Origin of the sequence: Achromobacter aegrifaciens, from assembly GCF_902859735.1 — a bacterium.
In the GTDB taxonomy this organism is placed as follows: domain Bacteria; phylum Pseudomonadota; class Gammaproteobacteria; order Burkholderiales; family Burkholderiaceae_B; genus Achromobacter; species Achromobacter aegrifaciens.
Window position 1 is genome coordinate 1 of sequence record NZ_CADIJY010000007.1, and the last position, 111,226, is coordinate 111,226.

The following is a 111,226-nucleotide window of genomic DNA, read 5'->3' on the forward strand; positions in this document are numbered from 1 at the left end:
TCTTAGCAGCTATCGAAATATCAGGGTTAACCCTAAGTTTTCGGCAACTGCCAAGCCCAAGACTATAACACGATTTTTGCAGATTGTGCAACTGGCTTTTGCCTAACTTGCACCTTATCTAGCAACCCCATCGCCACCACTTTCGCTTTCGCTTTGAATCTGAGATCGGTTACCGCCTGGATGGCCAGTGATATAAGGGCAAACCCTTAATAACCATCACCAGCCAAGCCCAAGACTATAGCACGATTTTTGCAGATTACGCAACTGGCTTCTGCCTAATTTGCTGCAACCCTTGCAATAACCGCTGTCAACATCGCTGCTGACCTAGCGGCAGGCCGGCTAGGTTTCCCTTAGCCAACCCGTGTGCCTGCTTGGCTTCACGCTTCAAAACTGCCCGAATCGCGAAGGAGCGAGACTATAGCACGGAATTTTGACGGGACTACGAAGGTGACACCCTTTTTTTAAAAGATGCATCCTTTACGGGGACGCACCATTCGCCCTGGACACCCCACGGCAAACGTCTGAGGGCGGTACCTATATATATAGAGGGGCTGAAAAGCCATAGCTAGAGCCTGAGCTCCGTGGTTTCCTTGATCTGCTGTAGGGCGAAGAATGAACGCATGTCCACCACTGCAGGGTGGCGCATCAGCGTATCCATGGCGAACCGGGAGAAATGCGCCAGGTCGGCGACCTGTATACGCAACAGGTAGTCCATGTCTCCGGACATGGCATAGCACTCCACGACCTCCGGCCATAGTTGCACGTCGCGTGCGAAGTCGCTCATGGGAGCATGACTGGATCCGCTGTGCTTGTTCAGACGGATGTTTACGTAGGCGAGCAGCCCCAAGCCGACCTTCTTCGCGTCGATCAGGGCGACGTACTTCTTGATGAAGCCCTTCTCTTCCAGTCTGCGGACCCGCCGCAGGCAGGGACTGGGCGACAGCGACACACGATCGGCCAGCTCCTGGTTGCTGAGGCGGCCGTCGCGCTGCAATTCGGCCAGAATCCGTATATCTGTCCTATCCAGCTCAATGTCAGACATTTTCAGCCCTTAATATTTTCTATCCGGCAATATTATTGCTCAACCTACTGGCTTTCGCGACATGTTTGCAATTGTCTGCCCGTCGTTCCTTCCTACAATCTCCGTCTAGACTTGAAGAACAAGTCGTCCTTAAAAACGATGCAAGGGAGCAGACTTATGAGCAGCGCTTTCCAACCCTGGGACAACCCGATGGGCACCGCCGGGTTCGAATTCATTGAATATGCCGCGCCGGACCCCGCCGCGCTGCGCAAGGTGTTCGAACTGCTGGGCTTCAAGGCCATCGCCAAGCACCGCCACAAGGACGTGACCCTGTACCGCCAGGGCGGCGTCAACTTCCTGATCAACGCAGAACCGGATTCCTTCGCCCAGCGTTTCGCGCGCCTGCATGGCCCGTCGATCTGTGCGATCGGCTTTCGTGTGCAAGATGCCAACGCCGCCTACAAGCGCGCGCTGGAACTGGGCGCGTGGGGCTTCGATTCGCACAGCGGCCCGATGGAATTGAACATTCCGGCGATCAAGGGAATCGGCGATTCGCTGATCTACCTGGTGGACCGCTGGGCTGGCAAGGACGGCCATGGCGGTATTGGCGACATCAGCATCTATGACGTGGACTTCGTTCCCGTGGATCCGCAAAACGCCCAGGCCGACCTGAATCACCGCGGCGCCGGCTTGACGCTGGTGGACCACCTGACGCACAACGTGCACAAGGGCCGCATGGCCGAGTGGGCAGAGTTCTACGAACGCCTCTTCAATTTCCGCGAAGTCCGCTACTTCGACATCGAGGGCAAGGTGACGGGCGTGAAGTCCAAGGCCATGACCTCGCCTTGCGGCAACATCCGCATTCCGATCAACGAGGAAGGCACGGAAGAAAAGGGCCAGATCCAGGAATACCTGGACCTGTACCGTGGCGAAGGCATCCAGCACATCGCCATGGCCACCGAAGATATCTACGCCACCATCGAAGCGCTGCGCCAGAACGGCGTAGTGTTCCTGGACACGCCGGAAACCTACTACGAGCTGCTGGACCGGCGTCTGCCGAACCACGGCGAAGACGTAGCGCGCCTGCAAAAGAACCGCATCCTGTTGGACGGCGCCCCCGGCGGCGGCCTGCTGCTGCAGATCTTCACTGAAAACCAGATCGGCCCGATCTTCTTCGAGATCATCCAGCGCAAGGGCAACGATGGCTTCGGCGAAGGTAACTTCAAGGCCCTGTTCGAGTCGATCGAACTGGACCAGATGCGCCGCGGCGTGGTGAAGACCGTCGAATAAAGACTTCCCCCGCCAGCGCCCGGTGCTCGGGCATCGGCGCTGGCTTTGAAACCTCACCTTGTGGTGAGGTTTTTTTTGCCTGCTACTTTTGCAGCCGCTCCTGGAACTGCTTGCGGAACTTGGCGACCTTGGGCGCGATCACGAATTGGCAATAGCCTTGCTCGGGATGCAGGGCGAAGTAGTTGCTGTGGTAGTCCTCGGCCTGCCAGAACTTGGCGGGCGGCAGCACGTGCGTCACGATGGGCGCATCGTAGATCTGCTGTGCATTGACCTCGGCGATGACGGCTTGGGCCTGCTCGCGCTGCCCCTCGTTCTGCCAGAAGATGGCGGATTCGTATTGCGGACCGACGTCATTGCCCTGGCGGCCCGGTGTGGTGGGGTCGTGGGTCGCGAAGAATACGCGCAGCAAGTCACTGTAGGACAGTTCAGCGGGATCGAACTCGATGCGGGCCACTTCGATGTGGCCCGTGGCCTTGCCGCAGACCTGCTCGTAGCTGGGATTGTCCACATGCCCGCCGCTATAACCGGGCAGCACGCTCTTGACCCCGCGCAGCTCGGTGAACACCGCTTCAACGCACCAGAAGCAGCCGCCGCCAAGTACCGCGACCTCATTGCCCGGAGAGGGTTGTTCTGCCATGACGATTCCTTCCTGATAAAGGGCCGCGGAATACGGCCTGGCGTCCCGGCTTTCGTGCGCGGAACGCGAGAGAATAAGACTACTGCTTGGGCGGAGCCAGCGACAAGATCCATTCGGCGAGCGCGCGGGCGTCGTCCGGGCTGACCTGAGTCTGCGCGGGCATGGGCACGGCACCCCAGGCGCCGCGACCGCCGCCGCGGATCTTGCCTGCCAGGTAATCGACCATGGCGTCGCCCTGCCCCGCATAGCGTTCAGCCACGCTCTTGAGCGGCGGGCCGACACGCTTGGCTTCGACCTGGTGGCAGGCCATACAGGCCTTGTTCTTGGCCAGATCCAACCCGGTGGTTTGCGCTTGCGCCGCCCCCGCGCCCAGGACGCAGGCGGCGGCCAACAACAGACTACTCTTCAAATGCATCGGTAACTGCCCCACGGCTCGCGGTGCTGGCGAGCTTGCCGAATTTGGCAAGCACACCGCGTGTATAACGCGGCCGGGGCTGAACCCAGGCCTGGCGACGAGCCGCCATTTCTTCGTCGCTGATATTGAGCTGCAATAGCAGCTTGTGGGCATCGATGGTAACCGAATCACCCTCGCGGATCAGCGCGATGGGGCCGCCCACGAAAGCCTCCGGCGCGACATGGCCCACGACCATCCCCCAGGTGCCACCGGAAAAACGGCCGTCGGTGATGAGACCCACCGTTTCGCCCAGTCCCTGGCCGACCAGCGCGGAGGTCGGCGCAAGCATCTCACGCATGCCGGGACCGCCCTTCGGCCCTTCGTAGCGGATGACCACCACGTCGCCATCGCGGATCTCGCGCGCCATGATGGCGGTCATGGCGTCATCCTCGGAATCGAAGACGCGCGCCGGGCCCGTGATGACGGGATTCTTCAGGCCAGTGATCTTGGCGACACAGCCTTCGGGAGAGAGATTGCCTTTCAGGATGGCAAGATGGCCTTGCGGGTACAGCGCGCGATCCAGCGGCATGATGACATCCTGGTCCGCCCTGGGAGCGTCGGGCACATCAGCCAGGGTCTCGGCGATGGTCTTGCCGGTGATGGTGATGCAGTCGCCGTGCAACAGGCCGGCGTTGAGCAGCAGCTTCATGACCTGCGGAATGCCGCCGGCGCGATGCAGGTCGGTGGCGACATATTTGCCGGACGGTTTCAGGTCGCACAGGACAGGCACGCGCTTGCGGATGCGTTCAAAGTCGTCGATGGTCCACGGCACTTCCGCCGCATGCGCGATTGCCAGGAAATGCAGCACGGCGTTGGTGGAGCCGCCCGTGGCCATGATGACGGACACCGCGTTTTCGATGGATTCGCGCGTGATGATGTCGCGCGGGCGCAAACCCTTCCTGACCGCCTCGACAAGCACGCGCGCAGACTCCGTGGCGGAGGTGACCTTTTCTTCGTCCTCGTTGGCCATGGTGCTGGAATACGGCAGGCTCATGCCCATGGCTTCGAACGCGGAGCTCATGGTGTTGGCGGTGTACATGCCGCCACAGGACCCGGAGCCGGGAATCGCGCACTTCTCTATCTGCTTGAAATCTTCTTCGGGCATGCGGCCCATGGTGTATTCGCCCACGGCCTCGAAGACGGATACGATGGTGAGATCGTTGCCCTTGTAGTGGCCGGGCTTGATGGTGCCGCCATAGACGTAGATGCCGGGCACGTTGGTGCGCGCCAGTGCGATCATGCCGCCAGGCATGTTCTTGTCGCACCCGCCTATCACCACCACGCCGTCCATCCACTGCCCTTGCGCCGCGGTCTCGATGCAGTCGGCGATGACCTCGCGGGAGACCAGCGAGTACTTCATGCCCTCGGTGCCCATGGACATGCCGTCTGAAATGGTGGGCGTGCCGAATACCTGGGGATTGGCCCGTGACGCGCGGATCGCATCGATGGCCGCATCGGCCAGGCGCTGCAGGCCGCTATTGCATGGCGTGATCGTCGAATGGCCGTTGGCCACGCCGATCATGGGATTTTCGAAGTCGGCTTCCTGATAGCCCAGCGCGTAATACATGGCGCGATTGGGCGCGCGCGCGACACCGTGGGTGATGTGGCGGGAACGATCGTTGTGCGGCATGGTCTGTCTCCTGTCGGCCGCCGGGGCTCGGACATGGCAACCGCCCCGGGGGAACTGGCTCGCTTGCGCGCGAATCTTCAATGTTCGCCGGTTATTATCATTCAACTTTATTGTGTCGGGCAGAACATGCTGCAATATCCCCAATTTGACCCCGTCGCCCTGCAGATCGGGCCGCTTGCCATCCACTGGTACGGACTGATGTACCTGGTGGGCTTCGCCCTGGTGTACCTGCTGGGACGCCGCCGCATCACCTCCGGCCACACCACGTCACTGAACGTGAAGGATCTGGAAGACCTGATCTTCTATAGCGTGCTGGGCGTGGTGCTGGGCGGACGGCTGGGTTATGTGCTGTTCTACAAGCCCTCTTACTACCTGTCCCATCCGCTGGAAGTGCTGTACCTGTGGCAGGGCGGCATGTCGTTCCATGGCGGGCTGATCGGCGTAATCGTGGTGATGCTGCTGTTCGCACGCAAGAAGAAGCTGCCATTCTTCGCGGTCAGCGATTTCATCGCGCCGCTGATTCCGCTGGGGCTGGGCTTTGGCCGCCTGGGCAACTTCATCAATGGCGAACTCTGGGGCCGGCCCACCGATGTGCCGTGGGCCATGGTGTTTCCGGGCAGCGGCGACGGACTGGCGCGCCACCCCTCGCAACTCTATGAGCTGGGCCTGGAAGGCATCGTGCTGTTCGCGCTGCTGTGGTGGTTTTCGAGCAAGCCGCGCCCGCTGGGCCAGGTGAGCGGGCTCTTCCTGATGGGTTACGGAACGTTCCGCTTCCTGGTGGAATTCACCCGCGAGCCAGACAACTTCCTGGGCCTGCTCGCGGGTGGGTTGAGCATGGGACAGTGGCTGTCCGTGCCGATGGTCGCCCTGGGCGCCATCATGTTCAGCCTTACTGCAAAACGATCGTCCCGTTGACCGCGATGCTGACCATGACGTTGCCCGCTTCCAGCGGGACGTTCGGACTGTAGCCGCCAGAGGCGTCCTTGGCCATGGCCGCGGCGCCCATCACGCGCGGCATCGGCACGGGGCCACCCGAGCCGCCCAGCTCCAGCTTGGCCAAGCGGTAGCCCGAGAAACCGAAGGCGTTGGCTGCGGCCAGCGCGCGGTCCTTGAAGGCTTGCGCGGCCTCCTTGAGCAGCTTGCGTTCTTCGGTCTCGCGCAATTCGCGCGACAGCAGGAAGCTGATGTTGGAGATGGCGGTCTTATCGGACAGATTGGACGCCAGGACGGCCGCGGCTTCGAAGTCCTTGGATTCCAGGATCACTTCACCCTGGCCGCGCCAGGAACCGATCTTGCCCTTGCTGGAGGTGCTCGGCCAGACGTTGTAGCCGCCGGTGCGCACTTCCACTCCCTTGACGTCGCGCGCACGCGTGACCACCTCGTCCAAAGCCGCATTCAGCTTCTTGCCTACGGTGGGCTGATCAGGAGCCTCGACTTCGGCGGACAGCGAAATGCGGACGGTGTCCGGTTTGACCTCGGAAGACGCATTGGCCTGCAGAGTCAGTTCCGGCGCGCGGCTGGTGGCGCCTTCCGTCGCGGCGGCGGGCGCCTGGGTCTGCGCATGGGCAAGCGGCGCGGCGCTCAGAGCGGCCACGATTGCGCACGCCGCGCTGAGTTTGGTCAGCGAAAACACAGGGTGTCTGAACATGGAATGCTCCTAGGAGGGAGGACGAAGGGGAGTGGTGAGGCGCCCGAGGCGGACCTGCTCTTATGGCAGGCCCGCTGGGATAGATGCCCCGCCTGTGCCGTCAAGGCCGGCATCTCGAACCCTGAGGTTCAAGGTGGTCGCGTTCCGAAGAGCGTCGGGTTCGTCTACAGGAGACGATCACTCCAGCTCTGCACTCCCGCAACCAATATGCCATAAGACATAGGTTCAGAGAATGTATGGCCTAGTCACGAACACGGCAGGGACAAACTGAAAATACTTGAGTACTGCTATATGAACTGTCAGAGCAGCTTTTCCTGACCCGACAAGGCGTCATCGAGTACTGCGTTCATGTCCTCGATTCTACGCTTGAAGTCGCCGACCGCCAAACCGCCCAGCGGACCATCGGGCGCTTTCATGGCGAGCAGCTCGCCCGCGACTTGCAGCGCGGCCATCACGGCGATGCGTTCATTGCTGGAGACCTTGCCCGTGCCCTGGATGCGCAGCATCAGTTGGTCCACGTGGCGCACGGCGGCCAGCAGCGTCGGCTTCTCTTCGGCGGAACACGCCAAAGAATAGTCGCGCCCCAGTATGGTGACATCTACGCGTTCCATCAGTGTTGCTCTCCAGACGGTGCGCCCGGCAAGCGGGCCAGCACGGCGTCAATGCGCTCGCGGGCCGATGCGGCGGCCACGCGCAAGCGCTGTAATTCGGTGTCGCGGGTCTGCAAGCTGCCTTGCAATTCGGTTTCACGGGCGGAGAAACGCGATTCGAGAGACTGGCGCTCGGAGGTTTCGCGGGCCAGTTGCTCGCGTAGCGCGGCCTCGGCCTGCTGGGCTTGCTCGAGCATGGAGGTGACCGCGCCGTCGTGATCCTGAAGCTTGCTCTGGAGCGTGACGATTTCGGCCTCGCGCTCGGCGGCGCGCTGCTTGAGCACACGCTGCTCAGCTTCGGTTTCGTTCAGGCGTTGGCGCAACGCGTCACGCTCTGCGTGGAGTTGCCGGGTGCGTTGCACCAGTTGCCCTATGCGGGCGGCGAGTTGGTCTAGATCTTGCAGCATGGGCGCTATCGTAAACCATCCTGAGTTGAACGGGGTCTCTTCACGCAAGGTGAGAAACCCGGCAATATTCAGTAGGATTTATTCCTGTCTCATTCGAAAGCCACGCATCCGGCCGATCTTGCTTTCGTCTTTCTTTCTATAAACTTTCACTTAGCTTTCAAAAAGCCCTCAAACTTCCTGACCCGTTACAACTCGGGGTCGGGAGTTCCCGAATTCTAGGGAAAACCCCAGCCTTTCACCGACCTTACAGGGTTTGCAGCGTGGCGGGCGTCCATTACCATTCGCCCTTTCAAGAATCCCAGCCTTACCTTTCATAAGAACAAATGGCACCCTGAAGTGCCTTTTTTGTGCCTGTCACTCGCCTGTCGGCGGGATTGGCCACAGACCTTTTTATCTACATGCTGTAAACAGGAGCCAACCAATCATGCAGCTACGCAATCGACAGGACTTCTGGTCGGGGGTGATGTTCATCGCCCTTGGACTGGGATTCGCCTGGCAGGCCAGCAGCTACCAAATGGGTACTGCCGCCCGGATGGGCCCAGGGTATTTTCCTTTCTGGCTAGGCATTGTTCTGGCATTGCTGGGCGCCATCGTGCTGCTTGGCTCGATGTCCAAGAAGGCGCACGAAACCCACGTCGACAAGTTCGACTGGCGCATCGTGTTCCTGGTGGTCGGATCGGTCGTGCTCTACGGCTTCATCCTCAAGCTGCTGGGCATCTACATCTCGGTGTTCGTTCTGGTTGTCGTCAGCAGCCTGGCCAGCCATGAGTTCAGCCTGAAGGTCGCCGTTGCCAACGCGATCTTCCTGGTGGTGTTCTCGTATCTGGCATTCGTCAAGGGGCTGGGGCTGATTTTCCCGCTGTGGCCGTCGTTTCTGGGCATGAACTAAGGAGCCTTCGGCCATGGAATTGTTTGACAACCTCATGCTGGGCTTCTCGGTGGCGTTCACGCCCGAGAACCTGGCCTATGCCCTGCTGGGCTGCATCCTGGGCACGCTGATCGGCGTGCTGCCGGGCATCGGCCCTGTCCCGACCATCGCAATGCTGCTGCCGATCACGTACGTGCTGCCCCCGGTGGCCGGCCTGATCATGCTGGCAGGCATCTACTACGGCGCCCAATATGGCGGCTCCACAACGGCAATTCTCGTGGCCTTGCCAGGGGAAACGTCCGCGGTGGTGACCGTGCTGGACGGCCACCAGATGGCCCGCAACGGCCGCGCTGGCGCCGCGCTGGCAATCGCTGCGCTGGGTTCGTTCTTCGCAGGCTGCGTGGCCACGCTGCTGCTGGCCGCCTTCGCGCCCCCGCTGGCTGAAGTCGCGTTCAAGTTCGGCCCGGCCGAGTACTTCTCGCTGATGTGCCTGGGCCTGGTCGGCGCCGTGGTGCTGGCTTCGGGTTCGCTGCCGAAGGCCATCGCGATGATCCTGCTGGGTCTGCTGCTGGGCATGGTGGGCACCGACGTGAACTCGGGCGTCGCCCGCTTCGACTTCGGCATCCCCGAACTGCAAGACGGCATCGACTTCGCCATCGTGGCCATGGGCGTGTTCGGCTTCGCCGAAATCATGACCAACCTCGAGCAGAAGGAAAACCGCGTCGACATCACCGACAAGATCGGATCGCTGTACCCCAACAAGCAGGAATTCAAGGAAGCCGCACCCGCTGTGCTGCGCGGCACGGCTCTGGGTTCGGCCCTGGGCATCCTGCCTGGCGGTGGCGCGGTGTTGTCGTCGTTCGCCTCCTACACGCTGGAAAAGAAGATCTCGCGCAATCCGGAACGCTTCGGCAAGGGCCACCCGGCCGGCCTGGCTGGCCCGGAATCGGCGAACAACGCTGCTGCCCAGACTTCGTTCATCCCGCTGCTGACCCTGGGCATCCCGGGTAACGCCGTGATGGCGCTGATGGTCGGCGCGATGACCATCCACAACATCCAGCCCGGCCCGCAAGTCATGACGAGCCACCCGGAGCTGTTCTGGGGCCTGATCGCCTCGATGTGGATCGGCAACCTGATGCTGGTCGTGCTGAACCTGCCGCTGATCGGCCTGTGGGTCAAGCTGCTGAAGGTGCCCTACCGCATCCTGTTCCCGGCGATTCTGGTGTTCTGCACGATCGGCGTGTACTCGTTGAACTACAACACGTTCGACATCTTCACCACCGCCATCTTCGGCATCATCGGCTACGTGTGGTCCAAGCTGAAGTGCGAAGGCGCACCGCTGCTGCTGGGCCTGGTGCTGGGTCCCATGATGGAAGAGAACTTCCGTCGCGCCCTGCTGCTGTCGCGCGGCGACTTCACGACCTTCGTGACGCGTCCGCTGTCGGCTTCGCTGCTGGCCGTCGCCGTCTTCCTGGTGATCCTGGTGGCCCTGCCGGCGATCCGCAAGAAGCGCGAAGAGACCTTCGTCGAAGAAGACTAAAGCCAGCCTGCCGCCCCGCTGCGGCAGTCTCGCCCTGAAAACCCCCGGGTTCCGCCCGGGGGTTTTTCTTTGCGCGTCCGGCATCCAGTCCGATAAACGCTACGAATCAATACAACTCAATACGGGTTATGTTCAAACACAGTTCGCGTACGGTAAGCTAGGGGTTTACCCCACGCGATGATTCGAGATGAATTTCAACTGGAACAACCCCTATCCCACCACCCGCCGCCCCGTGTTCGCACGCAACGTGGTCGCCACGTCACAACCGCTGGCCGCCCAGGCAGGCTTGCGGATCCTGGCGCAAGGCGGCAACGCAGTCGACGCGGCGATCGCCGCGGCCGCCACGCTGACCCTGACGGAGCCGGTCAGCAACGGGCTGGGATCGGATTGTTTCGCCATCGTCTGGGACGGGTCCAAGCTGCATGGACTGAATGCCTCGGGAACGGCGCCGGCAGCCTGGAACATGGATTATTTCCGGCGCAAGCACCAGGGCGCCATCCCGATGCGCGGCTGGGACAGCGTGACGGTGCCGGGCTGCGTGGCGGGCTGGGCCGCCCTGCACGAAAAGCTGGGCCGGTTGTCCTTTGCCGACGTGCTTGCACCCGCCATCGAATACGCCGAGCGCGGCTTTGCCGTGTCGCCCATCGTGCAGGAAAAGTGGGCGGCGCAAGCCGACCTCCTGCAACCGCAGCCGGGCTTCGCCGAGCATTTCCTACCTCGCGGACGCGCGCCGCAGGTCGGCGAGCACTTCGTGCTTCAAGGCGCGGCCGCCACGCTCAAGCGCATTGCGGCCAGCGGCGGCCGGGACTTCTACGAAGGCGAGACCGCCCACAAGCTGGTGGCGCATGCCCAAGCCCACGACGCCGCGCTGACGCTGGCGGATCTGCGCGATTACGCGCCGCAGTGGGTGACGCCGATCAGCCAAAGCTACCGCGGCCACACGTTGCATCAGATTCCGCCCAACGGCCAAGGCATCGCCGCCCTGATCGCCCTGGGCATCCTGCAGAACTTCGACGTGGCGGCACGCCCGGTGGATCACCCTGCAACGCAGCACCTGCTGATCGAGGCGATGAAGCTGGCCTTTGCCGATGTCTACGCGCACGTGGCCGACTCGCAGCACATGCAGGTCACGCCCGAACAGATGCTGGCCGCGGACTATCTGGCGCAGCGCGCGCGCCTGATCGACCCCGATGCGGCGCAGGCCCACGCCAGCGGCCATGCGCCGCGCGGCGGCACCGTCTACCTGACTGCCGCAGACAAGTGCGGCATGATGGTCAGCTTCATCCAGTCGAACTACATGGGCTTCGGCTCCGGCGTGGTGGTGCCGGGCACCGGCGTCAGCCTGCAGAACCGCGGCCATTGCTTCAACACCGACCCTGGCCACCCCAATGCGGTGGCGGGCGGCAAGCGCCCCTTCCACACCATCATCCCCGGCTTCCTGATGCGCAATGGCGCACCCGTCATGAGTTTCGGGGTCATGGGAGGCAATATGCAGCCCCAGGGGCAGGTGCAGACGCTGGTCCGGATGCTGGACTATGGCCAGCAGCCGCAGGCCGCCTGCGACGCGCCTCGCTGGAAATGGAACCATGGACTGTCGCTGGACGCGGAGGCCGGCCTGCCCGCGGCCGTTGCCGAGGGACTGCGCGCCCGCGGCCATGTGCTCGAAAGCATGGCGGATCCCTACATGGACTTCGGATCGGGGCAGTTCATCTGGCGCCTGGGCGACCCGGCCGTGGACGGATATGTCAGCGCCAGCGACAGCCGGCGCGATGGACTCGCCGCGGGCTTTTGATTGCGTTAAGGTTAGGGCCTGTTTACAGGCGTCAACGCCTGACGGCCCCAATCACATAAAGCGGAGTCCCCTGCATGGCAACGATCGGTACCAAGAGCTACGACGCTGTCGTAGCCCAGAAAGTCACTTTCCTCGGATTGGGCGTGATGGGCCTGCCCATGGCCGGCCACCTGGCGCGCGCAGGACACGACGTCACGGTCTACAACCGCTCGCCCGCCAAGGCCCAGGCCTGGGTCGCCGAATTCGGCGGCAAGAGCGCAGCCACGCCGCGCGAAGCCGTGGCCGGCGCGCAGATCGTGTTCGCCTGCGTCGGCAATGACGATGACCTGCGCAGCGTCGTGCTGGGCCCCGACGGCGCTTTCGCCGGCATGACGCCCGGCGCGGTCTTCGTCGACCACACCACCGCATCCGCCGACGTGGCGCGCGAACTCTACGCGCAGGCCAAGGAGCTGGGCCTGAATTTCGTCGACGCGCCGGTATCCGGCGGACAGGCAGGCGCGGTCAACGGCGTGTTGACCATCATGTGCGGCGGCGAACAAGCCGTGTTCGATGCGATCAAGCCCGTGGCGCAGAGCTTCGGCCGCGCGGTCACGCTGGTGGGCCCGCCCGGAGCCGGTCAACTGGCCAAGATGGTCAACCAGATCTGCATCGCAGGCGTCGTGCAGGGCCTGTCCGAGGCGATCGCTTTCGGCCAGGCTGCCGACCTGGACATGAAGCTGGTGCTGGACGTGATCAGCAAGGGCGCGGCGCAGAGCTGGCAAATGGAGAATCGCGGCGGCACCATGGTCGACGACAAGTTCGACTTCGGCTTCGCGGTGGACTGGATGCGCAAGGATCTGGGCCTGGTGCTGGCCGAAGCCCGCCACAATGGCGCGCGCCTGCCCCTGACGGCCCTGGTGGACCAGTTCTATGGCGACGTCCAGAAGCTGGGCGGCGGCCGCTGGGATACCTCCAGCCTGATCAAGCGCCTGCGCGACTGAGCCCTGCCCTCGCGGCAAGAAAAAAGGCGAGCCGCAAGGCTCGCCTTTTGCTTTGGACGCCTGCGCTTACGCGGCCAGGCTGTCCTGCTGCGCAGCGGGCAGCAGCGCGTCGATGCGCTGCTTGGCCTGCGCCATGCCTTCCAGCGCGGCCACTTCACCCATGGCCATGCCTTCGGCGGCGATGAAGGTGACGTCGGTCATGCCCAGGAAAGCCAGCATCTGGCGCAGGTAAGGCGTCATCGTGTCCGAAGGCGTGCCTTCGGCCTTGCCGCCGCGGGCGGTCAGCACGAACACCTGCTTGCCCTTGACCAGGCCTTCCGGCACGCCTTCGGGGGTATAGCGGAAGGTGACGCCAGCGCGGGCGAGATGATCGAGATAGCTCTTGAACTGAGCGGGCATATTGAAGTTGTAGACCGGAACGGCGAAGACGATGCGATCGGCATCCATCAATTCGGCTACCAGCGCGTCGCTCATCTCAACCAGGCGTTGCTGGTCCACGTTGCGGGCATCGGCCGGAGTGAACAGGGCGCCGGCGGTGTTGCCGTCGAAGTAAGGGATGGGCTGGGCGCCGATGTCGCGGACCTTGATGGCCGCGGCCGGATTAGACGCCTTGACGCGGTTGATCAGGTGATCGGCCAATTGCTTGCTGTTGGAACGATCGCCGAGAATAGAGGAAAGGATAACCAGGGTCTTCATTGCAAATTTCTCCAGTGAGGGCCCGCTCGCTGCGGGCGGTCAGGATCCGTAGGCTTTGATCAGATCCCGAGTGCATGGCGTCACTGTAGACGGGTTAATTGTTCACATAAATCCGGTTATGATGAACTATTCGTTCCAGGAATAGAACAATCATGCAAGATCTCAACGACCTCTACTACTTCTCCCAGGTAGTCGAACAGGGAGGGTTCAGCGCCGCGGCCAGGGTGCTGGACATTCCGAAATCCCGCTTGTCGCGCCGGATCTCGCACCTGGAGGAAAGCCTGGGCGTGCGCCTTCTGCAACGCACGACGCGCCGCTTGCGCCTGACCTCGGCGGGCGAACGTTATCTGCACTATTGCCGCGAAATGGCCGCATCGGCGCGCGCGGCGGACGACGCCATGCGGCAGTTGCAGGCCGAACCCACCGGCCCCGTGATCGTGAGCTGCCCCGTATCCATCGCGCAGGACGTGCTGTCGCCGCTGCTGCCCGAGTTCCTGGACGCCTGGCCCGCCGTGTCGGTGCAGTTGCTTGTGACCAACCGCCGCGTGGACCTGATCCGCGAGGGCGTGGACCTGGCGCTACGCGTGCGCACCAAGCTGGATACCGACGCCGAACTGGTCGTGCGCCACTTCGGCACCGCGCGCGGCACACTGGTCGCCAGTCCCAGCTACCTGCAGCGCCATGGCACGCCCGACACGCCGCAGGACCTCGCCACGCACACCACACTGAGCTTCAGTGATCCGCAAAACGAAGTGCGCTGGCCCCTGCGCAACGACAAGGGCGAGGAAGTGCATGTGGAATTGAAACCGCAGCTGTCATGCAACGACTTCATCGTGCTGACCGAAGCCGCAGTGCGGGGCCGCGGCATCGCCCTGCTGCCCTCGATCGCCACGCATGAACAGCTACGGCGCGGCCAGCTGGTGCAGGTCTTGCCGCAATGGCAGTCACCCGAGGGCATCGTGCATTGCATCTATCCGTCGCGGCGGGGCATGATGCCCGCCGTGCGCGCCCTGCTCGATTTCCTGTCGGAGCGCCTGCCCGCCATGTACCAGCGGCTGGAAAAAGCCCCGCTGCCGCCGGCTCAGTAGCCGCGCGAGCGGTCGACCACGCCGGTGATGGCTTCGCCGCGCTGCAACTGCGCGACCTTGCCTGCGATCTGGCGAATGCTCTCATCGCGCAAGGTGCGCGCCGCGATGTGCGGAGTCACGTGCACCCGCGCATCGCGCCAGAACGCGTGGTCCTTGGGCAAGGGTTCGGTGTGGAACACATCCAGCGTGGCGCCATCGATTTCACCTTCTTCGAGCATCTGCACCAAGTCGTCCTCGACCAGGTGTTCGCCCCGGCCCACGTTGACCAGATGCGCATGCGGCAGCAACTGCGACAGCGTTTCGCGGTTGAGGATGCCGACGGTGTCCGGCGTGAGCGGCAGCACGTTCACCAGGAAGCGCGTGCGGGCCAGGAACGCCGGCAAGGCGGCCGCGCCCGCAAAGGTCTCGACGCCGGGAATCTCGCGCGGCGTGCGCGACCAGCCCGCCACGGGATAGCCGAATTCGGCCAGCGTCTGAGCGACTCTGGCGCCCACCTGCCCCAGGCCCAGCACGCCCACCGGCCAGTCCGCCTGCCGCGAGCCTTCGCGGGTATCCCAGTGTTGCCGCGCCTGCGCATGATCGAAAGCTTCGAAATCGCGCGCGACGCGCAGCAACGCGTACAGCGCGTACTCCGCCATCTGCACCGACATGCCCGCGTCTTCCAGACGGACGATGCGCACCTGCGGCGGGATCTCGGGCATCTTCAGCAAGGCGTCGACGCCCGCGCCCAGGTTGAACAGCGTGGTGAGGCCGGTCTCGTGCTTGAAGAGTTCGGCCGGCGGACGCCACACCAGAGCCGCCTGCGCGCCCGAAGGCGGGCCGTCCGGGTTCCACACGGAAATGCGGCATCCGGGCATGGCGGCTTCCAGCAGCGGAACCCAGGCGGCGGGATCATGGTGGGGACAGGCAAAGAGTATGTGCATGGTGGCTCTGTGTGCAGACTGGGGAAGCCTCAAGCATGAGGGATGCCGCCGCACAAATCAAACGGCCCGGCATGTAGCCGGGCCGCGTGCAGGCAAACGGAAAAGCGCTCAGGCCGCCTGCGGCACCTCGGGCTTGCCTTTGCCCTTGTTCTTGTTGCGGCGCAGGAAGGCCCACACCTGCAGGAGGACCAGCAAGGCGCTCGCACCGATGAACCACGCGCTGATCGGGCGCTCCACAAACACCGCCAGATCGCCGCGCGACAGCAGCAACGCCCGGCGGAAGTTCTCTTCGACCATGGGGCCGAGCACGAAGCCGAGCAGGATGGGCGCAACCGAGAATTCCAGCGTCATGAGGATGGCGCCGATTACACCGAAAGCCAGCACTTCCCAGATCTGGAAGAGACTGTTCTGGGTACTGAACACGCCCACCGCGATGAAGAACAGCGCCGACGGGAACAGATAGCGGTACGGTACCTGCAGCAGTTTCACCCACACGCCGATCAGCGGCACGTTCAGCACCATGAGCAGCACATTACCCACCCAGAAGCTGGCGATCAGGCCCCAGAAGATGTCCGGATGCTCGGTGATCAGTTGCGGGCCGGGCTGGATGCCCTGGATCAGCAGCGCGCCCAGGATTAGCGCCATCACGGCGTCGCCGGGGATGCCCAGGCTCATCGTGGGGATGAAGTCGACCTGCGTCTTGGAGTGCGAGGACGCTTCCGGCGACGCCACGCCGGCGATCATGCCGGTGCCGAATTTCTCGGGCGTCTTGGAGATCTTGCGCTCCAGCGCATAGGCCACGAAGGTGGTGATGGTAGGACCGGTGCCGGGCATGGCGCCAAACAGCGTGCCTACCGCCGTGCCGCGCACCATAGGCCAGAAGGCGGTCTTGAGCTCCTGCTTGCTGGGCCGCATGTCGCGCAGGCGCAGCTTGGCGCCGCTGCCGATGATGGTCATGCGGTTGACGCTCATGAGGAAGTCGGCAACGCCGAACAGGCCCATGGAAATCGCCACCAGCTCCAGGCCGTCGGACAGGTCCAGCAGCCCGAACGAAAAGCGGATGGTGCCGGTATTCACGTCCGTACCCACCACGCCGCACATCAGGCCGAACAAGGTCATCGCCACACCCTTGAGCGGCGAGCCGCGCGACATGGTGGCGCCGGCCAAAAGGCCCAGCAACATGATCGAGAAGATCTCGGTGGGACCGAACTTGAACGCGACTTCGACCAGCAGCGGAGACGCGAAGATCATGACGATGATCCCCACCGACGCGGCGAAGAACGAACAGATCATCGTGATGCCGAGCGCCGTTCCGCCCTTGCCTTGTTTGGTCAGCGGATAACCGTCCAGGCAGGTGACCGCGTGCGGCGGATGCGAAGGCAGATTCAGCAGGATCGCGCCGATGGCGCCGCCGTACTGCGAACCGTAGAAGATGCCGGCCAGCATCAGGATGGCCGGCACCGGATGCATCACGTAGGTGAGCGGCAGCAGAATGGAAATGGCCGACAGCGCGCCCATGCCGGGCAGCACGCCGATGAGGTTGCCCACCAGCACGCCGAAGAACGACCACATCAGGTTATGCCACTGGAAGGCGACGCCAAAGCCGTACCAGAGGTCCATCAAGGATTGCGAAATCATGACGCTTCAACCCCAGCGAAACAGCGGAAGCTGCAGCTGCAGCGCCCACCAGAAGACGACGACCGCGATGACGGTCATGGCGATCGAAAGCAGCAGAGCCTGCTTGATCGTGTTGTTGCGGTCGCCCAGCGCCGAAATGAAAACGATGGCGAACGTGGCAGGCAGCAAACCGCCGTAATGACCCAGCAGCAGGAAAGCCAGGATGCCCAGCAGGATGCAGGCGCCGCCGCGGAAGTCCGGCAGGCCGTGGGCATGGCCGTCGCCGGGCGCAGGCGCGGACGATTCACCCGAGCGCGCCGAGATGGCGATCAGCACGCCGGTCAGCGCCAACAGGCCGCCGAGCGCCGCGGGAAAAAAGCCCGGCCCCATGTGACTCAGGGTGCCGATGTGATAGTCGGTGCCACCGTAGATCGCCCCCAGCCCGATGAGGACCATCAGCGCTCCGCCGTAATAGTCCTTTCTATTGATTGTCTTTTGCACTTCATCCTCCTTCGTGGTGCGGCCGTGTGCCTGGCCGGGACGCACCCGCGAAACGAGCGCCATCCGGTGCCTGGCGACAGGCCCGGACGCAGATTACGGAAGGAAGCTGCTAATCCGCTTTCTGTGCGCTGTCGCGTTCCTGAATTCAGGGGTTATCCCTGAACGGAAGCCGCGCATGACTGCGGAAATGGGGAGAAGTTACTGATCGCCCTTGAGCTCGACATCGAGCGGACGAGGATATTGGGAGACCGTGGACGCCAACGGCAGCCACAGCACGGAGGCCAGGCCAACGCCGCCTTGCGCGTTCGGTTCGCCGTCGCGCAGTTCGATGTCACCGTCGTTGCGGCGCGCGTAGGCGCGGGCAATCGCCAGGCCCAGGCCCGAGCCCGACGAGGCGACCGGCTTGTCCGTGCCGACCCGCTCGAAACGCGCGAAAGCGCGCTGGCGCAGTATCGGGTCCAGCCCCGGCCCGTTGTCGGAAACAGCGACCTCGGCGCGGTTGTCGTGGCAGCAGACCGACACGGTGATGCGTGCGCCCGCGGGCGCGTAATGGATGGCGTTGTGCACCAGGTTCGACAAGGCTTCGTGCAGTTCGGCCTCGTTGCCCGACACCGGCGCGGGGATTTCCTGGCCCTCTTCGGAACCCGCCTGTACCCAGCCCAGGTCCTGCTGTTTTTCGTGCGCCAGCGGCAGATACTGCAGCACCACCTCGCGCGAGACGGCGTTCATGTCCAGCAGTTGCCGCGGCAACTGGTCGGCCTGGTTGGCGTGAGCCAGCGACAGCAGCTGTTCAGTCAGGCGACGTGTGCGACCCAGCTGGTCGACGATGCCACGCAGGCCCTCCTGCGCCCGCGCCGGATCGCGTTCGCGCAGCGCATACTGCGCCTGCGTCAGCATGATGGCCAGCGGCGTGCGCAATTGATGCGAAGCATCGGCCAGGAACTGCGACTGCTCGTCGAGGACGCGGCGGTAGCGGGCGATATGGTGATTGACCGCATCGACCAGCGGCGCCACTTCGCTGGGCACGCGCGAGGCGTCCAGGGGCGTCAGGTCGTCGGGGCGGCGCGCGCGGATGTCGTTACGCAGGCGGCGCAGCGGCTTCAGCGCCCACGACACGCCCCACCACACCAGCAGCGCGACCAGCGCCAGCATGCGGGTGTCGCGCAGGATTTCCTGGCGCCGGGCATTGTTCTCGGCCTCGATGCGCTTGCCTGTGCTTTCAGCCACCACGACCAGCACCTGGCGGTGCTGACCCTGGTAGTACAGGTCGCGCACGACGGCCACGACGCGCACGGGATCATTGCGATAGACGCTGTCGTAGAAAATCGGCTGGCTGTTGGAACGCGGCCAGGTGGGCGGACGCGGCATTTCCGGCATGCCGAGCAAGGTCTTGCCGGGCTCGGTGGGCACGGCGGCGCCGTCCGGCAGCGGCGGATCGATCTCTTCGATGCGGAAATACTTGCGCAGGCCTGCGCGGGACTCGAGCATCACCTGCGCGTACAGCGGCGTAGCGACCTGCAGGTTGCCGTCAGCAGTGAATTCCAGGCTGCTTTCCAGCACCCGGGCCGGCTCGACCAGGGCGCTGTCGTAGGCTTCGTTGGTGATCTCGGCCAGCGTGCGGTAGTCGTTCACGCTGTCCACGACCAGCAGCATGATCACGCCAGGCAGCAGCAGAATGATCAGCAGCGCGCGGATGCCCACGCGCGGCAGCTCGGATAGCCGCAGCCTCACTCAGGATTCCGCGGACTCGCTGGCGACGCTTTCCAGCATGTAGCCCAGCCCGCGCACGGTGACGATGCGCACGTCGCTGCCAGCCAGCTTCTTGCGCAGCCGGTGCAGCACCACCTCGATGGCGTCGGGATTGGCTTCGCTGTCGTGCGTGAAGACCTTGCCGAACAGCTGGGATTTGTCCACCGGATAGCCGCTGCGCGTGAGCAAGGCAGCCAGGGCGGCATGCTCGCGCGGGGTCAGGAACAGCAGCGAGCCGTCCAGGGTGAAGGCGCGGCTTTCGCTGTCGTAGGACAGCGAACCGCATTGCAGGCGCGGATGCTGGCGGCCGCGGCTGCGCCGCACCAGCGCCGTCAGGCGCGCTTCCAGTTCCTCGAGCGCGAAAGGCTTGGTGAGGAAATCGTCCGCGCCCAGGTTCAGGCCACGCACGCGGTCCTGCAAGGCGCCCTGGGCGGTCAGCAGGAGCACGGGGGTGCGGTCGTCGCGGTTGCGCATTTCACGCAGCACCACCAGGCCGTGCTTGTCGGGCAGGCGCAAGTCCATGACGATGGCGTCGTATTCGGTACCGGCCATGAAGGCTTCGGCGGTGCGGGCGTCGGCCGCGTGGTCCGGCACGAACCCGCTCTGGGCGAGCGCGCGCATCAACCAGGACGCCATGTCCCGTTCGTCTTCAACCAACAATATGCGCATGACCGTCCGTTCCTTCGGGCAGATTCTCTGCCGCCCGTTGCCCGTGCACCCGCTGGCGCAAGTAGCGGGTTTCGTGATGGCGCCGGAAGAGGATAGCCGACAGCTCGTTCAGCGCCTGGGTGTAGACGTCGCGCTTGAACTCGATCACGGCATCCAGGGGCACCCAATACTGGCTCCAGCGCCAGGCATCGAATTCCGGATGCTGCGTCGCGCGCAAGCACACGTCACTGTCACGTCCTACCAGGCGCAACAAGAACCAAATCTGTTTTTGTCCTTTATAGTGGCCACGCCACTCACGCCGGACGAAGTGATCGGGCACGTTATAACGTAACCAATCGCGTGTACGCCCCAAAATACGGACATGCTCGGGCTTCAAGCCCACCTCTTCATGGAGTTCGCGATACATGGCCTGCACCGGGCTTTCGCCATACTTGATGCCGCCTTGGGGGAACTGCCAGGCATGTTCCCTGATACGCTTGCCCCAAAAGACCTCGTTTCTACCGTTGACGAGAATGATGCCGACATTGGGGCGGTAGCCTTCGCGGTCAAGCATGGGCCACCCCCACCGAATTCAATACAATTACGATCGATTATACGTATCTGCAGCCACCTTTAAACATGCGCGCATCCAACTACCACATCAACACCCTCAAAGAAGCCCCTTCCGAAGCCGAAGTCGCCAGCCATCAGCTGATGACCCGGGCAGGGATGATCCGCAAGCTCGCGGGCGGCATCTACACCTACATGCCCCTGGGGCTGAAAGTCATTCGCAAGGTCGAGGCCATCGTCCGCGAAGAAATGAACGCCGCGGGTGCGATCGAGCTGCTGATGCCGGTGGTGCAGCCGGCCGAGCTCTGGCAGGAGTCGGGCCGCTGGGAGCAATACGGCGCCGAGCTGCTGCGCATCAAGGACCGGCACCAGCGCGATTTCGTGCTGCAGCCCACGTCCGAGGAAGTCATCACGGACATCGCGCGCAATGAAATCCACAGCTATCGCCAGCTGCCGGTGAACTTCTATCACATTCAGACCAAGTTCCGGGACGAGCGCCGCCCGCGCTTCGGCCTGATGCGCGGCCGCGAATTCACCATGAAGGACGCCTATTCGTTCGACCGCGACGAAGCCGGCGCGCAGGCCAGCTACGACACCATGTTCAACGCCTACATGCGCATTTTCGGTCGTCTGGGCCTGGAATTCCGCGCCGTGGCCGCTGACACGGGCTCGATCGGCGGCACCCGCAGCCACGAATTCCAGGTGATCGCCGACACCGGCGAAGACCTGCTGGTCTACAACGCCGACTCGGACTACGCCGCCAACATGGAACTGGCCGAGGCCCCCGGCCTGTACCCCGCCCGCGCCGAACCCGCCCAGGCCATGGCCGAAGTGCCCACGCCGGGCGCCGCCAAGTGCGAAGACGTGGCCAAGCTGCTGGGCCTGCCGCTGGAGCGCACGATCAAGTCCATCGTGCTGGCCACCGACGGCGAGAAAGGCGCCGACATCTGGCTGCTGCTGCTGCGCGGCGACCACGAACTCAATGAAATCAAGGCAGGCAAGCTGCCCGGCCTGGCGGGCTTCCGTTTCGCCACGGAAACCGAGATCGTCGAAACCTTCGGCTGCAAGCCGGGCTACCTGGGCCCGGTCAAGACCGTCCGCCCCGTGCACGTCATTGCCGACCGCACCGTGGCCAACATGGCCGATTTCGTCTGCGGCGCGAACAAGGAAGACTTCCACATCCAGGGCGTGAACTGGGGCCGTGACCTGCCCGAGCCCGAACTGGTAGCGGACCTGCGCAACGTGGTTGCCGGCGACCCCTCGCCGGACGGCAAGGGCACCCTGTCGATCCAGCGCGGCATCGAAGTCGGCCACGTGTTCTACCTGGGCAAGAAGTACTCGGAAGCCCTCAAGGCCACCTTCCTGGACGAAACCGGCAAGCCCGCCGTCCTGGAAATGGGCTGCTACGGCATCGGCGTGACCCGCATCGTGGGCGCGGCCATCGAGCAGAACCACGACGCCCGCGGCATCATCTGGCCGCGCGCGATCGCCCCCTTCGAAGTGGTAATCTGCCCGGTCGGCTGGGGCAAAAGTGAAACCGTGCGTGACACCGCGCAAAAGCTCTATGAATCCCTGCTGGCGCGCGGCGTGGACGTCATCCTGGACGACCGCGATGCCCGCCCGGGCGTGATGTTTGCTGAATGGGAGCTGATCGGCGCGCCGCTGCGTGTAACAGTTGGAGAACGCGGGCTGAACGATGGTGTGGTGGAATTGCAGGCCCGTCGGGAAACCGAAGCGGCCAAGATTCCGGTAGAGTCCGCGCTTGAAGCCGTGCTGACGAAACTCGACACGCTGTAAACTTTATAGTAACTACGGACTTTCCGCGTCCCGACTGCCCTTTCCTATCCATCGTGACCGATCCGAAGTCCGCCGAATCCGTCCTGCAGGTCCGTGTCTATTACGAGGACACGGATGCAGGCGGAGTGGTTTTCTACGCCAACTACTTGAAATTCCTGGAGCGCGCACGCACCGAGTGGCTGCGCGACCTGGGGGTCAACCAGTCCAACCTGGCGGTCAGCGAGCAACGTCTATTCGTTGTCTGCTCCCTGGACATGTCCTACCGCAAGCCGGCCAGGCTGGACGATTTACTGACGATACGCAGCCGGGTCACACGACTGGGCCGCGCTTCGATACACTTCGCGCAACGCGCGGAACGCGACGGGGAACTGCTTGCCGAAGGCAACATCCAAGTCTGCTGCGTCGATGCCGTTCACATGCGGCCGGCGGAGTTGCCGGCTGACGTTCGCGCCAAACTGGAATTCATTCAGGAATAACCATGCAAGTCACCAACGACATGTCGTTGCTTTCGCTGATTTCGCACGCCAGCGTGCCGGTCCAGCTGATCATGCTGATGCTGTTGGGCATTTCGATCATGTCCTGGACCTATATCTTCGCCAAGCGGCTGGCGATCAAGCGGGCCCATGCCCAGACCCGCCGCTTCGAAGACGATTTCTGGTCGGGCGGCGACCTGTCCATGTTGCAGCAGGCCGTGGCCTCGCGCCGCGACGAGCAAGGCGCGCTGGCTCGCATCTTCGATGCCGGCATGACCGAATTCCTGAAAGCCCGCCGCGGCAATGCCTCCGGCGACGCCACCGCCCTGCTGGACGGCCCGCGCCGCGCCATGCGCGCCGCCTACCAGCGCGAGATGGATTCGCTGGAATCGCACCTGAACTTCCTGGCTTCGGCCGGCTCCGTGTCCCCTTACATCGGCCTGCTGGGTACGGTCTGGGGGATCATGCACGCCTTCATCGGCCTGTCGAACATGCAGCAGGCCACCCTGGCCTCGGTGGCTCCCGGCATCGCGGAAGCGCTGATCGCCACCGCCATCGGCCTGTTCGCGGCCATTCCCGCCGTGGTCGCCTACAACCGCTTCACGAACGACATCGATCGCATCTCGATCCGTTTCGACAGCTTCGTCGATGAATTCCTGAACATTCTGCAACGGCAGGTGCGCTAATGCCCTCGGTAAGCTCACGCGGCAGGTCCGGCCGCCGCATGAAGGCCGACATCAATGTGGTGCCGTACATTGACGTGATGCTGGTGCTGCTGGTCATCTTCATGGTGACCGCCCCTCTCATCACGCCCGGCCTGATCCAGTTGCCCTCCGTTGGCGCGGCCTCGGACGTGCCGGTCAAGCCGCTGGAAGTCCAGATTTCGGAAGACGGCAAGATCGCCCTGCGCGTGCGCGAACCCGGCGCCACCATGCAGGACATCGCGCGCCCCGAACTGGTGGCGCAAGTGCGTTCGCGAATTACCGCGGAAACCCCGGTGGTCATCGCCGCCGACGGCAAGGTGCCCTACGAGACGGTCGTGAAGGTCATGGATGAACTTCGCACCAGCGGCATCACCCGCCTGGGTCTGCTGGTGGACCAGTCCGCCGGCGCATCCCAGCCTGCTCCCGCGAAAAAACGCTAACGCGACGCCTTCCGCCGGCGCCGCCGGCATGCAACGCTCATGACGCCACCCATAATCCGACACCGCAGCGGCCCCCCGGCCACCCCGCCCAACCACGACAACCGGAAGGCATTGATCCTGGCCGTGGCCGTGCACGTGCTGCTGCTGATCGTCTTGATCTTTGGCGTGAACTGGCGCTCCGAGAGCCCCGGCCCCGTGCAGGTACAGCTCTGGGCAGACGGCAACTCGCCCGACTCCCCGCCGCCCACGCCGCAACCCGAACCCCCGAAGCCGCAGCCCAAGCCGGAACCGAAGCCCGAGCCTGAAAAGGCGCCCGAGCCTCCCCCGCCGCCGCCCCCTCCCCCCAAGCCTGAGCCCGAGGCCCAGCCCAAGACCGAGGAAGTCGATCCCGAGATCGCGCTGCAGGAAGCCAAGAAAAAGCGCGAGCAAGAGGAAAAGGCACGCCAGGCCGCCGAAGCCGCCAAGGAAAAGGCGCGCCTCGACGAAGAGCGCAAGCAGGCCGAACTGAAGGAAAAGAAGCGTCTGGAGCAGGAACGCCAGGCCGCTGAAAAGGCTGCTGCCGAAAAGGCCGCCGAGAAAGCCGCCGCCGACAAGGCTGCCGCCGAGAAGAAGGCCAAGGACGACGCTGCCAAGAAGGCCGCGGCGGAAAAGGCTGCCGCCGAAAAGGCCGCTGCCGAGAAGGCTGCGGAAGAAAAGGCTGAAAAGGCGGCTGCCGAGAAGGCTGCCGCCGAAAAGAAAGCCGCGGCCGAGAAGAAGGCCAAGGAAGAAGCCGCCAAGAAGGCCGCCGCCGACAAGGCGCTGAAGGATGCCTTCCGCAACGACGCCCTGGGCGCCGCCGGCATCCCCGGCGGCACGGCCGACCGCAATCAGGCGGGCGGCGGACGCGACAGCGGCTATGGCGCCAAGGTCCGCGCCTGCGTGCAACCCGGGGTGGCTTATCCGCCCCCGCCCCGCAGCGGATCGGAAAATCCCACGGCACAATACCGGGTACAGTTAGGTTCCGACGGGAAGGTCAACGGCGTCACCTTGACCAGTTCTTCGGGCAATGCCGGCTTCGACCGTGCGGTCGAGACGGGCATCCGCCGTTGCAACCCCTTCCCGAAGCCCTCGACGGGCCGCTACGAACCCATTATTGACGTTGTGTACAGAATGTATGATTGACAGGAGATTGATGAATATGACTCCCGCTTATAGCCGACGAGTACCCCCCCTCGCTCTCTGGCGATCGTATGGACTCGGGCTGCTGATGCTGGCCCTGGCCTGCCTGATGGCCATCAAGCCCGCCCATGCGCAGCTGCGCGTCGATATTTCCGGTACCGGCGCCACCCAATACCCCGTGGCCATCGCCGATTTTGCAGTCGACGACACCCATGGCCGCGCCCTGGCCGAAGTCATCCGCGCCGACCTGACCCGCACGGGCCAGTTCCGCCTGATCAACGCCGCCGGTTCCGGCCTGAACGTGGACTCCCCCATCGCCCATGACGACTGGCGCGGCAAGGGCGCCGACTTCATCGCCTACGGCAGCATCGTGCGCGGCGCCGACGGCCGCTACGACGTGCGCTACCGCCTGGCCGACACGGTCAAGAAGAGTCAGCTGGACGGCGTGGCGTTCTCGGGTACCGAGCAGGAACTGCGTCGCGTGGCGCACCAGATCGCCGACCGCATTTACGAGAAGATCACCGGCGTTAAGGGCGTTTTCTCGACCCGTATCGCGTACGTGCTGAAGAAGGGCGCCACCTACGAACTGCAGGTGGCGGACGCCGACGGACAGAACCCGCAGGTCGCCCTGCGTTCGCGCGAGCCCATCATTTCGCCGTCCTGGTCGCCCGATGGCTCCAAGCTCGCCTATGTGAGCTTCGAATCCGGCAAACCTGTCGTCTACGTGCACAATCTGGCAACCAGCGCCCGCTCGCCCGTCGCCAACTTCAAGGGCAACAACAGTGCGCCCGGCTGGTCGCCCGATGGCAGCAAGCTGGCGGTGGCTCTGACCCGCGATGGTTTGTCGCAAATTTACATCGTTGGCGCGACCGACGGCTCGAATCCGACCCGAGTTACGCGTTCTCCCGGGATTGACACCGAACCGAGCTTTACGCCAGACGGTGCTTCCATTATCTTTACGAGTGACCGCAGCGGCGGGCCGCAGATCTACCAGACCGGCTCGAGTGGTGGCGAAGCACGCCGCCTCACGTTTAATGGTGGTTACAACATATCACCCCGAATTTCCCCCGATGGATCGACGCTGCTGTACGTTGCAAGACGCGACGGCGCGTTTCGAATCGCATCGTTGAACCTGTCCTCAGGCTCCGAGACCTTGTTGACTGATGGTCGTGACGATCAGTCCCCGAGTTTTGCGCCGAATGGAATGCAAGTCCTCTACGCAGCCATCCAAAATGGCCGTAGCGTGCTTGCTGGTGTCTCGAGCGATGGCCGCGTACGGCAGACGCTTTCGGTACTGAATGGGGAAATACGTGAACCGACTTGGGGCCCATTTACCCGATAACACGTGTGACTCTCTTTGCAAAGGAACTATCATGAAGTCGCGCATTGCCAAAAGCCTAACCATCGCCGCTCTGGCTGCCGCCCTGGCAGCTTGCAGCTCCGTCCCTCTCGACGATAAAGCGGGTCAGGGCGGAGGCGCTGGCCAAGGATCCTCGGCCTCTGGCCAGATCCTTGATCCCTTCAACCCCCAAAGCATCCTGGCGCAACAGCGCTCGGTGTACTTTGACTTCGACAGCTACACGGTGTCGGACCAGTACCGCAGCTTGGTCGAAACCCACGCCAAGTACCTGGCCTCGCATCAGCAGCAGACCATCAAGATCGAAGGCAACACCGACGAACGCGGCGGCGCTGAATACAACCTGGCCCTGGGCCAGCGCCGTGCCGACGCTGTGCGCCGCATGATGACCCTGCTGGGCGTCAGCGACAACCAGATCGAAACCATCAGCTTCGGTAAAGAAAAGCCGAAGGCGACTGGCACGTCGGAAGCCGACTTCGCGGAAAACCGCCGCGCCGATATCGTTTATCGCCGCTAAGCTTTTTCGTATAGTCTAGAGCCCTACCACGCGTCGGGACGGTCAACCGGCCGTCCCGACGTTTGTTTTTATACCCGGGAATTTTCATGCGCGATAACGTTCTGTCCCTGCGTCCTCTGATTGCGGCCACCGGCCTGGTGCTTGCCGCCCTTGCGGCGCCCGCCCACGCTTTTTCCGACGATGAAGCCCGCCGGGCCATCCTGGACTTGCGCCAACAGGTGCAGCAGCAGAACGAACAAAGCCAGCGCGCCAAGCTGCAATTGGCCGACCAGATCCAGGCCTTGCAGCAGGAAGTCGCCCAACTGCGCGACCAACTCGAACTGGTGTCGCGCCAGCAGCCCTCGGCCAAGCCGGGCGGCGCGGCGGGCAGCGCCAATCCGCCGGGGGCCTCCGCTGGCGATCCCCAGGAACAGGCCGCCTATGACGGCGCGATCGATCTGTTCCGCAAGGGCCAGTACAAGGAAGCGTCCGAATCGCTGGCCGCCTTCACCGCCCTGTACCCCGCCAGCCAGCTCGCGCCCAGCGCCCAGTTCTACCTGGGCAGCAGCCGCTATGCGCTGAAGGACTTCAAGGGCGCCATCGAGCAGTTGAACGCCATGGTGCAGAAGGCCCCGGACAACGCGCGCGCACCGGACGCCCTGCTGGTCATCGCCGGCAGCCAGATCGAAATGAACAACCGCGCCGGCGCCAAGACCACGCTGCAGCGCATCGTGCGCGACTACCCGACCACGCCGGCCGCCAACACGGCCAAGAGCCGTCTGCAGCTGCTGCAGTAATGCCGCCTGCCGCGAGCGCGGTTGCCGCTTACCAGCACATCCTGCGCCGCCGGGCAGGGCTTATCGCCCTGCTGCTGGCGGCGCTTTTCATTGCGCTGCTGGCCGACTTCACGGTCGGCCCTTCGGGCCTGCCCTGGGGCGAACTGTGGCAGACGCTCACGGCTCCCGCCGCGGCCGATCCAACCACACGCGTGATCGTGTGGGAGATCCGCCTGCCATCGGCGCTGATGGCGGCTCTGGTCGGCATGGCACTGGGAATGGCGGGCGCGGAAATGCAGACCATCCTGAACAACCCGCTCGCCAGCCCGTTCACGCTGGGCGTGTCGTCCGCTGCGGCCTTTGGCGCCTCGCTGGCCATCGTGCTGCAGCTGGGCCTGCCCGGCGTCCCCGCCGGCTGGCTGGTGGCGGGCAACGCCTTCCTGTTTGCGCTGCTGGCGGCGCTGATGCTGGACGCCGTGACCCGCTGGGGCGGCATGAATACCTCGGGCGTGGTGCTGTTCGGCATTGCCATGCTGTTTACCTTCAATGCCCTGGTGTCGCTGGTGCAGTTCATGGCCAGCGCCGAGGCGCTGCAGAACCTGGTGTTCTGGACCATGGGCAGCCTGTCGCGTTCCAGCTGGACCACGGTCGGCGTGCTGGCTGCGGCCTTTGCCGTGGCGCTGCCGCTGGCCATGCGCCAATCCTGGAAGCTGACCGCGCTGCGCCTGGGTGAAGACCGCGCCGCCAGCTTCGGCGTGGACGTGCGCCGCGTGCGCGTCGCGGCGCTGGCCCGGGTCAGCCTGCTGTCGGCGCTGGCCGTGGCTTTTGTCGGCACGATAGGCTTCATCGGGCTGGTCGCGCCGCACATTGCGCGGCGGCTGTTTGGCGAGGACCACCGGTTCTTCCTGCCGGGCAGCGCGCTGGTGGGCGCGGTGATCCTGTCGCTGGCGTCGATCGCCTCCAAGAACCTCATGCCGGGCGTGATCGTGCCGGTAGGCATCGTGACGGCACTGGTCGGCATACCCTTTTTTGCGTCGGTGGTGCTGCGCCGGCAGATGCCATGACCGCGCCGCGCACCGCTTCTGCAACGACGCTATCCGTGCGCGGCCTCACCGCTGGCTACGGACGCACGGACGTGCTGCATGCGCTGTCGATACCCGAGTTGGCCGCCGGCCAGGTGACCGCCCTGCTCGGCCCCAATGGCAGCGGCAAATCCACCCTGCTCAAGGCACTGGCGGGCCTGGTCCGCGTGCGCGCCGGAAACGTCACGCTGGACGGCCGCGACCTGCTGCGACAAAGCTTCGGCGAACGCGCGCGGCACGTGGTCTACCTGCCCCAGGGCCTGCCCGCCGCCGTGCACCTGCGGGTGTTCGAATCCGTGCTGGTGGCGGCCAAGGCCGGCGACGGCCTGGGTACGCCGGTGGACATGCACGCCATAGACCGGCTGCTGGAGCGCCTGGGCATTGCCCATCTGGCCTTGCAGTACCTGGATTCGCTGTCCGGCGGACAGAAGCAACTGGTGGGACTGGCGCAGGCCTTGATCCGCCATCCGCGCGTACTGCTGCTGGACGAGCCGCTTTCGGCGCTGGACCTGAACTACCAGTTCCACGTCATGCAACTGCTGCGGCAGGAAACCCTGGAGCACGGCCTGATCAGCGTCATCGTGCTGCATGACCTGAACGTGGCGCTGCAGCACGCCGACCGGGCCGTCATGATCCATGATGGCCGGCTGCACGCCGAGGGGCTGCCGGCGGATGTGATCACGCCGGCATCGCTGGCGGCGGTCTACGGGGTCGAAGGACGGGTGGAGGCCTGCTCGCGCGGCCTGCGGCAGGTGCTGATCGACGGGCTGCAAGCACACCCGCACTGAGCGCGAGACGGCGCGATGTCAGGCGCGCAGCGCCACGTCCACGACCGGCGCGCCGGTCATGTCCGCCAACTGCCGCGGCGTCAGGTTGAACACCGCGTGCGGATGCCCGGCGGCGGCCCACAGGCTGTCGTAGTTGAAGAGATCCGCGTCCAACAGCATCACCGGCTTGACCGCATGGCCGATGGGGCAGACGCCGCCGATCGCGTAGCCGGTCATGTCGCGCACGAACTTCGCGTCCGCCTTGGCCAGCCCGCCCACCTGCGAGGCCACCTTGGCCTCGTCCACGCGGTTCGCGCCGCTGGCGATGACCAGCACCGGCGCGTCATCCGAGGCGCGCCGGAAGATGATGGACTTGGCGATCTGCGCAACCTCGCAGCCTAGCCCCGCCGCCGCTTCCGCCGAGGTCTTGCCGGTTTGCGGCAGGACGACCACGGGCTTGTCATGGCCCAGCTCCAGCAGCAGGCGCGCGACGCGCTGGGCGGATTCGGGCAAGGCGGCAAGGGACTCAGGCGACATCGGGGCGGCTCCGTGGAGTTGGGAAATCAGCGCGGCCAGCGCGCCGAGGGATCGGAAAACGAGTTTATCAGCGCCGGCGCCCGGCGCCTGCGGGCTAGAATGCGCTCCTGGCTTTCCCATCCGACACCCATGCGTTCCGAACCCGTCCTGCCCCTGCAAACCGCCCTGATCGGCGGCTACGCCTTGTCCTACACCGAGTACGGCAGCGGCGCGCCTCTGGTGCTGGTGCACGGTTCCCTGTCCGACTGCCGCTACTGGAAGTCGCAGATGGCGCCGTTGGGCAAGTCGTTCCGCGTGCTGGCGGTATGCCTGCGCCGCTACTGGCCCGAGACCTGGGATGGCGAGGGTGATGGCTTTTCGATCGAACAGCATGCCAGCGACGTGCTGGAGTTCATCGATACCGTGGCGGGCGAACCGGCCCATCTGGTGGGGCATTCCCGCGGCGGCCGCGTAGCGCTGGAAGCGGCGCTGCAGCAGCCCGGCGCGCTGCGCAGCCTGACCCTGGCCGACCCGGGCCTGCCCTTGCCTGGTGACGACGACCTGCGCGGCGGTTTTCGCCAGCGCGCGCTGGCGCTCATCCGCGACGGCGAGATCGAAGACGGCCTGGCGCTGTTCGTGGATACCGTGACGGGCCCCGACACCTGGCAACGCATGGTGCCGTGGTTCAAGGAGATGGTGCGCGACAACGTCGGCACGCTGTTCGGACAGGCCGAGGAGAAGCCCGAAGCGCTGACGCCGGCGCAGATCGGCACGCTGAAGCTGCCGACCCTGCTGATTGGCGGCGCGCTCAGCCCTGCCCCCTACCCGGCCGTGCTGGACGCGTTGTCGCAATGGCTGCCGCAGGCGCAGCGGGTGACGATCACGGGATCGTCGCATGGCATGAACTTGGGCAACCCGCGCGCCTTCAACGGCGCCATCGAAGCCTTCATCAACGGCTGACGCCGGATCTGCCCGGCCGCAGCGCACGCCTCAGGGTTCGACCGAAGGCGTGTGCTTCAAGCGCCGCAACACAAAGGTGGATCGGCTGTGCCGCACGCCGCGCAGCTTGTAGAGCCGCTTGCGCAGGAATTCCTCGTAGCCTTCGGTTCCCGCCACTGCCACCTTGATCAGATAGTCGTACTCGCCCGTCACGAGAAAGGCCTCGACCACTTCCGGCAGCCGCGTGATCTCTTCGCCAAAGCGCGCCAGCGTGTCGTCGTCGTGATGTTCCAGCGTCACCTCGATCATGACGGTGTCCGGCAGGCCCAGCGCTTTCTGGTTCAAGAGGGCCGCGTAGCCTTCGATCACGCCCGCCTCTTCCAGGGCCTTGACCCGGTTCCAGCAGGGCGTGGGCGACAGCCCCACCTGCTCGGCCAGCTTCAGGTTGGTGAGGCGTCCGTCGGCGCGTAGCGCGCGCAGGATCTTGCGGTCGGTTTCGTCGATTTTGGGCGATGCGGGCATGATGGACGGATAACGAAGATATTTTCCCTTCAAAAACTAATTCTACAAGACAACTATTCTCCAGATTCCCCAAATATGGCGTGAATCAGGAAACCTATTTTGCCCTCCTGCCCGTAGACTCTCCTGCAAGACGGTCACCTATCCCGCCCGTCCGATTTCGGCGTCCACGCTGCGGCATAACCCGGCGCAGGCGCCGGCAGTATCAACGCAGCACGCCGCGCGCCGATCCGCGCGGCAGGAAACCATGTCTCTCGCAGCAGCAGCACCCGCAAGATCCGGCCTGGGCCTGTCCGGCACCGCCATGCTTTTCGCCGCTCCGGCGCTATTCGCCTCCAACATGGTGGCGGCCCGCTGGGCCCATGATGCCAACCTCCCTCCTGTTTTTCTGGCCTTCGGCCGCTGGCTGATCGCCCTGCTGATCCTGCTGCCGCTTGCCGCGCCCGCCCTGCGCGCGCACCGCAAGACCTTGTGGCGCGCCGTGCCGTCGCTGGCGCCGCTGGCAGTGCTGGGCATGGGCGTGGCCGTGGCACCGCAGTACATCGGCGCCCAGAACACCAGCGCGACCAATATCGCCCTGATCTTTTCGTGCAGCCCTATCCTGGTGGCGCTGCTGGAAGCCATCATCTGGCGCAAGCCGCTGTCCGCCCTGCGCGGCGCGGGCCTGGCGCTGGCCCTGGGCGGCGTGCTGGTGGTGCTGGCGCGCGGCGATGCGCAGACGCTGGCCCGCCTGGATTTCGGCCAGGGCGACCTCTGGGTGCTGCTGGCCGCCACCGGCTGGGCCTTCTACACCGTGCTGCAAAAGCGGCTGAGTCTGCCCGCGGTGCCGGACAGCGCCCGGCTGGCGGCCATGATGCTGGGCGGCGTGCTGGCCCTGGCGCCCTTTGCCGCGATCGAGGCTGCGGCCGGCGCCACGCCGCCCTGGGGCGATCCGCGGCTGGCCGCGGTGCTGCTGTTCCTGGCGGTGGTGCCCAGCCTGGGCGCGTACTACGTGTACGGCCGCCTGATCAGCCAGGCGGGGCCAGCCACGGCGGGGCTGTCGATGTTCCTGGTGCCGGTCTATGCCGCGCTGCTGGCCTGGCCGCTGCTGGGCGAGGCCCCGCAGCTGTTCCATGCCTACGGCTTCGTGATGATTCTGCTGGGCGTGAAACTGGCCTCGTCGCGCATGCGCGCGGCGGCGGCCACGGCCGCCGCCCCCGCCTGACGCTGACTCAGCGGCCCGAGCCCTGGGCCGCCATCACTTCCTGCGCCACCTGGCGCGGCGCCTCGGCGTAGTGCTTGAACTCCATGCTGTAGGTCGCGCGCCCCTGGGTCAGCGACCGCAGCGAGGTGGAGTACCCGAACATCTCGGCCAGCGGCACTTCGGCGCGCACCAGCTTGCCGCCGCCACCCGCGATGTCCTCCATGCCCTGCACCATGCCGCGCCGCGAGGACAAGTCGCCCATGACATTGCCGGTGAAGTCTTCGGGCGTTTCCACCTCGACCTGCATCATGGGTTCCAGCAGCACCGGATCGGCGCGGCGCATGCCTTCCTTGAAGGCCATCGAGCCCGCCATCTTGAAGGCGTTCTCGTTCGAGTCCACGTCGTGGTACGAACCGAAGAACAGCGTCGCCTTCACATCCACCACGGGGTAGCCCGCCAATATGCCGGCGTTCAGCGCTTCGCGTATGCCCTTGTCGACCGCCGGAATGAACTCGCGCGGCACCACGCCGCCCTTGATGGCGTCGACGAATTCATAGCCCTTGCCGGGCTCCTGCGGCTCAAGCTTGAGCACCACATGACCGTACTGACCGCGGCCGCCCGATTGCTTGACGAACTTGCCTTCGACCTCGTTGCAGGTCTTGCGTATGGTTTCGCGGTACGCGACCTGGGGCTTGCCCACCGTGGCCTCGACGCCGAACTCGCGCTTCATGCGATCGACCAGGATCTCCAGGTGCAGCTCGCCCATGCCGGAAATGATGGTCTGTCCGGACTCTTCATCCGTGCGCACGCGGAAGGACGGATCCTCCTGCGCCAGGCGGCCCAGCGCGATGCCCATTTTTTCCTGGTCTGCCTTGGTCTTGGGCTCCACCGCCTGCGAAATGACGGGCTCGGGAAAGACCATGCGCTCCAGGATGATGATGTGGGCCGGGTCGGTCAGCGTGTCGCCAGTAGTGACGTCCTTGATGCCCACCGCCGCGGCGATGTCGCCCGCGTAGACCTCGGTGATTTCGCGCCGTTCATTGGCGTGCATCTGCAGGATGCGCCCCAGGCGTTCCCGCTTTTCCTTGATGGGATTGAAAACGGAGTCGCCCGACTTCACCACGCCGGAATAGACGCGGAAGAACACCAGCTGGCCGACGAAGGGGTCGGTCATGATCTTGAAGGCCAGCGCCGAGAACGGTTCGTTGTCGGTGGGATGCCGTTCGATTTCGTGGTCGCGCTGGTCATGGCCCTTGATCGCAGGCACGTCCACCGGCGAAGGCATGTAGTCGATGACCGCATCCAGCATGGCCTGCACGCCCTTGTTCTTGAACGCGCTGCCACAGAGCATGGGGACGATTTCGTTGGCGATGGTGCGCATGCGCAGACCCTGCTTGATCTCGTCTTCGGTCAAGGGTTCGCCCGACAGGTATTTTTCCAGCAGGGTTTCGTTGGCTTCAGCCGCCTTCTCCACCATCTTGTCGTGCCATTCCTGGGCCTGCGCCTGCATTGCGGCGGGAATGTCGCGGTACTCGAAGCGCACGCCCTGGCTGGCCTCGTCCCAGATGATGGCCTTCATCTTGACCAGGTCGATCACGCCTTCGAAATGGTCCTCGGCGCCCACCGGCAGCTGGATGGGCACGGCGTCGCCCTTCAGGCGCTCGGCGATCTGGCGCTGCACGCGCAGGAAGTCCGCGCCGACCCGGTCCATCTTGTTGACGAAGGCCAGCCTCGGCACCTTGTACTTGTTGGCCTGGCGCCAGACGGTTTCCGACTGCGGCTGCACGCCGCCCACGGCGTCGTAGACCATGACCGCGCCATCCAGCACGCGCATGGAGCGTTCGACCTCGATGGTGAAATCGACGTGGCCCGGCGTGTCGATGATGTTGATGCGGTGTTCGGGATAATTGCCCGCCATGCCCTTCCAGAAGGCGGTGGTGGCGGCCGACGTGATGGTGATACCGCGCTCTTGTTCCTGCTCCATCCAGTCCATCACGGCGGCGCCGTCGTGCACCTCGCCGATCTTGTGGGTGATGCCGGTATAGAAGAGGATGCGCTCGGTGGTCGTCGTCTTGCCCGCATCGATGTGGGCGCTGATGCCGATATTGCGGTAAAGCTCGATACGCGTCTTGCGAGTCATGGCCTCTTCCCTTGCAGTGAACTACCGGGCGAAGACGGCAAGCCCGACCGGGCCTTGCCGCGGCGGGCGCCATGCCGCGTAGGGTGCTTGAGAATCGCGGAACCGCGCCCGCACTGATGCGTAAATATTACGCGCGGCGCGCCAGGAAACAAGCCTAGTCCCTGCAAAGGCCAAGGATAAAAAAAGCCCCTCCAGCGGGAGGGGCTCGGTAGCCATGCACCAGCCTGGGGCAGCTCCGTAGAGCATTCCACGGCGGTCGATGCGACAGGCTACTTCTTTTCTTCCTTGACGCGATACACCAGCACTGCCGTGCTGGCCAGCGACAGGACCTTGGCGGTGACGCTGCCCAGCAGCAGGCGCGACAGGCCGCTGCGGCCGTGGCTGCCGATGAAGATCAGGTCGCAGCCGGCGTCGGCGGCGGCTTGCACGATACCGTCGGCAACGTTGAAGTTCGACACGGCGCGCGACTCGGACTTCACGCCAGCGGTGTCGGCGCGGTCGGTGATCTGCTTGAGGTACTTGTCGGCCTGCTCGGCGGAGGCCTTTTCGTAGTCTTCGTCGGTGATGGCGTAAGCGGCAGCCATGCCGTCAAAACCGATCGTTGCCGCGAAAGGCTGGGTCACGTAGAGCGCGACGACTTCAGCGCCCACGGAACGCGCAAAGCAAATGCCGGCATTGGCGGCTTGGGCCGAGAGCGGAGAACCGTCGGTGGGAATCAGGATCTTCTTGAACATCTTGCCTGCTCCTGTCTGTGAGGTACCTCCATGCTACCGGAAACGCGCCAGGTTCACATCAACCGAACCCGGCGCGCCTTGATGCGCGTCAAGCCTGCGTTCAACCCAGCTGCTGGGCGGCGGCGAACAGATTGGTGCAGCGGGTGCCGGTGCGGCAGTACGCCAGGACCGGGCCGGGCAGCGTGCGCAACAGCTCGGCGAAACGCACCACGTCGGCGGCGGTCATGGCGCTGCCCACGACGGGCTGGTATTCGATCTGCAGGCCGGCGGCCAGGGCGGCCTTGGACACGTCTGCGGCGGTGGGCTGGTCCGGGCCGCCTTCGAAATCGGGACGGTTGATGATCACGCTCTTGTAGCCGGCGGCGGCGACGTCCGCCATGTCGTCCGGGCCGAGCTGGGGCGCGACGGCGAAATTCTGGGTCAGGGGTTTGATGGGTGCGGACATGGCGGTTCCTTCAATGGCTTCAAAGAGACAGCTTTCTATTATTGATTGCTGGAGACGTTTTGCGCGAAGATTTTTTCCAGATCGGTCCAGACGCCCCGATGATCGGCGATCGTGACCGAAAAGCGCAGCATCGTCGACGGCGCCTGGGACGGGGAAAACAGCGTGCCCGGCGCCAGCAGCATGCCGTGGTCGGCCGCCACGCGCGCCAGCGCCTCGGTATCGCGACCGTAGTCGGCCCAGACGAACATGCCGGCGTGGGGCTCGTGATGCACCGTCAGGCCCAGTTTCAGCAGTCCTTTCAGGCACCGCTGGCGGGCATCGTCCACCCGCAGGCGCACGCGTTCGATGTGGCGGCGGTACTGCCCTTCCATCAGCACCCGGTGGATCACCCGCTCGCCGAGTTCTGGCGAGGTCAGGCCGGCCAGCATCTTCAGGTCGGCGAGCTTCTGCAGGATCTCGGGATTCGCGGCCAGATAGCCCACCCGCAGGCTGGCCGCCAGCATCTTGGAATAGCCGCCCACCAGGATCACCCGCTTCAGGCGGTCCAGCGCGGCAAGCTTCATGGCGCCGCCTGGATGCAGTTCGCCGTAGGTGTCGTCCTCGACCACCAGGAAATCGTGGCGTTCGGCGATGCGCAGGATGTCGTAGGCGGCGCCGGCCGACAGCGTGTGGCCGGTGGGGTTGTGCACCGAACCGTTGATGATGAAGAGCTTGGGCTTGTGCTGGGCCGCCAGCTGTTCGAGCAGCGCCGTGTCGGGGCCGTCCGGGCCGCGCGGCACGCCGATCAGGCGCGCGCCGAAGGCGGCCAGCCGGCCGAAGATGACGAACCATGCCGGGTCTTCGACCAGTACGGTGTCGCCCGGTTTGACCAGGTGCCGCGCGATCAGGTCCAGCCCGTGCGTGACGCCGTTGGTCGTGAGCAGATTGAGTTCCGGATGCGCAGGCACGCCGTCGTTCTGCAGGAAGGCGGCGATCTGCTGGCGCAAGGGGCCGAAGCCCTGGGGATGCCCATAGCTGACCAGATGGCCGCGTACGGAGCGGCCCACGGCGCGCACCGCGCCTGCCACCATCTCGGGGTCCAGCCAGTCCGCGGGCAGCAGTCCCGCGCCGCCGGGCATGCCTGAAGGATTGGTGTCGCGGAACATGCTGCGCAGCAGCCAGGCGACGTCGATCCGCGCAGGCGGCGTGAACGCCGCGGGCGCCGCGCTGGCCACGGCGGCCAGTTGCCCGCTGCGCGCCCGTACGAAGAATCCCGCGCCGCGCCGCGACTGCACCAGGCCGCGGGCCACCAGGCGGTCGTAGGCCTCGACCACGGTGAAGCGGCTGACGCCCGACTGTTCGGCCATCTTGCGGATCGACGGCAGGCGGGTGCCGGGCCGCAGGCCCTGTTCATCGATGCGGCGCGCCAGCCCGTCGGCCAATTGCGCCACCAGGGTGGCGTCGGCCTGGCGCACGGGCTGCCAAGGCATGGAGGCGGTCGCGGCGGAAGCAACTGTCATGGGGATTTCACCAGGCCAGTGATTAAAGTGATATGCAAAAGTGTACCGGTACTGTACCGACAACTATGCGTAGAGTGACAGCAATGCCGAAAACCCGCAATAGCGGATGGGCGCGATGCCCGCGGCGTTCCCCTACCTTGGTGGCTGCGATGACCCGTCCCGCTTTCTATCCGACCTCCCAGGCTGCGCCTGGCGCCCCCGCTGGGCTATGGGAGGGGTACGGCTATGGTTTTCTGGGAGTGCTGGTCTTTTCCCTGACGCTGCCCATGACGCGCCTGGCGGTCGGCGAGCTGGCGCCGCTGCTGGTGGGACTGGGCCGCGCGCTGCTGGCGGCCGTGCCGGCGATTGCCGTGCTCTGGCTGACGCGCGCCCGCCGGCCCAACCGCGAGGAATGGCCCGGCGTGATCCTGGCCGCCCTGGGCATCGTGGTGGGCTGGCCGCTAGCGTCCTCGCTCGCCATGCAGACCGTGCCCGCGTCGCAGGGCGCCGTCTTCAATGGGCTGCTGCCCCTGTCGACCGCGGCCTTTGCCGCGCTGCGCAGCGGGGAGCGCCCCTCGCCCGCCTTCTGGGCCTGGGCCGTGCTTGGCGCCGCGCTGGTGACGGCCTATGCGCTGCGCCAAGGCGAAGGCGCCCTGCAGACGGGCTATCTGTGGCTGCTGCTGGCCGTGTTGCTGGGCGGCATGGGCTATGCCGAAGGCGCGCGCGCTTCCCGCACGCTGGGCGGCGGGCGCACCATCTGCTGGGCCCTGGTGATCAGCGCCCCCGTGGTGGCCGCGCCAGTCGGCTGGATGGCGGCGCAGCAGGCCAGCTGGCCCAGCGCCCCGGTGATCTACGCCAGCGCCTATCTGGCGCTGGGATCGATGTTCCTGGGCTTTTTTGCCTGGTATCGCGGCCTGGCCGTGGGCGGCATCGCCCGGGTCGGCCAGGTGCAGTTGCTGCAACCGTTCCTGACGGTGGTGGCGGCCGCATTGTTGTTTGGCGAATCGGTGGAACCGGCGACGTATGTCTTCGCCGCTGCCGTGATCGCCGTCATCGCCGGCGGACGCCGCGCCATCGTCAGGACCAAAGAATGAATCTGCTCCCCTCCAACTGGGCCGACGTGCCTCTGATGTCCCTGTCCTTGCTGGGCCCCCTGGCCATGTTCGCGCTGGTCAGCTCCATTACGCCCGGACCCAACAACGTAATGCTGGCCTCGTCCGGCCTGAATTTCGGCTTCCGCCGCAGCGTGCCGCATCTGCTGGGCGTGAACCTGGGCTTCACCTTCATGATCTTCCTGGTGGGCATCGGACTGGGCTCGGTGTTCCAGCAGGTGCCGCAGTTGTACACCGTGCTGAAGTACGCGGGCGCGGCCTATCTGCTGTACCTGGCGTGGAAGATCGCGAATTCAGGTGAAATGGACGACGGCGAGACGCGCGGCAAGCCGTTCACCTTCCTGCAGGCCGCCGCCTTCCAGTGGGTCAACCCCAAGGCCTGGGTCATGGCCGTGGGCGTGATCGCCACCTACACGCCGCAGAACGGTTTCTTCGCCAATCTGGTCATCGCCACCGTAGTCTGCGGCATCGTCAACCTGCCCAGCATCGGCATCTGGGTGACCTTCGGCACTGCGCTGCGCCGCGTGCTGCACAAGCCCTGGGCGATCCGCGCCTTCAATGTGGGCATGGCGCTGCTGCTGGTAGCGTCGCTGTATCCGGTGGCGCTGGAAATGCTGCACTGACACGGCCCTCAGGCCAGCAATCCCACAACCACGGCGGGCGTGACCAGCACATTGAACAGGCCCGCCATCACCATCACCAGGCCCGCGACGGCGCCCTCATCGGCCGCCAGCTCGCGGGCCTTGGCCGTTCCGGCGCCATGCGCACCCATGCCGAACAACGCGCCGCGCGCCAGCGCCGAGCGCAGCGGCAGCCAGCGCCGCATCAACTGGCCCATGGCCGCGCCGAACACGCCCGTAACGATCACGAAGACGGCGGTCAGGTCCGGCACGCCGCCCACGTGCGACGACACGGCCACCGCGAACGGCGTGGCCACCGAACGCGGCAGCAGGCTCAGGCGCAGGTCCGGCGACAGGCCCAGCAAGCTGCCCAGCATCCAGGCGCTGGCGCCTGCGATCAGGCTGCCCACCGCCACGCCCGCCACCAGCACGGGCCAGTAGCGGCGGATCAGCGCGCGCTGTTCATACAAGGGCAGCGCGAAGGCGACGATGACCGGCCCCAGCATCGCCATCAGCCAGTGCGACCCCGCCATGTAGTCCCGGTAGCCGGTGTGCAGCGCAAGCGCAAGCGCCAGCAACAGCGCGGGCGCCACCACCAGGGTCGACGTGCACCAGTAGGCGTAGCGCCGGTAGAACAGGCGCGCGCAGACATAGGCCAGCACCGTCGCGGCGGGCCAGAACAACAAGTTGAAATCAGCTGGCATGGCGGTTCATCCAGCGGTAGCAGAGATCGATGGTCAAGGCCGTGCCCGTCATCACCAGGGCCGTGCCCAGCAGGATGACGGCCAGCAGCTTCAGGCCCAGCACGCCCAGGAATTCGCGGTGGTCCAGCAGCGACATGACGGCCGGCACGAAGAACAGCAGCATCTCGCCCAGCAGCCAGCTGGCGCCGCGATGCACGTTGCGCACCCGCAGGCGGCGCGTGGCCAGCAGCAACAGCACCAGCGCCATGCCGATGACGCCGCCCGGCACGGGCAGCCCCAGCAACTGGGCCAGCGCCTGACCCAGCAGGGAGAAGAGGACCAGCAGGCAGATTTGCAGCACGCGGCTGCGGCGCAGCTTGCTGCGTAGAAGAATGGCGAGACGTGGGCGAGACATGAGACGAAGTTCCTGCGGCAAGCAGATGTTTTACGCCTGCGCCGCCCATAGATAAAATGAATTCGTTGAATTCAGGCCATTCCAATAAGGCATAAACATGGAACTGCGTCCCCTGCGCGCCTTGGTCGAAGTGGTCCGCCAGGGCGGTTTCTCCCAGGCCGCCAAGACCATCTTCGCGACCCAGCCCACCGTGAGCAAAGCCGTGCGGCAACTGGAAGACGAACTGGGCATGCCGTTGCTGGACCGCCACGCCCAGCCGCCGCGGCTGACCGCCGCCGGCGAAATCGTCTACCGCCGTGCCGTCGCCATGCTGGCGCAGCGCGACGATCTGCACGCCGAGCTGGACGAACTGAAGGGGCTCAAGCGCGGCGTGCTGCGCCTGGGCCTGCCGCCGCTGGGCAGCAGCACGCTGTTCGCACCCATGTTTGCGCGCTTTCGCAGCCGCTATCCGCAGATTGAAATCAGTCTGGTGGAACACGGCAGCCGCCGGCTGGAGGAAATGGTGATGGCCGGCGAGATCGAACTGGCCGCCTCGCTCAAACCGGTGCCCGACATCTTCGAATGGCAGCCCGTGGCGCGCGAGCCGCTGGTGGCGCTGATGCCGGCCGACCACCCCAAGGCGCATGCTGAAACCGTCGGGCTGAGCGACTTGCGGGACACGCCTTTCATTCTGTTCGAGACGGGCTTCGCCCTGAACCGCATCATCCACGACGCCTGTCAGCGCGCCGGCTTCGCCCCTGCCGTTGCCGCGCGCAGCGGCCAGATCGATTTCATCGCGGCGCTGGTGGCGGCCGGCCTGGGGGTGGCCTTCCTGCCGCGCCTGAAGGCCCGCGAAGAGCTGCACGCCGGCGTGGCGCGGGTGCCGCTGCGCGATGCCGGCACGGACTGGGAGATGGTGCAGGTGTGGCGGCGCGGCGGTTACCTGTCGCATGCCGCCCAGGCCTGGCTGGCCCTGACCCGCGAAGTCCATCCCGAAGTATGCTGATGCCGGAACCCAGCCGCCTCGCCCGGGTCACATAATCCATGCCAGCCTTCCCCCGCCTCTCTCCCCGCCGCCTGTTCGCCGTTGCCCTCTTGGCCGGCGCCAGCGTCGTCGGCTGCACCCAGCTCGATTCCTGGCAGCGGCAGACCATTTTCTCCCCCCAGTCCGAACCGCAAACGTGGTGGCGCGAGCCCGCCGCCGGCACCCAGGTTTACGACCTGACGCTGGCCGGCGGCGACAAGGTGCGCGCCTGGTACTGGCAAAGTCCCCAAGCCGGCGCGCCCACCGTGCTGTACCTGCATGGCGCACGCTGGAACCTGAACGGCAGCGCCTTCCGCATCGACGGCTGGACGCGCATGGGCTATTCCGTGCTGGCTATCGACTACCGCGGCTTCGGCGCCTCGACCCCGCGCCTGCCGTCCGAGGAAAGCGCGCTGGAAGACGCAATGGCCGGGTTGAAGGAGCTGGCCCGCATCCAGCCCGATCCGGCGCGCCGTTTCATCTACGGCCACAGCCTGGGCGGCGCGATCGCGATCGACCTGGCCGCGCGCCCCGAACAGCCGGCGTTCGCCGGCCTGATCGTGGAATCCAGCTTCACCAGCATCGGCGCGATGCTTGCCACGCTGCGCTGGGGCAAGGTGCCCGGCGCCAGCCTGCTGGTCACGCAGCCGTTCGCCTCGGTGGAAAAGCTTGCGCGCATGCACACGCCCATGCTGTTCATGCACGGCACCGCCGACCGCGTGGTGCCGCACACCATGAGCGACGAGCTCTACGCCGCCGCCAGCAACGTCGCGCCCGAGCTCAAGCGCCTGGTCAAGATCGAAGGCGCCTCGCATTCCGGCGCCTTCCGCAGCGGCGCGCAGTATGAAACCGCGGTGAAGACTTTCATGCAGGACGCGAGCCGCGCGTATCCGCGCAAGGCAGGCTGACAGCCCTCCGCGTCGACGCGGCGGGCTCGGACTGCCTGCCCATGCCTCCTTAGCGCGCTTCCCTTTCGTGACCCGCCCCGCGGAAAGACACGCGCCGCGCTGGCCCCACGCCGAAAGCAATGCCCTCTTGGGAAATCCCCCCGGGTTGACCCGCTCCGGGAAATCCCCGAATCAAAATATCTTCTAAATATATTTATCAGATATTAGACTTTGCACCTGCTCGCCGCTCCGCCATTGAAGCGACGGCATCTTGAGGAGAAGCCAGTTGAGTAACGTGCATTGGCAGGGCGTCTTCCCTGCCGTAACGAGTAAGTTCCATGCCGACGAGACCCTCGACTTCGAGGCGATGCGCAAGCACTTCGGCTTCCTGATCGACAACGGCGTACACGGCCTGGTCACTTGCGGTTCGCTGGGCGAAGCCAGCACCCTGACCCTGGAAGAAAAGCTGGAAGTGACGCGCTGCGCGGTGGAAGTCAGCGGCGGCCGCATTCCGGTCCTGGCCAACGTGTCCGAGACCAGTACCCGCGAAGCGCTGCGCTTCATCAAGGCCGCCGTGGAACTGGGCGTGGACGGCTTCATGCTGATGCCCTCGCTGATCTACGTGGCGGACTCGCGCGAAGCGATGCAGAGCATCCGCACGATGGCCGAGGCCGCGCAGAAGCCCTGCATGATCTACAACAACCCCGTCGCGTACCGCGTGGATCTCAAGCCCGAGCACATGGCCGAACTGGCCGACTGCAAGTGGCTGGTCGCCATCAAGGAAAGCAGCGACGACGTGCGCCGCCTGACCGACCTGCGCAACGCGCTAGGCACGCGCTATCAGCTGTTCATCGGCGTGGACGACCTGTCGTTCGAGGCGCTGGCGCTGGGCGCGGACGGCCTGCTCGCCGGGCTGGTCACCGCCTTCCCGCGCGAAACCGTGGCCCTGTACGACCTGATGAAGGCCGGCAAGTGGCAGGAAGCGCTGGCGCTGTACCAGTGGTTCACGCCGCTGTTGCACCTGGATGTCTCGACCAAGCTGGTGCAGAACATCAAGCTGGCCGAGACCCTGGCCGGCGTGGGCAATGAGCACGTGCGCCGCCCGCGCCTGCCGCTGGCCGGCGCCGAACGCGAACGCTGCGCCGCCATCATCCAGGCCTCTCTGGCCAAGCGCCCCGCGCAGTACCAGTCGAAGTAAGGCCGGGCTCCGGAAGAAGCACGAACCTCCTGGCGCGTGGCGGGACCGCGACGCGCCAGGGCCTGTCCCCAGCAAGCCCAACGGACATCATGCAAAGCGACATCATTCTTCAGACACGGGGCCTGAGCAAGGAATTCCGCGGCTTCGTGGCCGTCAACAACGTCGACATGAGCGTGCGCCGCGGCGCCATCCACGCGCTCATCGGCCCCAACGGCGCGGGCAAGACCACCTTCTTCAATCTGCTGACCAAGTTCCACATCCCGACGCGCGGCGAGATCCTGTACGACGGCGTGGACATCACGCAGGAACGCCCCGCGCAGACCGCGCGCCGCGGCATCGTGCGTTCGTTCCAGATTTCCGCCGTCTTTCCGCAGCTGTCGGTGCGCGAGAACGTGCGCGTGGCCCTGCAGCGCAAGCTGGGCGTGGACTATTGCTTCTGGCGGTCGGAACGCACGCTGGAAAGCCTGCACCACCGCGTCGAGGAACTGCTGGATCAGGTCGGCCTGCGCACGCACCTGGACGTGGCCGCGGGCGACCTGCCCTATGGCCGCAAGCGCACGCTGGAAATCGCGACCACCCTGGCGCTCGAACCCGAGCTGCTGCTGCTGGACGAACCGACGCAAGGCATGGGCCACGAGGACGTGGACCGGGTCAAGCATCTGATCAAGCAGGTCAGCGCGGGCCGCACCATCCTCATGGTCGAACACAACATGAAAGTGGTGGCGGACATCTCCGACACCATCACCGTGCTGCAGCGGGGCGAGATCCTGGCCGAAGGCCCCTACGCGACCGTATCGGAAAACCCGGCGGTGCGCGAAGCCTACATGGGAGCCGAAGATGAATGAAGCCGCCGCAGCCTCCAGCATGCTGGAGATCCGCAACCTGCACGCCTGGTACGGCGAATCGCACATCCTGCACGGCATCGATCTGGACGTGAAGCCCGGCGAATGCGTGACCCTGCTGGGCAGGAACGGCGCGGGCCGCAGCTCCACGCTGAAGTCCATCCTGGGCCTGGTGGGCCGGCGCAGCGGCTCGATCAGGATCCAGGGCCAGGAGACCGTCGGCCTGCCGCCCCATAAGATCGCGCGCCGCGGCATCGGCTATTGCCCTGAAGAGCGCGGCATCTATGCATCCTTGACCGCCGAGGAAAACCTCATGCGGCTGCCCTCGGTAGGGCCGGACGGCATGTCGGTGGCAGAGATCTACGACATGTTCCCCAACCTGAAAGAACGCGCGCACAGCCCCGGCACGCGCCTGTCGGGCGGCGAACAGCAGATGCTGGCGATGGCGCGCATCCTGCGCACCGGCGCCCGCCTGCTATTGCTGGATGAAATCACGGAAGGCCTGGCCCCCGTCATCGTGCAGTCCCTGGGCCGCGTGATCCGGCAATTGAAAGAGCGCGGCTACACCACCGTGCTGGTCGAGCAGAACTTCCGCTTTGCCCAGCACCTGGCCGACCGCCATTACGTCATCGAGCACGGCCAGGTGGTGGCGGTGATAGACCGCGCCGAAGTCCAGCAATCGCAGGACAGGTTGAACGCCCTGCTCGGCATTTGAGTTTTCCAGACGCATTCCTTCCGACCGCAGTCCCCTTCCTACACGGAGCGTAGTCAGATGAAATTGAATCGAATCTCAGCAGCGCTGTTCGCCATCGGCATGATCGGCGCCGCCCAGGCCCAGACCAAGGTCAGCGATGACGTGGTCAAGATCGGCGTCCTGACCGACCTGTCCGGCGTCTATTCCGACCTGGCCGGCAACGGCTCCGTGATCGCGGCCCGCATGGCCGCCGAGGAAATGGGCAACAAGGTGCTGGGCAAGCCGGTGGAAGTGGTTTCCGCCGACCACCAGAACAAGCCCGACGTCGCGGCCAACCTGGCCCGCGAATGGTTCGACCAGGGCAAGGTCGACATGATCACCGACTTCCCCACCGCGTCCACCGCGCTGGCGGTGATGGAAATCGCCAAGCAGAAGAACCGCGTGACCATGCCGTCGGCGGGCCTGTCCACCGCGATCCTGGGCGAAAAGTGCTCGCCGTTGAACGCCCAATGGACCACCAACACCTACGCCCTGGCCGCCGGCACCGCGCGCGCGCTGGTCAAGGAAGGCAAGAAGAGCTGGTACTTCATCACCGCCGACTACACCTTCGGCCACTCGCTCGAAAAGGACGGCACCGAAGTCATCCAGGAGAACGGCGGCAATGTGGTGGGCGTGTCGCGCCATCCCTTTCCCGGCAACGACTTCTCTTCGTTCCTGCTGAAGGCGCAGGCCTCCAAGGCCGACGTGATCGCGCTGGCCAACGCCGGCAACGACACGGTCAACGCGGTCAAGCAGGCCAACGAGTTCGGCATCAACAAGAAGCAGATCGTGGCGCCGCTGCTCACCTACATCTCGGACGTGCACAGCATGGGCCTGGCCAAGGCGCAGGGCATGTACCTGACCGAAGCCTTCTATTGGGACTATGACGACGCTTCGCGCGCCTGGGCCCAGAAGTTCTTTGAAAAGGCCAAGAAGATGCCGACCGCCTCGCAGGCCGGCGTGTATTCGGCCACGCTGTCGTACCTGAAGGCGATCGAAGCCGCCGGCACCGACGACGCACCCGCCGTGATGGCCAAGCTGCGCGAAATGACCATCAACGACGCCGTGATCCGCAACGGCAAGCTGCGCGCCGACGGCGCGCTGGTGCACGACATGCTGCTGCTGCAGGTCAAGACGCCCAAGGAGTCCAAGGCGCCGTGGGACTACTACAACGTGAAGTCGGTGCTCAAGGGCGAGGACGTGTTCCCCAAGCCCCAGGCCGCGTGCTCGTTGAACAAGACCTGATGCCGCCACGCGCCGCACGCACAGCGTGCGGCGCCGGCTGCCATGGCCGCGGCGCACCGCCGCGCGCTTCCCGGAAATCGACGCGACACCTTTCCGCCCGCCGCCTACCATGTTCGACATCTCGCTTTCCGCCTTGCTCGCCCAACTGCTGGTGGGTCTGATCAACGGCTGCTTCTACGCCATCCTCAGCATGGGGCTGGCCATCATCTTCGGCCTGCTCAACATCGTCAATTTCACGCACGGCGCCCAGTTCATGATGGCGGCGTTCCTGGCCTGGATCGGCTTCACGCAGCTGCCGCAGTTGCTTGGGCCGGGCGTGCAGATCAACTTCTGGGCCGCGCTGATCCTGGCTCCCCTGCTGGTGGGGCTGGTGGGCGTCGTGATCGAGAAGACGCTGCTCAAGCGCCTGTACCACCTGGACCACCTGTACGGCCTCTTGCTGACCTTCGGCATCGCGCTGATGATGGAAGGCGGCTTTCGCTACTTCTACGGCATTTCAGGGGTGGGCTATGAGCCGCCCGAGGTTCTGCAGGGCGGCTTCGACCTGGGCTTCATGTTCCTGCCGGCCTATCGCGCGTTCGTGGTGGTGGCGTCCCTGGTGCTGTGCCTGGCCACCTGGTATCTGTTCGAACGCACCCGCCTGGGCGCCATGCTGCGCGCCGGCACCGAGAACCCCAGGCTGCTGCAGGCTTTCGGCGTGAACGTGCCAGTGATGATCACCCTGACCTACGGCTTCGGCGTGGCGCTGGCCGGCGTGGCCGGGGTGCTGGCCGCGCCCGTCATGCAGATCAACCCGCTGATGGGCTCGAACCTGTTGAACATCGTGTTCGCCGTGGTCGTGATCGGCGGGCTGGGCTCCATCATGGGCGCCATCGTCACCGGGCTGACGCTGGGCCTGCTGGAAGGGCTGACCAAAGTGTTCTATCCCGAAGCCTCGACGGTGGTCGTCTTCATCGTCATGGCGATCGTTCTGCTGACGCGCCCCGCCGGCCTGTTCGGCAAGGAGAAATAAGGTGCAGCGCATACCCTCCTCGATCCGCATCCTGGCGCTGCTGCTGGTGCCGGCCCTGCTGGTGCCGCTTTTCCCGCAGATCGTCTATCCCGTGTTCGTCATGAAGGTGCTGTGCTTTGCGCTGTTCGCGCTGGCCTTCAACCTGCTGACCGGTTTTACCGGCCTGGTGTCGTTCGGCCATGCCGCCTTCTTCGGCTGGGCCGGCTACGCGGCCGGCGAAATGATGATCCTGTTCGGCGCCCGCGGCCTGCCGCCCGAGATCGCCATCGCTTGCGGCGTGGCCATGGCCGCGGCCATCGGCTGGGCCATCGGCTGGCTGGCGATCCGGCGCACCGGCATCTATTTCGCGATGATCACGCTGGCGCTGTCGCAGGTGGCGTACTTCATGGCGGTGCAGGTGGGCTGGACGCGCGGCGAGGACGGCATGCAGGGCATCCCGCGCGGAAAGTTCCTGGGCCTGGTGGACCTGAGCGTGGACGCCAACATGTATTACTTCACGCTTGGGGTCTTCGTGCTGGGCTTTCTGTTCGTCTACCGGGTGATCCATTCGCCCTTCGGCCAGGTGCTCAAGACCATCCGGGACAACGCGCCGCGCGCCATATCGCTAGGTTACGATACAGACCGGTGCAAGCTGCTGGCCTTCGTGCTGTCGGCCTCGGTGGCCGGCCTGGCCGGTTCGCTGAAGGCGCTGGTGCTCCAGCTGGTTGCATTGAACGACGTTTCGCTCGCCACCTCCACCGAGGTGCTGCTGATGACGCTCCTGGGCGGCATCGGCACGGTATGGGGGCCGGTGGTGGGCGCGACGCTGGTCGTCAGCTTGCAGAACTATCTTGCCACCCTGGGCGACATCGTCACCATCGTCATCGGACTGATTTTCGTGTTGTGCGTGTCGTTCTTCCGGCGCGGATTCGTCGGCGAATGGCTGGCCTACACGCAGTGGCGCAAAACGAAGGAAAACAACAGTTGATGGCAGCAGCAGAATCCAAACGGCGCGCCGCCGATGTCGCCTACGACCAGATCGAAAGCATGATCGCCACGCTGCAATTGCAGCCGGGCAGCGCGGTCGTGGAAGCGGATCTGGTGGAAATGACCGGCCTGGGACGCACGCCGCTGCGCGAGGCGCTGCTGCGCATGGTGGCCGCCGGGCTGATACGCCAGGAACCGCGGCGCGGCCTGCGGGTGTCCATGATCCAGCTGGCGGACCACATGGACCTGATCCAGACCCGCCGGGCGCTGGAGCAGCTGATCGCGGCCAGCGCCGCGCGCCGCGCCACCCCGGCGCAGCGCAGCCAGATCGTGGATTGCGCGGCGCAGATGATCCAGGCGGCGGAAGGCGGCAATCTCGACAACTACATGCATGCCGACCAGATGCTGGACCACGTCTGCCACCAGGCCTGCCGCAACGCCTCGGCCGTGAATGCGGTGGCCCCTTTGATCATCCAGTGCCGCCGCTTCTGGTACGCCTACCAGCACGAGGGCGACATCGCCGAGGGCGCTCGCCGCCACATGCTGATGGCCGAGGGCATCGCCACCGGCAACGAGTCCGCGGCCATCAAGGGCGCGGACTCGCTGATGGACTACCTGGAGATGTTCACGCGCAAGGTGATTGACGCGTGACGGCCGGCGCGGCCTGCCCTTTGCGGCGGGCCAGCCACTGCAGGACCCGTGGCCGCGAGCGGTCATAGGCCAGGTTGTAGAGGAAGGCGTAGGGCAGATAGAACAGCACCAGCGCGATATCCAGCACAAAGGCCTGCCACAGGCTGATGTCTAGCCACCAGGCCGCCAGCGGGATCACGATCAGGATCAGGCCCAGCTCGAAGCCGAAGGCATGCACCACGCGCAGCCGCAGCGTGCGGGTCCAGCCCATGCGGTTCTCGATGCGGTCAAAGCCGGCGTTGTAGATCATGTTCCAGACCAGCGCGATCCAGGCGATCACTGCCGTCAGCACGCCCATTTCGAACAGGGACTTGCCCATGGCCCAGGCGGCCGCCGGGGCGCACAGGCCGATGGCGATGATTTCGAACAGAAAGGCGTGGAGGAAACGTTCTTTAATGGATTTCTTGGCTTGCGTCATGACCCACCTGCGGTCGGTTGATACTCAGTGGCAGGGATTCTCGACGATATTTCCGTTACCATAAAGATAGTTTTCATCGGAAAAACCGATAACATCGGACATCCCACCCATGCGCCACTCCCTGGAATCCCTGGCGGCGTTCGCCCAGGTCGCCTCCGAAGGCACGTTTTCGGCTGCCGCCCGCAAGCTCGGGAAAAGCCAGTCCACGGTCAGTGAAACCATCGCCAACCTGGAAGTGGACCTGAACGTGACATTGTTCGACCGCAGCCAGCGCCAGCCCGCGCTAACCGCAGCCGGCCAGGTCCTGCTGGGCCAGGCCCTGCAAGTGCTGGCTGCCAATGATCGGCTGAACCGCAGCGCCAGCCAGCTGGCCGAGGGCCTGGAGCCCCGGCTGACGGTGGTGCTGTCCGACACATTCCAGTCCGAGACCTTCGACACCATGCTCAGCCAGATCGACCAGCGCTATCCAGCGCTGCGCTTCGAATGCCTGATCGCGGAATACGAGGACGTGGTGGCGCTGGTGCAGCAGGGCCGCGCGCACCTGGGACTGATGGCCGCCCAGGACAGCTACCCGCCCGACGTGGCGCACGCGACGCTGGCGGAGCTGTCTGAGATCGTCCTGTGCGTGGGCCGCGGGCATCCGCTGGCCCAGCTGCCGCAGGTCACGCAAGACCAGCTGAAGTCCGAACGCGCGCTACGCCTGAGCACTTACGAGCTGGGCGACAAGGACGCCGAGCCTGCCTATGCGACCTGGTCGGCGCCCGGCTATCTGATGCTGCTGGAAATGGCCAGCCGCGGATTCGGCTGGACCGAGCTGCCGCGCTGGATGATCCAGCGCTTCGGCCAGGATCAGCTGGTGGAGTTGAAGTCGCCGGGCTGGCCGCGCCACATCCGCGTCGATGCGGTCTGGTCACGGCGGCGCGCGCTGGGACCTGCGGGCGCCTGGCTGCTGCAGAGCCTGACGGGCGGCTAGAGCCAGCCCGCGCCGCAACGACCTTGCAGCCGATCAGCGCGCCGTGGCCGGCAAACGCGAGATATGCACCCCGTTGGCGTTGAGCCAGTCGCCCAGCTTGGGGCTGGCCAGCACGTCGAATTCCGCGCGGCGCTGGCGTGACATGGCGCAGCCGTCCTGGTTGCCCATGGCCGGATGGCACATGAGCAGGTCGCAGTCGCGCGCATTGAACAGCCAGTTCTGCAGCAGATCCGCATAGCGGCGCTTGCCGCCTGCGAAACCATAGACGCCCAGCAGCCGGCGGTTGGTGCGCATGCCATCCTGGCGCGCTTGGCGCGCCAACGCCGCGGCGCCCAGCGCGCCGATGACACGCGCCTTGATGGCCTCCTTCATGGGAATGCCGAACTGCATGCCCGGCGCCGTCTGGCGCAGCCATGGCATACGGGCGCCGTAACGGCGCTTGAGCAGTTGCAGCAGGCGCTCGCGAATGCCGGGCAGTTGATGCACGTGCTGGTGACCGTCGACATAGTCGGGCGCGCGGCCGAACGCGGCCTCGAAGGCGTCGAACTGACGCTCCAGCTGCGCCTCGATCCACTCTCCGTCCAGCCTGCCCGTGTAGGCATTGAGGATCAGCCGGCTCAGCGTCGGCATGGGCTCGGCGCCGGGCATGAGCGATTCGGTGAAGTTCACATGCAGGCCGATATCCACGTTCAGCGGCGCCAGCCGCCTCGCATTGGCCGCGAACGAAGGGCCCAGCGCGAGGCAGCTGACCGCGCTCAGGCGGCCCATGCCGGCCAGCGCAATCATGCCTTCATCGATGTCGGCATTCATGCCAAAATCGTCCCCGCAGACAACGATACGTTTGCTCATCGCTACACCTCTGACTTCCTTATCTTCACGGCTTTCATGCGCGCCCTGCTGCAACAAGTAAGCACTTTCATTGCTGTCGGATGCGCGGCCGCAGCCACCCATTGGGCTGTCGCCGTGGGCTGCGTCGAACTCTTCCGCCTGCCGCCCCTGGCCGCCAACCTCGTGGGCTGGCTGATCGCCTTCGCGGTGTCCTTCGCCGGCCATTACCGGCTTACATTCCGACATTCCAAAACTCCCTGGACGGTAGCAGCGCGCCGTTTCTTCTTTGTGTCAGCCGCAGGCTTTCTCATCAACGAAGCCACCTACGCCTGGCTACTGCACAACACTGCCATCCGCTACGACATCCTGCTGGCGCTGATCCTGCTCGGGCTTGCCGTGGCGACTTTCATCGTCAGCCGGTTCTGGGCATTCCGCCACAAACCCGCTGCCTGAACGCCGCGTCCACGTCGACGCGCCACATCACGTACTTCACGCTGCTCACCACCGGCGCCAGCCCCTGCAGCGGCGGATAGGTGGGGTTGTCGGCCGCAGTGCCCCACACCCAGAAACGCGCGCCTTGCTCCGCCTGGCACAGACGCGCGGTGAACTCCGCGGGACTGAGCAATACCTCTCCGCCCGTCTCGGGATCGAACTGGGCGGCGTCGTACAACTCCTTGCGCCAGTTGTCGCGCACGGGGACCTCCGGGTTGCGCCAGTCGTCCACCACCCACGCAGGACGCGCCGCCCTTGCGTAGAGCGCCAGATCGAAGGGATAGGTGTGCAGCGAGACGAACGTATCGTCCGGCCGCGCCTGTTCCCGCACCACCCTGGCCAGCGGCTCCGCGCTGCCGCGCGCGTTGTTCGCCGCAATGCCCACCGCGATGACGCAGATGCCCGCCGCCAGGACCGCGCTCAGGCGCACCAGGCGAGTAGCACCCTCGGCATCGGCGCGCCTGGCCCCCTGGATCACTTCAGCCAGCAGAAAAGCCAGCGGCGCCAGCGCCGGCAGGACATAGCCCACGAGCTTGGACTGCGGCAGCGAAAAAAACACGAGCACGACGGCAAACCACACCAAAGCCAGGCGCCGCAGGCTGCGCGTAGGGCCCACCCAGAACGCCTGGCGCAATATGCCGCCGCCCCACAGCGACCAGGGCAGGCTGAGCCCGACAATCACCGGCAGATAAAACCAGAACGGTTGCGCATTGTTGAAGCCGCTGGCCGCGAAACGCTGGAAATGCTGATAGACGAAGAAGTAGTCGTAAAAACCGGGATAGCGCAGCTGCATCAGCAAGAACCACGGCGCCGCCACGGCGATGAACGCCAGCAGCGCGGGCGGCCAGCACAGCGCGGCCAAGCCGCGCCAGCGCCGCTCCCACAGCAGCCAGACCAGCAGGATCGCGCCCGGCAGCGCCAGGCCGATCAAGCCCTTGGCCAAGACCGCCAACGCCGCCAGCACGCCGGCCGCCACCGCCATCGCGCGCCATGCCTGCCCGCGCTCGACGCGCAGCGCCGTGTCCACGGCGGCCAGCACGCATAGCGTGATCAGGCCGGCAACCAGCATGTCCAGATTTGCGAACTGCGCGCCGCCATAGAAGAACGGCATGGTGGCGAGGACCAGCACCGTCAATGCGGCGGTCTCGGTATCTCGGTAGCGCCGCACGAAGCAATACAGGGCCGCCACGGCGCCCCACGCGGCCAACCAGGAAGGCACCCGCGCCGCCCAGGGATGCACGCCAAACACCGAGAAGGACAGCTCGGTCAGCCAGTAATAGAGCGGCGGCTTGTGGAAGTACGGCATGCCGTCCAGCAAGGGCACCGCATGCGAGCCGCTGCGCAGCATGTCCCAGGCCACGCCTGCATAGCGCCCTTCATCGGGCAGGGTCAGGGGCCTGATCCAGGCCAGGAAGGCAAGCCACGCGCCTATCGCAAGCAGGAAGCGTCCTGCCGGCGGGGTCCAGTCGGAACGCCGCCAGAAAGTCGTGGCGGACATGTCAGCCCAGGCCTTTGCCCGGCCGGGAAGCCTGGCCCTGCCGGCGGCGCACGACGAAGAGCGGCCGTCCCTTCACTTCATCGAAGATGCGGGACACGTACTCGCCCACCACGCCCAAGGAAATCAAATTTACGCCGGCAAAGAACAGCACCGCCGTCACGATGGTCGTCCAACCGGAGACCTGGTTGCCGAAGAACAGGTACTCGCCGACCAGATAGGCCGCGTAGCTCAGCGCCAGCATGGCGAAGGCCACGCCGACCAGGCTGACCAGACGCAGCGGCCAGGTGGTGAAGGCGGTCAGGCCATCCAGCGCCAGCCGGAATAAGCGCATGCTGCCGAAGCGGCTGTCGCCGTGCATGCGTTCCTCGGGGGTATAGGCCAGGGCCTCGCCCTTGAAGCCGACCCAGGCGTACAAGCCCTTCATGAAACGGGTGCGTTCGGGCAGCGCGATCAACGCGTCCACCACGCTGCGGTCCATCAGGCGGAAGTCGCCCGCGTGCGCCGGCACATCCACGCCGCGCGCGCCGCTCAACAGCTTGTAGAACCAGCGCGCGCCGGTGCGCTTGGCCCAGGATTCGTCGGCGCGGGTCTCGCGCACCGCGTAGACCATTTCGGCGCCGGCGGCCCAGCGCGCCAGCATCTGTTCGATCAAAGCAGGGGGATGCTGCAGATCGGCGTCCAGGCAGATCACGGCATTGCCGGTGGCGGCTTCCAGGCCGGCGCTGATCGCGGCTTCCTTGCCGAAGTTGCGCGACAGCTGCACGTAGCGGAAACCGTCGTGTTCGGTCCATTCGGCCATCAGCGCTTCCGTGCCGTCCGTGCTGCCGTCATCGGCCACGATGATCTCCCAGCTGGTGCAAAGCGCCTCCAGGCGGTTGCGCAGCAAAGGCAGCAGGACCCGCAGGTTCTCGCATTCGTTCAGGCAGGGAATCACGCAAGTCACGCAGGCGTCATACGGTACGGGCGCCTCGGCCGCCGGCCATACCGCTTCCAGAGGATACGATTTGGTCAACACTTGCGGGACGGCGGATTCGGACCGGAATTGGATGTGCATGGCTCTAGACTCGGAATGCAGGACTATGGCGAGCAGTATGCGAAGGGTGTCGTTGAATTTTCATAAAATGCGGCGCGCCCGACGATCCGGCAATCCAGGGCGAATTCTAGGGAGCCCCTCCCTGAAAACAATAAAGTCCCGTGAACCTGTGTCCCCAATTTGTGAAGCCCTGTAAAGCCCGAGGCCGTCCGTGCATCGGTAAAATGCGCCGGAGTTTTTTGTTTTCGCAGGTTGTCATGCAATATCAAGTCCGGCTCATGCAGGCCAGCGACGTGGACGCCATCCTGGCTCTCCAGACCCTGGCCTACCCCGGTTTCCTGCTGGAAAGCGCGGATTTCTTCCAGAATCGCCTGGCGCTCGCCCCCGCGCACTGCTGGGTGGCGCAGCCCGCGGCCAGCTCCGATGCGCTGCTGGGCTACCTGATCTCCTATCCCTGGGATGCGGGACTGCCGCCCGCCCTGGACGTCGCGCTCGCGACGCTGCCGGCCGCGGCCGACCACTGGTTCCTGCACGACTGCGCCGTGGCGCCCTCGGCGCAAGGGCTGGGCGTGGGCCAGGCGCTGCTGCGCGCCGCCGCCCGCAGCGCGCATGAGGGCGGCTTGCGCCGCGCGAGCCTCGTGTCCCTGGAATCCGCCGTGGGTTATTGGCAGCGCCACGGCTACCTGCCGGTCAGCGCAGACAGCGCCGATCTAACCGAAAAACTGGCTGGCTACGGGCCCCGCGCGCAATACATGTCGCGCGCATTTCCGCTCTAGCCGCCCCGGCCGCGGCTGCCTGCGCCGCGGCTTTCCGCCCGCCCGGCTTCGCGCCGCGCGCCGCCCCCCTGCCCCCATGTACACCGCCCGCGCGGCGGACGTAACATAAGCCTCAGTCCGTGAGAGGCGGCAGGGTTCAAACAGCCAGAAAGTTCACCGTGCCCTGACAGGGCGCAAAGGTACCTATGATCTCGCTTACGCCCGTTCAATCACTGCTGGCATGCTGCCTCGTCCTGGTCATCGGACGCGTGCTCACCACCAGGATCGGCTTCCTCGCCCGCTACAGCATTCCGGACCCCATCGTCGGCGGCCTCCTGTTCGCCGTACTGGCCTACCTGCTGGCGACCTGGGGCGGCGTGTCCGTCTCGCTGGAAACCAGCATCAAGCCGACCTTGCTGCTGCTGTTCTTCGGCAGCATCGGCCTGACCGCCAACCTCAAGCTGCTGGCCAAGGGCGGCCCCAGGCTGATTGCCTTCCTGCTGGCCCTGATCCCGTTCCTGGTGCTGCAGAACGCCGTCGGGCTGGGCATGGCCTGGCTGCTGGACATGCATCCGCTGATGGGCCTTTTGGGCGGCACGATCACGCTGGTGGGCGGGCACGGCACGGGCGCGGCCTATGCCACGCGCTTCGCCGACTTCAACAACATCCAGGACGTGATGGCGCTGGCGATGACCGCCGCCACCCTGGGGCTGGTGCTGGGCGGCGTGGTGGGCGGGCCGGTGGCCGAATGGCTGATGCGGCGCCACAAGCTGGCCGGCAGCCTGGACCACGCGCCCGGCGACGGCCACGAGCCTGCGGACCTGACGGAAAACGCACCCGCGTCCTCTGCAGGCTCCTACATCGTGTCCCTGACCGCCGCCCTGGTCTGCCTGGTGGTCGGCGGCTACCTGGCCGCCCTGGTCGAGGACGCCCCGGTCAGCCTGCCGAATTTCCTGTGGTGCCTGGCCACGGGCGTACTGATCCGCAACGGCGGCGAAAAGCTGGGTCTGAAGCTGGACGACCGCGCCACCGAAATCATCGGCACCATCTCGCTGTCGCTGTTCCTGGGCATGACGATGATGACGCTGGACCTGTCCAGCGTGGCGCGCCTGGCCGGCCCGCTGGCCCTGATGCTGGCGGTGCAGACCCTGGTGTGCGCGCTGTATGCCGCCTGGGTCGTGTTCCGCATGCTCAAGCGCGACTACGAAGCAGCCATCATGTCGGCCGCCTTCTGCGGCTTCGCGCTGGGCGCGACCGCCACCGCCATCGCCAATATGCAGGCGCTGACGCGGCGCCACGGCCCGGCGCCGGAAGCGTTCATCGTCGTGCCGGTCACCGGCGCCTTCCTGGTCGACATCCTCAACGTGATCGTGCTGACCTCGCTGATCTCCTTGCCGTTCGTGGGAGGTATGTGACCATGCTCAAACGTCTTGTCATTCTGAGCTTCTGCCTGCTGCTGGCGGCCTGCGGCCGCGCGCCCGATACCGACGCCCTGCGCGCCGACGTGGAACACAGCCTGGCCACCGCCTACGGCGCGGATTTGTTCCGCATCGCCGAGATCAAGCGCATGGGCTCGGCCTCGGACAGCAGCGCCCCGGCGGGCGAAACCCGCCGCGTGGTCTATTACGACGTCGAACTGGACCTGGCGCGCAACATCACCCTGGGCGCCTGGGACCAGCCCGGCGCCGCCGCGCTGGTCACGCTGCTGGGCGCAGGTCCGCGCAGCATCAGCGGCGTGAAATCCGGCGGCAACCAGGCCGGCGACCGCATCGTCGCGCACGCCAGCGCCATCTACCGCCAGGAAGGCGACACCTGGAAGCTGGTGACCCCGGCCGGCTTCAAGGCGGCCGAGGCGCCCAACCTGGACACCGGCGCGCCGCCTCCCGTCACGCGCCAGCTGCTGGACACGCTGGACCAGATCACTCATTCGGTTTCCTACAGCGCCTCCAGCACCGCGCAGCACGTAGTGCAGCAGGAACTGGAACGCTCCGTGGCGCGCATCAATGGCCGGCTGGCCCGCATGCAACAGGGCTATCCGCTGGCCGGCGGTCCGGACCGCGGCGAGTATGTGGCGTTCGCGCGCGCCCTGAGCGACGTCGCTCGCAAGCAGCAGATCCGGGTCTCGCCGCTGATCACGGGCGGCGGCGCCGAGAACATCGCGCTGTTGCGCAGCGGCGACGCGGTGGTGGGGCTGGCCCAGGCCGACACGGCGCGGCTCGCCTATGACGGCAAGGGGCCGTTCGCCGGCCAGGGGCCTTTCACCGGTCTGCGCGCCCTGGGCAGCCTGTATCCGGAACTGGTCCATATCGTGGTCCGCGACGACGCCGCCCTGCGCGGCGTACGCGATCTCAAGGGCAAGACCATCGCCCTCGGACCGGAAGGCTCGGCGGTGCGCGCCACGCTGGAAACCGTGCTGGCCGCGCACGGCCTGCAAGCCGGCCGCGACTACACCGTGGCCGATACGCCCTTCACAGAGTCCCTGCCCGCGCTGAACTCCGGCAAGGTCGACGCCGCCGCCCAGGTCATCGGCGTGCCCGCCACGCCCTTGCGCGATGCGCTGACCCAGGCGCGACTGAAGCTGCTGCCGCTGGACCCTGCCGCCATCAAGACGCTGACCGGGGCCGAGGACAACGCGCTGATGCCGCTGGACATCGCCGCCGGCACCTACCCCAACCAGACGGAGCCTATCCCCACCGTGGGCATGGCGGCTCTGCTGCTCACCACCGCGGACCTGACCCGGGACGAGGCCCTGGTGATCGTGCGCGCGGTCTATGTGACCGGGCAGGACCTGCTGGCCGCTGGCTCGGCCCAGGGCGCTCAGGTGGGCCTGGCGACCGCCCGCCGCGGCCTGACCGTGCCGCTGCACGACGGCGCCCAGGAAGGGCTGGCCAAGCTTGAACAGGCCAAGCCGCAATAAAGCCGGTTGCGCTTATGATTGCGCTCCCTACCAGGAATCTCCATGAATAAATTCGATCTGCAGAAAAACCAGGCCCTGAAGCTGGCCGGCCAGCTCAAGCAAGCCTCCACCCCGGACCGCTTCGGCACCGCCTCGCAAGTGCCCGACCGCCGCGAACAGCGCAAGCTGGACCAGGCCGCCGGCCTGGTGCCGTTCCCGCTGAAGCTGTCGCAAGCCCACGCCGACAAGCTGCGCGCCCTGGCGGCCGAACGCGGCGTGTCCACCAACGACATCGTGGCCGAAGTGCTGCAAAACGCGCTGGACAAGTAAGCGCATGCACATCTGGGTCGATGCGGACGCCTGCCCCGCAGTCATCAAGGACATCCTGTTCCGCGCCGCCCAGCGCTGGCAGCTGCCGCTGACGCTGGTGGCCAACCAGATGCTCTACACCCCGCCCTCGCCGCTGATCCGCGCGGTGCAGGTGCCGCGCGGCTTCGACGTCGCCGACGCCCACATCGCCGAGCGCGCATCCGAGGGCGACCTGGTGATCACCGGCGACATCCCGCTGGCCGCGCAAGTCCTGGAAAAAGGCGCAATGGCCCTGAACCCGCGCGGCGAACGCTATACGCCGGAAACGATCCGGGAGCGGCTGGCGCTGCGGGACATGATGGAAGAGTTGCGGGCCAGCGGCGTGGATACCGGCGGCCCGGCCGCATTCAGCCAGGCCGACCGCAAGGCCTTCGCAAACCAGCTGGACACGCTGCTGGCGCGCGCGGCGCGCAAGACGCAGCAGGGCTGAAGTCCGGCCGGCCGCGGCTGGCGGTCAATAGAAGGTGATGTAGGCCTTGTAGATGATCGTGCCCAGGGCCGTGATCAGGCCTATGCCCATCAGCCCCATGCCGAGATTGCGGTCGCGCAGCCCGAAGCCGATCAGCATGAGCGCCACCCCGGCGCCGATAATGATCAACATGGTAGTGGTGTGCTCGGACATGACCTTCTCCTGTTCGCCTACGCCTGGCCCCACGGGCCAAAGCCTTTGTTATCCATGATAGTCAGGCTTGCATGCGACGCGGCTCAATCGATGAGAGTCCGCTTGCGTCAAATCAAGCTAAGCGTAATGAAAGGGACGGTTCAGCGCAATGGCTTGCTCGCAATGGGCAAGGCGTCCGGGCTTGAAGGCGGAATCATGTTCGATGCGCACAAAACAAAAAAGCCAACCTCGCGGTTGGCTTTCTTTGCTTTGCGTCTTTTTTAACCTTGGTACGCCGACAACGATAAGCCTGGGGCTTACGTCATCTTCCAAGGGTCTTTGGTGGGTAGTACTGGGTTCGAACCAGTGACCCCTGCCGTGTGAAGGCAGTGCTCTACCACTGAGCTAACCACCCCGAAAGAGGCGAAATATTAGCACGTTTTTTTGGACGTGTGCAAGTCGCCTCGAAAAAACTTTATGCGGCCGCCACCGGCGCGTCGATCTTGCGCCAGGTGCACTCCCCGCCCACGGACTTGTCCAGGGCCGCGAGATAGTTTTCGTGTTCGGCCAGTTCCGCCTCGCTGGCCTTGATCACGGGCAGGCCCGAAGCGTCGAAGCGGGCCAGTTCGATGCCATTGCCGCCGCCGCTGGCGCTGTCGTCCACGTCGATCAGCAGCGCGTCCTGGCCGCGGGTCATGGCCAGCCAGACTTCCGCCAGCAACTGCGCGTCCAGCAATGCGCCGTGCAGGGTGCGGTGGGCGTTGGAGATGCCGAAGCGGTCACACAGCGCATCCAGCGAATTGCGCTTGCCCGGGAACAGCGAACGCGCATGCAACAGCGAATCCGTGACCGTCTCGCAGTACTCGGTGACCGCGCCGCGCCCGGTCTTGGCGAGTTCGGCGTTGAAGAACTTGACGTCGAACGCGGCGTTGTGCGCGATCAGCTCGGCGCCCTGGATGAACTTGACGAATTCGTCCGCGACATCGGCGAAGCGTGGCTTGTCCGACAGGAACTCCGTGGTCAGGCCGTGCACGGCCAAGGCTTCGGGGTCGCTGTCGCGGTCCGGGTTCAGGTAGATGTGCAGGTTGTTGCCGGTGGCCATCCGGTTGACCATTTCCACGCAGCCGATCTCGACGATGCGATGGCCCTGGGCAGGGTCCAGTCCGGTGGTTTCACTGTCAAAGATGATCTGGCGCATAACTTATTCCGACGCTTGGGCAGGCGCGGCGGGCTGCGCGTGCGGCGCCGGAGCGGGGTCCGGGTGATGCGCTGCGCTGCCGGCCTGGCCGGGTTTCTTGCGTGCGGTGGCGATCAAGGTATAGGCCACCGGCACGACGAACAAGGTCAGTAGTGTACCCAGCATCAGCCCGCCCACCAGGACCCAGCCGATCTGCTGGCGCGATTCCGCCCCCGCGCCCGTGGACAAGGCCAGCGGCACGGTGCCCAGCACCATGGCGCCGGTGGTCATCAGGATGGGGCGCAGGCGCAGCACGCTGGCTTCGACCACGGCCTCGAACAACTCCTTGCCCTCGTCGCGCAGCTGATTGGTGAATTCGACGATCAGGATGCCGTGCTTGGTGATCAGCCCCACCAACGTGATCAGGCCGATCTGGCTGTAGATGGACAAGGTGCCGCCGGTCAGCCACAGCGCCAGCAGCGCGCCGGTCATGGACAGCGGGACCGACAGCATGATGATGAAGGGATTGCGCCAGCTTTCGAACTGCGCGGCCAGCACCAGGTAGATGAAGGCCAGCGCCATGGCGAAGACCAGATAGATGCTGCCGGAGGAATCGCGGAACTCGCGCGATTGGCCATCCAGGTCGGTCACGATGGTGTTGGGCAGCACGTCGCGCGCCACCTGGTGCATGTGCGTCAGGACTTCGCCCAGCGCGTAGCCGGGCGCCACCGCGCCGTCGATCTTCACGGCGCGCAGGCGGTTGAAGTGGTTCAGCGATTGCGGCGACACGCCCTCGTGCACGCCCAGCAGATTGTCCAGCTGCACCATGCTGCCGTCGCGCGCCCGCACGTAGATGCCCGAGATATCGGTGGGATTGGCGCGGTCGCGCGGCGTCACCTGCACGATCACGTCGTACTGTTCGCCTTCGTCCTTGTAGCGCGTGACCTGGCGGCCGCCCAGCATGGATTCCAGGGTGCGGCCCACGGTATCCACATTGGCGCCCACGTCGGCCATCTTGTCGCGGTCCACGCGCACCCGCAGCTCGGGCGTATTCAGGCGCAGGTCGGTATCCAGGTTGATCAGGCCGGGATACTTGCGCAGCTCGGCCAGGAACACCTCGGTCAGGCGCGACAGCTCGGCGTAGGACGCCTGGCTCATGATGATGAACTCAACCGGCTTGGAACGCGCCGACTGGCCCAGCGACGGCGGATTGGTCGGGAACGCACGCACCCCGGGCAGCGAGGCGAATTGCGGCTGCAGCTGCTGCGTGATGGCCTGCTGCTTGCGGCTGCGCTCTTCCCAGGGTTTCAGGCGCAGGATGGCGGTGCCGTCCGTCACGGTGGGGAAGCCCACGGTCACCTGGCTGCCGCTGGCCTCCGGAATGTCGGAGTAGAACTTTTCGATGCCCAGCATGCTTTCCAGCGTGTAGTTCAGCGTCGCCCCTTCAGGCGAGCTGACGATGCCAAACACCACGCCGCGATCCTCGATGGGCGCCAGCTCGCTCTTGACGACCTTGAACAGCACGCCGCTCGCGGCCGCGACCGCCAGGCCGATGGCCACTACCACCCAGCGGTGGCGCAGGGCCAGCGCCAGCGCGCGCCGGTAGCCGTTGCTCATGCCGTTGAGCCAGCCTTCGATCAGGTTGTACCAGCGGCTGTGGCTGCTCTGGTGGCGCAGCAGCACCGAACACATCATGGGCGTAAGCGTCAGCGCCACGAAACCGGACACCAGCACGGCGCCGGCCAGCGCCAGCGCGAATTCGATGAACAGCCGCCCGGTGCGGCCCGTGGCGAAAGCCAGCGGCGCGTACACGGTGACCAGCGTCATGGTCATGGCGACCACCGCGAAGCCGATCTCGCGCGAACCGCGCAGCGCGGCCTCCTTGCGCGGCATGCCCTCTTCGATGTGGCGGAAGATGTTCTCCAGCACCACGATCGCGTCGTCCACCACCAGGCCGATGGCCAGCACCATGGCCAGCAGCGTCAGCGTGTTGATGGAAAAACCGAACAGGTACATCAGCGCACAGGCGCCCACCAGCGACACCGGAATGGTGACGATGGGGATGATGCTTGCTCGCAGGTTGCGCAGGAAGAAGAAGATCACCAGCACCACCAGGACGATGGCTTCGCCGATGGTGTGGAACACGGAGTCGATGGAGCGTTCGATGAACACCGACGAGTCATACGCGATGTTCAGCTTCATGCCGGCCGGCAGGTTCTCGTTCAGGCGCGCCACTTCCTCGCGCGCCGCCTTGGACAGTTCCAGCGGGTTGGCGGTGGACTGGCGCGTCACGCCGATGTTGATGGCTGGCTTGCCATTGAAGCGCGACAGCACGCGGTCGCTGGCGGCGGCGATCTCCACATTGGCCACGTCGCGCATGCGGACCGGATAGCCTTTGACGTTGGCGACGATCACGTTCTCGAACTGGGCCGGCGTCTGCAGGTCGGTGGAAGACACCACCGAGAACTCGCGGGCGCGCGACTCGATGCGGCCGGCCGGAATCTCGACGTTCTGGCTGCGCAGCGCGGCCTCCACGTCCTGCACGGTCAGGCCGTAGGCGGCGAGCTTGTCGCGGTCCACGTAGATGCGCATGGACGGCAGGCGTTCGCCGAAGACGCGCACCTCGGCCGCGCCGGGCAGCACCGACAGGCGGGTCTTGATGTAGCGGTTGATGTAGTCCGAGGTCTGGATCGCGGAGTACGAACCGGACTCGACCGCGATGTAGATGATGGGCTGGGAATCGGCCTCGACCTTGCCGATGATGGGCTCGTCGATCTCGTCGGGCAGGAAGCGGCGGGCGCGCGAAACCTTGTCGCGGACTTCCGCGGCCGCGGCGTCCGGATTGCGGGACAGGTTGAACTTGATGTTGATGAGGCTGCGTTCCGAGCGGCTGCGCGAGGTCATCACGTCCACGCCCTCGATGCCGGCCAGCTGGTCTTCCAGCGGCTTGGTCACCTGCGATTCGATCACCTCGGGCGAGGCGCCCTTGTAGGTGGTGTCCACCGACACGATGGGCTCGTCGATCTTCGGATACTCGCGCACGGTCAGGCGCGAATACGAAATCAGGCCGATCAGCACGATGATCAGCGACAGGACCGATGCGAACACCGGCCGCTTGATGCAGGTTTCCGAGATACGCATTGCGCTACCGCCACATAGGGAAAAAAGCCGGCGTCACGCGCCGTTGGCCAGGACGGTCACCGCGGCGCCGTCTGTCACGCGCTGCAAGCCCGACACCACCAGCCGGTCGCCCGCCGCCACGCCGGTCAGGATTTCGACGCGGCCCTCGCGGCGCTCGCCGATGGTGACCTCGCGCCGCTCGGCCACGCCATCCTTGACGCGGTAGACGTATTGCGTCGCGCCCGAGGGCGACAGCGCGGCTTCCGGCGCGACCAGCGCCTTGTCCTGGTTGAACTGCAGCTGCACGCGGGCGAACATGCCCGGACGCAGCACCGCATCCTTGTTGGGGACCGTGGCGCGCAGCAGGATGGAGCGTCCGCCCGCGTCGACCAGCGGGCTGACCGCGTAGACCACGCCCTGGCGCTCCTGGCCGGGCAGCGCGTCCATGCGCAGCGTCAATTGCTGGCCCACGCCCACCTTGCTCAAATACATTTCAGGGACGCGGAAATCCACCTTGAGCGGATCGATCGCCTCCAGCGGGGCCAGGTCCTGGCCCTGGTTGACGTAGTCGCCCACCGACACGCTGCGCAGGCCCGCGATGCCGCCAAACGGCGCCGAGATCGTCATCTTGTCCAGCCGCGCCTGCGCCAGCGCCACGGCGGCTTCCTGCACCTTCAGGGTGCTGGCGGATTCGTCGCGCGCCTGCTGGCTGACGAAACCCTTGCCCTGCAGCTCCACCGAGCGCCGGTAGTGGCTTTGCGCCAGCGTCAGGTTGGCGCGCGCCTGGGCCAGCTCGGCGCGCGGCACGGAATCGTCCAGCCGGATCAGCACGTCGCCGCGCTTGACCGGCTGGCCTTCCTTGAAATCGATCGACTGGATGCGGCCCGCGACCTCTGGTCGCAGCACCACGGACTCGTCGGAGCGCAGGCTGCCCACGGCCGAGATGCCGCGCGCGAAAGGAATCTCTTCAACGGCGGCCACTTCGACCCGAACGGGCGCAACGCGCGTCACGAGGGGCGCCTCGACGGCGCCGGGTTGTGGACTGACGGTTCCGAAGGCGAGCCAGCGCGGCACAAAAACGCCGAGCGCGGCCCCCGCGGCCAACCCTGCCGCTACGGCGGCGAGCAGTACTGCTTTTTTCATGCGCGAATGTGGCGGTATTGCGGCGCGGGCCTGGCATGCCCCCACGCGGACTGCGCCGCAGGAACTGGAATGAGGGTTGGCACTTTAGCACCCGGATTTACATACTGGAACAATCCTGAAGCCGGATGAAAGAACTAAATCCGCCCCAGAGGGCGGATTTGAGGGTATATCCCGATGCCCTCAGCCCCGGCGGGCCGATTCCACGCCCATGTTGGCCAACTGGTCTGCCCGTTCGTTGCCGGGATCGCCGGCATGGCCGCGGACCCAGCGCCAGGACACGGTATGGCGCTGCACCTGTTCGTCCAGCAGCTGCCACAGCTCGGCGTTCTTGACCGGCTTCTTGTCGGCCGTCATCCAGCCGCGCCGCTTCCAGTTGGCGAGCCACTCGGTCATGCCCCTCATTACATATTGGGAGTCCGTGTGGATGATGACCGTGCACGGGCGCTTGAGCGCGCGCAGGCCCTGGATGACTGCCAGCAGTTCCATCCGGTTGTTGGTGGTCTGGAGTTCGCCGCCATGCAGGGTCTTTTCATGGCTGCCGGCGCGCATCAGCACGCCCCAGCCGCCCGGACCGGGGTTGCCCTTGCAGGCGCCGTCGGTCCACATTTCCACTTTCTGCTCGTTCGCTTTGTCGTCCTGCATGGTGCTGCTTGGTATTCCTTGCTAAAAAAAGTCCCAAAAATTGGCCCCGCGGCGCGGGACTGGGGCCTCAGGAGCCGTCGTCCGCGTGGCGGTTGACCACCACGGACGCGGCGCGGGCGCGTTTGGGCTTGGCCTTCTTCCAGGCCGGGCCAATGATACGCATGCCGGCCACCCGCTTGACGGCCGACACCAGATAGACCGCGCCGCCCACGCTCCACCAGCGGGCGCCCGCCGACTCCAGGAAGGACCAGCGCTGCAGCCACTTTTCGCTGCGGCAGGCCGGGGCGTAGCAGCCGAAGTGGCTGGCCTCGACCTCGAGCGACAGCAGCTTGAACCAGTCCTTCAGGCGCGGCAAGGACACCTGGGATGACGGCGGCTGCGGCAGCCAGGGTTCCATGCCGGGCATGCGCGTGCGCATGCCCCACATGCTCCAGGGATTGAAGCCCGAGATCACGACCCGCCCTTCGGGCACCAGCACGCGTTCGACCTCGCGCAGCACGTTGTGGGGATCGTCCGCGCACTCGAAGGCATGCGGCAGGATCAGCAGGTCCACGCTCTGGGATTCGAACGGCAGGGCCTCGGGCTCGGCCAGCACCACCCGCGACTGCCAGGCCGCCGCGCTTTCCGCGGACGGGGTCTCGGCGCCCACGTAGCCCTTGAAGGGCATGCGGTTGGCGCGCAGCAGATTCATGTCCGCCAGACCCACCTGCCAGGCGTAATATCCGAACACGTCCGCGACAGCCGCATCGAACTGCGCCCGCTCCCAGGCCAGTACGTACTGTCCCGGCGGCGTCTGGAACCATTCGGCCAGTTCTACAATCGGCGGAGTATCTTCTGCCACGTTCTATTCCTTCGAATCCCATGCAAGCCTTGACCGCCCCCACAGGCGGCCGCGATCGCAACGCCGCGGTCTTGCCTCTACCCGCCTTCAACGACAACTACATCTGGGCCATCGTCCGCGGCGATGAAGCCGCCGTGGTCGATCCCGGCGACGCCGGCCCGGTGCTGCAATGGCTGGCCCAGAACGGCTTGAGACTGCGCGCCATTCTACTCACGCACCATCATGGCGACCATGTGGGCGGCGTACCGGAATTGTCCCGCATCGAGGGCATTACCGTATACGGCCCCGCGCATGAACAGCTGCCGCGCTGCGACGTGCGCCTGGCGCAGGGCGACCGCGTGGCGATCCCGGAACTGGACCTGGATCTGGCCGTGCTGGACGTGCCCGGGCACACCGCCGGCCATATCGCCTACTACGGCCGGGCGGCCGGTCAGGAGCCGGTTCTGTTCTGTGGCGACACCCTGTTTGCGGGGGGCTGCGGCCGTCTTTTCGAAGGCACTCCGGCGCAAATGCATGATTCTTTAGGGAAATTTGCCGTTTTACCGCCAGATACACAGGTTTTTTGCGCACACGAGTACACTCTAGCGAACTTGCGCTGGGCCTTGGCAGTCGATCCGGCCAACCGCAGCCTGCAACAGTGGCACCAGCAGGCCCAGCAATTACGAGCAGAAGGTCTTCCCACGCTTCCGTCCACCATCGGGCAGGAACGCGCGGCCAATCCGTTTTTGCGCACGCAAGAAGTTGAGGTCGTCCACGCCGCAGAGCGCTGGGCCGGCCGCAGCCACGCTACGCCGGTAGAGGTTTTTGCCTCCCTTCGTGAATGGAAGAACGATTTCAAGTGACAACCCGATGAATCTATCCCGACTCCTTCTGCCGCTCATGCTGGCAGTCCTCGCCGGTTGCGCAGGAACCAAAGCCCCCGATAGCAAGAACCTCACCACCAATTCGCAAGGGCGATACATCGCCCGCGACACGTCCCGGACGGTTGACCTGACCAACCCGCCCGCCGACGCCTGGGACCGCATCCGCCGCGGTTTCGCCATCCCCAACCTGAACACCGATCTCTCGCAGCAGTGGACCGAGTACTACGCGTCCCACCCCGAGTCGGTGCAGCGCATGGCGGAACGCGCAGGCAAATACCTGTACTTCATCGTCGACGAGATCAACCGTCGCGGCCTGCCGACAGAGCTGGCGCTGCTGCCCTTCGTCGAAAGCGCCTACAACCCGACCGCGCTGTCGCGCGCCCAGGCGTCCGGCCTGTGGCAGTTCGTGCCGGCCACGGGCCAGCACTTCAACCTGAAGCAGGACTGGTGGCGCGACGAGCGCCGCGACCCCATCGCCTCGACCAACGCGGCGCTGGATTACCTGGAAAAGCTGTTTGAAATGCAGGGTGACTGGTACCTGGCGCTGGCCTCGTACAACTGGGGCGAAGGCTCGGTGCAGCGCGCCATGGCCAAGAACGAGGCGGCCGGCCAGGGCACGGACTACCTGTCCCTGAACATGCCCGATGAAACCCGCAACTACGTGCCCAAGCTGCAGGCCATCAAGAACATCATCGCCGATCCGCAACGTTACGCGGTGGCCCTGCCCCCGGTGGGCAACACGCCCTACTTCGTGACGGTCCAGAAGAACAGCGACATCGACCTGGAAATCGCCGCCAAGCTGGCCGAAATGCCGCTGGACGAATTCAAGGCGCTGAACCCCTCGTTCAACCGTCCCGTGATCCGCGGCGACCACGGCCCCACCCTGCTGCTCCCGGCCGACCGCGTCGAGATCTTCAACGCCAACCTGACCAACTACAAGGGCGACCTCAGCGCCTGGAAGATCTACCATACGCGTCGCGGGGAATCCTACGCCTCGATCGCCAAGCGTTTCGGCGTGAGCGAAGCCACGCTGCGCCAGACCAACGACATCGGTTCGCGCCAGAAATCCGCCTCCGGCCAATCCCTGCTGGTGCCGGGCGAACCCGGCACGGGCGGCGTGCAGCTGGCCTCGCTGGCCACGCCGGTGGGCGCGCTGGACTCGACACCGTCGGACAACAAGGCCGCCGCCCCGCGCGGCCGCACCACCCAGGCGCCAGCCGCCCGCGTAGCCAGCGCCCGCCCCAATGTCCGCACCCACAAGGTGCGCCAGGGCGACACGCTGTTCTCGCTGGCCAAGCAGTACGGCACCTCGGTCGACGCGCTGCGCGCGCTCAACAACATCAAGGGCAGCGCCCTGAAGGTCGGCTCGCAACTGCGCGTGCCGGGCACCAACGCCCGCGGCTGATCGGCGCTTGCATGAAAAAGGCGCGTCCCGCGGGACGCGCCTTTTTTATGTCCATCCGCCACCCGCTACCGCGGCTGCGCCGCGAACTGCGTACTCCATTGCGCCAGCTGGCCGGCCGTTACGCCCACGCCGCCGCACAGGATCACCGCCACCGATCGTGCGTTCTTCAGGAGATCCGAACCGCCGTCCAGCGCCGCAATCGAGGCGCCGCAGGCGGGCTCGACCAGAATGCGGTGCTCCAGCAGCACGTCCTCGCAGGCTGCCACCGCGGCGGCATCCGATACCACCACGCTCTCGATGGGATGCTCCTTCGCCAGCTCTAGCGCGCGGTCGCAGACCTGCCGCGCGCCCAATGAGGTCGCAATGGACCGGATCTCGGGCAACAGCACCGGCGCCCCCGCGCCCAGGGCCTGGGCATAGGAGTCGGCGCCGGCCGTCTCGGCCGCAATCACCGGCACTTCCGCCCAGCCATTGCGCCGCAGGCCTTCGACCACGCCGCATAGCAGCCCGCCGCCGCCGACCGAGCAGATGACCGCATCCGGCCGCCCGCCCTGCCGGGCCAGCTCGTCGATCATGGTCGCGTGCCCCTCCCACAGCAAAGGGTCGTCGAAGGGATGCAGGAACGCATCCGCCTCGGTCATGAGTTCCAGCGCGCGGGCATTGGCCTCCATCCAGGAGGCGCCATGCACCATGACCTCCGCCCCTTCGGAGCGGATCAGGCTCTTGGCGCGCTCCGAGGTCGTGGCGGGCACCACCACGGTCACCGGCGTGGCCAGCATGCGGCCGGCGTAGGCCACCGCATAACCGGCGTTGCCGCCGGACGAAGAGATGAAGCGCCGGGCCCCGCGGGATTTGTAGATCTGGCAGGCGTGGCCTATGCCGCGGGCCTTGAACGAGCCGCTGGGCTGCAGCGCCTCCATCTTCAGGCGCACGTCCTTGCCGCTGCGCAGGGAGAAGGCGCGGGATGCGAGCGCCGGGGTTTCGATATGGATTGCCATGTTCCGTTCTTCAAAAATGGGTGAATCAGGCCGCGCTGGCCACGACGCAGCAGACGTTGCCGGGCACGACGATGCCGGGATGGCGCTTGGCGAAGATGACGCCACTGGTCCCGTAAACCAGCTCGACCGGCGCGCGGCGCGGATCGAATGTCTGGTGGATGCGGCCCGCGGGCTGGCCGGCCTCGACGGCTTCGCCATGCCGATGGTAAGCCTCGAACACACCGCGTTCGGAGGCGATGACGTAGGACTTCGCGCCGCTGACCTTGCACAGGGGCGCTGGCTGCGCCGCCAGCGGCTGGGCGCAAGCCTGGTCCAGCACGCCCCAATGCGCCAGCACGCGCAGCGCGCCGGCGCGGCACAGCGCGAGCGCACTGTCCGTCACCGTGCCGCGTCCCGCCATCTCGGTGCTGACACAGGTAAGCCCCGCCGCCACGGCCGTGGCGACGCTGGTGCGGGTATCGCCCAGCGTGTCCAGCATCACGTTGAACGGCGCGCCGAAGGCCATTACGGCATCGATGTTGCGCTGGGTCTGCCCGGCATCTTGCGACGGCTGGACCAGGGCGCTGGGAATGATGTCCAGCGACGAACCGCCGGAATGCAGGCTCAGGAACGCGTCGCCGCGCGAGAACAGCTCGTCGCTGACGTAGGCGGCGATCTGTTCCGTGATGCTGCCCGCATGGTCGCCGGGAAACGTGCGGTTCAGGTTCTTGCCGTCCAGCGGCGAGGTACGCAGGCCGGCTTCCGCTGCCGGCGCGTTGAGCGCGGGCATGACGATCAGGCGCCCCCGAATGCGGTCCAGCGGCAGGTCGCGGATGAATGCGCCCAGCACGATCTGGCCTTCGTACTCGTCGCCGTGGTTGCCGGCTTCCAGGATGACGGTGGGGCCGTCGCCATTGGCCAGCACCGCCATGGGTATGCGCACCGTGCCCCAGGCGTCTTCGTGCGGCGACTGCGGGATGTGCAGGAAGCCCGCCTGGCGTCCAGGCGCGTCGAGATCGATGTCGGTGAAGGCCGTCGCGCAGTGCGGGTTGCGTGCCGGCAGGTGCGCGACCCGCCGGTCACGCAATAACGGCGACTCGCGGAATGTCGGTTTCGTCATAGACCTTTTGGGTATACGTTATGGGGTTAAATCCGAAAATATAGGTATTTGACTGACCAGCAACAAATACTTTTGATGCTTGCTACATATGCCCGGGAGGCATGGCATGGAATTGAGACAGTTGCGCTACTTCGCAGCGGTGTGCGCAGCCGGCAGCGTGGCCGGCGCGGCGAAGGCGTTGCATATCGCCCAGCCCGCCCTGTCGCGCCAGATGATGGCGCTGGAAGAGGAATTCGGCGCGCAACTGCTAGTCCGGTTGCCGCGCGGCGTGGCGCTCACGCGCGCTGGCGAAGCGCTGCTCGCCCACGCGAAACTGATGCTGGCGGGTTCCGAAACCCTGCGGGCGCAGGTGGCGCTGGCGGCCAATGGCAAGGCAGGCTCGCTGAAGATCGGCATCATGCCCGGCTACAGCTGGCTGCCCGGCCTGGGACAGGCGATCGCGGCCCTGTCGCGCGCCTCGCCCGATACCGATGTACAGCTGGAATCCGGCCTGTCGGCCTGGCAGCTCGATGCGATCAAACGCCACGAGCTGGACGCGGGCGTCGTCGCCTGGCGCTCTCCGCTCGATGGCGAAGTGGAGGGAATGAAGATCTATGAAGACCGCATGCTGCTCGCCATGCCCGCGGCGGTGGCGCGCAACGTCGGCAAGATCCGCACGCTCAAGGACCTGGCGGGCCAGAAGTTCATCCTGTTCCCGCGCGCCGGATCGCCCTCGCACTATGACGCGCTGGTGCGCATCTTGAAGGCCGCCGGCATTCCGTTGACGCGCCCGGCCGCCGTGGCGACCGATCTTCCCACCATCCTCGGCCTGGTGTCGGCCGGCCTGGGCTGCGCCATCATTCCCGCCTCGTTCCGGCTGCATGGTCCGGCCGGCGTGGTCTTCAAGGAAATCGGCGGCATAGACCTGACGTTCGATCTGGAGTTGGTCTGGCGCGCCGACCAGCGCGATCCCTTGCTCGCCAGTTTCGTGCGCCTGTTTCCGCCGCTCTGAAAACCGTCCTAAAGGCTCACGCCGGTCGGATCCGTCCCAGGGATTTTCATATCGCGAAACCGCGCAAACTCCTTAAAATAGGCGGATTCCAGAGGGAAAAAATCAAAGGATAGAAATATGGGCTTTCTCGCCGGCAAGCGCATCCTGGTCACCGGGGTGCTTTCCAACCGATCCATCGCCTACGGCATCGCGCGCGCCTGTCACCAGCAAGGCGCCGAACTGGCGTTCACCTACGTGGGCGACCGCTTCAAGGACCGCGTAGGCGAATTCGCAGCTGAATTCGGCAGCAAGATCGTGCTGCCCTGCGATGTGGCCGAAGACAGCCAGATCGAAGGCGCCTTCGCCGAACTCGGCCAACACTGGGACGGCCTGGACGGCCTGGTGCACTCCATCGGTTTCGCCCCGCGCGAAGCCATCGCCGGCAACTTCCTCGACGGCCTGTCGCGTGAAGGTTTCCGCATCGCACATGACATCTCGGCCTACAGCTTCGCCGCCTTGGCCAAAGCCGCGCTGCCGCTGATGGAAGGCCGCAACGGCTCGGTGCTGACGCTGACCTACCTGGGCGCCGAACGCGTGGTTCCGAACTACAACACCATGGGCCTGGCCAAGGCCTCGCTGGAAGCCAGCGTGCGCTACCTGGCCACGGCGCTGGGCCCGCGCGGCATCCGCGCCAACGGCATTTCCGCCGGCCCCATCAAGACGCTGGCCGCCAGCGGCATCAAGGACTTCTCGGCCATCCTGAAGTTCGTGGAAGCCCAGGCTCCCCTGCGTCGCAACGTCACCATCGAAGACGTGGGCAACGTCGCCGCCTTCATGCTGTCGGACTTGGCCGCCGGCGTGACGGGCGAGATCACCCACGTGGATGCCGGTTTCTCGACCATCGTCCCGGGCATGGAAGACTGAATCCGCCCGCGGCGGGGCCGCCGGCCCCTGCCGCCGCAACCGGCCCCGTCAGGCCGGCTGCACCACCACGGTGGACACCTGCACATCCACCGCCGTCATCAGCTTGTGCACCGGGCACTTCTCGGCCACCGCCAGCAGTTCGTCGATCTGCGCGTCGGACAGCTCGCCGTTCAGCGTCAGCTTGGCCGTCAGGCGGTAGATCCCCTTGCGCTCCTCGCTGGCGTCGCGCACCACTTCCACGCCCACCGATTCCAGCGGCAGGCCCTTGCGCTGCGCGTAGACCATCAAGGTCATGGCCTTGCAGCCGCCCAGGGCGGTGTCGAAGTAGTCGTGGGGGTCGGGGCCGGCGCCGGCAGGCTGGGGCATGTCCAGCGGCAGATCGTGGCCTTCGGCCGTGGCGGTGAATTGCAGCGTGTTGGGCGCATTTTGGCTCACGCGGATGCTCATGGGTCCTGTCTCCTGGTAACGGGGTCCTGACGGGCAGCCGCCGCGGCCGCCCCAGACCACGTTGTATCACCTGGCGGGCGCTCCAAGGACGTCGCCCGCGCAAGCAACTGACTGTAAGCTGAACTTCTGCCTCCCGCTCCGGTCGGATATCTCTATCCGCAATACCTGAGCAAACTTTAAAGGGGGCCGCATGAGCGCCAGACAACTTCTCGATCAACTGCTGCAGTCCGGGCAAGGGCTGCTGTCGGACACCACCAATCGCGTGCAGAACGCCACGGGCGGCAAGGGTTCGTCCTTCCTGACCGGCCTGGGCGGCGGCGCGTTGGGCGCGGGCGCGCTCGGACTGCTGCTGGGCAGCAAGAAGGCCCGCAAGATCGGCGGCAAGGTTGCCATGTACGGCGGCATGGCGGCGCTGGGCGCCCTGGCCTATCGCGCCTATGGCGACTGGCAACGCAGCCAGGCTGGCGCGCCGGCCGCTCCCCCGCAGACGCTGGACCGCCTGCCCGCGCCCCAGGCCGAGCAGCACAGCACGGCGGTGCTGACCGCCATGATCGGCGCGGCCAAGGCCGACGGCCACATCGGCCCGGAAGAACGCGCGCTGCTCGAAACTGAACTATCCAAGCTGTCGTCGGACGCGCAAGACCGCCGCTGGCTTGAAGCCGAACTGTCGCGCCCCCTGGATCCGTCCGTGATCGCGCAAGCCGCGCAAACGCCGGAAATGGCGGCCGAGATGTACCTGGCCAGCCTGCTGGTGGTGGATGAGGAAAGCTATATGGAACGCGCCTATCTGGACGAACTGGCGCGCCAGCTCAAGTTGCAGCCGGGCCTGAAGGAACAGCTGGAACAGCACGCCCGGGCCGCCGCCGCGGCCTGAGTCCGGCCGGCCTGCGCCCGGCTCAGTCGGCGCGCAAGCCGATCGCCTGCGTCAGGGCGGTGTATCGGTCAATATCCGCGTCGATCATGGCCTGGAATTCACGCGGGGTGCTGCTGGCGGGCGTAAAGCCCTGTTCGCGCAGCGCCGCCTGCACCTCGGGGCGCTGGACGATCTTCGCCACTGCCGCATTCAACTTGGCCACCACCGCGGGCGGCGTGGCCGCCGGCGCCAGCAGGCCATGCCACTGGTCCAGCGCGTAGCCGGGCACGCCCTGCTCGGCCACCGTCGGCACCGACGGCAACAGCGGCGAGCGCGCCGGCGAGGTCACGGCCAGCGCCCGCAACTTGCCGGCCGCAATCAAAGGCGCGGCGCTGGACGCGGTGACCACGCCCATTCCAACCTGGCCGGCGGTCACGTCGGTAAGCGCCGGTCCGCAACCCTTGTAAGGCACGTGCTGCAAAGGTGCGCCGGTGGCGCGCGACAGCATCTCGCCGGCCAGGTGTTGCGGCGTGCCGTTGCCGCAGGACGCGAACGGCAGCGGGCGGTCCGGCGTGGCGGCGGCCAGCGCATCGTCCAGACTGCGCCAGGGCGAAACCGCCGGCACCACATACACCGACGGCACGAAGGCCACGTTGATGACCGCCGCAAAATCCTGCTTGGGCGAGAAGCCCAGATTGCTGTAGACCCCCGGATTGATCGCGAAGGAACTATTGACCATCAGCAGCGTATGGCCGTCGGCTGGCGCTTCGGCCACGGCGCGCGCGCCGATGTTGCCGCTGGCCCCAGGACGGTTTTCCACCACCACCGCCATGCCGAACTGCTCCTGCAGGCTGGCGCCGATGCGGCGCGCCAGCAGGTCGGTGCCGCCACCCGGCGGAAACGTCACCACGATGATGATGGGGTGCGAAGGATAAGCGGCGTCCTTGGGCGCTTCGCCCGAGGGTGAATTGCCGCAGGCGGCCAGGGGCAAAACCAGGAATGCGAGAACAGAGCTAAGCAGGCGATTCATGATGCGGGCTTGCAAGCGTCCCCGCGCGGCATGCGCGCGGGGGCATGGGCAATGCCGGCCGGTGGCCGGCGGAAAGGTCAGGCGTCCAGGCCGATGTCGAGCACCTTGGCGCTATGGGTGATCCAGCCCACCGCGATCTGGTCCACCCCGGTGGCCGCCACCGCCGCGGCGGTTTCGGGCGTAATGCGCCCCGAAGCCTCGGTGATGGCCCGGCCGCGCGCCATGGCCACGGCGCGGCGCAGATCGTCCAGGCTCATGTTGTCCAGCAGCACCACATCCACGCCCAGGGACAGCGCCGTTTCCAACTGCTCCAGCGTGTCCACTTCCAGTTCGATCTTGACCATGTGGCCGATGCCGGCGCGCGCCCGCTCGACCGCCGTCGCGACCCCGCCCGCCAGCGCGATGTGGTTGTCCTTGATCAGTACCGCGTCGTCCAGGCCGTGACGGTGATTGCTGCCGCCGCCGACACGCACCGCGTACTTCTGCACGGCGCGCAGGCCCGGCATGGTCTTGCGGGTGCAGGTGACGCGGGCGCCGTACCCTTCGATGGCGCGGGCGATGGACGCAGTGGCGCTGGCCACGCCGCTCAGATGGCACAGGAAGTTCAGCGCCACGCGCTCGGCCGTCAGCATGGCGCGGGCGTTACCGCTGATGCGGGCGATTTCCGCGCCTGGCTGCAATTCGCTGCCGTCGCGCAGCGCAACGTCGAACTTGATGCCCGGGTCCATGGCGCGAAACGCCAGGCGGGCCAGGTCCAACCCGGCCAGCACGCCTTCCTGGCGCGCGACCAGACGGGTCTGCGCCGTGGCGTCGGCGGGCACGATGGCGTCGGTGGTCAGGTCCCCGGCGCGTCCCAGGTCCTCGAGCAAGGCCGCGCGCACCAGCGGCTCCAGCATGACTTCCGGCAGAGGGGGAACGGGCAGTCGGGCGATGGTCATAGGCGCTTCGGCTTTAATGCTCATCTTGAGTATTTACCAGTTAAAAAAAGGCGCGCGGAGATTGCGCACCACTTATGCTAGAGACGAGCATAAGGCTTGTCAAGCGTCAGCCATTTTCCGTCCAGTTTGAAATAGCTGTGTGATCGATTAAATTTTAATCACTGTGATTATTTCGAGATCATTAGCGTGTCATCGAGTCCGAAATCTGCCTCGCGCTGATCACGGCGTCGCCAGGAGCAGGGCAAGATCAAGTTCTTAGACCAACCCGCGTATTGGCGAACAACTGTTCCAATTCGAACCACGAGAGGTGAGAAGAATCCTGGTTGGAGAGTACGAGATTCGCTACGAAAACCAGGATGCGGTTGTCCACGTGCTGCGGCTGTGGCACACCCGCGAGAACCGCTAAAACTCTTGGGTGACTTGGACTCTCAAGCGTGATGCATCTCAACGTCACATCGCCCGAGACAGCGGCAACTTGCTCCCTGCAATAGCGCGCTCCAGCAGCACGTCACGACGAAAACGGAACAGCTTGGCCGGCCTGCCGGCCGTGCCCGTGGCCATTTCGCCCGTCTCTTCGACCAGCGCCTGCTGCTCGATGAGGCGGCGGAAATTCTGCTTGTGCAGGCCGCGCCCGGCCAGCGCCTCCACGGCCAACTGCAATTGCAGCAGGGTGAACTGCGCGGGCATCAACTCGAACACCACGGGGCGGTACTTGATCTTGGCGCGCAGCCGCGCGATGCCGGTGGCCAGGATGCGACGGTGGTCGTGGCGCATGGGTTCGCCCGGCACCACGGCGCCCTTGCCCCCGCGCCGCGCCGCTTCGGGCACCAGCCCCGCTTCGAACAGCAGCTCGTAGCGCTGCAGCACCATGTCCTCGTTCCAGGGCGAGCCGTCCAGTCCGAAGGTGATGGCGGCGCGTTGGCGGCGGCGCATGCGCACGGCCGCATCGCTACTGTCTTCGCACCAGGCGGCCAGACGCGGGACGATTATTTCTTCCACCAGCGCGGGCGTGCCCGTGCGCTGGTCTTCCCAAGGGAAGTAGCGGTACCAATCCTGCCAGCCGACTTGCGCCACGCCGGTCTCGCCCGCCTCGCGCGTCAGGCCCAGGTAGCTGACCGACATCACACGCGCGCCCGATTCATCGGAGCGGTCGCCGTCGGCGAAGGTGTAGAGCTGCTCCACGTAACCCAGCGGGTGATGGGTCTGCTCCTCCACCCAGGCGCGCAGCCCGGCCTGCAGCGAACGGTGCGACAGCTTGAAGGGACCGGCCGGCAAGGCGCGCGCATCGTCGGTCGTCAACACCCGCGGCTCGCCGTTGGTGACGGCGACCAGCACGGCAACGAGTTCAGCATGGACGGAGCGTTCGACGGATTCAGTCAAGGTAGGCTTATGGAAAGTGAGAAACCGGGCGGCTTGCGGCAAGCCGCGAGGCGTCGGAAATTATAAGGGTCGGGCTCCTGCAACAGCCCCTTGCAAACGTGACAGGCATTCCTGCTCCCAGCCGGCCGCACGGCCCTAAGATGGAAGTGGCAACCAGGCGCGTCGCCATCCCGGGACGCCCGCAAGCGGAGCAGACATCATGTTGAAAACCGCCCCCGATCCGCAGGCGGCCAAGGCCGCTGAAACGGAACAACCCGTCGCCGTCGACCCGCGCAAAGGCACCGAAATCCTGCCGATGGCGGATCACAGCAAAGAGGTCGCCGGCATGCCAAGGCGCGGACGCGCCATGGCGGAACCTGGCGAACCCGGCATCATCACCCCGGAAGATGACGTGCTGGATACGTCTTACGAAAACCGCAAGAGCTGAGCCGACGCGATGGCCAGATGATACGCGAGCCCGAGCGCGGCCCCTGCCGCACTCAGGTCGCGTCCGGCTGCGCCTGGAAACCGCGCGCCAGGATCTCCACGAAGGCCTCGGTCACCGACGACGGCGCGGTCTGCGCGGGGTAAGCCATGCTGACGCGCACCGGCAGGCGCGGCGTGAACGGCCGTATCGCCAAACGGTCCGCGAACACCGCGGCGATGTAGGGATTGACCACGCCCAGGCCGCTGCCGGCGGCAGCCAGCGCGCAGATGGTGGATGAATAGGTGGTCTCGATTTCCGAGGCGGGCTGCGCCTGATGTTCCTGCATCGCGCCGCGCAGCTGCAGATAGACGTCGTCATCCGCGTTCAGCACCAGCAGACGGCGCCCGTCCAGGTCCATGATGTCGACGGACGGCTGCGCGGCCAGCGGATGGTCGGGCCGCATCACGCAAACCGCCGCGCTTTCGTGCAAGGCCTGCATTTCCAGCTGTGCGCCGTCCATGGGCGCCGTAGTCACCACCAGGTCGTAGGTGCCGTGCAGCAACCCTTCCCGCAGATACTGGCTGCCCACGGTCTGCATGTTGATGTGTACCTCGGGATAGCGCTGCGCGAAGGTCTCGATCGCGCCGGGCAGCACGCCCAGGCCCAGCGCCGGGGTGCAGGCCAGCCGCAGCACGCCGCTGCCGCTGCGCCGCATCGCGGCAACGCGGTCCTCGATGCGCTCCAGCCCCACGAAGTGCCGCTGCACGGTATCGAACAGATCCTTGGCCTCGCGCGTGGGCCGCAAGCGGCCGCGCTCCATGTCGAACAGCTTCAGGCCGCTGGCCTGCTGCACCTGCGCCAGCAGCCGGCTGACCGAGGGCTGGGTGGTGCGCAGCATCTGCGCCGCGCCGGTAGTGGTGCCCGCCAGCATGACCGCATGGAAGGCTTCGATCTGGCGGAAATTCAGGGGTCGGCTCATGGCGGGCAATGTATAGCAAACTTGCATAGCCTATGTTGAAAAAAGAATTTTTTCAAATACATGAGGACTCCTACACTGGTTTTCCCAAGGGCGCCGCCAGATGCGCCCCCCGCACTACCCAACCTTCCAGGGGAAACCACATGAACCTCCGCCGCTCCTGGCGCCAACTCCTGCAAACGCTGTGCCTGGGCCTGACGGCAGCCGCCCTGCCGCTGGCCGCGCACGCGCAAGCCAACTATCCCGACCGCCCGGTGCGCATCATCGTGCCCTTCACCGCGGGCGGCAGCTCCGATATCCAGGGACGGCTGTTGGCCGAACACCTGGGCAAGCTCTACGGCCAGTCGGTAGTGGTGGAAAACCGCCCCGGCGCGGGCGGGCACATCGGCGGCAAGTTCGTCGCCGACTCGGGGCCGGACGGCTATACGCTGCTGCTGGGCTCCATCGGCCTGCATGCCACCTACGGGGTCTACAAGAACCTCAACTACCAACCCGCCCGCGATCTGAAGCTGATCACCATCGTGGCCGAGATGCCGCACGTGGTGGTGGCCAACCCCGCGCTGGAAGCCAACACCCTGGCCGAACTCACCGCGCTGGCAAAGGCCAAGCCGGAAACGCTGCACTTCGGCTCGGCCGGCGTGGGCTCGTCCGTGCACATGGTGGGCGAGCTCTACAAGATGGCCGCGCAGGCGCCCATCGTGCACATTCCATACCGCGGCAGCTCGGCCGCCACCAACGACCTGCTGGGCGGCCAGATCCAGTTGCTGTTCGAGAACGTGCCCACCACCATCGGCTACATCCAGGCCAAGAAGCTGAAGGCGCTGGCCATCACCGGCGCCACGCGCTCGCCAGCCCTGCCCGACGTCCCCACCGCCGCCGAAGCAGGCCTGCCCGGCCTGACCGTGACGTCCTGGACCACGCTGGCCGCCAGCAAGGACGTACCGGACGCGCTGATCGAAAAGATCAGCGCCGACCTGCGCCGCGTCTACGCCGACCCGGCATTCCGCGAAGGCCTGGAGCGCCTGGGCATGACTCCGGTGGGCAACAGCCCCGCCGACGCGCGCGCCTTCGTCGAACGCGAACGCGCCCGCTGGAACCAGGTCATCGAAACCGAACACATCACTGCGGGCTGAACGCCCGGGGCGGCGCCTGCGCCGCCCTTTTTTCTTTCCGACTTCCTCTTTGCCCTGCCATCCATGAACCGCATGCTCGCCACGCCCATCGCCTGCCGCCGCCTGGGCGCCACGCCACACCATCATTTCTTCGGCTACTACAACAAGACCGTCTGGCATCGCGACGGCCGCTATCTGCTGGCCAACCGCACGCCGTTCAAGGACGCGCGGCTCACGCCCGAGTTGAGCGCCGAGGTGGGTTACTTCGATCTCCAGGACGGCGACCGCTACCACGCCGTGGGCAGCACCACGGCCTGGAACTGGCAGATGGGCTGCCAACTGCAATGGCTGGACGGCGAGTCCGAGCCGCAGATGATCTACAACTGCCGCCGCGACGACGACAGCGGCTTCTATCCGGGCTTCCGCTCCGCGGTCCACAACGTCGCCACCGGCCAGACGCGCCACCTGCCGCTGCCCATCTACGTGGCCGCGCCGAACAGCCGCTACGCGCTCTGCGTGGATTACCGCCGCCTCTACATCACGCACGAGACCATCGGCTACAGCGAACACGCGCCCGGCCCCGTGGACTACGCCCCAGCCGACGACGGCATCCACAGCATGGACCTGGAAAGCGGCGCGCACCGCCTGCTGGTCAGCTACGCCGACCTGCGCAACTTCCATCCGCGCGACTCGATGGAGCGCGCCATCCACTGGGTCAGCCATATCGAGATCAATCCTTCGTCCTCCCGCATCCTGTTCCTGCACCGCTGGACCGAACGCGTCAAGGACGAGACCTGCTTCCTGCACCGGCTGATCACCATGAACGCCGACGGCAGCGACATGCGCCTGCTGGAATGCTCCGACCATCCGCTGCCGCAACTGGCCGACGACTTCGATCCCAGCGCGGTCGGCACTTTCGACTACGAGAAATCCGAATACCAGATCTCGCACCCGCTGTGGCGCGACGACCAGACCATCATCGTGTGGGGCCCGCATGACGGCAGCATCCACTACCACCTCTACCGCGATGCGCCCGGCGGCGCGGTCCAGGTCGTGGGCGACGGCGTGCTGACGGAAAACGGCCACATGACCTACTCTCCCGTGAACACGCGCTGGCTGCTCAGTGACACCTATCCGGACTCGACCACGCACGAGCGCATCCTGTTCCTCTACGACATGCAGACCGGCCTGCGCCATTCGCTGGGCAGCTTCTACGCCGATCCCAATCTGTCCAAGGAAAACCGCTGCGACCTGCATCCGCGCTGGAGCCGCGACGGCACGCAGGTCTGCATCGACTCCGTGCACGAAGGCGAGCGGCAGATGTATGTGCTGGACGTCACGCCCATCGTCGGGCCGCAAGACTGACAATCGCAACGCCGCCTCAACCGGAATTCCGATCACGGGCTCGGTCAGGCGGCGGACTACCCACTTAACCATAAGGACTTCACACTATCGTCACCCCGTTGTAACGACCGACCTTTAACCTCGCTTTCGTTTTGCTTACAAACAATTGAGCGACTCGATCGCGACACTATGAGGTTGGAATGTCTTACTTGACTGATAAATTGCGCGCCCCCTATCGCGAAGCCCAAGACGAAGTCACCGTTCCCGGGCAGATGTTCGACGAAATCGTCGCCGCGAATCCCCAGCGCCGCACTTTGCTGAAGAACAGCTTCGGCCTGTCAATGCTGTCCGTGTTCGGCGCATCGACCCTGCTGACCGCCTGTGGCGGCAGCGACGATGACGACGACGACACCTCCGGCAACGAGCCGGGCGAAGGCGGCACCAAGCCGCCCCCCGGCCCCGACTATTCCGTCACGTTCACCCCGCTGGCCGACAAGATCGTCGCCGACACCGTCACGGTTCCCGCAGGCTACGTGGCCGAAGTGCTCTACTCCGCCGGCGACAAGTGCATGATCGGCTCGGCTGGCTACGCCGGCGTGCCGCAGTCCTATCCCGCCACGGAAACCCAATCCGGCGGCCAGCACGATGGCATGCACTTCTATGCCCTGCCCGGCGTGGACCCCAACCAGGGCGGCCTGCTGGTGCTGAACCATGAAGCGCTGGACGACGAGACCCTGGACCAGAGCGTCGAAGGCGTGAAAACCCGCCTGTCCAACGTCGGCGTGTCCGTCATCGAAATCGCCCGCGGCGCCAACGGCGCCTGGACCGTCAAGACCGACTCGCGCTACAACAAGCGCTACACCGGCAACACCGTCTACAACGTCAGCGGCCCGGCCAAGTCCGTCGTGGGCGACACCGTCGTCGGCACGCTGAACAACTGTTCCAGCGGCGACACGCCCTGGGGCACCTACCTGACCTGCGAAGAAACGCTCAACAACTACCACTACAAGACCGGCGACGCCGGCAAGCCGGCCGACGAAGGCTATGGCTGGGTGGTGGAAATCGATCCCCAGAACCCGGATTCGACCGCCGTCAAGCGCACCGCGATGGGCCGCTTCAGCCATGAAAACACGGCCTTCATGCTGGACGAGAACAACCGTGTTGCTTTCTACATGGGCGACGACACCACGCCTGGCTGCATCTACAAGTTCGTGCCGAGCAAGCCGTACGATCCCGCCAACCGCGCCGCCAACATGGGCCTGCTGGACGAAGGCACGCTGTACGCCGCGCGCTTCAATGACGACGGCAGCGGCAACTGGGTCGAACTGACCGTGGGCAAGAACAACCTGACCGCCGGCGCCACCGATCCCGGCAACTTCACGCAGGTCGCCAGCGGCACCGTGATCACCGGCAAGCTCGTCAACTTCAATACGCAGGCCGACGTGCTGGTCAACACCGGCGCCGCCGCCCGCGTCGCCGGCGCCACGCTGATGGACCGCCCGGAATGGATCACGGTGGGCGTGGACAAGACCGTGTACTGCACGCTGACCAACAACGGCAGCCGCAAGCGCACCAGCGCCGCCAACCCGCGCATCAACAACTCGCACGGCCACATCATCCGCTGGCACGAGCGCGGCGACTCGCCCCTGGCCACCACCTTCGAGTGGGACCTGCTGCTGCTGGCCGGCCGCGACAAGGCCGACGGCGTGGCCGCCAACCTGACCGGCAACGTCAACGGCGACACCTTCTCCAGCCCCGACGGCATCCGCGTCGACCCCAAGGGCCGCCTGTGGGTCCAGACCGACGCCGGCACCAGCGCCTCGACCACGGACTTCTTCGGCAACAACTCGATGTACTACATCGACCAGAAGACCGGCGAATCCAAGCGCTTCCTGGTCGGCCCGCTGGGCTGCGAAATCACCGGCATCGCCTACACGCCGGACCTGACCACGTTCTTCATCAACATCCAGCACCCGGATCAGACGTGGAACACGTTGCGCGCAGGCGGCGGCGATGCGCGCTCGGCTACGGTGGTGGTGCGGCGCACTGATGGGAAACCGGTGGGCGCGTAAGCGTTCCGGTCCAAGACGCCGCCCGGCAAATTACGCCGGGCGGCGTTTTTTTATGCCGCGAAAATGCAAAAAACCCGCAAGGCTTGAGCGCTTGCGGGTTTTTTGTGTACTGCTTTGCAGTGCGAATCCTGGCGGACAGAGGGGGATTCGAACCCCCGATACGCTTTTGACGTATACACGCTTTCCAGGCGTGCGCCTTCAACCACTCGGCCACCTGTCCTATCTGCGATTTCGCTGCGGGCGAGCCGCTGCAGAAAATGCGAATCCGCGATTCTAGCAGATTTCGCACAACGCCGACAAGCGGACAAAGAAAAGGGGACGCCAACGGCGTCCCCTGCTTTGGCCGACCACTAGGAGGCTGATGCCGGCGGGTCCTGTTCCCGGTAGGAGCTGACGGTGCCGTCCGGCTCGGTCTCTTCCAGCCGCACCCTGAAACCCCACAGTCGGGCCAGGTGCTTCATCACCTGTTCGGCGTCCTCGCCCGCCAGCGGGCGGCCGCGGCTCTTCAGGTGGCGCAGCACCAGCGAGCGGTCGGAGTCGCGGTTGAAGCGGACCACCTGGATGTCCGGCACCATGTTGTCGCGGTTGTGTTGCGCAGCCAGCAGGCGGCGGATGTCGCGGTAGCCTTCGTCGTCGTGGATGGCGGCGACTTCGAGCTTGGGGTTGGCCTGGTGGTCGGAGATCGCGAAGAAACGGAACTCGCGGATCAGGCGGGGCGACAGGTACTGCGAGATGAAGGATTCGTCCTTGAAGTTGCGCATGGCGAAGTCCAGCGTCTTCAGCCAGTCGCCGCCGGCGATGTCGGGGAACCAGCGCCGGTCCTCGGCCGTCGGCGCCTCGCAGATGCGGCGGATGTCGGACATCATGGCAAAGCCCAGCGCATAGGGGTTGATGCCGCCGTAGCCGCGCTCGTCGAAGCCGCGCTGGCTGACCACGTTGGTGTGGCTTTGCAGGAACTCCATCATGAAGCCGTCGTTGACCAGGCCTTTTTCATGCAGCCGGTTCAGGATGGTGTAGTGCCAGAACGTGGCCCAGCCTTCGTTCATGACCTTGGTCTGGGTCTGCGGATAGAAGTATTGCGCGACCTTGCGGACGATGCGCACCAGTTCCTTCTGCCACGGCGCGAGCTTGGGCGAATACTTCTCGATGAAGTACAGCAGGTTCTCTTCGGGCTCCGGCGGAAACACCGAGGCCTCGACGTGGGTGTCCTTGTCGGCCTCCAGGCGCGGCAGGGTACGCCACAGGTCGTTGTACTGCAGCCGGGCATGCTCCTGGCGTTCGGCCTGGCGCGCGGCCTCTTCCTTGTAGGAAATGGGCGTGGGGCGCTTGTAGCGGTCCACGCCGTGGTGCGAGAGCGCGTGGCAGGAATCGAGCAAGGATTCCACCGCGTCGATGCCATAGCGGTCCTCGCAGGACATGACGTATTTGCGCGCGAAGACCAGGTAGTCCAGCACACCGTCGGCATCGGTCCATTGCCGGAACAGGTAATTGCCCTTGAAGAACGAGTTGTGGCCGTAACAGGCGTGGGCGATCACCAGCGCCTGCATCGTCATGGAGTTCTCTTCCATGAGATAGGAGATGCAAGGGTTGGAGTTGATGACGATCTCGTACGCCAGCCCCTGCATGCCGCGGCGGTAGAACTGCTCGTTGCGGATGAATTCCTTGCCGTACGACCAGTGCGGATAGCCGATAGGCAGACCGGCCGACGCATAGGCATCCAGCATCTGTTCCGAGGTGATTACCTCGATCTGGTTCGGGTACGTGTCCAGTCCGTATTCGGCGGCGACCTTGGAGATCGCGTCGTCATAGGACTGAATCAGTTCGAAGGTCCATTCGGAACCCTGGGAGATGGGCCGGGCGCTGCCGGCGGCCTCCGGTTCCACGAGCGCTCCCACGATGGCATTCATGCGGTTTCCTTTTTGAACAGGTCATGGAACACGGGGAAGATCTCGCCGCGTTCGCAGATGCGCCGCATGACGAAATGCGGCTCCAGTTTCTGTTCATATTCCGCCCACAGGCTGCTCTTGCGCGCCTCCTGCGAGTCGGGCACTTCGATGTAGGCAAAGTAGCGCGTGGCCGGCAGCAGATGTTCGGCCAGGAAGCGCGCGCTCTTGCCCGCGTCGGCGCCGAACGAGTCGCCGTCGCTGGCCTGCGCCGCGTACACGTTCCAGGCGGTCGGCGGATAGCGCTTCTCCAGGATCTCGCGCATCAGTTCCAGCGCCGACAGCACGATGGTGCCGCCGCTCTTGGGATCGTAGAAGAAGGTATGTTCGTCGACTTCCTCGGCGTTGTCGGTGTGGCGGATGAAGACCAGGTCCACGTGTTCGTACTTGCGCGACAGGAACAGGTAAAGCAGCGAAAAGAAGCGCTTGGCCAGGTCCTTCTTGTTTTCGTCCATGGAGCCCGACACGTCCATCAGGCAGAACATGACGGCGCGCGCCATCGGGATGGCCACCGACACCCGGTTGCGGTAGCGCAGGTCCAGGTCGTCCAGGAAAGGCACGCGGGCCAGGCGTTCGCGGCAACCTTCGACGTCCTGCTCCAGCGCCTTGATCTCGTCGGCGGGAGCGCCCGCTTCCAGCGCCTTGGCCAGGCGCTCCTCGGCATCCTCCAGATCGGCGCGCGCCTTCACGCCGAGCGATACGCGGCGCGCCAGCGAAGACTTGAGCGTGCGGCTGATGCTCAGCATGCTGGGCGAGCCCGTGGTCGTGTAGCCAGCGCGCTGCCATTTCTTCTGGCTGACCTCGCCCAGCTGCGTGCGCGCCATGTGCGGCAGTTCCAGGTCCTCGAAGAACAGGTTCAGGAATTCCGCCCGCGACAGGCTGAAGGTGAACTGGTCGACCGATTCGCCTTCGCCCGGCTCGGAGCCGCCTTCCCCCTGCCCGCCTTGCGGCCGGTCGAACGTGTCTCCCTTGGCAAACTCGCGGTTGCCGGGGTGCACGATCTCGCGGTCGCCGCCCTGGCCGTGATGGAAGGTCGGCTCGGAGATGTCGCGGGCGGGCAGGTTGATCTCGCCGCCCTGATCCATGTCCTGGATGGAGCGGTCGCGGATCATCCCATGTACCGCCTTGCGGATCTGGTTCTTATAACGCCGGAGAAAACGCTCCCGGTTGACGGCGCTTTTATTGCGCCCGTTAAGACGGCGATCGATGAGTGAATTCATGATTCACCTCGCTCAGGAAGACTTCCTCACACGGAGATACCACTCGCACAGCAGTCTCACCTGCTTTTCCGTGTAGCCCTTTTCAACCATGCGATCCACGAAGCTCTGGTGCTTGGACTTGTCCTCGGCCGACGCCTTGGCGTTAAACGAGATCACCGGCAACAGGTCTTCGGTGTTCGAGAACATCTTCTTCTCGATCACTTCGCGCAGCTTTTCATAGCTGGTCCAGGTCGGGTTGCGGCCGTTGTTGTTGGCGCGCGCCCGCAGCACGAAGTTGACGATCTCGTTGCGGAAGTCCTTCGGGTTGGCGATGCCGGCCGGCTTCTCGATCTTTTCCAGTTCGTCGTTGAGCGCGCTGCGGTCGAAGCTTTCGCCGGTTTCCGGGTCGCGGAATTCCTCGTCCTGGATCCAGCAGTCGGCAAAGGTCACGTAGCGGTCGAAGATGTTCTGGCCGTATTCCGAATAGGACTCGAGGTAGGCGGTCTGGATTTCCTTGCCGATGAATTCCGCGTAGCGCGGCGCCAGGTAGCCCTTGATGAATTCAAGATAGCGCCGGCGGATTTCCTCGGGGTAGTCTTCGCGGCCGATCCGCTGCTCGAGCACGTACATCAGGTGCACCGGGTTGGCGGCGACTTCGGTCTGGTCGTAGTTGAAGACGCTGGACAGGATCTTGTACGCGAAACGCGTCGACACCCCGGTCATGCCTTCATCTGTGCCGGCATAGTCCTTGTATTCCTGCAGGGCCTTGGCCTTGGGATCCACGTCCTTCAGGCTTTCGCCGTCGTAGACGCGCAGCTTCGAATAGATGCTGGAATTTTCGGGTTCCTTCAGGCGCGTCAGGACCGAGAACTGCGCCATCATGTCCAACGTTCCCGGGGCGCATGGCGCCGCCGACAGCGAACTGTGGTGCAGCAGCTTTTCGTAGATGCGGACCTCTTCCGACACCTGCAGGCAGTAAGGCACCTTGACGATGTAGATACGGTCGAGGAACGCCTCGTTGTGCTTGTTGTTGCGGAAGGTCTGCCATTCCGATTCGTTCGAGTGGGCCAGGATGGCGCCGTTGAACGGGATCGCGGAAAAGCCTTCGGTGCCCTTGAAGTTGCCTTCCTGGGTTGCCGTCAGCAAGGGGTGCAGCATCTTGATCGGGGCCTTGAACATCTCGACGAATTCAAGCAGCCCCTGGTTGGCCAGGCACAGCCCGCCAGAGTAGCTGTAGGCATCCGGATCGTCCTGCGAGTGGCGGTCGAGCATGCGGATGTCGACCTTGCCCACCAGCGACGAAATGTCCTGGTTGTTCTCGTCGCCAGGTTCAGTCTTGGCGATGGCGATCTGGCGCAGCACCGACGGGTTCAGGCGCACGACGCGGAACTTCGAGATGTCGCCGTCGAACTCCTTCAGGCGCTTCACGGCCCAGGGCGACATGATGCCGCTCAGGTAGCGCCGCGGGATGCCGTATTCCTTTTCAAGCGTGTCGCCGAAACGTTCCGGGTGGAACAGTCCGAGCGGCGATTCGTTGACCGGCGACCCCTTCAGGGCGTAGATGGGATAGGCCTCCATCAGCGACTTGAGCCGCTCCGCGATGGACGACTTGCCGCCGCCCACCGGGCCCAGCAGATAGAGGATTTGCTTGCGCTCTTCCAGTCCCTGCGCGGCGTGCTTGAAGAACGCGACGATCTGTCCGATCACGTCCTCCATGCCGTAGAACTCCTGGAACGCCGGATAGCGTCGGATGGTCCGGTTGGAAAACAAACGGGAAAGACGTGGGTCGTTGCGCGTATCCACGACTTCGGGTTCGCCTATTGCCGCCAGCATGCGTTCTGCGGGGCTGGCGTACGCCATGGGATCGCTTTTGGCGAGGTTGAGGTACTCCTCGAGAGAGAGTTCCGATTCCTGCTCTCTTGCATACTGCGACTTGAAGCCTTCGACGATGTTTTGCACGGAAACCTCCTACAACACGCGAAAAATCCAATACGTCCCTACCTGCCCCCATTGTGCCTCAGCGCTCGCGCATTACTAGACAATCTCGCGATAAGCACTGTCGGCCGGATGGTATGTTGCTTTCGCCACACATCAACCAAAGGCATGATCAGGCCCTTTCCAGTTAGGCTGCACTCTTCGGATGCAAGTTCCGTCAGGGAATGCAACTTAAGTGAATAAGTTCACTCGTTCGACTTCAGCATATCGCTGTATGCGTGCGTGCATGATGCATCCGCACATGAAATGCTCAGCAATGATTTGAAGGGAAGAGCGATGTCCCAGGGATTTTTATGATGCGGGCATAAACCCGATGCGCCCGCTGTGCGATGGCAGCGGACGGTCTGAACGGCGCGTAGCGTCTTCGTTCAGCAGCGTGCAGTCCGGTTGTGAAAAGCACCGATGACGCTGCACGAGGATCCGTGGTGACGAGGGCGCGTGGCATTGCACGGTGTAGTCCATCAGTGCGTGGCGCCAAGTCATGTGCCTATGCTAAAGCCAATTGACGTTTTTGTGGCAATTCATTTAACGCAAGGCCAAAAATAGTCGTGTCGCGCGCTTTCAAATTCATGCAATAGACACGCGCTGCAACCACGCAAACCTGCGCAAACTTGATGGCATATCGATAGCGCTGGCGCATCGCGAAACGCCTGCAAGCCACGGATTACGGAGGTCTGCGCGATTGGCAGCCGCGAACGCAGAGTGCTAATACCCCTTGCGGCGGCGATAGAATCACGCATTCGAAACGCGCCGCGCATTTGGTTCGCTTCCTGTCGTCCGCCCATCGCCATCGCCACATCATAATTTTCCGATTTTTGACCCGCCGCATGAAGGTCCTCGTCAAACGCTGTCGCGCAGTGCTTTGCAGCGTCTTGCTGCTGCTTCTGGCCGCTTGCGGCAAGCAGGCGGATCTGCCGGCCGACGCCTATGTCTGGCAACGCGTCTGGACGCCGCCGGTCAGCCAGGCGCTGGCCGACAGTGCCGACGTGGTGCGGGCATGGCGCGTGCTGATAGCGGAAATGAACCCGGATGGCAGGTGGTTCACTGCTGCGCCCGATCTGGCCGCACTGGCCGCGGCCAAACGTCCCGTCATCATGGTTTTCCGCCTGGACGGTCGCGCCGATGCGCTGCCCGCCGCGGAAGTGCTTGCGCGGATCAACGCCGCGCGCGGCGCATGGGAAAGCGCGGGTATCGGCTTGGCCGGCATCGAAATCGACTACGACTGCCCAACCTCCAAGTTGCCCGCCTATGCGACGTTCCTGGAGACCTTGAAGCAGGGCCTGGGACCGGATCTGCCTTTGTCGATAACCGCGCTGCCGACATGGCTGGGCGGCGCCGGGCTCGACGCGCTGTTGCGGATTCCCGATGAAGCCGTGTTGCAGGTCCACGCCGTGCTGAGTCCCGAACAGGGGCTGTTCAATGCCAGGCGCGCAAGCGCCTGGCTGGCGGCGTTCGCGGACCGCACCCAGCGGCCATGGCGCGTGGCGTTGGCCACCTATGGCAGCCGCGTAAGCTGGAACGACGACGGCAGCATCGCCGCGGTCGAAAGCGAACGCCCCGCCCTGCTGCCGGGCGGCCGCGCCAGCGAACTGGTGGCCACCCCGGCAGCCATGGCGGCTTTCATCGATGAGATCCACCGCGCCCGTCCGCGCGGACTGGCGGGCATCGTCTGGTTCCGCCTGCCCACCGCGCGCGACGAACGCGCCTGGAGCCTGGCCACCTGGCGCGCCGTACTGACGCGCCAGCCCCTGTCGCCGGCGCTGTCCGTCACGGCGCGCGCAGCAGGCGGCAGCGGCGCGCAAGACCTGATTCTGGCCAACGGCGGCAATGCCGACGCAGCCCTGCCCTTCGCGATCCGCTGGCAAGGCGCTTGCCGCGCGGCCGACGGCATCAATGGCTATACCCTCGAACATGATTCCAGCGGCGCCTTCCTGCGCCGCTCCCAGAATGGCCTGCTGCATGCCGGCGGCCAACGCAACATAGGCTGGATACGCTGTGAAAACGGGCCCACGAGCTTCCATGTACAACCGTAAATCGCTTGCGGCGCTGCTGCTCCTGACGGGAGCCGGTATCGTCATCGCCTGCGGGCCGGAGTTCCCCGCCCAGCTGCTCGACGACCGCGCGGCTACGCTGCGTGCGACGCCGGCCAACGCTTTCAGCTATGAAACCGCGCGCCTCGTGGACGCCAGCGATGCGCTGCGAGCCCGCGAAGCCTATGAATTGCCGGACGGCAGCTACCTGCAAAACGCCCTGCCGGAAGACCGCGATCCCGCGCTCACGCCGGCGCAGCGGACCACGGCTCGCGCCATGCGCGCGCAAGCCGATGGCGACCGGGCCTATGCGCTGGGCGCCGATTTGCCGGAAGCGGTGCGTCTTTACGCCGCGGCCGCGGTCGACACCCATGCCGCCCGCGAAGCGCCGGATACCGACCGCCTGTTGGGGCAGGCGCGCGCCCGCTACCGCGCCATTCTCCAGTTGCCGGCGCAGCAGGCCGCGCCACGCAGCGTCTGGGCCGCCTATATGCTGGCAGAAATCGGGGACGAGACAGAGTTAGCCACTGACGACGCCGAGGCGCAGCGGCAGGCTGCGGCACAAGCCTATGGCCGCGTGCGGCAACTGGCGCGCGACGGCGCGCCGGACCCGCTGGGCCTGGCCGTTGCCAGCTACGGCCAGGAGGCGCGCCTGTTCCTCGCCGGGCCGCAGGGGCAATGCAGCTATATGGAGCTGGTCAATGCCGAGCCCTGCATGGACGCCATTCCCGCGGCCTCGCTAAAGCATGCGCTGCGCCTCTATGCCGAACAGGCCGCGCGCGACTCCGTGAGCGGCAATGCATCGCTGCGCATGCTGGCCGAATGGGCCTTGGAAGATCCGGCGCGCACGCGCCGCCTGATCGACGATCCAGTCGCGCAACGCCTGCTGGTGGCCTACGCGCTGGCCAGGGTCGGCGACATCGTGGACGGCAGGCCGGACAGCGCCAGCGATCCGTACGCCGCCTACGATACGACTGGCCAGGTGGGGTTGGCCGATGCGGCGCAAGGGCATGACGTCACACCCAATCCGGCGCTGCAATCGCTGGTTGCGGCATTGGAAACCCAGGACCTGAAGCAGGTGCCGGACGCCGACCGCGTAGCCGCGCTGGCCTACCGCATCGGCCGCTACGAGCTGGCGCAGACGTTGGCCGCGCGGCTGGACACGGCCTTGGCCTGGTGGGTCCGCGCCAAGCTGGCGCTGCGGCAAGGCGATACGCAGGCGGCGGCCCAGGCCTATGCCCAGGCTGCACGCGCGTTTCCGCGCGCCGACGGCAGCCTGGAGGCTGTCGGCGCGGCGCGCCTGCTGGGCGAACAAGGCGTGTTGACGCTGTCGCGCGGCCAGTATGTCGAGGCGCTGGATCAACTACTGCACGCCACCGTGAAGGACGATCCGGCCAATCCGGCCGGAGGCTTCTGGTTATCCACCCCGTACTGGAATGACGCTGCCTACGTCGCTGAGCGCGTGCTGACCACCGCCGAACTCAAGTCCTATGTGGACCGGCATGCGCCCGCCACTCCGGCGCCGGCAAGGTCCGTGCCGCGCGATCCGCAGAATTTCTACGACTGGGTAAGGCAGCATCCCATCACCGCATCCGATCGCCTGCGCCTGCTGCTGGCGCGCCGGATGGTGCGCGAAGGTTCGATCGAGCTGGCGCTGCCCTATTTCCCCGCCGATTCGGACGCCCGCTACGCCACGCTGGAAAGCGTCGACGGCAAGTGGGAAGTGCGTCTGCAGGAAACCCGCCGGCTCGCCGCGGAGTATGGCGCGGCCTTGCGCCGTGCCGGGAGCGCCTGGGGCCGCACATCACGGGCGCAAGCCTGGTACGAAGCTTCGCGGCTGGCGCGGCGCGACGGGATGGAGATCATGGGCTACGAACAGGAGCCGGATTTTGCGGTCTATGGCGGCAACACCAGTTATGGCGCGGGACGCAGCGCGGTCCCAGGCTGGAAGGCAGAGGATGACGATGCCGGAACGCCCGACACGCCGGCCTTGCGTGCCGCCGCCGCGCTGCCGGGCCCGTTTGTCACCGAAGAGGAACGCCGTCGCTATGCCGCCAGCGAAGCGCAGCCCTACACCCGCTTCCACTACCGCGAGATCGCGGCCAATCATGCGCTGCGCGCGTCCGACGAGCTGCCGCGCCGCTCGCAAGCCTACGCCGCCGTGCTGTGCCAGGGCGCCCGCTACATCATCGACGACTCCCCGGAACTGGCCGCCACGATCTACCGCCGCTATATAGAACACGGCGCGCAGGTGCCGTTCAGCGGCTCTTTCGGCCGCGAATGCGCCGCGCCCGATTTCCAGGCGGCTGCCTGGTTCCATTACACGCAGGCCGGAAAATCGTGGGAACGTCTGCGCCGCGACCATCCCGGCCTGCTGCTGGCGGCCGCGTTGTTGGCCCTGGCCGGCGGCGCCGCCACGATCCTGGCCTGGCGCTACACCGCGGCGCGCACGGGCCGGCGCCGCGCCTAAGACAGCTCAGGCAGCTCCACCCGCCGCGTCAGCTGATTCCAGGTGTCGGCCACCCGGGCGCGCACGCGCAGATCTGCGCCCACCGGCGCGGTCTCGATGAATTCATAGCGGCGGGCGCCGTCCAGGTGCTCCAGCATGGGCAGGCGGACCATGCCGGCGGCGTCGCCCAGCAGCACCGGCGCCAGGTACAGCAGCAGTTCATCCACGCAGCCCGCGGCGACCAGCGCGCCGCTCAGGCCCGCGCCGGCTTCGACGTGGACCTCGTTGAACTGTTCCTGCGCCAGCCAGCGCATCATCGCCGGCAGATCGACCCGGCCCGGCGCCTCGCCCGGCAGCAGCACCACGTGGGCGTTCCTGGCCTGCAGGCGCGCGGCCTTGGCGGCATCTTCGCGAGCCGTGAAGATGATGACCTCGGCGCCATCGAACAACCGCGCGTCCTCGGGGATTTCAAAACGGCCGTCCACTACCGCCTTGCGCGGCTGGCGGGGCGTGTCCACGCCTCTGACATTGAGCTGCGGATCGTCTTTCAGCACGGTGCCCATGCCGGTCAGCACCACGCAGGCGCGGGCGCGCCAGCGGTGTCCGTCGGCGCGAGCCTCGGGTCCGGTGATCCATTGCGAGACGCCGTTATGCAGCGCGCTGCGCCCGTCCAGCGAGGCCGCCATCTTCATCCACACCCACGGCAGGCCGCGGCTCATGCGCGAGATGAAACCCGCGTTGATGGCCAGCGCCTCCGCGCGGCAAACGCCCGTGGTCACCGCGATCCCGGCATCGCGCAGACGCGCCAGTCCTTGCCCATTGACCAGCGGATTGGGGTCGCCGATGGCCACCACGACCCGCGCCGGCCGGGCCGCAAGCACAGCGTCCACGCAGGGCGGCGTGCGGCCGAAATGGCTGCAGGGTTCCAGGGTGACGTAAAGCGTGGCGCCTTCCACGGATTCGCCGCGCGCCTGGACGTCGCGCAAGGCGCAGACTTCCGCGTGCGGGCCGCCCGGCGGCTGCGTGGCGCCTTCGCCCAGCACCTGTCCGCCGCGCACGATCACGCAGCCGACCCGGGGGTTGGGCGCGGTGGTGTACATGACGGTCTGCGCCAACGCCAGGGCGCGGCGCATCCAGAAAATGTCGTCGTTGTCGCTGGGAATCATCATGTCCAGGATTGTATGTCCGCCGCCGGGCGGGCAGGCGGTCCGGCAGCGGGTCCACCGGGGCAGCGGCGGCCAATGTCCGTTTTAGGCCGATGGCCGTCTTTCGCCGCACTCGCCGCCACGCCGGATTGCAGTAAAAATAGCTGCACACCCCTAAAATTCGCCCTCCAGGAGCGCGATCCATGAAACAAGCACTGATCGTCATCGACGTACAAGACTCTTTCCGGCAACGTCCGTTTTGGGATGAAGCCGAGTACCCGGCGTTCGTGGAACAGATCCAATCCCTGATCGACGCCGCCCAGGCCCGCGACATTCCAGTGCTGCAGGTGTTCCACACCAGCGTGTCGAACGACCCCGCCAACCCCTTCTCGATGGCCTCCGGCCACGTCAAGACGCTCAAGGAACTGCGCATCGAGCCCACCGCCGTGTTCCACAAGACCGTGCATTCCTCGCTCTACGCCAAAGACGCGGACGGCGCCAGCCTGCAGGACTGGCTGGTGAAGCACGGCATCGAAGGCATCATCGTCAGCGGCATCCGCACCGAACAGTGCTGCGAAACCACCTCGCGCCACGCCAGCGACGCCGGCTACAAGGTGGTGTTCCCCACGGACGCCACCCTGACCTTTGCCATGCAGAGCCCGTCCGGCCAGCATTACACGCCGGCCGAGATCCGCGACCGGACCGAGCTGGTGCTGCAAGGGCGTTTTGCCCGCATCGCACGCGCCGCCGACGCGCTGGCGGCCTGACACTGGCGGAGGGCCGCATGGTTCCGGTGTATTTCGTGCTGACGCGGGGCGTCGTGCTGCTGGACGTGGCAGGCCCCGCGGAGGCCTTCCGCGTCGCCAACAAGCTGGTTCCCGGGGCCTTCGAACAGCATTTCTGCGGTCCGTCCCGGGAAGTCGAAAGCGGCCTGCCCGGCTTGCACCTGGCTCATATCCAAGCCCTGCCGGCCAGCCTGCCGCCCGAAGCCCTGGTCATCATTTCCGGCGTGGTGGGCAAGCCCACGCGCCTGGACGACCCCGACTCGCGCGCCATCATCGACTGGCTGGCGGCCCGCCATCCGGTGGACGGCTTCACGCTGATGACGGTGTGCGCAGGCGCCCTGTTCGCCGCCGCCGCCGGCCTGACGCGGCAGCGCGACTGCACCACACACCACACTTGCCTGGAACAGCTGGCCAGCATTGACCCGAGCGCGCGGCTGCATGACAACCGCATCTTCGTCGAAGACGGCAAACTGGTCAGCAGCGCCGGCATCACGGCCGGCATCGATTTGGCTCTGCACATGGTGTCGCGCCATTGCGGCCCGCGCGTGGCCAGCGAAACGGCGCGCGACATGGTGGTCTACCAACGGCGCGCCGGCACGGATTCCACGCTGTCGCCCTGGCTGGACCATCGCAGCCACCTGCATCCAGGCGTGCACCGGGTGCAGGACGCGGTCATCCGTGATCCGGCGGCGCCCTGGTCGGCGCAATCGCTGGCGGACCAGGCACACACCAGCGCGCGCCATCTGACGCGGCTGTTCCGCGAACACGCGGGCTGCACGCCAATGGACTACCTGTATCAGATACGCGTGGCGCTGGCGCGCGACCTGCTGCGCGATACCCGGCTGGACCTGGAACGCGTGGCCGAAAAGTCGGGATTCGGCTCGGCGCAGCACATGCGCCGCGTCTGGCGCAAGTTCCAGCCGCTGACGCCCAGCCTGGCGCGTACGGCTCCCACCATGCAATGACGGCGCCGCAGCGCCGTCATTTTCCAGCTTCCATGCGGCCAGCCGACCGCGGATCGGTTGAACCTGAGCCCTGCTAGTCCTTGCGCAGCTTGCCCGGCAACAGCGGCCCTTGCATCTCGCGGATGGCTTCGACGAATTCGCCGATGTCCTCGAAGCTCTTGTAGACCGAAGCGAAGCGCACGTATGCCACCTTGTCGAGCTTGCGCAGTTCGTTCATCACGAGCTCGCCTATGTGTTCGCTGGGCACTTCACGCAGCCCGCTGGCCAGCAGCTGCTCTTCGATGCGCGCGACCGCGGCGTCCACGTCTTCCGTGCTGACGGGACGCTTGCGCAGCGCCAGGCTCAGGCTGGCGCGCAGCTTGCCGGGGTCGTAGTCGCTGCGGCTGCCATTGCGCTTGACGATGGAGGGCATGGCCAGCTCCACCCGTTCATAGGTGGTGAAACGTTTGTCACAGGACAGGCAGCGACGGCGACGGCGTATGGCGTCGCCTTCTTCGGAGACCCGGCTGTCTACGACCTGCGTTTCGGCATTGCCGCAAAATGGACACCGCATGTGTGATCCCTAAAGGCACTGAGGGGGCAATAGTTGAGCATATTGTAACGAGGCGTCCGGCCGCCAGCGCCAATACGGGCTAATCCGCCCCCGTATTTTTTACCAGGCGGCGCCAGCCGCCCGAAAACAAAGGGACGGCGCCTTGCGGGGCCGTCCCTGGTAGACCGCTGCGGCCGGGCCACAGCCCGCCGCAGGGATTGCTCGCTTACTTCTTGCCGTAGACCGGCAGGCGCGAGGTCAGTTCGTTGACCTTTGCACGCACGGCGGCGATGTTGGCTTCGTCGCGCGGGTTGTCCAGCACGTCGGCGATCAGGTTGGCGGTCAGCTCGGCTTCGGCTTCGGTGAAGCCGCGCGTGGTCATGGCCGGCGTGCCCAGGCGGATGCCGCTGGTCACGAAGGGCTTTTCCGGGTCGTTCGGGATGGCGTTCTTGTTGACCGTGATGTGGGCCTGGCCCAGCACGGCTTCCGCTTCCTTGCCCGTGATGCCCTTGGAACGCAGGTCCACCAGCATGACGTGGCTTTCGGTGCGGCCGGAGACGATGCGCAGGCCGCGCTTGACCAGCGTGTCGGCCAGCACCTTGGCGTTCTTGACCACTTGCTGCGCGTAGTCCTTGAAGGCGGGTTCCAGCGCTTCCTTGAAGGCCACGGCCTTGCCGGCGATGACGTGCATCAGCGGACCGCCCTGGATGCCGGGGAAGATCGCCGAGTTGATGATCTTCTCGTGCTCGGCCTTCATCATGATGACGCCGCCGCGCGGGCCGCGCAGCGACTTGTGCGTGGTCGAGGTGACGAAGTCGGCGTGCGGCACCGGGTTGGGGTAGGCGCCGCCAGCGACCAGGCCGGCGTAGTGGGCGATGTCGACCATGAACAGCGCGCCGTTTTCACGGGCGATGCGGGCCATGCGCTCGAAGTCGATGTGCAGGGCGTAGGCGGAGGCGCCAGCCACGATCAGCTTGGGCTTGTGCTCCTTGGCCAGTTGCTCGACCTGGTCATAGTTCAGGACTTCGTTTTCGTCCAGGCCGTAGGAGATGAAGTTGTACAGCTTGCCCGAGGCGTTGACCGACGCGCCGTGCGTCAGGTGGCCGCCTTCGGCCAGGCTCATGCCCAGCACGGTGTCGCCCGGCTTCAGGACGGCCATGTACACGCCCTGGTTGGCCTGCGAACCCGAGTTGGGCTGCACGTTGGCGGCTTCGGCGCCGAAGATCTGCTTCAGGCGGTCGATGGCCAGTTGCTCGACCACGTCCACGTATTCGCAACCGCCGTAGTAGCGCTTGCCCGGATAGCCTTCGGCGTACTTGTTGGTGAGCTGCGTGCCCTGGGCTTCCATGACGGCCGGGCTGGCGTAGTTCTCCGAGGCGATCAGCTCGATGTGCTGTTCCTGGCGGACGTCTTCCTTCTGGATGGCGGCCCAAACGTCCGGGTCAGCCTTGGACAAGGTGAGGTTGCGGTCAAACATGACGGGGGGTTCCTGAGGCGGTAAGAGAGGAGAAAACTGCGCCCGGGTGGGTAAACCCGGAGAATGACGGATAGTTTACCCCGTCGGACAGGATCAAATGCTCCCAAAATGCAGGGAACCCGGGCAAAATTCCCGGCATGGGCGCGAAAACCACGCCATCCTCCGCGGCCGGAAAAGCCGTCTCAATCCGACTTGAGAAACTTTCATGCAAAGCGCCACGCTCATAACCTACTCGTTAGTAGCTGCGGTCAGCGTCGTCAGCCCCGGCCCGGCCACCATGCTGGCCATCCGTAACGGCGCGGCGGGTGGATGGCGGGCCGTGCTGCCCTCCACCCTGGGTAATGTCACCGGGCTGTTCCTGCTGTCGGCCGCCGCCATGCTGGGACTAGGCGTGGTGCTGCAATCGTCCGCCATGCTGTTCATGCTGCTCAAGCTGGCCGGCGCGGCGTACCTGCTCTACATCGGCCTGCGGCACCTGCTGGGCCGCTCGAACATTGCGCCGCCCGCAGACGCCGCCGCGCTGGCGCCGCGCAGCGCCGGGCGGCTCTATTCGGAAGCCGCGCTGGTTGCAACGCTGAACCCCAAGCCCATCCTGTTCTTCACGGCGCTGTTTCCTCAGTTCCTGAACGCGGCCGAGCCCTTGCTGCCGCAGTTCTTCATCCTGACGGGCATCTTCACGGGCATGTCGCTGGTGTCGCTGCTGGCCTATGGCGCCTTGGCCCACCGCGCCCGGCGCCTGCTGCGCCAACCCCGCATCGTGACCTGGATCAACCGCCTGGTCGGCGCCATCTTCATCACTTTTGGATTGGCGCTGCTGCGGCTCAAGCGCGCCACGGGCTGAATCTTTTCGGCGATGAAAAAAGGCCGCAGTCGCAAGACTGCGGCCTTTCTGTGGCGCGGCGAATCAGGCCGAGGTGGCGCCGATCTGCTTGGGAGCCAGTTTCGGATTGAGCGTATAGGTGCCGGTCAACGACGCCTGCGCCAACACGTGCTTCTGGATCGCGCGCAGCGCGTCTTCGCCGGTGAACGAACCCTGCAGGTTCAGCGTGGGCACGTCCAGCGCATACAGGGTGAAGACGTAGCGGTGCGGGATGGCGTCGTTCCAGGGCGGGCACGGGCCGTCATAGCCGAAGTAGTCGCCGCTCATGTCGTGATCGTTGGCGAACCATGACGAGTACGAGTTGATGCCCTGGCGCGCATCCATCGGCGCCAGCGGGCCGCCCTTGCCGCGCGGCGTGATGCCGCTGGAGAAGGCGCCTTCCTCGATGTCGCGCAGGTCGGCCGGCAGATCGACCAGCACCCAGTGGAAGAAGTCCACGCGGGGCAGGCTGGCCGGCACCTCGCGGCCTTCCTGGTTGACGTCGTCGGGTTCGGAGGGCACATCGGGATCATGGCAGATCAAGGCAAACGACTGCGTGCCCGCCGGAACTTCGTCCCAGGAGAACTGCGGGTTGAAGTTGTCTGCCAGCGCGACGTGCGATTGCGCATCGATCCTGCCGAAGGCGTAGCGTTCGGGAATCGACTCGTTATCGGAAAAGGACAAACTCGAAAGTTTCATGTCGTGCTCCTTGATGTGCCGCAAAGGCCCCACTGCCCCTGTCTGTACCCTCAGCGTATCAAAACTTCGCAATCATGGGTTCAAGTTAACACGCGCAAATTTGCGCTTGCCCACCTGAACGACGTAAGTCCCCGCCGGCAATTGCAACGATTTGTCTTCCACGCGGTCGCCATTGACGCGCACGCCGCCTTGCTCCACGTTGCGCTGCGCTTCCGAACCGGAGGCCACCAGGCCGGCTTCGCGCAGCAGCTTGAGTATGCCCACCGGCGCGCCGCCGATGTTCACTTCGGGGATGTCGTCGGGGATCGCGCCGTCGCGGAAACGGGCTTCGAACGAGGCCAGCGCGTCATCGGCAGCCTTGGCGGAATGGAAGCGCGCAATGATTTCCTGGGCCAGCATGACCTTGGCGTCGCGCGGGTTGCGGCCGCCATCGATCTCCTGCTTGAGCGCCGCGATCTCTTCCAGAGAGCGGAACGACAGCAGCTCGAAGTAGCGCCACATCAGCGTGTCGGAAATCGACATGAGCTTGCCGAACATCGAATCGGGCGACTCCGAAATGCCGATGTAGTTGCCCTTGGACTTGGACATCTTCTCTACGCCATCCGTCCCGACCAGCAGCGGCATCGTCAAGATGCACTGCGGCTCCTGTCCATACTCTTTTTGCAGCTCGCGCCCGACCAGCAGGTTGAACTTCTGATCGGTGCCCCCCAGCTCCAGATCGGACTTCAGCGCCACCGAGTCATAGCCCTGCATCAGCGGATACAGGAATTCATGGACCGAGATCGGGATGCCGCCCTTGAAGCGCTTGGTGAAGTCCTCGCGCTCCATCATGCGCGCGACCGTGTAGCGCGACGCGAGCTGGATCATGCCGCGCGCGCCCAGCGGATCGCACCACTCGGAGTTGTAGCGGATCTCGGTGCGCGCCGGATCCAGCACCAGGCTGGCCTGGGCGTAATAGGTCTTGGCGTTGGCCTCGATCTGTTCACGCGTGAGCGGCGGGCGCGTGTTGTTGCGGCCGCTGGGATCGCCGATGGTGGAGGTGAAATCGCCGATCAGGAAGATGACGTTGTGGCCCATGTCCTGCAGCTGGCGCATCTTGTTCAGCACCACCGTGTGACCCAGGTGGATGTCCGGCGCGGTCGGATCCAACCCCAATTTGATGCGCAGAGGCACGCCCGTGGCGCGGCTCCTGGCCAGCTTGCGGGCGAATTCGGACTCGACCAGCAACTCATCGCAACCGCGCTTCGCTATACGCAGGTCTGCTTCGACTTCGGGGGTAATCGGGGCTTCTGAGGGTGACATGGCAGGGGGACCAACTCGGCTTCAGCCGATAAAAAGGTGTAAAAAGTGACGAAAACTATCGAAAATTCTAGCCGAATCAGCTAGGATACCGCCCTAATCATACGCAATTGCCATCTATACGCAGTTGTGGTCCGGTTTACACCCCGTTGTTCACAAGATGCGCCCCGCGCCAGCCCTTGCCCCGAAATGTGCGCGCGAGGGCCGTTCGTGTCACGCACCCTGCGAGCTCTAGCCACCTGAGAGGGTATCTTCACGATGAATCGTGGCCTCCACGAAATGGCGAGTAGCATCAAACGCAAAGTTGCTGCCGTGTTTGCGCCCGGCGAGCCCAAGCCCCAGCGCTCGGGACTTTTCCGCCGCACTCTCCTCGTCACCGCAATTGGTCTGTTCGCTGGCGCCGCCGCCCTCGGCATGGTGCAGCAACCCGACCGCACTGAACTCCCCCCTTCGCGCATCATCAGCAGCGTCCTGCCGCTAAGCGCCGAGCAAGTCGAAGTCAGCACTCCCAGTGCCGCTCCCTATATCAGCGAAACCCGGATCCGCGCCGGCGACACGCTGGCCGCGGTGCTGCAACGCCTGGAACTCGACGCGCCCAGCCTGCAGACCTTCCTGACGCACGAAGCCAGCGCCCGCAGCATCTACAAGCTGTACCCGGGCCGCTCGGTGCAGGCCGCGACGGACGAAGCCGGCAACCTGATCTGGCTGCGTTACATCCACACCCCCGGCAACGAGACGGACGGCCAGGTCGTGACGCGCATGCTGCACGTCGCGCCGGCAGGCGACAGCTACAAGGCCGAGGAAATCACCGAAAGCACCGAACGCCAGACCCGCGTCGCCGTGGGCACGATCCGTTCGTCGCTGTTCGGCGCCACCGACGCCGCCGGCATCCCGGACTCGGTCACCATGCAGATGGCCGACATCCTCAGCGCCAAGATCGACTTCTTGCGCGACCTGCGCCAGGGCGACAAATTCCGCGTGGTCTACGAAGTGCGTTCGCACGACGGCCGCTACGCCGGCGCCGGCCGAGTGCTGGCGCTGGAATTCATCAACGGCGACAAGACCTACAACGCCGTCTGGTTCAGCCCCGACGAAAAGAGCGGTTCGTACTACGACTTCGACGGCACCAGCCTGCGCGGCGCGTTCCTGCGCACCGCCCTGAAATTCAGCCGCATCAGCTCCACCTTTGGCATGCGCATGCACCCCATCCACAAGACCTGGACGGGACACAAGGGCGTGGACTACGCGGCGCCTTCCGGCACGCCGATCCACTCTACCGCTGACGGCACGGTGGAATTCTCCGGCTGGCAGAACGGCTACGGCAACGTCGTCATCGTCAAGCACCACGGCAAGTATTCGACGCTGTACGCCCACCAGAGCCGCATCGCCGAAGGCATCACCAAGGGTTCGAAGATCTCGCAAGGCCAGTTGCTGGGCTATGTCGGCGCCACCGGCTGGGCCACCGGCCCGCACCTGCACTATGAATTCCGCGTGGACAACCAGCCGATCGATCCGCTGTCGGTGGACCTGCCGGTCGCCCGCAGCCTGGAACCCGCCGAAGTCCGCGCCTTCAACCAGGCCGTGGCTCCGTACAAGGCGCAGATCCAGCTGCTGACCGAGTTCCAGCAGACCCTGCCCGACGCGCTGACCAACGTGGCCAGCCGCTAAAGCCGGCCTAACGTCCCCGTCAAAGGCGGCCCCGCACTCTCAGTTGCGCGGCCGCTTTTTCTTTTTCGAGGCTCTCGTGAATCCTTCCACAACTAACGCTCAGCTCTATATCGGACTGATGTCAGGCACCAGCGTGGACGGCGTGGACGGCGTGCTGGTGCGCCTGGGCGACGGCGCGGCGCCAGCCGTGCTCGCCAGCGCCAGCCTGCCCATGCCTGCGGACCTTCGGCGCGAACTGCTGGCCCTGAATCAATCCGGCGACGACGAGCTGGCCCGCGCCGCGCTGGCCGCCAACGCCCTCGCCCGCCTGTATGCCCAGGCCGTGGCGGCCCTGTTGCAGCAGGCCGGCGTCGCGGCCGGCGACGTGACCGCCATCGGCGCCCACGGCCAGACGGTCCGGCACCGGCCCGACCTGGGCTACACCGCGCAACTCAATGCCCCCGCCGTGCTGGCGGAACTGGCCGGCATCGACGTGGTGGCGGATTTCCGCAGCCGCGACGTGGCCGCGGGCGGCCAGGGTGCGCCGCTGGTGCCGCCCTTCCACGCTGCCATCTTCGGCGCGCCGCAAGCCCGCGCCGTCCTCAACCTGGGCGGCATCGCCAACGTGACGCTGCTGGAGCCGGGGCATGCGCCCCGCGGCTTCGACACGGGACCGGCCAACGTCCTGCTGGATGGCTGGTGCCAGCGTCACCTGGGCCGGCCTTATGACGCGGATGGCCGCTGGGCCGCGACCGGCCAGGTGCTGGCGCCGCTGCTGGAACAAATGCTGGCCAGCGAACCCTGGTTCGCCCTGCCCCCGCCCAAGTCCACCGGGCGCGACCTGTTCAACATGCAATGGCTGGACGACCGCCTGGCCGCGTTCGACGGCCCCAAGCCTGCGCCGCAAGACGTGCAGGCCACGCTGCAACGCCTGACCGCGCGCACGGTCGCCAATGCCGTCGATGCGGCCGCGGCGGGCACGCAGGAAGTCTTCGTCTGTGGCGGCGGCGCGCGCAATCCGGGCCTGATGCGTGAGCTGGCCTACTGCCTGCAGCGGCCCGTGCACGCCACCGATGCGCTGGGCGTGCCGGCGCAGGAAGTCGAGGCCCTGGCGTTCGCCTGGCTGGCGCAGGCCTTCGTGCAGCGCAGGCCGGCGGGCCTGCCCGCCGTCACCGGCGCGCGTGGCCCGCGCATCCTGGGCGCGCTCTATCCCGCCTGAAAACCGCACGCCCATGCAAAAAGCCCTTCGGCGCGCCGAAGGGCTTTTGCTTTTCCTGCCTGGGTGATTACACCGAGAACGAGGAACCGCAGCCGCAGGTGGTGCTGGCGTTGGGATTGCGGATGACGAACTGCGCGCCTTCCAGGTCTTCCTTGTAGTCGATCTCTGCGCCGACCAGGTACTGGAAGCTCATCGGATCCACCAACAGTTGCACGCCAGCCTTGTCCAGCACGGTGTCGTCATCGTTCACGACTTCGTCGAAGGTGAAGCCGTACTGGAAACCCGAACAGCCTCCGCCCTGCACGAAAACGCGCAGCTTCAGCTCAGGATTGCCTTCTTCGGCCAACAGATCCTTCACTTTGGCCGCGGCCGAGTCGGTAAACACCAGGGGAGCAGGCGGGGCGGCCTGCAGGTCGACGGTTTCGGTCACTGCATTCATGGTTCACTCCTGGCCGGTTCGGCCATATTTCGGTGAGCGGCAACGGCGCTCGCATAGTGTCACTATAGCGCAGGGCTTGCGCAGACTCAAAGTTCGAGCTTGACGCTTCTTGACGCCCGGACCGTGTCGCCCTCCAGGACGCTGACGGTCACGCTTTCGGGGACAAATCCGTCGGGCAGCGCCAGGATGCCCTGGCTGCGCTGATACTGGTCGAACTGCAGGGCCAGCGGCGAGGTCGGCGTGCTGTCTCCAGGAATGGCGACGGAGCCGGATTCGGCCTTGACCTGCATGGGCGCCAGATCCACCTTCACGGTCTCGCCCTTCAGGATGCCGGTGGCCTGGAAGCGCAAAGCGCCCGAAAACGGAGACCCGCCATTGCGGCCGCTGCGCATCAGCAGGACCTTGTAGCGCAGGCCGCCGCCGCTGCGGTCGATCTCGACGCCGCGGATGTCCACCGAACCCTCGGGGCCCGGCGGCAACAGCTGCTCATAGAACGCCAGTTGATCGCGGACCCGGCCGACCTCGGCCTGGACCGTGCGCAGCTGCGTTTCCAGTTCCTGGCGCGCGGCGCGTTCAATGACCAGTTCGCCGTCGGCGGTGTCCAGTTGGCCCTGCGTGTAACGCAGCTGGGTCGACTGCTGACGCATGGCCTCTTCCTGGACCTCGGCCTGCCGGGCGCTGATCACCACGGCATCCTGCGGCCGGTAGAGCTTGCGAGCGTAGAAAAAACTGGCGGAACCGCCCAGCAGCACGCCGATCAGCAGGCCTACGAATACGCGCGCCAATCCGCCGGCGGAGCGAGGCTGGGGCGTGGTAGAGGAATCGGCGGGCATAAAGAGCGGCGGCTTGCGGCCTTACGGCCGCAAGCCTGCGTACATCAAGGCAGGATCGCGACCTGGTCCAGGCCGGTCGATTCAGGGATGCCGAACATCAGGTTCATGTTCTGTACGGCCTGGCCAGCGGCGCCCTTGACCAGGTTGTCCTGGATCACCAGGACGATCAGTTGGTCGCCATTGCCGGGACGGCTGAGCGCGATGCGCAGGTTGTTGGAGGCGCGCACCGAACGGGTTTCCGGCAGGCTGCCGGCGGGCATCACGTCGACGAAGGGTTCGTCGACGTAGCGCTGTTCGAACAGGGCCTGGAAGTCGGTATCGCGGGCCTCGGGCAGGATGCGCGCGTAGATGGTGGAGAACATGCCGCGGATCATCGGCACCAGATGCGGCACGAAGGTCAGGCCAACCTTGCCGCCAGCGATCTTTTCCAGCTGCGCGACGATTTCCGGGTGATGGCGGTGGCCAGCCACGCCGTAGGCCTTGAAGTTGTCGGAGGCTTCGGAGAAGAGCGAGCCCACTTCCGCCTTGCGGCCAGCGCCCGAGACGCCCGACTTGCAGTCGGCGATCAGGGTTTGCGCATCGATCAGCTTCTTGCCGCCTTCGAGCAGCGGGGCCAGGCCCAGCAGCACGGTGGTGGGATAGCAGCCGGGGTTGCCGATGACGCGGGCCTTGGAGATGGCCTCGCGGTTCAGCTCCACCAGGCCATACTGGGACTCGGCCAGGATGTCCGGGCAGGTATGGGGAATCTTGTACCAGCGTTCGAACGTGGGGATGTCCTGCAGGCGGAAGTCCGCGGCCAGGTCGATGACCTTGGTGCCGGCATTGATGAGTTCCTGGGCCTGGGCCATGGCAACGCCGTGGGGCGTCGCGAAGAACACGACGTCGCAATCCGTCAGCGTGGCCTTTTCCGGCGCGGAGAAAGCGATATTCACGCGGCCGCGCAGGTTCGGATACATGTCAGCCACCGGCAGCCCGTCTTCCTTGCGGGACGTGATGGCGGTCAATTCCACATTGGGATGCTGCGACAGCAAGCGCAGCAGCTCGACGCCGGTGTAACCGGTGCCGCCGACGATACCAACCTTGATGCGGGTGTTCGATGCTTGGGCCATGATGTGTGCTCTTCGTAGAACGAGGATCGATTGTATCGCTCGGGAAAGCGGGTGTTGCGGCTAAGAGCCCGAAATGGCACCGCAGTCCTTCTTTCCGACCGGAGGGAATGCGCGGAGTTCCGCGCGGGACGTACAACGGCCGGACCGCATCCGGCGCTGGAACAAACAGTGCGAAAAAAAGCCCGCCGAAGCGGGCTTTTCTTGCAGCAGCGTATTAACGCTTGCTGAACTGCTTGCGCCGACGTGCCTTGCGGAAGCCGACCTTCTTGCGTTCGACTTCGCGGGCATCGCGGGTGACAAAGCCAGCTTGCGACAGTGCGGGCTTCAGGGTCGCGTCGTAGTCGATCAGGGCACGCGTGATGCCGTGACGGACTGCGCCGGCCTGGCCGGTTTCACCGCCGCCGTGCACGTTGACCTTGATGTCGAACGATTCCAGGTGGCCGGTCAGTTCCAGCGGCTGGCGCACGATCATGCGGCCGGTTTCGCGGGCGAAAAAGTCGTCGACGGGCTTGCCGTTGACAACGATCTTACCCGTGCCCTTCTTGATGAAAACGCGAGCCACCGAGGTTTTGCGACGGCCGGTTCCGTAATTCCAGTTACCGATCATGGCGTTTCCTTAGATATCCAGCGTCTTGGGCTGCTGGGCGGTGTGCGGGTGCTCGGCACCGGCGTACACCTTCAGTTTCTTGATCATGGCGTAGCCCAGAGGACCCTTGGGCAGCATGCCCTTGACAGCCTTCTGGATGGCGCGGCCGGGAAAACGCTCTTGCATCTTCTCGAAGTTCGTTTCACGGATACCGCCCGGGTACGTCGTGTGGCGGAAGTACTTCTTGTCCTTCGCCTTGGCGCCCGTAACAACGATATCGGCAGCGTTGACGATGACGATGTAGTCACCGGTATCAACGTGCGGCGTGAATTCAGGTTTGTGCTTGCCACGCAGACGACGTGCGACTTCGCTGGCCACACGACCGAGGACTTTGCCCTTGGCGTCGATCACAAACCAGTCACGTTGGACTTCATGCGGCTTGGCCACAAAGGTCTTCATGATGGTTCCTAAGAATAAAAATTTTCCTGGCTGGACCATCCAGCCAGTTTTTTTCCCCGAACTAGACCGAAATCCAAGAAAGAACCCGTCGGGTTTTCCAAATATTCAGTCGATATCAGCGTCTTGCCTAAGCGTTATTACCCGCCCGTGCATTAGCCAAAATGAGGGAAAGCCTGCGATTCTAACACAGCTGCTCAAAAAGTGGGCAACTTAATCCGCGTTGGAAATACGCCGACGGCGCCCTGAGGCGCCGCCGGCACATCCAAACAATCAGGGACGCACGCCCTGGAGCGCCCGCTCAGGCGCCCAGGTAGGCTTCCAGCACGCGCGGATGGCCCAGCAGTTCGCGGCCGGTGCCGGTCAGCGCCATGGCGCCGTTCTCCAGCACGTAACCGTGCTGGGCGATCTTCAGCGCCTGGCGCACGTTCTGCTCGACCAGGAACAGGGTCAGGCCGTCGGCGTTGATCGCGCGCAGGGAGCGGAAGATTTCCTGCACCACGATGGGCGCCAGGCCCATCGAGGGTTCGTCCAGCAGCAGCAGGCGCGGCTTGGCCATCAGGGCCCGGCCGATGGCCAGCATCTGCTGTTCGCCGCCGGACAGGTTGCCGGCGATGCCGGTGATCCGTTCCTTCAGGCGCGGGAACAGGTTGAACACGTATTCCAGGTCCGAGTCGACGTTCTTCAGGCCGCGGCGGTAGGCGCCCAGCTCCAGGTTTTCGAGCACGGTCATGGTGGTGAGGATGGCCCGCCCTTCCGGCACCTGGACGATACCGCGCGCCACCAACTGGTGCGGCGGCAGGTTGGTGATGTCCTCGCCTTCGAAAGTGATCTTGCCGCGCGCCTTGGGCAGCAGGCCCGACAGCGCCAGCAGCGTGGTCGACTTGCCGGCGCCGTTGGCGCCGACCAGGGCGGTGATTTCCTTGGCGTTCAGGTCCAGGTCGATGCCGCGGACGGCTTCGATGTGGCCGTAATTGACCTCGAGTCCGCGGACTTCCAGCATGGCGCTCATTTGGCGGCCTCCGCTTGTTCGGTGTCTTCGTCGTCTTCGCGGCCCAGATAGGCTTCGATGACCTGTTCGTTGTTGCGGATCTCGTCGGGTCCGCCGCAAGCGATGATCTTGCCGAAGTTCAGCACCGCGATGCGCTCGCACAAGCCCATGACGAAGCGCATGTCGTGCTCGATCATGAGGATGGTGTAGCCGCGGTCGCGGATCGCCAGGATCTCGCGCATGAGTTCGGCGCGCTCGCCGGTGTTCATGCCGGCGACCGGCTCGTCCAGCAGCAGCAGCTTGGGCTCGGTGGCCAGCGCGCGCGCCAGCTCCAGGCGGCGCTGTTCGCCGTAGGACAGGTTATCCGCCAGGTCGTTGGCCTTGTGGTCCAGGCGCATCCAGGTGAGCAGTTCGTGCGCGCGCTCGCGGGCGCGCTTTTCGTGCTCGCGGTAACCCGGCAGGCCCAGCAGCAGGCTGGGGAAGCCGTAGTTCATGTGGCGATAAGCGCCCACCACCACGTTCTCCAGCAGCGTCATCTCTTTGAAGAGACGGATGTTCTGGAAGGTGCGGGCGATGCCCATGCGCGTGATGCGGTGCGGCTTCTTGTCCAGCACGCTCTGGCCGTTGAACGTGATGGTGCCGCCGCTGGGCGGCAACAGGCCGGTGATGAGGTTGAAGACCGTGGTCTTGCCGGCGCCGTTGGGGCCGATCAGGCCGAAGATGGCGCCTTCGGGAACCGACAGGCTGACGTCATGCAGCACATGCAGGCCGCCGAAGCTCTTGGAGACGGAAGAAAGCTCAAGCATGGCGCTTGCCTCCCTGGCGTCCTTGGCGCATCCAGCGCTTGAAGCGCGCCGGATCCCAGATGCCTTGCGGCAGGAACAACACAATCACCACCAGAATCACTCCATTCGCGACCAGGCGCAGATCGGCAAAACCGCGCAGCATTTCGGGCAGCACGGTAATGATGAAGCTGCCCAGCACGGGACCGGCCAGGCCGCCGATGCCGCCCAGGATCGCCATGGTCAGGATTTCCACGCCACGGTCGAAACCGTATTCGTTGGGGCCGATGAAGAAGGTCAGGTGCGCGTTCAGGGCGCCGGCCAGACCCGCGATCATCGCGCCGGCCACGAAGGCCAGCATCTTGTTGGCGCGCACGTCGATGCCCATCAGGCCGGCCGCGGTTTCGTCGCCGCGGATGGCGTCGAACGAGCGTCCGATCTTGGAGGCCCGCACGCGCCACAGCACGAACAGCACGATGACGACCGACAGCACCACGTGCCACCACTGTGTCAGCTGCGGGATGCCGTTAAGGCCCAGCGCGCCGCCGGTGATGGACTCGGTGTTGAGGATGGTCACGCGAACCACTTCGCCAAAGCCCAGCGTGGCCATGGCGAGATATACCCCGGACAGCCGCAAGGTCGGCAAGCCGATCAGCGCCGCCACCAGCGCGGGCGCGGCCATGCCGCCGGCCAGCGCGACCGAGAACGGCGCGTCGTAGTTCATGGTGAGCAGCGCGGCGGTGTACGCCCCGATGCCCATGAAGGCTGCGTTGGCCATGGCCAGCATGCCGCAAGCCAGGGTCAGCCAGATGGAGAGGGCCAGCAAGGCGTTGGTGCCCAGCGTGAGCACCAGGTTGCCGTAAATGGCCCAGAAGTTTTCGAATCCGCTCATTCTTTAAGCCTTGCGTTGAACCACTTTGCCGAACAGACCTTGCGGGCGCACCAGCAGGATCAGGAACAGCAGGCCGAAAGCCACCGCATCGCGCATGGTGGAGCCGATGTAGGCCACCGACAGCACCTCGGCAAAGCCCAGGAACAGGCCGCCCAGCATGGCGCCGCGGATGTCGCCCATGCCGCCCAGGATGATGACCGCGATGCCCTTGTGCAGCATCGGCTGGCCCATCAGGGGGAACAGCGCGTTGGAGTACAGGCCGATCAGCACGCCGGCCACGCCGCCCAGGGCAGCCGCGGCGAACGAGGTGGTGACGAACAGTTTTTCGACGTTGATGCCCAGCAGCCAAGCGGCCTTGGGCGATTCGGCGATGGCGCGCAGGGCGCGGCCGAATTGCGTGCGGCGCATGACGTACATCAGCACGGCCATCAGCGCGAAGGACAGGAAGATGATGCCCAGTTCAATGACGGTCAGGTGCAGGCCGGCGACCTCGATCACTTCCTCGGGCACGGTGCCGTGCGGGAAACGCAGGTTGCTTGCGCCGAAGATGCCCTGGGCGGTGTTGTTCAGGATGATGCCCACGCCGATGGTGGCGATCATGGGGATCAGGTGGGGCGCGTTGCGCTTGCGCAGCGGCTTGAGCACCAGGTAGTCGATGATGACTCCGGTGAAGCCGGCGACGAAGAACGCTGCCATCAGTCCCGCCCAAAGGGGCAGGCTGAATTGCTGCACGACGAACAGTGCCGCGTAGGCGCCAACCATGAAGACGGCGCCATGCGCCAGGTTGATCACCCCGAGCACGCCGAAGATCAGCGTGAAGCCCAGCGCGAACAGTGCATACACACAGCCCAGCGACAAGGCATTGACGAATTGTTGTTCGAACATGATGGGACTTTCCAAAGCTGTGAGGGCCCCATGCAGCGCCCACTGCATGGCCTTGAGCCTCCCGGCGGGGAGGCATTTCTTTTAGGGTGACGGCCCTGCGATAAAAAGCGCCTTGCGAGCGGCCGCGCCGCCCGCAAGGCGCATCCCCCCGCGCGGGGATGCGCAGCGCTTACTTTTCGATGACGTACTTGCCGTCCTTCGTCACGCTGACGATGGGAGCCTGGTCGGCATCGTAGCCGGCGGGCTTGCCGGCGCGGTCGTTGGCCTGACGGAACTTGAACGGGCCAGTGGCGCCGGTCCAGGTGACCGCGGGCAGCGCGTCGCGCAGGGCTGCGCGATCCTTGGGCAGGTCGCCCGAGATCTTGACGTTCTTCAGCGCCTGGGCGGCGATGTACATGGCGTCATACGACTGGGCCGCGAACTGGTCCGGCGCGCCATTGAACTTGGCCTTGTAGGCGTCGATGAACTTGACGTTCTCGGGAGCCTTGTTCTCGATCGACCAGGGGCTGCCGATCCACAGATTGTTCGACGCGCCGCCAGGGGCCAGGTCGAAAATCTTGACCGAGTTCATGCCGTTGCCGCCGATGACGGGAACGTTCAGGCCCAGTTGGCGGGCCTGCACCATGATCGGGGCGCCTTCGGCCAGCAGTGCGGACAGCACGATGGCGTCGGGGTTGGTGCCCTTGATCTTGGTCAGCTGGGCCTTGAAGTCCACGTCGCCCTTGGCGAACGTTTCGGTCGTCGTGACCGGGATCTTCTGATCTTCCAGGGCCTTCTTGAAGTTGTCGTAGCCGCTCTTGGTGAAAACGTCGTCGTTGCCGTAGAGCACCGCCACGTTCTTCAGGCCGGTCTTGGCCTTGACGGTGGCGATGGTGGCCGGCAGCACGTCGGCTTCGGTGACCGAGTTGCGGAACACGTAGTTGCCGATGGAGGTGATGCCGTCAGCGGTATTGGAGGTGCCGAAGGCGACCGTCTTGGCGGCCTGGGCGATCGGGTCGGCGGCCTGGGCCGAGTTGGACAGCGTCGGGCCGAAGACCATCAGGACGTTGTCCTTGAAGATCAGCTTCTTGAAGACGTTGATCGCTTCTTCTTTCTTGCCTTGTTCGTCCTCGACCACGAGCACGATCTTGTTGCCGTTGATGCCGCCGGCGGCGTTGATTTCATCAGCGGCCAGCTGGAAACCGTTGCGGATCGACACGCCGTACTGGGCGGCGCCGCCCGACAGGGCTTCGGCCACGCCGATCTTGATGTCGGCTGCATGGGCAGCCGGGACGATACCGGCAGCGAT

The 111,226-nt window shown here is 65.5% G+C and carries 113 protein-coding genes, 2 tRNA genes and 1 other RNA gene (1 of these 116 cut by a window edge); 55 read left to right on the plus strand and 61 right to left on the minus strand.

All coding sequences use genetic code 11. The features are described 5' to 3' along the window. Positions 1-565: 565 nt before the first annotated feature. Positions 566-1,042, minus strand: coding sequence for an Lrp/AsnC family transcriptional regulator (locus HV766_RS19900; RefSeq protein ID WP_054458545.1), 477 nt, complete (start codon positions 1,040-1,042; stop codon positions 566-568). 156 nt (positions 1,043-1,198) lie between these two features. Here HV766_RS19900 and hppD point away from each other — a divergent pair, with 156 nt between their 5' ends. Next, positions 1,199-2,311, plus strand: coding sequence for a 4-hydroxyphenylpyruvate dioxygenase (hppD, locus tag HV766_RS19905; protein WP_054458542.1), 1,113 nt, complete (start codon positions 1,199-1,201; stop codon positions 2,309-2,311). Positions 2,312-2,393: 82 nt separating this feature from the next. Here hppD and msrA read toward each other — a convergent pair whose 3' ends face one another. From msrA to ilvD, 3 genes are all read right to left on the minus strand, one after another. Beyond that, positions 2,394-2,948 (minus strand): peptide-methionine (S)-S-oxide reductase MsrA, encoded by a 555-nt coding sequence (msrA, locus tag HV766_RS19910; RefSeq protein ID WP_054458540.1) that lies wholly within the window; start codon positions 2,946-2,948, stop codon positions 2,394-2,396. Positions 2,949-3,027: 79 nt separating this feature from the next. Next, complete coding sequence (locus HV766_RS19915; protein ID WP_054458538.1) at positions 3,028-3,363, minus strand: c-type cytochrome; 336 nt, start codon at positions 3,361-3,363, stop codon at positions 3,028-3,030. Further along, positions 3,347-5,032, minus strand: a complete 1,686-nt coding sequence (gene ilvD / locus HV766_RS19920) for a dihydroxy-acid dehydratase (RefSeq protein WP_175181725.1) — start codon at positions 5,030-5,032, stop codon at positions 3,347-3,349. Before ilvD ends, HV766_RS19915 begins: the two co-directional genes overlap by 17 nt. A gap of 126 nt (positions 5,033-5,158) precedes the next feature. On the opposite strand from ilvD, the gene lgt reads away from it, so the two are divergent. Continuing rightward, the gene (gene lgt / locus HV766_RS19925) at positions 5,159-5,947 is read left to right on the plus strand and encodes a prolipoprotein diacylglyceryl transferase (RefSeq protein ID WP_054458535.1); all 789 of its coding nucleotides are present in this window, start codon (positions 5,159-5,161) and stop codon (positions 5,945-5,947) included. Here the strand turns inward: lgt and HV766_RS19930 are convergent. The 4 genes from HV766_RS19930 to HV766_RS19945 all read right to left on the minus strand — a co-directional run bounded on the left by HV766_RS19930 (position 5,922) and on the right by HV766_RS19945 (position 7,737). Further along, positions 5,922-6,680: an SIMPL domain-containing protein gene (locus HV766_RS19930; RefSeq protein ID WP_175181726.1), complete on the minus strand. Its 759-nt coding sequence runs from the start codon at positions 6,678-6,680 to the stop codon at positions 5,922-5,924. The genes lgt and HV766_RS19930 overlap by 26 nt on opposite strands. 81 nt (positions 6,681-6,761) lie before the next feature. Beyond that, positions 6,762-6,946, minus strand: a non-coding RNA gene (gene ssrS, locus HV766_RS19935) — 6S RNA. A gap of 33 nt (positions 6,947-6,979) precedes the next feature. Further along, positions 6,980-7,291, minus strand: coding sequence for a cell division protein ZapA (locus HV766_RS19940; RefSeq protein ID WP_006388757.1), 312 nt, complete (start codon positions 7,289-7,291; stop codon positions 6,980-6,982). Beyond that, the gene (locus HV766_RS19945) at positions 7,291-7,737 is read right to left on the minus strand and encodes a hypothetical protein (RefSeq protein WP_054458532.1); all 447 of its coding nucleotides are present in this window, start codon (positions 7,735-7,737) and stop codon (positions 7,291-7,293) included. Before HV766_RS19945 ends, HV766_RS19940 begins: the two co-directional genes overlap by 1 nt. Before the next feature lie 424 nt (positions 7,738-8,161). Here HV766_RS19945 and HV766_RS19950 point away from each other — a divergent pair, with 424 nt between their 5' ends. The 4 genes from HV766_RS19950 to HV766_RS19965 all read left to right on the plus strand — a co-directional run bounded on the left by HV766_RS19950 (position 8,162) and on the right by HV766_RS19965 (position 12,917). Continuing rightward, complete coding sequence (locus tag HV766_RS19950) at positions 8,162-8,626, plus strand: tripartite tricarboxylate transporter TctB family protein (protein ID WP_054458530.1); 465 nt, start codon at positions 8,162-8,164, stop codon at positions 8,624-8,626. 13 nt (positions 8,627-8,639) lie between these two features. Then, positions 8,640-10,145 carry a tripartite tricarboxylate transporter permease gene (locus tag HV766_RS19955; protein ID WP_054458528.1) on the plus strand — a complete coding sequence of 502 codons (1,506 nt, stop codon included), beginning with the start codon at positions 8,640-8,642 and terminating at the stop codon, positions 10,143-10,145. A 187-nt stretch (positions 10,146-10,332) separates the two neighbouring features. Beyond that, entirely contained in the window at positions 10,333-11,937 is a 1,605-nt protein-coding gene (locus tag HV766_RS19960) for a gamma-glutamyltransferase family protein (protein WP_175181727.1), read from the plus strand. 74 nt (positions 11,938-12,011) lie between these two features. Beyond that, a complete protein-coding gene (locus HV766_RS19965; RefSeq protein ID WP_119449440.1) occupies positions 12,012-12,917 on the plus strand; it encodes an NAD(P)-dependent oxidoreductase in 906 nt (301 codons plus the stop codon). A 66-nt stretch (positions 12,918-12,983) separates the two neighbouring features. Here the strand turns inward: HV766_RS19965 and HV766_RS19970 are convergent, their stop codons facing one another. Then, on the minus strand, positions 12,984-13,613 hold the full coding sequence (locus tag HV766_RS19970) for an FMN-dependent NADH-azoreductase (protein WP_175181728.1): 630 nt from the start codon (positions 13,611-13,613) through the stop codon (positions 12,984-12,986). Between the two features lie 152 nt (positions 13,614-13,765). Between HV766_RS19970 and HV766_RS19975 the strand changes: the two genes are divergently transcribed. Beyond that, the gene (locus tag HV766_RS19975) at positions 13,766-14,701 is read left to right on the plus strand and encodes a LysR family transcriptional regulator (protein WP_054458519.1); all 936 of its coding nucleotides are present in this window, start codon (positions 13,766-13,768) and stop codon (positions 14,699-14,701) included. On the opposite strand, the gene HV766_RS19980 is transcribed toward HV766_RS19975, so the two are convergent. The 6 genes from HV766_RS19980 to HV766_RS20005 all read right to left on the minus strand — a co-directional run bounded on the left by HV766_RS19980 (position 14,695) and on the right by HV766_RS20005 (position 20,713). Next, positions 14,695-15,624 carry a 2-hydroxyacid dehydrogenase gene (locus HV766_RS19980; protein WP_119449438.1) on the minus strand — a complete coding sequence of 310 codons (930 nt, stop codon included), beginning with the start codon at positions 15,622-15,624 and terminating at the stop codon, positions 14,695-14,697. The genes HV766_RS19975 and HV766_RS19980 overlap by 7 nt on opposite strands. A gap of 108 nt (positions 15,625-15,732) precedes the next feature. Next, positions 15,733-17,262 carry a tripartite tricarboxylate transporter permease gene (locus tag HV766_RS19985; protein WP_042796392.1) on the minus strand — a complete coding sequence of 510 codons (1,530 nt, stop codon included), beginning with the start codon at positions 17,260-17,262 and terminating at the stop codon, positions 15,733-15,735. Between the two features lie 6 nt (positions 17,263-17,268). Continuing rightward, positions 17,269-17,697, minus strand: coding sequence for a tripartite tricarboxylate transporter TctB family protein (locus HV766_RS19990; protein WP_054458558.1), 429 nt, complete (start codon positions 17,695-17,697; stop codon positions 17,269-17,271). Between the two features lie 243 nt (positions 17,698-17,940). Further along, complete coding sequence (locus HV766_RS19995; protein WP_119449443.1) at positions 17,941-19,443, minus strand: sensor histidine kinase; 1,503 nt, start codon at positions 19,441-19,443, stop codon at positions 17,941-17,943. 30 nt (positions 19,444-19,473) lie between these two features. After that, positions 19,474-20,160, minus strand: coding sequence for a response regulator (locus HV766_RS20000; RefSeq protein ID WP_008157866.1), 687 nt, complete (start codon positions 20,158-20,160; stop codon positions 19,474-19,476). After that, positions 20,141-20,713 (minus strand): RNA pyrophosphohydrolase, encoded by a 573-nt coding sequence (locus HV766_RS20005; protein WP_042796390.1) that lies wholly within the window; start codon positions 20,711-20,713, stop codon positions 20,141-20,143. The genes HV766_RS20000 and HV766_RS20005 overlap by 20 nt, the downstream gene beginning before the upstream one ends. A 65-nt stretch (positions 20,714-20,778) precedes the next feature. Here HV766_RS20005 and HV766_RS20010 point away from each other — a divergent pair, with 65 nt between their 5' ends. The 10 genes from HV766_RS20010 (at position 20,779) to HV766_RS20055 (ending at position 29,780) form a co-directional block, all read left to right on the plus strand. Beyond that, positions 20,779-22,506, plus strand: a complete 1,728-nt coding sequence (locus HV766_RS20010) for a proline--tRNA ligase (RefSeq protein ID WP_175181729.1) — start codon at positions 20,779-20,781, stop codon at positions 22,504-22,506. Between the two features lie 53 nt (positions 22,507-22,559). Then, positions 22,560-22,982: a tol-pal system-associated acyl-CoA thioesterase gene (gene ybgC, locus HV766_RS20015; RefSeq protein WP_175181730.1), complete on the plus strand. Its 423-nt coding sequence runs from the start codon at positions 22,560-22,562 to the stop codon at positions 22,980-22,982. A 2-nt stretch (positions 22,983-22,984) separates the two neighbouring features. Continuing rightward, a complete protein-coding gene (gene tolQ, locus HV766_RS20020; RefSeq protein ID WP_054458511.1) occupies positions 22,985-23,665 on the plus strand; it encodes a protein TolQ in 681 nt (226 codons plus the stop codon). Continuing rightward, positions 23,665-24,123: an ExbD/TolR family protein gene (locus HV766_RS20025; protein WP_054458509.1), complete on the plus strand. Its 459-nt coding sequence runs from the start codon at positions 23,665-23,667 to the stop codon at positions 24,121-24,123. Before tolQ ends, HV766_RS20025 begins: the two co-directional genes overlap by 1 nt. A gap of 39 nt (positions 24,124-24,162) precedes the next feature. Then, complete coding sequence (tolA, locus tag HV766_RS20030; RefSeq protein ID WP_054458507.1) at positions 24,163-25,284, plus strand: cell envelope integrity protein TolA; 1,122 nt, start codon at positions 24,163-24,165, stop codon at positions 25,282-25,284. 16 nt (positions 25,285-25,300) lie between these two features. Next, positions 25,301-26,623: a Tol-Pal system beta propeller repeat protein TolB gene (gene tolB / locus HV766_RS20035; RefSeq protein ID WP_054458554.1), complete on the plus strand. Its 1,323-nt coding sequence runs from the start codon at positions 25,301-25,303 to the stop codon at positions 26,621-26,623. Positions 26,624-26,654: 31 nt separating this feature from the next. Further along, the gene (pal, locus tag HV766_RS20040; protein WP_042796384.1) at positions 26,655-27,155 is read left to right on the plus strand and encodes a peptidoglycan-associated lipoprotein Pal; all 501 of its coding nucleotides are present in this window, start codon (positions 26,655-26,657) and stop codon (positions 27,153-27,155) included. 86 nt (positions 27,156-27,241) lie between these two features. Continuing rightward, positions 27,242-27,931: a tol-pal system protein YbgF gene (gene ybgF / locus HV766_RS20045; RefSeq protein WP_054458506.1), complete on the plus strand. Its 690-nt coding sequence runs from the start codon at positions 27,242-27,244 to the stop codon at positions 27,929-27,931. Next, positions 27,931-28,974 carry a FecCD family ABC transporter permease gene (locus HV766_RS20050; RefSeq protein ID WP_175161283.1) on the plus strand — a complete coding sequence of 348 codons (1,044 nt, stop codon included), beginning with the start codon at positions 27,931-27,933 and terminating at the stop codon, positions 28,972-28,974. The genes ybgF and HV766_RS20050 overlap by 1 nt, the downstream gene beginning before the upstream one ends. Next, positions 28,971-29,780, plus strand: coding sequence for an ABC transporter ATP-binding protein (locus HV766_RS20055; protein WP_175181731.1), 810 nt, complete (start codon positions 28,971-28,973; stop codon positions 29,778-29,780). Before HV766_RS20050 ends, HV766_RS20055 begins: the two co-directional genes overlap by 4 nt. A gap of 18 nt (positions 29,781-29,798) precedes the next feature. Here the strand turns inward: HV766_RS20055 and HV766_RS20060 are convergent, their stop codons facing one another. Then, a complete protein-coding gene (locus HV766_RS20060; RefSeq protein WP_054458501.1) occupies positions 29,799-30,296 on the minus strand; it encodes a YbaK/EbsC family protein in 498 nt (165 codons plus the stop codon). A 129-nt stretch (positions 30,297-30,425) separates the two neighbouring features. Here HV766_RS20060 and HV766_RS20065 point away from each other — a divergent pair, with 129 nt between their 5' ends. Beyond that, positions 30,426-31,235 (plus strand): alpha/beta fold hydrolase, encoded by an 810-nt coding sequence (locus tag HV766_RS20065; RefSeq protein WP_054458499.1) that lies wholly within the window; start codon positions 30,426-30,428, stop codon positions 31,233-31,235. A gap of 30 nt (positions 31,236-31,265) precedes the next feature. Here the strand turns inward: HV766_RS20065 and HV766_RS20070 are convergent, their stop codons facing one another. Further along, positions 31,266-31,736 carry an Lrp/AsnC family transcriptional regulator gene (locus HV766_RS20070; protein ID WP_054458496.1) on the minus strand — a complete coding sequence of 157 codons (471 nt, stop codon included), beginning with the start codon at positions 31,734-31,736 and terminating at the stop codon, positions 31,266-31,268. 244 nt (positions 31,737-31,980) lie between these two features. Between HV766_RS20070 and HV766_RS20075 the strand changes: the two genes are divergently transcribed. Then, complete coding sequence (locus tag HV766_RS20075) at positions 31,981-32,937, plus strand: DMT family transporter (RefSeq protein WP_225590536.1); 957 nt, start codon at positions 31,981-31,983, stop codon at positions 32,935-32,937. Positions 32,938-32,944: 7 nt separating this feature from the next. Here the strand turns inward: HV766_RS20075 and fusA are convergent, their stop codons facing one another. The 4 genes from fusA to HV766_RS20095 form a co-directional block, all read right to left on the minus strand. Continuing rightward, complete coding sequence (gene fusA / locus HV766_RS20080) at positions 32,945-35,056, minus strand: elongation factor G (RefSeq protein ID WP_054458492.1); 2,112 nt, start codon at positions 35,054-35,056, stop codon at positions 32,945-32,947. A 269-nt stretch (positions 35,057-35,325) separates the two neighbouring features. Continuing rightward, on the minus strand, positions 35,326-35,790 hold the full coding sequence (locus HV766_RS20085) for a universal stress protein (protein WP_013391481.1): 465 nt from the start codon (positions 35,788-35,790) through the stop codon (positions 35,326-35,328). Between the two features lie 100 nt (positions 35,791-35,890). Then, positions 35,891-36,235, minus strand: coding sequence for a protein tyrosine phosphatase family protein (locus HV766_RS20090; RefSeq protein ID WP_042796377.1), 345 nt, complete (start codon positions 36,233-36,235; stop codon positions 35,891-35,893). Between the two features lie 38 nt (positions 36,236-36,273). Further along, positions 36,274-37,734, minus strand: coding sequence for an aminotransferase-like domain-containing protein (locus HV766_RS20095; RefSeq protein WP_054458490.1), 1,461 nt, complete (start codon positions 37,732-37,734; stop codon positions 36,274-36,276). A 149-nt stretch (positions 37,735-37,883) separates the two neighbouring features. On the opposite strand from HV766_RS20095, the gene HV766_RS20100 reads away from it, so the two are divergent. Beyond that, positions 37,884-38,807, plus strand: coding sequence for a DMT family transporter (locus HV766_RS20100; protein WP_175181732.1), 924 nt, complete (start codon positions 37,884-37,886; stop codon positions 38,805-38,807). Further along, the gene (locus HV766_RS20105; protein WP_054458487.1) at positions 38,804-39,448 is read left to right on the plus strand and encodes a LysE family translocator; all 645 of its coding nucleotides are present in this window, start codon (positions 38,804-38,806) and stop codon (positions 39,446-39,448) included. Before HV766_RS20100 ends, HV766_RS20105 begins: the two co-directional genes overlap by 4 nt. Positions 39,449-39,456: 8 nt before the next feature. Here HV766_RS20105 and HV766_RS20110 read toward each other — a convergent pair whose 3' ends face one another. Both HV766_RS20110 and HV766_RS20115 read right to left on the minus strand, forming a co-directional pair. Beyond that, on the minus strand, positions 39,457-40,149 hold the full coding sequence (locus HV766_RS20110) for an LrgB family protein (RefSeq protein WP_054458486.1): 693 nt from the start codon (positions 40,147-40,149) through the stop codon (positions 39,457-39,459). After that, positions 40,139-40,543 carry a CidA/LrgA family protein gene (locus HV766_RS20115; RefSeq protein WP_054458484.1) on the minus strand — a complete coding sequence of 135 codons (405 nt, stop codon included), beginning with the start codon at positions 40,541-40,543 and terminating at the stop codon, positions 40,139-40,141. The genes HV766_RS20110 and HV766_RS20115 overlap by 11 nt, the downstream gene beginning before the upstream one ends. Before the next feature lie 97 nt (positions 40,544-40,640). Here HV766_RS20115 and HV766_RS20120 point away from each other — a divergent pair, with 97 nt between their 5' ends. From HV766_RS20120 to HV766_RS20160, 9 genes are all read left to right on the plus strand, one after another. Further along, positions 40,641-41,528 carry a LysR family transcriptional regulator gene (locus HV766_RS20120; RefSeq protein WP_054458482.1) on the plus strand — a complete coding sequence of 296 codons (888 nt, stop codon included), beginning with the start codon at positions 40,641-40,643 and terminating at the stop codon, positions 41,526-41,528. Positions 41,529-41,566: 38 nt separating this feature from the next. Beyond that, on the plus strand, positions 41,567-42,454 hold the full coding sequence (locus tag HV766_RS20125) for an alpha/beta hydrolase (RefSeq protein WP_119450679.1): 888 nt from the start codon (positions 41,567-41,569) through the stop codon (positions 42,452-42,454). 265 nt (positions 42,455-42,719) lie between these two features. After that, a complete protein-coding gene (locus tag HV766_RS20130; RefSeq protein WP_054458478.1) occupies positions 42,720-43,631 on the plus strand; it encodes a dihydrodipicolinate synthase family protein in 912 nt (303 codons plus the stop codon). An 89-nt stretch (positions 43,632-43,720) separates the two neighbouring features. Beyond that, a complete protein-coding gene (locus tag HV766_RS20135) occupies positions 43,721-44,476 on the plus strand; it encodes an ABC transporter ATP-binding protein (RefSeq protein WP_082401334.1) in 756 nt (251 codons plus the stop codon). Further along, entirely contained in the window at positions 44,469-45,188 is a 720-nt protein-coding gene (locus HV766_RS20140; RefSeq protein WP_175181733.1) for an ABC transporter ATP-binding protein, read from the plus strand. Before HV766_RS20135 ends, HV766_RS20140 begins: the two co-directional genes overlap by 8 nt. Positions 45,189-45,245: 57 nt before the next feature. Continuing rightward, entirely contained in the window at positions 45,246-46,451 is a 1,206-nt protein-coding gene (locus HV766_RS20145; RefSeq protein ID WP_054458472.1) for an ABC transporter substrate-binding protein, read from the plus strand. 109 nt (positions 46,452-46,560) lie between these two features. After that, positions 46,561-47,463 (plus strand): branched-chain amino acid ABC transporter permease, encoded by a 903-nt coding sequence (locus HV766_RS20150; RefSeq protein ID WP_054458471.1) that lies wholly within the window; start codon positions 46,561-46,563, stop codon positions 47,461-47,463. Position 47,464: 1 nt separating this feature from the next. Next, a complete protein-coding gene (locus HV766_RS20155; RefSeq protein WP_125472389.1) occupies positions 47,465-48,430 on the plus strand; it encodes a branched-chain amino acid ABC transporter permease in 966 nt (321 codons plus the stop codon). After that, the gene (locus HV766_RS20160) at positions 48,430-49,080 is read left to right on the plus strand and encodes a GntR family transcriptional regulator (protein ID WP_054458468.1); all 651 of its coding nucleotides are present in this window, start codon (positions 48,430-48,432) and stop codon (positions 49,078-49,080) included. The genes HV766_RS20155 and HV766_RS20160 overlap by 1 nt, the downstream gene beginning before the upstream one ends. On the opposite strand, the gene HV766_RS20165 is transcribed toward HV766_RS20160, so the two are convergent. Further along, the gene (locus tag HV766_RS20165; RefSeq protein ID WP_054458466.1) at positions 49,055-49,537 is read right to left on the minus strand and encodes a multidrug/biocide efflux PACE transporter; all 483 of its coding nucleotides are present in this window, start codon (positions 49,535-49,537) and stop codon (positions 49,055-49,057) included. The two genes, HV766_RS20160 and HV766_RS20165, sit on opposite strands and share 26 nt — an antisense overlap. Before the next feature lie 109 nt (positions 49,538-49,646). On the opposite strand from HV766_RS20165, the gene HV766_RS20170 reads away from it, so the two are divergent. Then, positions 49,647-50,510: a LysR family transcriptional regulator gene (locus tag HV766_RS20170; protein WP_175181734.1), complete on the plus strand. Its 864-nt coding sequence runs from the start codon at positions 49,647-49,649 to the stop codon at positions 50,508-50,510. Positions 50,511-50,543: 33 nt separating this feature from the next. Here the strand turns inward: HV766_RS20170 and HV766_RS20175 are convergent, their stop codons facing one another. Then, the gene (locus tag HV766_RS20175) at positions 50,544-51,359 is read right to left on the minus strand and encodes a ChbG/HpnK family deacetylase (RefSeq protein ID WP_175181735.1); all 816 of its coding nucleotides are present in this window, start codon (positions 51,357-51,359) and stop codon (positions 50,544-50,546) included. Between the two features lie 36 nt (positions 51,360-51,395). Between HV766_RS20175 and HV766_RS20180 the strand changes: the two genes are divergently transcribed. Then, the gene (locus HV766_RS20180) at positions 51,396-51,791 is read left to right on the plus strand and encodes a GtrA family protein (protein ID WP_082401333.1); all 396 of its coding nucleotides are present in this window, start codon (positions 51,396-51,398) and stop codon (positions 51,789-51,791) included. Here the strand turns inward: HV766_RS20180 and HV766_RS20185 are convergent. Next, complete coding sequence (locus HV766_RS20185) at positions 51,751-53,328, minus strand: ArnT family glycosyltransferase (protein ID WP_175181736.1); 1,578 nt, start codon at positions 53,326-53,328, stop codon at positions 51,751-51,753. The genes HV766_RS20180 and HV766_RS20185 overlap by 41 nt on opposite strands. Position 53,329: 1 nt before the next feature. After that, positions 53,330-54,382: a glycosyltransferase family 2 protein gene (locus HV766_RS20190; protein WP_119450685.1), complete on the minus strand. Its 1,053-nt coding sequence runs from the start codon at positions 54,380-54,382 to the stop codon at positions 53,330-53,332. A gap of 257 nt (positions 54,383-54,639) precedes the next feature. Between HV766_RS20190 and HV766_RS20195 the strand changes: the two genes are divergently transcribed. From HV766_RS20195 to HV766_RS20215, 5 genes are all read left to right on the plus strand, one after another. Continuing rightward, entirely contained in the window at positions 54,640-55,137 is a 498-nt protein-coding gene (locus HV766_RS20195) for a GNAT family N-acetyltransferase (RefSeq protein WP_175181767.1), read from the plus strand. 185 nt (positions 55,138-55,322) lie between these two features. Then, positions 55,323-56,531, plus strand: a complete 1,209-nt coding sequence (gltS, locus tag HV766_RS20200; RefSeq protein WP_054458457.1) for a sodium/glutamate symporter — start codon at positions 55,323-55,325, stop codon at positions 56,529-56,531. Then, on the plus strand, positions 56,528-58,033 hold the full coding sequence (locus tag HV766_RS20205; RefSeq protein ID WP_175181737.1) for a TAXI family TRAP transporter solute-binding subunit: 1,506 nt from the start codon (positions 56,528-56,530) through the stop codon (positions 58,031-58,033). The genes gltS and HV766_RS20205 overlap by 4 nt, the downstream gene beginning before the upstream one ends. A 42-nt stretch (positions 58,034-58,075) precedes the next feature. After that, positions 58,076-58,342 (plus strand): hypothetical protein, encoded by a 267-nt coding sequence (locus HV766_RS20210; RefSeq protein WP_054458453.1) that lies wholly within the window; start codon positions 58,076-58,078, stop codon positions 58,340-58,342. 4 nt (positions 58,343-58,346) lie between these two features. Then, complete coding sequence (locus HV766_RS20215; protein ID WP_054458451.1) at positions 58,347-58,811, plus strand: YaiI/YqxD family protein; 465 nt, start codon at positions 58,347-58,349, stop codon at positions 58,809-58,811. A gap of 24 nt (positions 58,812-58,835) precedes the next feature. Here the strand turns inward: HV766_RS20215 and HV766_RS20220 are convergent, their stop codons facing one another. Beyond that, complete coding sequence (locus tag HV766_RS20220; protein WP_042796365.1) at positions 58,836-59,003, minus strand: hypothetical protein; 168 nt, start codon at positions 59,001-59,003, stop codon at positions 58,836-58,838. A gap of 102 nt (positions 59,004-59,105) precedes the next feature. On the opposite strand from HV766_RS20220, the gene HV766_RS20225 reads away from it, so the two are divergent. Next, positions 59,106-59,267, plus strand: a complete 162-nt coding sequence (locus HV766_RS20225; RefSeq protein ID WP_156337472.1) for a hypothetical protein — start codon at positions 59,106-59,108, stop codon at positions 59,265-59,267. Between the two features lie 55 nt (positions 59,268-59,322). Here the strand turns inward: HV766_RS20225 and HV766_RS20230 are convergent. The 6 genes from HV766_RS20230 to HV766_RS20255 all read right to left on the minus strand — a co-directional run bounded on the left by HV766_RS20230 (position 59,323) and on the right by HV766_RS20255 (position 65,905). After that, a tRNA-Val gene (locus HV766_RS20230) sits at positions 59,323-59,397 on the minus strand. 60 nt (positions 59,398-59,457) lie between these two features. After that, a complete protein-coding gene (gene dnaQ / locus HV766_RS20235) occupies positions 59,458-60,180 on the minus strand; it encodes a DNA polymerase III subunit epsilon (RefSeq protein ID WP_054458449.1) in 723 nt (240 codons plus the stop codon). 3 nt (positions 60,181-60,183) lie between these two features. Next, positions 60,184-63,300, minus strand: coding sequence for an efflux RND transporter permease subunit (locus HV766_RS20240; protein WP_119450688.1), 3,117 nt, complete (start codon positions 63,298-63,300; stop codon positions 60,184-60,186). A 33-nt stretch (positions 63,301-63,333) separates the two neighbouring features. Next, positions 63,334-64,422 (minus strand): efflux RND transporter periplasmic adaptor subunit, encoded by a 1,089-nt coding sequence (locus HV766_RS20245; RefSeq protein ID WP_054458445.1) that lies wholly within the window; start codon positions 64,420-64,422, stop codon positions 63,334-63,336. A gap of 180 nt (positions 64,423-64,602) precedes the next feature. Next, the gene (rnhA, locus tag HV766_RS20250; protein WP_175181738.1) at positions 64,603-65,064 is read right to left on the minus strand and encodes a ribonuclease HI; all 462 of its coding nucleotides are present in this window, start codon (positions 65,062-65,064) and stop codon (positions 64,603-64,605) included. A 67-nt stretch (positions 65,065-65,131) separates the two neighbouring features. Further along, positions 65,132-65,905 carry a class I SAM-dependent methyltransferase gene (locus HV766_RS20255; RefSeq protein WP_054458442.1) on the minus strand — a complete coding sequence of 258 codons (774 nt, stop codon included), beginning with the start codon at positions 65,903-65,905 and terminating at the stop codon, positions 65,132-65,134. A gap of 20 nt (positions 65,906-65,925) precedes the next feature. Here HV766_RS20255 and gloB point away from each other — a divergent pair, with 20 nt between their 5' ends. After that, complete coding sequence (gene gloB, locus HV766_RS20260; RefSeq protein ID WP_054458440.1) at positions 65,926-66,747, plus strand: hydroxyacylglutathione hydrolase; 822 nt, start codon at positions 65,926-65,928, stop codon at positions 66,745-66,747. A gap of 7 nt (positions 66,748-66,754) precedes the next feature. Next, positions 66,755-68,173: a transglycosylase SLT domain-containing protein gene (locus tag HV766_RS20265; protein WP_054458438.1), complete on the plus strand. Its 1,419-nt coding sequence runs from the start codon at positions 66,755-66,757 to the stop codon at positions 68,171-68,173. 65 nt (positions 68,174-68,238) lie between these two features. On the opposite strand, the gene HV766_RS20270 is transcribed toward HV766_RS20265, so the two are convergent. Together HV766_RS20270 and HV766_RS20275 are read right to left on the minus strand one after the other, a co-directional pair. After that, positions 68,239-69,171, minus strand: a complete 933-nt coding sequence (locus HV766_RS20270; protein WP_175181739.1) for a pyridoxal-phosphate dependent enzyme — start codon at positions 69,169-69,171, stop codon at positions 68,239-68,241. 25 nt (positions 69,172-69,196) lie between these two features. Further along, positions 69,197-70,270: a succinylglutamate desuccinylase/aspartoacylase family protein gene (locus tag HV766_RS20275; RefSeq protein WP_175181740.1), complete on the minus strand. Its 1,074-nt coding sequence runs from the start codon at positions 70,268-70,270 to the stop codon at positions 69,197-69,199. A 106-nt stretch (positions 70,271-70,376) separates the two neighbouring features. Between HV766_RS20275 and HV766_RS20280 the strand changes: the two genes are divergently transcribed. Both HV766_RS20280 and fabI read left to right on the plus strand, forming a co-directional pair. Continuing rightward, a complete protein-coding gene (locus tag HV766_RS20280; protein WP_175181741.1) occupies positions 70,377-71,261 on the plus strand; it encodes a LysR family transcriptional regulator in 885 nt (294 codons plus the stop codon). A gap of 117 nt (positions 71,262-71,378) precedes the next feature. Beyond that, entirely contained in the window at positions 71,379-72,164 is a 786-nt protein-coding gene (gene fabI, locus HV766_RS20285; protein ID WP_175181742.1) for an enoyl-ACP reductase FabI, read from the plus strand. A 48-nt stretch (positions 72,165-72,212) separates the two neighbouring features. On the opposite strand, the gene HV766_RS20290 is transcribed toward fabI, so the two are convergent. Beyond that, positions 72,213-72,611 (minus strand): OsmC family protein, encoded by a 399-nt coding sequence (locus HV766_RS20290; protein ID WP_054458431.1) that lies wholly within the window; start codon positions 72,609-72,611, stop codon positions 72,213-72,215. A 190-nt stretch (positions 72,612-72,801) separates the two neighbouring features. Here HV766_RS20290 and HV766_RS20295 point away from each other — a divergent pair, with 190 nt between their 5' ends. After that, positions 72,802-73,485: a tellurite resistance TerB family protein gene (locus HV766_RS20295; protein ID WP_054458430.1), complete on the plus strand. Its 684-nt coding sequence runs from the start codon at positions 72,802-72,804 to the stop codon at positions 73,483-73,485. A 22-nt stretch (positions 73,486-73,507) separates the two neighbouring features. Here HV766_RS20295 and HV766_RS20300 read toward each other — a convergent pair whose 3' ends face one another. After that, positions 73,508-74,494, minus strand: coding sequence for a tripartite tricarboxylate transporter substrate binding protein (locus HV766_RS20300; RefSeq protein ID WP_175181743.1), 987 nt, complete (start codon positions 74,492-74,494; stop codon positions 73,508-73,510). A 77-nt stretch (positions 74,495-74,571) separates the two neighbouring features. Further along, the gene (gene nadC, locus HV766_RS20305; protein ID WP_119450693.1) at positions 74,572-75,456 is read right to left on the minus strand and encodes a carboxylating nicotinate-nucleotide diphosphorylase; all 885 of its coding nucleotides are present in this window, start codon (positions 75,454-75,456) and stop codon (positions 74,572-74,574) included. A gap of 247 nt (positions 75,457-75,703) precedes the next feature. On the opposite strand from nadC, the gene HV766_RS20310 reads away from it, so the two are divergent. After that, positions 75,704-75,838 carry a type II toxin-antitoxin system RelE/ParE family toxin gene (locus HV766_RS20310; protein ID WP_119450694.1) on the plus strand — a complete coding sequence of 45 codons (135 nt, stop codon included), beginning with the start codon at positions 75,704-75,706 and terminating at the stop codon, positions 75,836-75,838. 44 nt (positions 75,839-75,882) lie between these two features. Here the strand turns inward: HV766_RS20310 and HV766_RS20315 are convergent, their stop codons facing one another. Then, positions 75,883-76,812 (minus strand): NUDIX hydrolase, encoded by a 930-nt coding sequence (locus HV766_RS20315; protein ID WP_054458550.1) that lies wholly within the window; start codon positions 76,810-76,812, stop codon positions 75,883-75,885. 199 nt (positions 76,813-77,011) lie between these two features. Here HV766_RS20315 and HV766_RS20320 point away from each other — a divergent pair, with 199 nt between their 5' ends. Then, positions 77,012-77,239, plus strand: coding sequence for a hypothetical protein (locus tag HV766_RS20320; protein WP_054458424.1), 228 nt, complete (start codon positions 77,012-77,014; stop codon positions 77,237-77,239). Between the two features lie 52 nt (positions 77,240-77,291). On the opposite strand, the gene HV766_RS20325 is transcribed toward HV766_RS20320, so the two are convergent. Further along, positions 77,292-78,197 (minus strand): LysR substrate-binding domain-containing protein, encoded by a 906-nt coding sequence (locus tag HV766_RS20325; protein WP_054458422.1) that lies wholly within the window; start codon positions 78,195-78,197, stop codon positions 77,292-77,294. A gap of 140 nt (positions 78,198-78,337) precedes the next feature. Between HV766_RS20325 and HV766_RS20330 the strand changes: the two genes are divergently transcribed. From HV766_RS20330 to HV766_RS20340, 3 genes are all read left to right on the plus strand, one after another. Next, positions 78,338-79,327, plus strand: coding sequence for a Bug family tripartite tricarboxylate transporter substrate binding protein (locus tag HV766_RS20330; RefSeq protein ID WP_175181744.1), 990 nt, complete (start codon positions 78,338-78,340; stop codon positions 79,325-79,327). Positions 79,328-79,390: 63 nt separating this feature from the next. Then, the gene (locus HV766_RS20335) at positions 79,391-80,671 is read left to right on the plus strand and encodes a TolB-like translocation protein (protein WP_175181745.1); all 1,281 of its coding nucleotides are present in this window, start codon (positions 79,391-79,393) and stop codon (positions 80,669-80,671) included. A gap of 179 nt (positions 80,672-80,850) precedes the next feature. Continuing rightward, positions 80,851-82,722 (plus strand): PhoX family protein, encoded by a 1,872-nt coding sequence (locus HV766_RS20340; RefSeq protein WP_175181746.1) that lies wholly within the window; start codon positions 80,851-80,853, stop codon positions 82,720-82,722. A gap of 129 nt (positions 82,723-82,851) precedes the next feature. Here HV766_RS20340 and HV766_RS20345 read toward each other — a convergent pair. The 5 genes from HV766_RS20345 to HV766_RS20365 all read right to left on the minus strand — a co-directional run bounded on the left by HV766_RS20345 (position 82,852) and on the right by HV766_RS20365 (position 88,499). Then, positions 82,852-82,942 (minus strand) — tRNA-Ser (locus HV766_RS20345). A 130-nt stretch (positions 82,943-83,072) separates the two neighbouring features. After that, a complete protein-coding gene (locus HV766_RS20350; protein WP_082401331.1) occupies positions 83,073-84,629 on the minus strand; it encodes a SpoVR family protein in 1,557 nt (518 codons plus the stop codon). After that, complete coding sequence (locus HV766_RS20355; RefSeq protein WP_054458415.1) at positions 84,626-85,885, minus strand: YeaH/YhbH family protein; 1,260 nt, start codon at positions 85,883-85,885, stop codon at positions 84,626-84,628. The genes HV766_RS20350 and HV766_RS20355 overlap by 4 nt, the downstream gene beginning before the upstream one ends. Positions 85,886-85,897: 12 nt before the next feature. After that, complete coding sequence (locus HV766_RS20360) at positions 85,898-87,814, minus strand: PrkA family serine protein kinase (protein ID WP_370127010.1); 1,917 nt, start codon at positions 87,812-87,814, stop codon at positions 85,898-85,900. Positions 87,815-88,346: 532 nt separating this feature from the next. Then, the gene (locus tag HV766_RS20365; protein WP_156337471.1) at positions 88,347-88,499 is read right to left on the minus strand and encodes a hypothetical protein; all 153 of its coding nucleotides are present in this window, start codon (positions 88,497-88,499) and stop codon (positions 88,347-88,349) included. 232 nt (positions 88,500-88,731) lie between these two features. Between HV766_RS20365 and HV766_RS20370 the strand changes: the two genes are divergently transcribed. After that, positions 88,732-89,892, plus strand: a complete 1,161-nt coding sequence (locus tag HV766_RS20370; protein WP_225591523.1) for a DUF3142 domain-containing protein — start codon at positions 88,732-88,734, stop codon at positions 89,890-89,892. Then, a complete protein-coding gene (locus HV766_RS20375) occupies positions 89,879-92,359 on the plus strand; it encodes a hypothetical protein (protein ID WP_175181748.1) in 2,481 nt (826 codons plus the stop codon). Before HV766_RS20370 ends, HV766_RS20375 begins: the two co-directional genes overlap by 14 nt. Here the strand turns inward: HV766_RS20375 and ribD are convergent. Beyond that, positions 92,356-93,507, minus strand: a complete 1,152-nt coding sequence (gene ribD / locus HV766_RS20380; RefSeq protein WP_367648234.1) for a bifunctional diaminohydroxyphosphoribosylaminopyrimidine deaminase/5-amino-6-(5-phosphoribosylamino)uracil reductase RibD — start codon at positions 93,505-93,507, stop codon at positions 92,356-92,358. The genes HV766_RS20375 and ribD overlap by 4 nt on opposite strands. A 179-nt stretch (positions 93,508-93,686) precedes the next feature. On the opposite strand from ribD, the gene HV766_RS20385 reads away from it, so the two are divergent. Further along, positions 93,687-94,250 carry a cysteine hydrolase family protein gene (locus HV766_RS20385; protein ID WP_054458405.1) on the plus strand — a complete coding sequence of 188 codons (564 nt, stop codon included), beginning with the start codon at positions 93,687-93,689 and terminating at the stop codon, positions 94,248-94,250. A gap of 17 nt (positions 94,251-94,267) precedes the next feature. Beyond that, positions 94,268-95,233: a GlxA family transcriptional regulator gene (locus HV766_RS20390; protein ID WP_119450702.1), complete on the plus strand. Its 966-nt coding sequence runs from the start codon at positions 94,268-94,270 to the stop codon at positions 95,231-95,233. A 73-nt stretch (positions 95,234-95,306) separates the two neighbouring features. Here HV766_RS20390 and nrdR read toward each other — a convergent pair whose 3' ends face one another. Together nrdR and glyA are read right to left on the minus strand one after the other, a co-directional pair. Beyond that, entirely contained in the window at positions 95,307-95,786 is a 480-nt protein-coding gene (gene nrdR, locus HV766_RS20395) for a transcriptional regulator NrdR (protein WP_013391422.1), read from the minus strand. Positions 95,787-95,991: 205 nt separating this feature from the next. Next, positions 95,992-97,242: a serine hydroxymethyltransferase gene (gene glyA / locus HV766_RS20400; protein ID WP_054458401.1), complete on the minus strand. Its 1,251-nt coding sequence runs from the start codon at positions 97,240-97,242 to the stop codon at positions 95,992-95,994. Positions 97,243-97,447: 205 nt separating this feature from the next. Here glyA and HV766_RS20405 point away from each other — a divergent pair, with 205 nt between their 5' ends. Then, positions 97,448-98,083 (plus strand): LysE family translocator, encoded by a 636-nt coding sequence (locus tag HV766_RS20405; RefSeq protein ID WP_054458399.1) that lies wholly within the window; start codon positions 97,448-97,450, stop codon positions 98,081-98,083. Between the two features lie 63 nt (positions 98,084-98,146). Here the strand turns inward: HV766_RS20405 and HV766_RS20410 are convergent, their stop codons facing one another. Together HV766_RS20410 and tyrS are read right to left on the minus strand one after the other, a co-directional pair. Continuing rightward, entirely contained in the window at positions 98,147-98,800 is a 654-nt protein-coding gene (locus HV766_RS20410) for a YbhB/YbcL family Raf kinase inhibitor-like protein (RefSeq protein ID WP_054458397.1), read from the minus strand. Between the two features lie 72 nt (positions 98,801-98,872). Next, the gene (gene tyrS, locus HV766_RS20415; RefSeq protein ID WP_054458395.1) at positions 98,873-100,102 is read right to left on the minus strand and encodes a tyrosine--tRNA ligase; all 1,230 of its coding nucleotides are present in this window, start codon (positions 100,100-100,102) and stop codon (positions 98,873-98,875) included. A gap of 255 nt (positions 100,103-100,357) precedes the next feature. Here tyrS and HV766_RS20420 point away from each other — a divergent pair, with 255 nt between their 5' ends. Both HV766_RS20420 and HV766_RS20425 read left to right on the plus strand, forming a co-directional pair. After that, the gene (locus HV766_RS20420) at positions 100,358-101,767 is read left to right on the plus strand and encodes a M23 family metallopeptidase (RefSeq protein ID WP_054458392.1); all 1,410 of its coding nucleotides are present in this window, start codon (positions 100,358-100,360) and stop codon (positions 101,765-101,767) included. A 76-nt stretch (positions 101,768-101,843) separates the two neighbouring features. Further along, on the plus strand, positions 101,844-102,965 hold the full coding sequence (locus tag HV766_RS20425) for an anhydro-N-acetylmuramic acid kinase (RefSeq protein ID WP_302476946.1): 1,122 nt from the start codon (positions 101,844-101,846) through the stop codon (positions 102,963-102,965). A 67-nt stretch (positions 102,966-103,032) separates the two neighbouring features. On the opposite strand, the gene erpA is transcribed toward HV766_RS20425, so the two are convergent. The 10 genes from erpA to HV766_RS20475 form a co-directional block, all read right to left on the minus strand. Continuing rightward, complete coding sequence (gene erpA, locus HV766_RS20430; protein ID WP_013391415.1) at positions 103,033-103,404, minus strand: iron-sulfur cluster insertion protein ErpA; 372 nt, start codon at positions 103,402-103,404, stop codon at positions 103,033-103,035. Between the two features lie 86 nt (positions 103,405-103,490). Further along, positions 103,491-104,237, minus strand: a complete 747-nt coding sequence (locus tag HV766_RS20435) for a DUF6776 family protein (protein ID WP_054458387.1) — start codon at positions 104,235-104,237, stop codon at positions 103,491-103,493. A gap of 44 nt (positions 104,238-104,281) precedes the next feature. Further along, complete coding sequence (gene argC, locus HV766_RS20440) at positions 104,282-105,346, minus strand: N-acetyl-gamma-glutamyl-phosphate reductase (protein ID WP_175181749.1); 1,065 nt, start codon at positions 105,344-105,346, stop codon at positions 104,282-104,284. A gap of 214 nt (positions 105,347-105,560) precedes the next feature. Next, complete coding sequence (gene rpsI, locus HV766_RS20445; RefSeq protein ID WP_006217310.1) at positions 105,561-105,953, minus strand: 30S ribosomal protein S9; 393 nt, start codon at positions 105,951-105,953, stop codon at positions 105,561-105,563. A gap of 9 nt (positions 105,954-105,962) precedes the next feature. Continuing rightward, entirely contained in the window at positions 105,963-106,391 is a 429-nt protein-coding gene (rplM, locus tag HV766_RS20450; RefSeq protein WP_013391412.1) for a 50S ribosomal protein L13, read from the minus strand. Between the two features lie 298 nt (positions 106,392-106,689). Beyond that, positions 106,690-107,400 carry an ABC transporter ATP-binding protein gene (locus HV766_RS20455; RefSeq protein ID WP_054458384.1) on the minus strand — a complete coding sequence of 237 codons (711 nt, stop codon included), beginning with the start codon at positions 107,398-107,400 and terminating at the stop codon, positions 106,690-106,692. Beyond that, a complete protein-coding gene (locus HV766_RS20460; protein ID WP_054458382.1) occupies positions 107,397-108,185 on the minus strand; it encodes an ABC transporter ATP-binding protein in 789 nt (262 codons plus the stop codon). Before HV766_RS20460 ends, HV766_RS20455 begins: the two co-directional genes overlap by 4 nt. Then, complete coding sequence (locus HV766_RS20465) at positions 108,178-109,053, minus strand: branched-chain amino acid ABC transporter permease (protein ID WP_054458380.1); 876 nt, start codon at positions 109,051-109,053, stop codon at positions 108,178-108,180. The genes HV766_RS20460 and HV766_RS20465 overlap by 8 nt, the downstream gene beginning before the upstream one ends. Before the next feature lie 3 nt (positions 109,054-109,056). Next, positions 109,057-109,938 (minus strand): branched-chain amino acid ABC transporter permease, encoded by an 882-nt coding sequence (locus tag HV766_RS20470; protein ID WP_054458379.1) that lies wholly within the window; start codon positions 109,936-109,938, stop codon positions 109,057-109,059. Positions 109,939-110,107: 169 nt separating this feature from the next. Continuing rightward, on the minus strand, positions 110,108-111,226 hold the 3' portion of the coding sequence (locus HV766_RS20475; protein WP_054458376.1) for an ABC transporter substrate-binding protein. 36 nt of this gene lie beyond the right edge of the window; the window shows 1,119 of its 1,155 coding nt (coding positions 37-1,155); the start codon falls outside the window, past its right edge — the gene reads right to left on this strand; it ends in the stop codon at positions 110,108-110,110.

Coding starts and splice junctions, on each gene's coding strand:
- HV766_RS19900 (WP_054458545.1), bottom strand. CDS start 1,042: ATGTCTGACATTGAGCTGGATAGGACAGATATACGGATTCTGGCCGAA.
- hppD (WP_054458542.1), top strand. CDS start 1,199: ATGAGCAGCGCTTTCCAACCCTGGGACAACCCGATGGGCACCGCCGGG.
- msrA (WP_054458540.1), bottom strand. CDS start 2,948: ATGGCAGAACAACCCTCTCCGGGCAATGAGGTCGCGGTACTTGGCGGC.
- HV766_RS19915 (WP_054458538.1), bottom strand. CDS start 3,363: ATGCATTTGAAGAGTAGTCTGTTGTTGGCCGCCGCCTGCGTCCTGGGC.
- ilvD (WP_175181725.1), bottom strand. CDS start 5,032: ATGCCGCACAACGATCGTTCCCGCCACATCACCCACGGTGTCGCGCGC.
- lgt (WP_054458535.1), top strand. CDS start 5,159: ATGCTGCAATATCCCCAATTTGACCCCGTCGCCCTGCAGATCGGGCCG.
- HV766_RS19930 (WP_175181726.1), bottom strand. CDS start 6,680: ATGTTCAGACACCCTGTGTTTTCGCTGACCAAACTCAGCGCGGCGTGC.
- HV766_RS19940 (WP_006388757.1), bottom strand. CDS start 7,291: ATGGAACGCGTAGATGTCACCATACTGGGGCGCGACTATTCTTTGGCG.
- HV766_RS19945 (WP_054458532.1), bottom strand. CDS start 7,737: ATGCTGCAAGATCTAGACCAACTCGCCGCCCGCATAGGGCAACTGGTG.
- HV766_RS19950 (WP_054458530.1), top strand. CDS start 8,162: ATGCAGCTACGCAATCGACAGGACTTCTGGTCGGGGGTGATGTTCATC.
- HV766_RS19955 (WP_054458528.1), top strand. CDS start 8,640: ATGGAATTGTTTGACAACCTCATGCTGGGCTTCTCGGTGGCGTTCACG.
- HV766_RS19960 (WP_175181727.1), top strand. CDS start 10,333: ATGAATTTCAACTGGAACAACCCCTATCCCACCACCCGCCGCCCCGTG.
- HV766_RS19965 (WP_119449440.1), top strand. CDS start 12,012: ATGGCAACGATCGGTACCAAGAGCTACGACGCTGTCGTAGCCCAGAAA.
- HV766_RS19970 (WP_175181728.1), bottom strand. CDS start 13,613: ATGAAGACCCTGGTTATCCTTTCCTCTATTCTCGGCGATCGTTCCAAC.
- HV766_RS19975 (WP_054458519.1), top strand. CDS start 13,766: ATGCAAGATCTCAACGACCTCTACTACTTCTCCCAGGTAGTCGAACAG.
- HV766_RS19980 (WP_119449438.1), bottom strand. CDS start 15,624: ATGCACATACTCTTTGCCTGTCCCCACCATGATCCCGCCGCCTGGGTT.
- HV766_RS19985 (WP_042796392.1), bottom strand. CDS start 17,262: ATGATTTCGCAATCCTTGATGGACCTCTGGTACGGCTTTGGCGTCGCC.
- HV766_RS19990 (WP_054458558.1), bottom strand. CDS start 17,697: ATGGTCCTCATCGGGCTGGGGGCGATCTACGGTGGCACCGACTATCAC.
- HV766_RS20000 (WP_008157866.1), bottom strand. CDS start 20,160: ATGCGCATATTGTTGGTTGAAGACGAACGGGACATGGCGTCCTGGTTG.
- HV766_RS20005 (WP_042796390.1), bottom strand. CDS start 20,713: ATGCTTGACCGCGAAGGCTACCGCCCCAATGTCGGCATCATTCTCGTC.
- HV766_RS20010 (WP_175181729.1), top strand. CDS start 20,779: ATGCGCGCATCCAACTACCACATCAACACCCTCAAAGAAGCCCCTTCC.
- tolQ (WP_054458511.1), top strand. CDS start 22,985: ATGCAAGTCACCAACGACATGTCGTTGCTTTCGCTGATTTCGCACGCC.
- HV766_RS20025 (WP_054458509.1), top strand. CDS start 23,665: ATGCCCTCGGTAAGCTCACGCGGCAGGTCCGGCCGCCGCATGAAGGCC.
- tolA (WP_054458507.1), top strand. CDS start 24,163: ATGACGCCACCCATAATCCGACACCGCAGCGGCCCCCCGGCCACCCCG.
- tolB (WP_054458554.1), top strand. CDS start 25,301: ATGACTCCCGCTTATAGCCGACGAGTACCCCCCCTCGCTCTCTGGCGA.
- pal (WP_042796384.1), top strand. CDS start 26,655: ATGAAGTCGCGCATTGCCAAAAGCCTAACCATCGCCGCTCTGGCTGCC.
- ybgF (WP_054458506.1), top strand. CDS start 27,242: ATGCGCGATAACGTTCTGTCCCTGCGTCCTCTGATTGCGGCCACCGGC.
- HV766_RS20050 (WP_175161283.1), top strand. CDS start 27,931: ATGCCGCCTGCCGCGAGCGCGGTTGCCGCTTACCAGCACATCCTGCGC.
- HV766_RS20055 (WP_175181731.1), top strand. CDS start 28,971: ATGACCGCGCCGCGCACCGCTTCTGCAACGACGCTATCCGTGCGCGGC.
- HV766_RS20060 (WP_054458501.1), bottom strand. CDS start 30,296: ATGTCGCCTGAGTCCCTTGCCGCCTTGCCCGAATCCGCCCAGCGCGTC.
- HV766_RS20065 (WP_054458499.1), top strand. CDS start 30,426: ATGCGTTCCGAACCCGTCCTGCCCCTGCAAACCGCCCTGATCGGCGGC.
- HV766_RS20070 (WP_054458496.1), bottom strand. CDS start 31,736: ATGCCCGCATCGCCCAAAATCGACGAAACCGACCGCAAGATCCTGCGC.
- HV766_RS20075 (WP_225590536.1), top strand. CDS start 31,981: ATGTCTCTCGCAGCAGCAGCACCCGCAAGATCCGGCCTGGGCCTGTCC.
- fusA (WP_054458492.1), bottom strand. CDS start 35,056: ATGACTCGCAAGACGCGTATCGAGCTTTACCGCAATATCGGCATCAGC.
- HV766_RS20085 (WP_013391481.1), bottom strand. CDS start 35,790: ATGTTCAAGAAGATCCTGATTCCCACCGACGGTTCTCCGCTCTCGGCC.
- HV766_RS20090 (WP_042796377.1), bottom strand. CDS start 36,235: ATGTCCGCACCCATCAAACCCCTGACCCAGAATTTCGCCGTCGCGCCC.
- HV766_RS20095 (WP_054458490.1), bottom strand. CDS start 37,734: ATGACAGTTGCTTCCGCCGCGACCGCCTCCATGCCTTGGCAGCCCGTG.
- HV766_RS20100 (WP_175181732.1), top strand. CDS start 37,884: ATGACCCGTCCCGCTTTCTATCCGACCTCCCAGGCTGCGCCTGGCGCC.
- HV766_RS20105 (WP_054458487.1), top strand. CDS start 38,804: ATGAATCTGCTCCCCTCCAACTGGGCCGACGTGCCTCTGATGTCCCTG.
- HV766_RS20110 (WP_054458486.1), bottom strand. CDS start 40,149: ATGCCAGCTGATTTCAACTTGTTGTTCTGGCCCGCCGCGACGGTGCTG.
- HV766_RS20115 (WP_054458484.1), bottom strand. CDS start 40,543: ATGTCTCGCCCACGTCTCGCCATTCTTCTACGCAGCAAGCTGCGCCGC.
- HV766_RS20120 (WP_054458482.1), top strand. CDS start 40,641: ATGGAACTGCGTCCCCTGCGCGCCTTGGTCGAAGTGGTCCGCCAGGGC.
- HV766_RS20125 (WP_119450679.1), top strand. CDS start 41,567: ATGCCAGCCTTCCCCCGCCTCTCTCCCCGCCGCCTGTTCGCCGTTGCC.
- HV766_RS20135 (WP_082401334.1), top strand. CDS start 43,721: ATGCAAAGCGACATCATTCTTCAGACACGGGGCCTGAGCAAGGAATTC.
- HV766_RS20140 (WP_175181733.1), top strand. CDS start 44,469: ATGAATGAAGCCGCCGCAGCCTCCAGCATGCTGGAGATCCGCAACCTG.
- HV766_RS20145 (WP_054458472.1), top strand. CDS start 45,246: ATGAAATTGAATCGAATCTCAGCAGCGCTGTTCGCCATCGGCATGATC.
- HV766_RS20150 (WP_054458471.1), top strand. CDS start 46,561: ATGTTCGACATCTCGCTTTCCGCCTTGCTCGCCCAACTGCTGGTGGGT.
- HV766_RS20160 (WP_054458468.1), top strand. CDS start 48,430: ATGGCAGCAGCAGAATCCAAACGGCGCGCCGCCGATGTCGCCTACGAC.
- HV766_RS20165 (WP_054458466.1), bottom strand. CDS start 49,537: ATGACGCAAGCCAAGAAATCCATTAAAGAACGTTTCCTCCACGCCTTT.
- HV766_RS20170 (WP_175181734.1), top strand. CDS start 49,647: ATGCGCCACTCCCTGGAATCCCTGGCGGCGTTCGCCCAGGTCGCCTCC.
- HV766_RS20175 (WP_175181735.1), bottom strand. CDS start 51,359: ATGAGCAAACGTATCGTTGTCTGCGGGGACGATTTTGGCATGAATGCC.
- HV766_RS20180 (WP_082401333.1), top strand. CDS start 51,396: ATGCGCGCCCTGCTGCAACAAGTAAGCACTTTCATTGCTGTCGGATGC.
- HV766_RS20185 (WP_175181736.1), bottom strand. CDS start 53,328: ATGTCCGCCACGACTTTCTGGCGGCGTTCCGACTGGACCCCGCCGGCA.
- HV766_RS20190 (WP_119450685.1), bottom strand. CDS start 54,382: ATGCACATCCAATTCCGGTCCGAATCCGCCGTCCCGCAAGTGTTGACC.
- HV766_RS20195 (WP_175181767.1), top strand. CDS start 54,640: ATGCAGGCCAGCGACGTGGACGCCATCCTGGCTCTCCAGACCCTGGCC.
- gltS (WP_054458457.1), top strand. CDS start 55,323: ATGATCTCGCTTACGCCCGTTCAATCACTGCTGGCATGCTGCCTCGTC.
- HV766_RS20210 (WP_054458453.1), top strand. CDS start 58,076: ATGAATAAATTCGATCTGCAGAAAAACCAGGCCCTGAAGCTGGCCGGC.
- HV766_RS20215 (WP_054458451.1), top strand. CDS start 58,347: ATGCACATCTGGGTCGATGCGGACGCCTGCCCCGCAGTCATCAAGGAC.
- HV766_RS20220 (WP_042796365.1), bottom strand. CDS start 59,003: ATGTCCGAGCACACCACTACCATGTTGATCATTATCGGCGCCGGGGTG.
- dnaQ (WP_054458449.1), bottom strand. CDS start 60,180: ATGCGCCAGATCATCTTTGACAGTGAAACCACCGGACTGGACCCTGCC.
- HV766_RS20240 (WP_119450688.1), bottom strand. CDS start 63,300: ATGCGTATCTCGGAAACCTGCATCAAGCGGCCGGTGTTCGCATCGGTC.
- HV766_RS20245 (WP_054458445.1), bottom strand. CDS start 64,422: ATGAAAAAAGCAGTACTGCTCGCCGCCGTAGCGGCAGGGTTGGCCGCG.
- rnhA (WP_175181738.1), bottom strand. CDS start 65,064: ATGCAGGACGACAAAGCGAACGAGCAGAAAGTGGAAATGTGGACCGAC.
- gloB (WP_054458440.1), top strand. CDS start 65,926: ATGCAAGCCTTGACCGCCCCCACAGGCGGCCGCGATCGCAACGCCGCG.
- HV766_RS20265 (WP_054458438.1), top strand. CDS start 66,755: ATGAATCTATCCCGACTCCTTCTGCCGCTCATGCTGGCAGTCCTCGCC.
- HV766_RS20270 (WP_175181739.1), bottom strand. CDS start 69,171: ATGGCAATCCATATCGAAACCCCGGCGCTCGCATCCCGCGCCTTCTCC.
- HV766_RS20275 (WP_175181740.1), bottom strand. CDS start 70,270: ATGACGAAACCGACATTCCGCGAGTCGCCGTTATTGCGTGACCGGCGG.
- HV766_RS20280 (WP_175181741.1), top strand. CDS start 70,377: ATGGAATTGAGACAGTTGCGCTACTTCGCAGCGGTGTGCGCAGCCGGC.
- fabI (WP_175181742.1), top strand. CDS start 71,379: ATGGGCTTTCTCGCCGGCAAGCGCATCCTGGTCACCGGGGTGCTTTCC.
- HV766_RS20290 (WP_054458431.1), bottom strand. CDS start 72,611: ATGAGCATCCGCGTGAGCCAAAATGCGCCCAACACGCTGCAATTCACC.
- HV766_RS20295 (WP_054458430.1), top strand. CDS start 72,802: ATGAGCGCCAGACAACTTCTCGATCAACTGCTGCAGTCCGGGCAAGGG.
- HV766_RS20300 (WP_175181743.1), bottom strand. CDS start 74,494: ATGAATCGCCTGCTTAGCTCTGTTCTCGCATTCCTGGTTTTGCCCCTG.
- nadC (WP_119450693.1), bottom strand. CDS start 75,456: ATGAGCATTAAAGCCGAAGCGCCTATGACCATCGCCCGACTGCCCGTT.
- HV766_RS20320 (WP_054458424.1), top strand. CDS start 77,012: ATGTTGAAAACCGCCCCCGATCCGCAGGCGGCCAAGGCCGCTGAAACG.
- HV766_RS20325 (WP_054458422.1), bottom strand. CDS start 78,197: ATGAGCCGACCCCTGAATTTCCGCCAGATCGAAGCCTTCCATGCGGTC.
- HV766_RS20330 (WP_175181744.1), top strand. CDS start 78,338: ATGAACCTCCGCCGCTCCTGGCGCCAACTCCTGCAAACGCTGTGCCTG.
- HV766_RS20335 (WP_175181745.1), top strand. CDS start 79,391: ATGAACCGCATGCTCGCCACGCCCATCGCCTGCCGCCGCCTGGGCGCC.
- HV766_RS20340 (WP_175181746.1), top strand. CDS start 80,851: ATGTCTTACTTGACTGATAAATTGCGCGCCCCCTATCGCGAAGCCCAA.
- HV766_RS20350 (WP_082401331.1), bottom strand. CDS start 84,629: ATGAATGCCATCGTGGGAGCGCTCGTGGAACCGGAGGCCGCCGGCAGC.
- HV766_RS20355 (WP_054458415.1), bottom strand. CDS start 85,885: ATGAATTCACTCATCGATCGCCGTCTTAACGGGCGCAATAAAAGCGCC.
- HV766_RS20365 (WP_156337471.1), bottom strand. CDS start 88,499: ATGCGCCAGCGCTATCGATATGCCATCAAGTTTGCGCAGGTTTGCGTG.
- HV766_RS20375 (WP_175181748.1), top strand. CDS start 89,879: ATGTACAACCGTAAATCGCTTGCGGCGCTGCTGCTCCTGACGGGAGCC.
- ribD (WP_367648234.1), bottom strand. CDS start 93,507: ATGATGATTCCCAGCGACAACGACGACATTTTCTGGATGCGCCGCGCC.
- HV766_RS20385 (WP_054458405.1), top strand. CDS start 93,687: ATGAAACAAGCACTGATCGTCATCGACGTACAAGACTCTTTCCGGCAA.
- HV766_RS20390 (WP_119450702.1), top strand. CDS start 94,268: ATGGTTCCGGTGTATTTCGTGCTGACGCGGGGCGTCGTGCTGCTGGAC.
- nrdR (WP_013391422.1), bottom strand. CDS start 95,786: ATGCGGTGTCCATTTTGCGGCAATGCCGAAACGCAGGTCGTAGACAGC.
- glyA (WP_054458401.1), bottom strand. CDS start 97,242: ATGTTTGACCGCAACCTCACCTTGTCCAAGGCTGACCCGGACGTTTGG.
- HV766_RS20405 (WP_054458399.1), top strand. CDS start 97,448: ATGCAAAGCGCCACGCTCATAACCTACTCGTTAGTAGCTGCGGTCAGC.
- HV766_RS20410 (WP_054458397.1), bottom strand. CDS start 98,800: ATGAAACTTTCGAGTTTGTCCTTTTCCGATAACGAGTCGATTCCCGAA.
- tyrS (WP_054458395.1), bottom strand. CDS start 100,102: ATGTCACCCTCAGAAGCCCCGATTACCCCCGAAGTCGAAGCAGACCTG.
- HV766_RS20420 (WP_054458392.1), top strand. CDS start 100,358: ATGAATCGTGGCCTCCACGAAATGGCGAGTAGCATCAAACGCAAAGTT.
- erpA (WP_013391415.1), bottom strand. CDS start 103,404: ATGAATGCAGTGACCGAAACCGTCGACCTGCAGGCCGCCCCGCCTGCT.
- HV766_RS20435 (WP_054458387.1), bottom strand. CDS start 104,237: ATGCCCGCCGATTCCTCTACCACGCCCCAGCCTCGCTCCGCCGGCGGA.
- argC (WP_175181749.1), bottom strand. CDS start 105,346: ATGGCCCAAGCATCGAACACCCGCATCAAGGTTGGTATCGTCGGCGGC.
- rpsI (WP_006217310.1), bottom strand. CDS start 105,953: ATGATCGGTAACTGGAATTACGGAACCGGCCGTCGCAAAACCTCGGTG.
- rplM (WP_013391412.1), bottom strand. CDS start 106,391: ATGAAGACCTTTGTGGCCAAGCCGCATGAAGTCCAACGTGACTGGTTT.
- HV766_RS20455 (WP_054458384.1), bottom strand. CDS start 107,400: ATGAGCGCCATGCTGGAAGTCCGCGGACTCGAGGTCAATTACGGCCAC.
- HV766_RS20460 (WP_054458382.1), bottom strand. CDS start 108,185: ATGCTTGAGCTTTCTTCCGTCTCCAAGAGCTTCGGCGGCCTGCATGTG.
- HV766_RS20465 (WP_054458380.1), bottom strand. CDS start 109,053: ATGAGCGGATTCGAAAACTTCTGGGCCATTTACGGCAACCTGGTGCTC.
- HV766_RS20470 (WP_054458379.1), bottom strand. CDS start 109,938: ATGTTCGAACAACAATTCGTCAATGCCTTGTCGCTGGGCTGTGTGTAT.